Annotated in this window: 102 protein-coding genes and 16 pseudogenes (1 of these 118 only partly in view); 54 read left to right on the forward strand and 64 right to left on the reverse strand. The window is 69.4% G+C overall.

Annotated elements, in window-relative coordinates:
- Positions 1-662 precede the first annotated feature (662 nt).
- Positions 663-1,034, reverse strand: a complete 372-nt coding sequence (locus ACWD35_RS26220; RefSeq protein ID WP_451353750.1) for a hypothetical protein — start codon at positions 1,032-1,034, stop codon at positions 663-665.
- Positions 1,035-2,051: 1,017 nt separating this feature from the next.
- Here ACWD35_RS26220 and ACWD35_RS26225 point away from each other — a divergent pair.
- Complete coding sequence (locus tag ACWD35_RS26225) at positions 2,052-2,294, forward strand: hypothetical protein (RefSeq protein ID WP_451353751.1); 243 nt, start codon at positions 2,052-2,054, stop codon at positions 2,292-2,294.
- Here the strand turns inward: ACWD35_RS26225 and ACWD35_RS26230 are convergent.
- The 8 genes and pseudogenes from ACWD35_RS26230 to ACWD35_RS26265 form a co-directional block, all read right to left on the reverse strand.
- A complete protein-coding gene (locus ACWD35_RS26230; protein ID WP_451353752.1) occupies positions 2,194-2,700 on the reverse strand; it encodes a recombinase family protein in 507 nt (168 codons plus the stop codon). The two genes, ACWD35_RS26225 and ACWD35_RS26230, sit on opposite strands and share 101 nt — an antisense overlap.
- Positions 2,701-2,762: 62 nt before the next feature.
- Positions 2,763-3,239 (reverse strand): annotated as a pseudogene (locus ACWD35_RS26235) (zinc finger domain-containing protein); the annotation flags it as partial.
- Positions 3,240-3,316: 77 nt separating this feature from the next.
- Complete coding sequence (locus tag ACWD35_RS26240) at positions 3,317-3,742, reverse strand: DUF4267 domain-containing protein (RefSeq protein ID WP_451353753.1); 426 nt, start codon at positions 3,740-3,742, stop codon at positions 3,317-3,319.
- Positions 3,743-3,953: 211 nt separating this feature from the next.
- A pseudogene (locus tag ACWD35_RS26245) lies at positions 3,954-4,154 on the reverse strand (DUF1772 domain-containing protein); the annotation flags it as partial.
- Positions 4,154-4,468, reverse strand: a pseudogene (locus ACWD35_RS26250) (transposase); the annotation flags it as partial. The pseudogenes ACWD35_RS26245 and ACWD35_RS26250, both read right to left, overlap by 1 nt.
- 43 nt (positions 4,469-4,511) lie before the next feature.
- The gene (locus tag ACWD35_RS26255) at positions 4,512-4,799 is read right to left on the reverse strand and encodes a VOC family protein (protein WP_451353754.1); all 288 of its coding nucleotides are present in this window, start codon (positions 4,797-4,799) and stop codon (positions 4,512-4,514) included.
- 238 nt (positions 4,800-5,037) lie between these two features.
- The gene (locus ACWD35_RS26260; RefSeq protein WP_451353755.1) at positions 5,038-5,388 is read right to left on the reverse strand and encodes an antibiotic biosynthesis monooxygenase family protein; all 351 of its coding nucleotides are present in this window, start codon (positions 5,386-5,388) and stop codon (positions 5,038-5,040) included.
- A 181-nt stretch (positions 5,389-5,569) separates the two neighbouring features.
- A complete protein-coding gene (locus ACWD35_RS26265) occupies positions 5,570-6,016 on the reverse strand; it encodes an anthrone oxygenase family protein (RefSeq protein WP_451353756.1) in 447 nt (148 codons plus the stop codon).
- Between the two features lie 90 nt (positions 6,017-6,106).
- On the opposite strand from ACWD35_RS26265, the gene ACWD35_RS26270 reads away from it, so the two are divergent.
- On the forward strand, positions 6,107-6,685 hold the full coding sequence (locus ACWD35_RS26270) for a TetR/AcrR family transcriptional regulator (RefSeq protein WP_451353757.1): 579 nt from the start codon (positions 6,107-6,109) through the stop codon (positions 6,683-6,685).
- Positions 6,686-6,909: 224 nt separating this feature from the next.
- Here the strand turns inward: ACWD35_RS26270 and ACWD35_RS26275 are convergent.
- The 3 genes and pseudogenes from ACWD35_RS26275 to ACWD35_RS26285 form a co-directional block, all read right to left on the reverse strand.
- Positions 6,910-8,023, reverse strand: a pseudogene (locus tag ACWD35_RS26275) (Tn3 family transposase); the annotation flags it as partial.
- 19 nt (positions 8,024-8,042) lie between these two features.
- A pseudogene (locus tag ACWD35_RS26280) lies at positions 8,043-8,183 on the reverse strand (IS982 family transposase); the annotation flags it as partial.
- Positions 8,184-8,212: 29 nt separating this feature from the next.
- Positions 8,213-8,737 carry a MepB family protein gene (locus tag ACWD35_RS26285; protein ID WP_451353918.1) on the reverse strand — a complete coding sequence of 175 codons (525 nt, stop codon included), beginning with the start codon at positions 8,735-8,737 and terminating at the stop codon, positions 8,213-8,215.
- Between the two features lie 234 nt (positions 8,738-8,971).
- Between ACWD35_RS26285 and ACWD35_RS26290 the strand changes: the two genes are divergently transcribed.
- Genes ACWD35_RS26290 through ACWD35_RS26305 form a run of 4 tightly spaced genes read left to right on the forward strand, consistent with a single transcriptional unit; the run spans position 8,972 to position 11,374 of the window.
- Positions 8,972-9,712 (forward strand): oxidoreductase, encoded by a 741-nt coding sequence (locus ACWD35_RS26290; protein WP_451353919.1) that lies wholly within the window; start codon positions 8,972-8,974, stop codon positions 9,710-9,712.
- A gap of 18 nt (positions 9,713-9,730) precedes the next feature.
- On the forward strand, positions 9,731-10,486 hold the full coding sequence (locus ACWD35_RS26295; protein WP_451353758.1) for an SDR family oxidoreductase: 756 nt from the start codon (positions 9,731-9,733) through the stop codon (positions 10,484-10,486).
- Entirely contained in the window at positions 10,483-10,959 is a 477-nt protein-coding gene (locus tag ACWD35_RS26300; protein ID WP_451353759.1) for a hypothetical protein, read from the forward strand. Before ACWD35_RS26295 ends, ACWD35_RS26300 begins: the two co-directional genes overlap by 4 nt.
- Positions 10,960-10,966: 7 nt before the next feature.
- Positions 10,967-11,374, forward strand: a complete 408-nt coding sequence (locus tag ACWD35_RS26305) for a nuclear transport factor 2 family protein (protein WP_451353760.1) — start codon at positions 10,967-10,969, stop codon at positions 11,372-11,374.
- 368 nt (positions 11,375-11,742) lie between these two features.
- Here the strand turns inward: ACWD35_RS26305 and ACWD35_RS26310 are convergent, their stop codons facing one another.
- Positions 11,743-12,840, reverse strand: a complete 1,098-nt coding sequence (locus tag ACWD35_RS26310; RefSeq protein WP_451353761.1) for a barstar family protein — start codon at positions 12,838-12,840, stop codon at positions 11,743-11,745.
- A 134-nt stretch (positions 12,841-12,974) separates the two neighbouring features.
- On the opposite strand from ACWD35_RS26310, the gene ACWD35_RS26315 reads away from it, so the two are divergent.
- A complete protein-coding gene (locus ACWD35_RS26315) occupies positions 12,975-13,901 on the forward strand; it encodes a hypothetical protein (protein WP_451353762.1) in 927 nt (308 codons plus the stop codon).
- 88 nt (positions 13,902-13,989) lie between these two features.
- On the opposite strand, the gene pdxR is transcribed toward ACWD35_RS26315, so the two are convergent.
- On the reverse strand, positions 13,990-15,399 hold the full coding sequence (gene pdxR, locus ACWD35_RS26320; protein ID WP_451353763.1) for a MocR-like pyridoxine biosynthesis transcription factor PdxR: 1,410 nt from the start codon (positions 15,397-15,399) through the stop codon (positions 13,990-13,992).
- A gap of 85 nt (positions 15,400-15,484) precedes the next feature.
- Between pdxR and ACWD35_RS26325 the strand changes: the two genes are divergently transcribed.
- The 4 genes and pseudogenes from ACWD35_RS26325 to ACWD35_RS26340 all read left to right on the forward strand — a co-directional run bounded on the left by ACWD35_RS26325 (position 15,485) and on the right by ACWD35_RS26340 (position 18,343).
- Positions 15,485-16,240 carry a metallophosphoesterase gene (locus tag ACWD35_RS26325; protein WP_451353764.1) on the forward strand — a complete coding sequence of 252 codons (756 nt, stop codon included), beginning with the start codon at positions 15,485-15,487 and terminating at the stop codon, positions 16,238-16,240.
- Between the two features lie 456 nt (positions 16,241-16,696).
- A pseudogene (locus ACWD35_RS26330) lies at positions 16,697-16,819 on the forward strand (helix-turn-helix domain-containing protein); the annotation flags it as partial.
- A gap of 338 nt (positions 16,820-17,157) precedes the next feature.
- A complete protein-coding gene (locus ACWD35_RS26335) occupies positions 17,158-17,808 on the forward strand; it encodes an NAD(P)-dependent oxidoreductase (protein WP_451353765.1) in 651 nt (216 codons plus the stop codon).
- Positions 17,809-18,106: 298 nt separating this feature from the next.
- Positions 18,107-18,343: a hypothetical protein gene (locus tag ACWD35_RS26340; protein ID WP_451353766.1), complete on the forward strand. Its 237-nt coding sequence runs from the start codon at positions 18,107-18,109 to the stop codon at positions 18,341-18,343.
- A gap of 179 nt (positions 18,344-18,522) precedes the next feature.
- On the opposite strand, the gene ACWD35_RS26345 is transcribed toward ACWD35_RS26340, so the two are convergent.
- The gene (locus ACWD35_RS26345) at positions 18,523-19,131 is read right to left on the reverse strand and encodes a transglycosylase SLT domain-containing protein (protein ID WP_451353920.1); all 609 of its coding nucleotides are present in this window, start codon (positions 19,129-19,131) and stop codon (positions 18,523-18,525) included.
- A 598-nt stretch (positions 19,132-19,729) separates the two neighbouring features.
- Between ACWD35_RS26345 and ACWD35_RS26350 the strand changes: the two genes are divergently transcribed.
- The 5 genes from ACWD35_RS26350 (at position 19,730) to ACWD35_RS26370 (ending at position 22,412) form a co-directional block, all read left to right on the forward strand.
- Positions 19,730-20,164 (forward strand): SRPBCC domain-containing protein, encoded by a 435-nt coding sequence (locus tag ACWD35_RS26350; protein ID WP_451353767.1) that lies wholly within the window; start codon positions 19,730-19,732, stop codon positions 20,162-20,164.
- The gene (locus ACWD35_RS26355; protein WP_451353768.1) at positions 20,161-20,493 is read left to right on the forward strand and encodes an ArsR/SmtB family transcription factor; all 333 of its coding nucleotides are present in this window, start codon (positions 20,161-20,163) and stop codon (positions 20,491-20,493) included. Before ACWD35_RS26350 ends, ACWD35_RS26355 begins: the two co-directional genes overlap by 4 nt.
- A gap of 365 nt (positions 20,494-20,858) precedes the next feature.
- Positions 20,859-21,032 carry a hypothetical protein gene (locus ACWD35_RS26360; protein ID WP_451353769.1) on the forward strand — a complete coding sequence of 58 codons (174 nt, stop codon included), beginning with the start codon at positions 20,859-20,861 and terminating at the stop codon, positions 21,030-21,032.
- A 53-nt stretch (positions 21,033-21,085) separates the two neighbouring features.
- Positions 21,086-21,898 carry an SDR family NAD(P)-dependent oxidoreductase gene (locus tag ACWD35_RS26365; RefSeq protein WP_451353770.1) on the forward strand — a complete coding sequence of 271 codons (813 nt, stop codon included), beginning with the start codon at positions 21,086-21,088 and terminating at the stop codon, positions 21,896-21,898.
- A gap of 91 nt (positions 21,899-21,989) precedes the next feature.
- The gene (locus ACWD35_RS26370) at positions 21,990-22,412 is read left to right on the forward strand and encodes a VOC family protein (RefSeq protein ID WP_451353771.1); all 423 of its coding nucleotides are present in this window, start codon (positions 21,990-21,992) and stop codon (positions 22,410-22,412) included.
- 125 nt (positions 22,413-22,537) lie between these two features.
- Here the strand turns inward: ACWD35_RS26370 and ACWD35_RS26375 are convergent.
- Positions 22,538-22,695: pseudogene (locus ACWD35_RS26375) on the reverse strand (IS5/IS1182 family transposase); the annotation flags it as partial.
- A 180-nt stretch (positions 22,696-22,875) separates the two neighbouring features.
- Between ACWD35_RS26375 and ACWD35_RS26380 the strand changes: the two are divergent.
- Positions 22,876-23,373, forward strand: coding sequence for a DUF1877 family protein (locus tag ACWD35_RS26380; RefSeq protein WP_451353772.1), 498 nt, complete (start codon positions 22,876-22,878; stop codon positions 23,371-23,373).
- A gap of 469 nt (positions 23,374-23,842) precedes the next feature.
- Here the strand turns inward: ACWD35_RS26380 and ACWD35_RS26385 are convergent, their stop codons facing one another.
- Positions 23,843-24,895 (reverse strand): YncE family protein, encoded by a 1,053-nt coding sequence (locus ACWD35_RS26385; protein WP_451353773.1) that lies wholly within the window; start codon positions 24,893-24,895, stop codon positions 23,843-23,845.
- A 142-nt stretch (positions 24,896-25,037) separates the two neighbouring features.
- On the opposite strand from ACWD35_RS26385, the gene ACWD35_RS26390 reads away from it, so the two are divergent.
- From ACWD35_RS26390 to ACWD35_RS26400, 3 genes are all read left to right on the forward strand, one after another.
- Positions 25,038-25,949, forward strand: coding sequence for a LysR family transcriptional regulator (locus tag ACWD35_RS26390; RefSeq protein WP_451353774.1), 912 nt, complete (start codon positions 25,038-25,040; stop codon positions 25,947-25,949).
- A gap of 303 nt (positions 25,950-26,252) precedes the next feature.
- Positions 26,253-27,080 (forward strand): maleylpyruvate isomerase family mycothiol-dependent enzyme, encoded by an 828-nt coding sequence (locus tag ACWD35_RS26395; RefSeq protein ID WP_451353775.1) that lies wholly within the window; start codon positions 26,253-26,255, stop codon positions 27,078-27,080.
- 1,140 nt (positions 27,081-28,220) lie between these two features.
- On the forward strand, positions 28,221-28,790 hold the full coding sequence (locus ACWD35_RS26400; RefSeq protein ID WP_451353776.1) for a carbonic anhydrase: 570 nt from the start codon (positions 28,221-28,223) through the stop codon (positions 28,788-28,790).
- 516 nt (positions 28,791-29,306) lie between these two features.
- On the opposite strand, the gene ACWD35_RS26405 is transcribed toward ACWD35_RS26400, so the two are convergent.
- On the reverse strand, positions 29,307-30,332 hold the full coding sequence (locus tag ACWD35_RS26405; RefSeq protein WP_451353921.1) for an NAD(P)H-dependent glycerol-3-phosphate dehydrogenase: 1,026 nt from the start codon (positions 30,330-30,332) through the stop codon (positions 29,307-29,309).
- 319 nt (positions 30,333-30,651) lie between these two features.
- Between ACWD35_RS26405 and ACWD35_RS26410 the strand changes: the two genes are divergently transcribed.
- On the forward strand, positions 30,652-31,515 hold the full coding sequence (locus ACWD35_RS26410; RefSeq protein ID WP_451353777.1) for an LLM class flavin-dependent oxidoreductase: 864 nt from the start codon (positions 30,652-30,654) through the stop codon (positions 31,513-31,515).
- Between the two features lie 422 nt (positions 31,516-31,937).
- Here ACWD35_RS26410 and ACWD35_RS26415 read toward each other — a convergent pair whose 3' ends face one another.
- Complete coding sequence (locus ACWD35_RS26415) at positions 31,938-32,609, reverse strand: formylglycine-generating enzyme family protein (protein ID WP_451353778.1); 672 nt, start codon at positions 32,607-32,609, stop codon at positions 31,938-31,940.
- 349 nt (positions 32,610-32,958) lie between these two features.
- Here ACWD35_RS26415 and ACWD35_RS26420 point away from each other — a divergent pair.
- From ACWD35_RS26420 to ACWD35_RS26430, 3 genes and pseudogenes are all read left to right on the forward strand, one after another.
- Positions 32,959-33,201 (forward strand): annotated as a pseudogene (locus ACWD35_RS26420) (hypothetical protein); the annotation flags it as partial.
- Between the two features lie 126 nt (positions 33,202-33,327).
- On the forward strand, positions 33,328-34,611 hold the full coding sequence (locus tag ACWD35_RS26425) for an NAD(P)/FAD-dependent oxidoreductase (protein ID WP_451353922.1): 1,284 nt from the start codon (positions 33,328-33,330) through the stop codon (positions 34,609-34,611).
- A 224-nt stretch (positions 34,612-34,835) separates the two neighbouring features.
- On the forward strand, positions 34,836-36,935 hold the full coding sequence (locus ACWD35_RS26430) for a HelD family protein (protein ID WP_451353923.1): 2,100 nt from the start codon (positions 34,836-34,838) through the stop codon (positions 36,933-36,935).
- 37 nt (positions 36,936-36,972) lie between these two features.
- Here the strand turns inward: ACWD35_RS26430 and ACWD35_RS26435 are convergent, their stop codons facing one another.
- Entirely contained in the window at positions 36,973-37,599 is a 627-nt protein-coding gene (locus ACWD35_RS26435; protein ID WP_451353779.1) for a hypothetical protein, read from the reverse strand.
- Between the two features lie 173 nt (positions 37,600-37,772).
- Between ACWD35_RS26435 and ACWD35_RS26440 the strand changes: the two genes are divergently transcribed.
- The 3 genes and pseudogenes from ACWD35_RS26440 to ACWD35_RS26450 all read left to right on the forward strand — a co-directional run.
- Entirely contained in the window at positions 37,773-38,711 is a 939-nt protein-coding gene (locus ACWD35_RS26440) for a MerR family transcriptional regulator (RefSeq protein WP_451353780.1), read from the forward strand.
- A gap of 51 nt (positions 38,712-38,762) precedes the next feature.
- Positions 38,763-39,044, forward strand: a pseudogene (locus tag ACWD35_RS26445) (GNAT family N-acetyltransferase); the annotation flags it as partial.
- A gap of 490 nt (positions 39,045-39,534) precedes the next feature.
- Positions 39,535-39,987 (forward strand): annotated as a pseudogene (locus tag ACWD35_RS26450) (pentapeptide repeat-containing protein); the annotation flags it as partial.
- A gap of 251 nt (positions 39,988-40,238) precedes the next feature.
- Here the strand turns inward: ACWD35_RS26450 and ACWD35_RS26455 are convergent.
- Positions 40,239-40,597: pseudogene (locus ACWD35_RS26455) on the reverse strand (IS630 family transposase); the annotation flags it as partial.
- 319 nt (positions 40,598-40,916) lie between these two features.
- Here ACWD35_RS26455 and ACWD35_RS26460 point away from each other — a divergent pair.
- Positions 40,917-41,903: a L,D-transpeptidase gene (locus ACWD35_RS26460; RefSeq protein WP_451353781.1), complete on the forward strand. Its 987-nt coding sequence runs from the start codon at positions 40,917-40,919 to the stop codon at positions 41,901-41,903.
- Positions 41,904-42,079: 176 nt separating this feature from the next.
- On the opposite strand, the gene ACWD35_RS26465 is transcribed toward ACWD35_RS26460, so the two are convergent.
- Both ACWD35_RS26465 and ACWD35_RS26470 read right to left on the reverse strand, forming a co-directional pair.
- The gene (locus tag ACWD35_RS26465) at positions 42,080-42,916 is read right to left on the reverse strand and encodes a sterol desaturase family protein (protein WP_451353782.1); all 837 of its coding nucleotides are present in this window, start codon (positions 42,914-42,916) and stop codon (positions 42,080-42,082) included.
- A 1-nt stretch (position 42,917) separates the two neighbouring features.
- A complete protein-coding gene (locus tag ACWD35_RS26470) occupies positions 42,918-43,631 on the reverse strand; it encodes a FadR/GntR family transcriptional regulator (RefSeq protein ID WP_451353783.1) in 714 nt (237 codons plus the stop codon).
- A gap of 238 nt (positions 43,632-43,869) precedes the next feature.
- Here ACWD35_RS26470 and ACWD35_RS26475 point away from each other — a divergent pair, with 238 nt between their 5' ends.
- From ACWD35_RS26475 to ACWD35_RS26490, 4 genes are all read left to right on the forward strand, one after another.
- On the forward strand, positions 43,870-45,102 hold the full coding sequence (locus tag ACWD35_RS26475) for a GNAT family N-acetyltransferase (RefSeq protein ID WP_451353784.1): 1,233 nt from the start codon (positions 43,870-43,872) through the stop codon (positions 45,100-45,102).
- 109 nt (positions 45,103-45,211) lie between these two features.
- Positions 45,212-46,024 (forward strand): SDR family NAD(P)-dependent oxidoreductase, encoded by an 813-nt coding sequence (locus tag ACWD35_RS26480; protein ID WP_451353785.1) that lies wholly within the window; start codon positions 45,212-45,214, stop codon positions 46,022-46,024.
- Positions 46,025-46,142: 118 nt separating this feature from the next.
- On the forward strand, positions 46,143-47,660 hold the full coding sequence (locus tag ACWD35_RS26485; protein WP_451353924.1) for a hypothetical protein: 1,518 nt from the start codon (positions 46,143-46,145) through the stop codon (positions 47,658-47,660).
- Positions 47,661-47,835: 175 nt separating this feature from the next.
- Entirely contained in the window at positions 47,836-48,291 is a 456-nt protein-coding gene (locus tag ACWD35_RS26490; protein ID WP_451353925.1) for a Chromate resistance protein ChrB, read from the forward strand.
- Positions 48,292-48,310: 19 nt separating this feature from the next.
- On the opposite strand, the gene ACWD35_RS26495 is transcribed toward ACWD35_RS26490, so the two are convergent.
- Genes ACWD35_RS26495 through ACWD35_RS26510 form a run of 4 tightly spaced genes read right to left on the reverse strand, consistent with a single transcriptional unit; the run spans position 48,311 to position 54,181 of the window.
- Entirely contained in the window at positions 48,311-49,633 is a 1,323-nt protein-coding gene (locus ACWD35_RS26495; RefSeq protein WP_451353786.1) for an MFS transporter, read from the reverse strand.
- Positions 49,630-50,841 (reverse strand): type III PLP-dependent enzyme, encoded by a 1,212-nt coding sequence (locus ACWD35_RS26500; RefSeq protein ID WP_451353787.1) that lies wholly within the window; start codon positions 50,839-50,841, stop codon positions 49,630-49,632. The genes ACWD35_RS26495 and ACWD35_RS26500 overlap by 4 nt, the downstream gene beginning before the upstream one ends.
- Positions 50,838-52,550 (reverse strand): IucA/IucC family protein, encoded by a 1,713-nt coding sequence (locus tag ACWD35_RS26505; RefSeq protein WP_451353788.1) that lies wholly within the window; start codon positions 52,548-52,550, stop codon positions 50,838-50,840. The genes ACWD35_RS26500 and ACWD35_RS26505 overlap by 4 nt, the downstream gene beginning before the upstream one ends.
- Before the next feature lie 47 nt (positions 52,551-52,597).
- Complete coding sequence (locus ACWD35_RS26510; RefSeq protein ID WP_451353789.1) at positions 52,598-54,181, reverse strand: IucA/IucC family protein; 1,584 nt, start codon at positions 54,179-54,181, stop codon at positions 52,598-52,600.
- 474 nt (positions 54,182-54,655) lie between these two features.
- Between ACWD35_RS26510 and ACWD35_RS26515 the strand changes: the two genes are divergently transcribed.
- Entirely contained in the window at positions 54,656-55,417 is a 762-nt protein-coding gene (locus ACWD35_RS26515) for a response regulator transcription factor (RefSeq protein WP_451353790.1), read from the forward strand.
- A complete protein-coding gene (locus ACWD35_RS26520) occupies positions 55,414-56,904 on the forward strand; it encodes a sensor histidine kinase (protein ID WP_451353791.1) in 1,491 nt (496 codons plus the stop codon). Before ACWD35_RS26515 ends, ACWD35_RS26520 begins: the two co-directional genes overlap by 4 nt.
- Positions 56,905-56,929: 25 nt before the next feature.
- Here ACWD35_RS26520 and ACWD35_RS26525 read toward each other — a convergent pair whose 3' ends face one another.
- Positions 56,930-57,433, reverse strand: a complete 504-nt coding sequence (locus ACWD35_RS26525) for a YkvA family protein (RefSeq protein ID WP_451353792.1) — start codon at positions 57,431-57,433, stop codon at positions 56,930-56,932.
- On the opposite strand from ACWD35_RS26525, the gene ACWD35_RS26530 reads away from it, so the two are divergent.
- On the forward strand, positions 57,332-57,574 hold the full coding sequence (locus tag ACWD35_RS26530) for an ATP-binding protein (protein ID WP_451353926.1): 243 nt from the start codon (positions 57,332-57,334) through the stop codon (positions 57,572-57,574). The two genes, ACWD35_RS26525 and ACWD35_RS26530, sit on opposite strands and share 102 nt — an antisense overlap.
- Here the strand turns inward: ACWD35_RS26530 and ACWD35_RS26535 are convergent.
- From ACWD35_RS26535 to ACWD35_RS26545, 3 genes are read right to left on the reverse strand one after another with little or no spacing between them, the layout of a single operon-like run.
- Positions 57,493-59,067: a multicopper oxidase family protein gene (locus tag ACWD35_RS26535; protein WP_451353793.1), complete on the reverse strand. Its 1,575-nt coding sequence runs from the start codon at positions 59,065-59,067 to the stop codon at positions 57,493-57,495. The two genes, ACWD35_RS26530 and ACWD35_RS26535, sit on opposite strands and share 82 nt — an antisense overlap.
- Positions 59,064-59,531, reverse strand: a complete 468-nt coding sequence (locus ACWD35_RS26540) for a hypothetical protein (protein ID WP_451353794.1) — start codon at positions 59,529-59,531, stop codon at positions 59,064-59,066. Before ACWD35_RS26540 ends, ACWD35_RS26535 begins: the two co-directional genes overlap by 4 nt.
- A complete protein-coding gene (locus tag ACWD35_RS26545; protein ID WP_451353795.1) occupies positions 59,524-59,880 on the reverse strand; it encodes a darcynin family protein in 357 nt (118 codons plus the stop codon). The genes ACWD35_RS26540 and ACWD35_RS26545 overlap by 8 nt, the downstream gene beginning before the upstream one ends.
- Positions 59,881-60,001: 121 nt before the next feature.
- Here ACWD35_RS26545 and ACWD35_RS26550 point away from each other — a divergent pair, with 121 nt between their 5' ends.
- Positions 60,002-60,754 (forward strand): TetR/AcrR family transcriptional regulator, encoded by a 753-nt coding sequence (locus ACWD35_RS26550; protein WP_451353796.1) that lies wholly within the window; start codon positions 60,002-60,004, stop codon positions 60,752-60,754.
- Between the two features lie 134 nt (positions 60,755-60,888).
- On the opposite strand, the gene ACWD35_RS26555 is transcribed toward ACWD35_RS26550, so the two are convergent.
- Positions 60,889-61,350, reverse strand: coding sequence for a MarR family winged helix-turn-helix transcriptional regulator (locus ACWD35_RS26555; protein ID WP_451353797.1), 462 nt, complete (start codon positions 61,348-61,350; stop codon positions 60,889-60,891).
- Positions 61,351-61,480: 130 nt separating this feature from the next.
- On the opposite strand from ACWD35_RS26555, the gene ACWD35_RS26560 reads away from it, so the two are divergent.
- Entirely contained in the window at positions 61,481-62,266 is a 786-nt protein-coding gene (locus ACWD35_RS26560; protein WP_451353798.1) for an alpha/beta fold hydrolase, read from the forward strand.
- A 14-nt stretch (positions 62,267-62,280) separates the two neighbouring features.
- On the opposite strand, the pseudogene ACWD35_RS26565 reads toward ACWD35_RS26560, so the two are convergent.
- From ACWD35_RS26565 to ACWD35_RS26585, 5 genes and pseudogenes are all read right to left on the reverse strand, one after another.
- A pseudogene (locus ACWD35_RS26565) lies at positions 62,281-63,905 on the reverse strand (ISAzo13 family transposase).
- On the reverse strand, positions 63,892-64,197 hold the full coding sequence (locus ACWD35_RS26570; RefSeq protein ID WP_451353927.1) for an aromatic acid exporter family protein: 306 nt from the start codon (positions 64,195-64,197) through the stop codon (positions 63,892-63,894). Before ACWD35_RS26570 ends, ACWD35_RS26565 begins: the two are co-directional and overlap by 14 nt.
- Positions 64,198-64,398: 201 nt before the next feature.
- The gene (locus ACWD35_RS26575) at positions 64,399-65,241 is read right to left on the reverse strand and encodes an alpha/beta fold hydrolase (RefSeq protein WP_451353799.1); all 843 of its coding nucleotides are present in this window, start codon (positions 65,239-65,241) and stop codon (positions 64,399-64,401) included.
- A gap of 660 nt (positions 65,242-65,901) precedes the next feature.
- A complete protein-coding gene (locus tag ACWD35_RS26580; protein WP_451353800.1) occupies positions 65,902-68,058 on the reverse strand; it encodes an FUSC family protein in 2,157 nt (718 codons plus the stop codon).
- Positions 68,059-68,360: 302 nt separating this feature from the next.
- On the reverse strand, positions 68,361-69,053 hold the full coding sequence (locus ACWD35_RS26585; protein WP_451353801.1) for a type 1 glutamine amidotransferase domain-containing protein: 693 nt from the start codon (positions 69,051-69,053) through the stop codon (positions 68,361-68,363).
- A 380-nt stretch (positions 69,054-69,433) separates the two neighbouring features.
- On the opposite strand from ACWD35_RS26585, the pseudogene ACWD35_RS26590 reads away from it, so the two are divergent.
- From ACWD35_RS26590 to ACWD35_RS26615, 6 genes and pseudogenes are all read left to right on the forward strand, one after another.
- A pseudogene (locus tag ACWD35_RS26590) lies at positions 69,434-69,840 on the forward strand (transposase family protein); the annotation flags it as partial.
- A gap of 323 nt (positions 69,841-70,163) precedes the next feature.
- Entirely contained in the window at positions 70,164-71,393 is a 1,230-nt protein-coding gene (locus ACWD35_RS26595) for an acyl-CoA dehydrogenase family protein (protein ID WP_451353802.1), read from the forward strand.
- Positions 71,394-71,480: 87 nt separating this feature from the next.
- On the forward strand, positions 71,481-71,939 hold the full coding sequence (locus tag ACWD35_RS26600) for an RrF2 family transcriptional regulator (RefSeq protein WP_451353803.1): 459 nt from the start codon (positions 71,481-71,483) through the stop codon (positions 71,937-71,939).
- Positions 71,924-72,151 (forward strand): annotated as a pseudogene (locus ACWD35_RS26605) (sulfate ABC transporter substrate-binding protein); the annotation flags it as partial. The gene ACWD35_RS26600 and the pseudogene ACWD35_RS26605, both read left to right, overlap by 16 nt.
- A gap of 280 nt (positions 72,152-72,431) precedes the next feature.
- The gene (locus ACWD35_RS26610) at positions 72,432-72,683 is read left to right on the forward strand and encodes a DUF6400 family protein (protein ID WP_451353804.1); all 252 of its coding nucleotides are present in this window, start codon (positions 72,432-72,434) and stop codon (positions 72,681-72,683) included.
- On the forward strand, positions 72,667-72,897 hold the full coding sequence (locus ACWD35_RS26615; RefSeq protein ID WP_451353805.1) for a hypothetical protein: 231 nt from the start codon (positions 72,667-72,669) through the stop codon (positions 72,895-72,897). The genes ACWD35_RS26610 and ACWD35_RS26615 overlap by 17 nt, the downstream gene beginning before the upstream one ends.
- A 2-nt stretch (positions 72,898-72,899) precedes the next feature.
- On the opposite strand, the gene hypE is transcribed toward ACWD35_RS26615, so the two are convergent.
- The 7 genes from hypE to ACWD35_RS26650 form a co-directional block, all read right to left on the reverse strand.
- A complete protein-coding gene (gene hypE / locus ACWD35_RS26620; protein ID WP_451353928.1) occupies positions 72,900-73,940 on the reverse strand; it encodes a hydrogenase expression/formation protein HypE in 1,041 nt (346 codons plus the stop codon).
- Positions 73,941-73,995: 55 nt separating this feature from the next.
- Positions 73,996-75,180: a hydrogenase formation protein HypD gene (gene hypD, locus ACWD35_RS26625; protein WP_451353806.1), complete on the reverse strand. Its 1,185-nt coding sequence runs from the start codon at positions 75,178-75,180 to the stop codon at positions 73,996-73,998.
- Positions 75,177-75,497, reverse strand: coding sequence for a HypC/HybG/HupF family hydrogenase formation chaperone (locus tag ACWD35_RS26630; protein WP_451353807.1), 321 nt, complete (start codon positions 75,495-75,497; stop codon positions 75,177-75,179). The genes hypD and ACWD35_RS26630 overlap by 4 nt, the downstream gene beginning before the upstream one ends.
- 10 nt (positions 75,498-75,507) lie before the next feature.
- Complete coding sequence (gene hypF / locus ACWD35_RS26635) at positions 75,508-77,979, reverse strand: carbamoyltransferase HypF (protein ID WP_451353808.1); 2,472 nt, start codon at positions 77,977-77,979, stop codon at positions 75,508-75,510.
- The gene (hypB, locus tag ACWD35_RS26640; protein WP_451353809.1) at positions 77,976-78,671 is read right to left on the reverse strand and encodes a hydrogenase nickel incorporation protein HypB; all 696 of its coding nucleotides are present in this window, start codon (positions 78,669-78,671) and stop codon (positions 77,976-77,978) included. Before hypB ends, hypF begins: the two co-directional genes overlap by 4 nt.
- Before the next feature lie 2 nt (positions 78,672-78,673).
- Positions 78,674-79,081, reverse strand: coding sequence for a hydrogenase maturation nickel metallochaperone HypA/HybF (locus ACWD35_RS26645; protein ID WP_451353810.1), 408 nt, complete (start codon positions 79,079-79,081; stop codon positions 78,674-78,676).
- Positions 79,082-79,265: 184 nt separating this feature from the next.
- Positions 79,266-79,646 carry a LysR substrate-binding domain-containing protein gene (locus ACWD35_RS26650; RefSeq protein ID WP_451353929.1) on the reverse strand — a complete coding sequence of 127 codons (381 nt, stop codon included), beginning with the start codon at positions 79,644-79,646 and terminating at the stop codon, positions 79,266-79,268.
- Positions 79,647-79,855: 209 nt separating this feature from the next.
- Between ACWD35_RS26650 and ACWD35_RS26655 the strand changes: the two genes are divergently transcribed.
- From ACWD35_RS26655 to ACWD35_RS26665, 3 genes are all read left to right on the forward strand, one after another.
- Positions 79,856-80,287 (forward strand): GNAT family N-acetyltransferase, encoded by a 432-nt coding sequence (locus tag ACWD35_RS26655; protein ID WP_451353811.1) that lies wholly within the window; start codon positions 79,856-79,858, stop codon positions 80,285-80,287.
- A gap of 43 nt (positions 80,288-80,330) precedes the next feature.
- Positions 80,331-81,038 carry an SDR family oxidoreductase gene (locus ACWD35_RS26660; RefSeq protein ID WP_451353812.1) on the forward strand — a complete coding sequence of 236 codons (708 nt, stop codon included), beginning with the start codon at positions 80,331-80,333 and terminating at the stop codon, positions 81,036-81,038.
- A 188-nt stretch (positions 81,039-81,226) separates the two neighbouring features.
- Positions 81,227-83,125 (forward strand): lamin tail domain-containing protein, encoded by a 1,899-nt coding sequence (locus ACWD35_RS26665; RefSeq protein WP_451353930.1) that lies wholly within the window; start codon positions 81,227-81,229, stop codon positions 83,123-83,125.
- A gap of 280 nt (positions 83,126-83,405) precedes the next feature.
- On the opposite strand, the gene ACWD35_RS26670 is transcribed toward ACWD35_RS26665, so the two are convergent.
- Positions 83,406-83,960, reverse strand: coding sequence for a TetR/AcrR family transcriptional regulator (locus ACWD35_RS26670; protein ID WP_451353813.1), 555 nt, complete (start codon positions 83,958-83,960; stop codon positions 83,406-83,408).
- Between the two features lie 387 nt (positions 83,961-84,347).
- On the opposite strand from ACWD35_RS26670, the gene ACWD35_RS26675 reads away from it, so the two are divergent.
- From ACWD35_RS26675 to ACWD35_RS26700, 6 genes and pseudogenes are all read left to right on the forward strand, one after another.
- On the forward strand, positions 84,348-84,866 hold the full coding sequence (locus ACWD35_RS26675) for a hypothetical protein (protein WP_451353814.1): 519 nt from the start codon (positions 84,348-84,350) through the stop codon (positions 84,864-84,866).
- Between the two features lie 140 nt (positions 84,867-85,006).
- Positions 85,007-86,233, forward strand: a complete 1,227-nt coding sequence (locus tag ACWD35_RS26680) for an FAD-dependent monooxygenase (protein WP_451353815.1) — start codon at positions 85,007-85,009, stop codon at positions 86,231-86,233.
- Positions 86,234-86,474: 241 nt separating this feature from the next.
- A pseudogene (locus ACWD35_RS26685) lies at positions 86,475-86,703 on the forward strand (hypothetical protein); the annotation flags it as partial.
- Positions 86,692-86,799 (forward strand): annotated as a pseudogene (locus tag ACWD35_RS26690) (DUF2637 domain-containing protein); the annotation flags it as partial. The pseudogenes ACWD35_RS26685 and ACWD35_RS26690, both read left to right, overlap by 12 nt.
- 149 nt (positions 86,800-86,948) lie before the next feature.
- Positions 86,949-87,707 (forward strand): sulfite exporter TauE/SafE family protein, encoded by a 759-nt coding sequence (locus ACWD35_RS26695; RefSeq protein WP_451353931.1) that lies wholly within the window; start codon positions 86,949-86,951, stop codon positions 87,705-87,707.
- Positions 87,708-88,122: 415 nt separating this feature from the next.
- On the forward strand, positions 88,123-89,697 hold the full coding sequence (locus ACWD35_RS26700) for a sialidase family protein (protein WP_451353816.1): 1,575 nt from the start codon (positions 88,123-88,125) through the stop codon (positions 89,695-89,697).
- Here the strand turns inward: ACWD35_RS26700 and ACWD35_RS26705 are convergent.
- The 15 genes from ACWD35_RS26705 to ACWD35_RS26775 all read right to left on the reverse strand — a co-directional run bounded on the left by ACWD35_RS26705 (position 89,636) and on the right by ACWD35_RS26775 (position 106,902).
- Positions 89,636-92,212, reverse strand: a complete 2,577-nt coding sequence (locus ACWD35_RS26705; protein ID WP_451353817.1) for a hypothetical protein — start codon at positions 92,210-92,212, stop codon at positions 89,636-89,638. The genes ACWD35_RS26700 and ACWD35_RS26705 overlap by 62 nt on opposite strands.
- A 109-nt stretch (positions 92,213-92,321) precedes the next feature.
- A complete protein-coding gene (locus ACWD35_RS26710; RefSeq protein ID WP_451353818.1) occupies positions 92,322-92,612 on the reverse strand; it encodes a hypothetical protein in 291 nt (96 codons plus the stop codon).
- 198 nt (positions 92,613-92,810) lie between these two features.
- Entirely contained in the window at positions 92,811-92,927 is a 117-nt protein-coding gene (locus ACWD35_RS26715; RefSeq protein ID WP_451353819.1) for a DUF6893 family small protein, read from the reverse strand.
- Positions 92,928-92,946: 19 nt separating this feature from the next.
- On the reverse strand, positions 92,947-93,462 hold the full coding sequence (locus ACWD35_RS26720) for a hydrogenase maturation protease (protein ID WP_451353820.1): 516 nt from the start codon (positions 93,460-93,462) through the stop codon (positions 92,947-92,949).
- Positions 93,459-94,862, reverse strand: coding sequence for a hypothetical protein (locus tag ACWD35_RS26725; protein WP_451353821.1), 1,404 nt, complete (start codon positions 94,860-94,862; stop codon positions 93,459-93,461). The genes ACWD35_RS26720 and ACWD35_RS26725 overlap by 4 nt, the downstream gene beginning before the upstream one ends.
- The gene (locus ACWD35_RS26730) at positions 94,859-95,497 is read right to left on the reverse strand and encodes a DUF6084 family protein (protein ID WP_451353822.1); all 639 of its coding nucleotides are present in this window, start codon (positions 95,495-95,497) and stop codon (positions 94,859-94,861) included. The genes ACWD35_RS26725 and ACWD35_RS26730 overlap by 4 nt, the downstream gene beginning before the upstream one ends.
- The gene (locus ACWD35_RS26735; RefSeq protein WP_451353823.1) at positions 95,494-96,171 is read right to left on the reverse strand and encodes a DUF5947 family protein; all 678 of its coding nucleotides are present in this window, start codon (positions 96,169-96,171) and stop codon (positions 95,494-95,496) included. Before ACWD35_RS26735 ends, ACWD35_RS26730 begins: the two co-directional genes overlap by 4 nt.
- Positions 96,168-96,719, reverse strand: a complete 552-nt coding sequence (locus ACWD35_RS26740) for a hypothetical protein (protein WP_451353824.1) — start codon at positions 96,717-96,719, stop codon at positions 96,168-96,170. Before ACWD35_RS26740 ends, ACWD35_RS26735 begins: the two co-directional genes overlap by 4 nt.
- A complete protein-coding gene (locus tag ACWD35_RS26745) occupies positions 96,716-98,500 on the reverse strand; it encodes a nickel-dependent hydrogenase large subunit (protein WP_451353825.1) in 1,785 nt (594 codons plus the stop codon). Before ACWD35_RS26745 ends, ACWD35_RS26740 begins: the two co-directional genes overlap by 4 nt.
- Positions 98,501-98,592: 92 nt before the next feature.
- Positions 98,593-99,675 (reverse strand): NADH-quinone oxidoreductase subunit B family protein, encoded by a 1,083-nt coding sequence (locus ACWD35_RS26750; protein ID WP_451353826.1) that lies wholly within the window; start codon positions 99,673-99,675, stop codon positions 98,593-98,595.
- Positions 99,676-99,727: 52 nt separating this feature from the next.
- Complete coding sequence (locus tag ACWD35_RS26755; RefSeq protein ID WP_451353827.1) at positions 99,728-101,434, reverse strand: enoyl-CoA hydratase-related protein; 1,707 nt, start codon at positions 101,432-101,434, stop codon at positions 99,728-99,730.
- 165 nt (positions 101,435-101,599) lie between these two features.
- Positions 101,600-103,180 carry a caspase family protein gene (locus ACWD35_RS26760; protein WP_451353828.1) on the reverse strand — a complete coding sequence of 527 codons (1,581 nt, stop codon included), beginning with the start codon at positions 103,178-103,180 and terminating at the stop codon, positions 101,600-101,602.
- Between the two features lie 10 nt (positions 103,181-103,190).
- A complete protein-coding gene (locus ACWD35_RS26765; protein WP_451353829.1) occupies positions 103,191-103,541 on the reverse strand; it encodes a Pepco domain-containing protein in 351 nt (116 codons plus the stop codon).
- A 109-nt stretch (positions 103,542-103,650) separates the two neighbouring features.
- On the reverse strand, positions 103,651-104,430 hold the full coding sequence (locus tag ACWD35_RS26770; protein WP_451353830.1) for a class I SAM-dependent methyltransferase: 780 nt from the start codon (positions 104,428-104,430) through the stop codon (positions 103,651-103,653).
- A 69-nt stretch (positions 104,431-104,499) separates the two neighbouring features.
- Complete coding sequence (locus tag ACWD35_RS26775; RefSeq protein WP_451353831.1) at positions 104,500-106,902, reverse strand: Ig domain-containing protein; 2,403 nt, start codon at positions 106,900-106,902, stop codon at positions 104,500-104,502.
- A 238-nt stretch (positions 106,903-107,140) separates the two neighbouring features.
- Here ACWD35_RS26775 and ACWD35_RS26780 point away from each other — a divergent pair, with 238 nt between their 5' ends.
- On the forward strand, positions 107,141-107,557 hold the full coding sequence (locus ACWD35_RS26780; protein WP_451353832.1) for a DUF4386 family protein: 417 nt from the start codon (positions 107,141-107,143) through the stop codon (positions 107,555-107,557).
- A gap of 158 nt (positions 107,558-107,715) precedes the next feature.
- Here the strand turns inward: ACWD35_RS26780 and ACWD35_RS26785 are convergent, their stop codons facing one another.
- Positions 107,716-108,009 carry a hypothetical protein gene (locus ACWD35_RS26785; RefSeq protein ID WP_451353833.1) on the reverse strand — a complete coding sequence of 98 codons (294 nt, stop codon included), beginning with the start codon at positions 108,007-108,009 and terminating at the stop codon, positions 107,716-107,718.
- Positions 108,010-108,031: 22 nt separating this feature from the next.
- A complete protein-coding gene (locus ACWD35_RS26790) occupies positions 108,032-109,207 on the reverse strand; it encodes a PP2C family protein-serine/threonine phosphatase (protein ID WP_451353834.1) in 1,176 nt (391 codons plus the stop codon).
- A 146-nt stretch (positions 109,208-109,353) separates the two neighbouring features.
- Between ACWD35_RS26790 and ACWD35_RS26795 the strand changes: the two genes are divergently transcribed.
- On the forward strand, positions 109,354-112,152 hold the full coding sequence (locus tag ACWD35_RS26795; RefSeq protein WP_451353932.1) for a SpoIIE family protein phosphatase: 2,799 nt from the start codon (positions 109,354-109,356) through the stop codon (positions 112,150-112,152).
- A gap of 57 nt (positions 112,153-112,209) precedes the next feature.
- Here ACWD35_RS26795 and ACWD35_RS26800 read toward each other — a convergent pair whose 3' ends face one another.
- Both ACWD35_RS26800 and ACWD35_RS26805 read right to left on the reverse strand, forming a co-directional pair.
- Positions 112,210-113,055, reverse strand: coding sequence for a Vgb family protein (locus ACWD35_RS26800; RefSeq protein WP_451353835.1), 846 nt, complete (start codon positions 113,053-113,055; stop codon positions 112,210-112,212).
- Positions 113,056-113,424: 369 nt separating this feature from the next.
- Positions 113,425-113,886, reverse strand: partial view of a WD40 repeat domain-containing protein gene (locus ACWD35_RS26805; protein ID WP_451353836.1) — the 3' portion only. The gene runs 3,021 nt beyond the window's last position; 462 of the gene's 3,483 nt are visible here — the last part of the coding sequence; its start codon lies beyond the right edge, outside the window — the gene reads right to left on this strand; it ends in the stop codon at positions 113,425-113,427.

Genomic DNA, 113,886 nt, shown 5'->3' on the forward strand with positions numbered 1-113,886 from the left:
CCTCACGGAACTCCGGATCGAACTTCCGTCGCTTCTCCGCCATGACTCCCAACTTCCCCTGCAGTCACGGTCTTCACGCTACGAGGGGAGGGACAGACCACCCAGTCGTCAGCCGGCGGTTGATCGTCCACGTGCTCCAGGACCAGTACCCGTTCGATGGGGTCGGTGCCAAGGAGCGCTGGCACGACGGGCGGGTCGACCCGGGACGCGAGCCGCAGCGCAGCCACCTCGCGGGTGTATCTCTCGGCTGCCTCTGGACCCTGGATGAGCTGCTTGACCACCACCGGTGTGCCGGACAGCTCCGTCCGCCATACCCGTGATCGTGGACTGCTGCCCAGCCTGCGAGCCCGGCGAGGCGAACCCAGCTCAGCCCGCAGTCCCTCCCCGAACGGCAGCCGTGACCACATGGCCTCATTCTTCCACGTGCGCGAACACCGTTGACAGCGAGTGGAGTTGGAAGAGGAGCCGACTCGCGCCCCGGTTCGGTGGGGCGTCCGATCGGCCCTGGTTCATGCGGCGGCCACCGCTTCTGGTCGTTCGACGAACCGGCCGCGTTCGAAGCGGGCGCCTGCCGGGACGAGGGCCCGGGCCCGGAGGTGGGGCGCGGTCACGGCGCGCCACCGGGCCTGGCACCTCGGACGATCAGTCGCCGCACATGGGCGTCAGGCCACGGATCTGGCCACGGCGACAGCCCAGGCGATGTACAGGACATTCACCACCAGCCGAGCCACCGCGCCGATCGGCCGCTCCAGCAGCCGGGGCCGGTCCGGCCGCGCACGTCGCAGCGCGTCCATGTGGGACACCTGGTAACAGGTGATCAGGATGGCGGCGGCCCAGCCCCCGACCGGCCTGCTGCACGGAACCAGCACCAGCGCACCCACCATGACCTCCGCCGCCCCGGTGGCGGCCACAAGAAGCCGCTTTCTGCGGAGCCATACGGGTACCAGCGTGCGGAAGTAGCCGGGAGCCAGAAAGTGCATGACCCCCGTGACGGCCAGGAAAACCGCCAAGGCGACGGCAGCGCTAGCGTGCATGGCGTGATGATCCGATCAAATCGCGCCTGGGAGCTTGAACAAATCGATTGCCACCTCGCCCTACATCGCGCTGTTCCCCGAGCTGCGGGCAGTCGCAGGGCGCCCGACACCGCTCGATCCGAGAGTTGTCCACGCCGTCCCCGTGTGTACGCGAGACTAGCCCTCGGAGACGCAGACAGCGGTTGCAGTAGTGCGGGTGTGTCAGCCAGCGCAGGCACGGTCCAGGCGATACCCAGTCCTACCGCGCAACCAGCCGGTGCCACCGCCACCCAGCGCGGGGCCCGACGTATACGCATTGCTCAGCCTCCACGTGTCCGGCCATGTCAGCGAAGCACCGACCAGCTCGCTAACGACACGGAGCAGCTCTCAGGTACGGCTGCATCAGCCTGAAGGCGTGCGGTTCATCCGCCTGCATCACGACACGTCGACGTGGTGGTGTCAGTTCTCGCCGACATTTCTCGACCGCGAGATCAACAACTGGTGTCCGAGCCAGCCGGCAAGTGCTGCCACATCGCGCCTACGCAGCCAGGGCGGGGAGGCGGAATCGACGGTCACAAGGACAACCGGACTGCCCGTTCGAAGGCGGCGGCACCTGAGAATGCGGGCTGCCGAAGTTGCTCTGGACGAGAGCGGGGATCCCGGCAACCGACGGCCGCGGACGGTGCCCCTCCCAGTTGTTCCGCCAGTTCTGGAGCAAGCCGTGCAGCTGGCAGACCTGGGCGGCCTCGCCGTGCAGGAAGTTGTTGTGTACGCCGCCTTCGGTGAACTGGCCCAGCTCATCGGCCGAGGCAAAGGTCGGCGCGCCGCAACCTGCTTCGTCGCGCGCTCACCGCCGCCCTCACCGCACCGGCGCTCGCCGCCCGGACCGACGTCGACCAGCCCCTCTCCCCCGCTACTCCCCAGGACCTGCCCGAGGTATTGGCGCGCCGGTGTTTGGCTCACTGGCGCACCCATGTGGGCCTCCCCGTGGCCGCGTCAGCGCAGCAAGTCGTAGCTCACCGCTTAGGATCCGTGCCCGTGTCAGAGATCCCCGATGAGTTGATCAAGCTGGAACGATCCGCCGAGGTAGAACGCGCGAAACTCGCGGGCCTCACCGGAGACGAGTACGAGGCTCAGTGGCGCCGCTGGCGCCGGGCGTCCGAGGCTGTGCAGGCGGCCATCACCGCGCACGCCGCAGCGACCGAATCCAGCCGGCACGAGGTGGAGCAGGCCGTGAAGAAGGCCCTGAGGAATTCCCAAGAGGACCCGGCCGTCGAGTAGCGCATCGACAGCCGGGGACGACTTCAGGTCTCCCTTGGCCGAGTCGCTCCCAGTGACGGGCCGGCTGCCGCAGGACGGCGTCGGCGCCCTCGAACACGACCGCCAGGCGCGGCAGGGCGTCGGGGCCTGCAGTGCTCGCGGCGCTGGGGGCCTGGCCCTTGCGCTTGCCGGTGGGGATGATCAGGTCGGGCTGGCTCTGCTCGACCGACTCGCCGTTCGTGCGGCGCCGCAGCACGGTGCGCAGCATGTCGTCGGTGATGACGGGTGGCCGACTGCCGTGCTTGCCCTTACGGGCCGCCGCGTCGAGTCCTTCGAGGGTCGACTCCCGGATGTTCTCCCGCTCGGTCTCCGCCATCGCCGCGAAGAACGCGAACAGCAGTCGGCCCGGCCCGCTTGGGTCGTACATCCCAGGTGGTCGGCGAGCGCGGTGAGTTCGGCGGCGTCGCGGCCCAGGCGCTTCATCTCGTACGCGGTGAAGATGACCCGGCAGTGCGGGGCGTGGGCCTTGATCTGGCGAGCGAGTGCGAGCGCGGCCTCGAACTGGGGGCGGACCCGAACGCGGGTACTGATCTTCTCGGAGAACACCTTGTCGCGCGGGATGCCGTGCTTGGCGAGCGCCTCGAGCTGGGACTGGAGTTCCTGAGTGAGCGTCGAGCACCTCGCGTACCCGATGCGGATGTCGGCGGTCGGGGTGTCCGGCGCGAGGGCGAGCGGGACGGAGATGCCAGGCCGCCACGGCTGTCCGGGCCCGCGATTGGCGGGCGTCGGCACGCGCAGGAGCTTGGCGAGCCGGGGCACCTTGGTGAAGCAGCCGGTGTGGTAGGTGCCGGCGACCGCACCGGAGCGCGAGCGGCACGGCGAGCCGGGCTCGGCCCGGCAGCGCGGGCAGAGGTGGCGCTCGACGTCGTCGGCGTCGTTCGGGGACGCTTCTTGAGGGACCGTCATGCCTCCGGATGCTGTCGTGCGCCTCGCCTTTCCCTGCCGGCACTGACAGGCGAATACCGACACGCGCCAAGGTGGCGTTAGGCGGGCTGCGGGGCGGGCGTTGCCGGAGCGGTTGCGACCTTGCGGGTCTCGCGCATGATCAGCAGGCCGTTGACCACCATCAGTGTCGCGGTCAGGCAGTGGACGCCGAGCGCGGTGGCCACGGAGCCGTGGTGGGCCAGCACGGTGGCCATGTCGCCGTACGCGGCGAGGGCCTCCACCAGCAGCACCCAGCCCAGCGCCCGGCGGTGGCCCGTCACCAGCAGGATGCCCAGGACCAGGGCCAGCACGACGTCGCGGATTCCCTTGATGATCAGGAAGCCGTCACCGTCGCCGGACGGCCAGCTCGGCAGGCCGAAGCCCGGCGCCGTCGTCTCCGGGCTCAGGATGAATTCCGTCCCGAACCAGAGGATGAAGAGGATGAAGGCGGCGACCAGGACGGTGTTGATCTTCTTCAGCGACATTGTTCTTCTCCTTGCGAGTCTTCGTCAGCTTGGTGAGCTTCGTGGAGGCTGCATTCCCGGATGTCGGGATTTCGCGCCACCGGCGCGGCGTCGGCCCGCGGGGTCAGTAATCCGAAGCCCTGTCGGGCTCACCCCGACGGGGCGAAAGCCGTCGACATGCAGGGGTGAACCAGCCAGTGCATGTCGGGGCGGCTTTGGTATCAGGCGAGGGGGCGACCGGCTGGGCGGAGGCGGCGATGAGGACGGCGACGCGGACGTAGTGGAGGCCGCCCCAGCGGTTCATCTGCTGCTTCCAGCCGGCGGGCCGTTTGCCAGGGGTCGACGTCTTGCCCCGGTTGTCGATCGGGACCAGCAGCAGGATCGACATGATCACGCTGAGGATCAGCAGCGCGCCGGCGGTCACGATGAGGCCGGGATGAACTGGTCGCTGGAGCGCCCGTTACGCCCGTGGACGTGACAGAAGAGCCGCTCTGCCGAGCACGGCGCGTCCGAGCGCAGCCACGGTGACACGTCGACGGCCAGGACCAGCCGGCCGTCCGGAGAGCGCGGCAGTGGCAGCCCGGCCAGCAGCACACGCAGCCGGTTGACGTCGATGCAGCCCCGGTTGAGATCGCCGTACGGCCCGCCGTGCCCCCGTCGGTGTTCGGGCAGCAGCGTCAGGTCGACCGGTGACGTCACCGGACTGTCCGCGCACATCACCGCGTCGGTCGCGACTACGAACGCGATCCCTCCACCAGCGAAGCCATGATCCGCTGAGCCGCCGTCGGCCTCACGACCCGGCGCCGCCCGGGGTGAGGATTTCCATCAGATGTCCGTCGGGGTCGTGGAAGTAGGTGCCCCTGCGGCCTTTGGTGTGCTTACTGTGATAAATCTGCCCAATTTCTTGGCATGCGGGATCGCCGTAGTGGGTGATTCCGCCGTGCTGGATGCGGGCGAGGGCGGCGCCGAACTCCTGCTCGCTGACCATGAACGCGTAGTGGTGTGGCTCGAAGTCGTCCAGCTGGTCGTAGTCCAGGCTGACCTGGTTGGCCAGCGTGACCGGCGTGAAGTGCGCCACCGGCGGATCGACTCTCAGGCCGAGGATTTCGGCCAGGAACCGCGCCGAGGCTTACGGGTCACGGGCGGGGACGATGGTGTGATTCAGTTCCACGGTCATAGTGACTCCTCTTCAGGGACGGGCTACGCGTGGTGGGGTGCTCGGCGGCCTTGGCGACCCGGCATGGTGCATGGATGCGTGACTGCCCGGGGGAGGGCAGGGCTTCTCCGGCTGCCCTCCCCCGGCTACAGCTGCCGTGTCATACGTCGATCTGCTCGAAGATGTGCGGGTACGACACGATGTCGTCAGGGAACTCGGCCGCCATGCGCTGGAACTCCGGGCTGCCGAACGCCGTGGCGAGAGCCTCGGTCGACTCCCAGACCGCGACGTTCATCAGAAGCTGGCTGTCCGCCGTTCCCTTGTGCATCTGCAGGGAGACGAATCCCGGCTGAGCCTTCATGAACTCCGCCTGCCTCCGAAAGAGGGCCAGGAACACTTCAGCCCTCTCCTTCGGGACGAAGAAGGTGTTGGCCAGGACGATGGGCCCGGTCTTCTCCTTGAACTGCGCAAACATCGGCGTAATCGGGTCCAGGCTCTGCAGCTTGGCCATTCTCGGCACTTCCTCTCGCTATCGGTCAGTGGGTGTCGCTGGCGCCCGCGTCCTGGGGATACCAGCGGAGTTCGAGGGTGTTGGTGTTCGGGTCCCGGATGTGCATGGAGGTGGCGGTGCCGCACTTCGGGCGCAGGGCCGAGCGGTTGCGGCTGACGACCGGGCGGGCGAGCCCGCGGGCTCAGGTGAGAGCGGCGACCAGCAGGGCGAAGGCGGCGATGAGGACGGCGACGCGGACGTAGTGGAGGCGGTCCCAGCGGTTCAGCTGCTGCTTCCAGTCGGCGGGCCGGTTGTCAGGGGTCCACGTCTTGTTCCGGTTGTTGATCGGGACGAGCAGCAGAAGCGACATGATCACGCTGAGCATCAGCAGCGCGCCGGCGGTGACGACGAGGCCGGTGCCGTGGTGGTGCCATCCGGCGATGGCCCAGACGGCGGTAAGGGCGAGCGAAGTGAGGTACCAGACCGGCATCACGGCGCCGAGCATCCGGCCCCCGTGGGCGTGGCCGAGTTGGCCACTGTCCTCCGGGAGGGCGTTGAGGATCGGGTTGATGACGAAGGCGACGGAGAACTCCACCCCCACCATCAGGCCGACCCCCACGGTGGTGACGACCTCGAGTGCGCTGAGCATGATGCCCCCCTGACATCTAGTGTTGCTAGCTGATGAGGCAACGCTAGTACTGCTGCCGCTCACTTGTCTAGCGGTGCTAGAATTCGAGGCATGTCGGTACAGGAACGCAAGCAGCGCGAACGGGCGGTCCGCGAGCGCCTCATCGTGGCGACAGCCCGCGAACTCGCCGAGCAGCAGGGCTGGGACGCAGTCACCACCCGCCGGCTCGCCGAGCGCATCGAGTACAGCCAGCCCGTCCTCTACAGCCACTTCCGCGGCAAGCGCGAGATCATCGGCGCCGTCGCCCTCCAGGGCGCCACGGAGATGGCCGCGGCGGTGCGGGCCGCGACCGCCGCCGCGGACGGCCCGCGCGCCCGGGTCACCGCCCTCGCGCGCGCCTACCTCGACTTCGCCGAACGCAACCCGGCGGTCTACGACGCCATCTTCCAGCTCGACGGCGGTCTGGCGTACGCACAGGAGGACACCCCGGAACCTCTCAAGGACGCCTTCGCCGCGCTGCTGGAGTGCCTCGGCGAGGTCGCCGGGGACGGCGTCGACCCGGGGCTGTTCACCGAGGTGTTCTGGGCGTCCCTGCACGGGGTGGCGACCCTGACCCGGTCGGGACGGCTGCCGCCGGAGTACACCGAGCCGAGGGTGGAGCTGCTGGTGGACCGGCTCGCCATGGTCTGACACACCATCCCGGCGGGCACGCAGCCGGGGCCTTCCGGCCCCGGCTGCGTGCCTGCGGCAACGCTTCCGATCACTCGCGACCACACGGCGCAGCCGCAGATCGCCGGGCCCCGTACCCCAGACGGGCACCCGCCCCGGAAGCTGCGATGCTCATTGATCACGACCCGATACGCGCCCTAACGCCGCGTCATTCGCCGGTGCCCTCGTCGTCCTCGTCGAGGTGACACGACCATCTGCCCAATACCCGCGACCTGGTCATTTACTGCGTTCAGCCAAGTGATGCCGCGCTTGAAGTGGTAGTACTTCGGGGACGGCCCGGCGTGGATGGTCCGCTTCGGGACAACGAACCGCAGCCCGTCGGCCGAGGCCAGCAGGCCCTCGCCCCAGAACTTCACGATCGGCACCTTCGCCTGCGCCTCGATCAGCTTCGCGTTCGCCGCGGCGATGGTGTCCACCCGCAGGTAGTACTGATCGACGTGGACCAGCCGGGCCCGCGTGAGCGCCTCGTCCTCGGCGTCGATGACCGGCGTGTACCCGATGTTGCACGCCTCGCTCACGAGCAGCGCGACCAGCGAGGTCTTGATGTCCTCCATGCGCGTCCGGCCCTCGCCCAGGTGCACGAAGGCGTCCAGGAACCCGGTCCAGGAGTCGACCTCGAACAGCAGGTCTGGCAGGTCGATCTTCGGGAGCATCTTCGCGGTGGGCTGGCGCAGCCACTTCAATGAGGCGCTCTCGCCGAGTGCGCCGAGCCGGTCCACGTTCAGCTTCAACCTGCCGTTGGGCTGGATCTCGAAGCTGAGCTTCGCGTCCTGCCCGGCCTTTGAGATGCTCCTCGACCGGCTCGTTCAAGCTCAGGCCCGCCAGGGTGTCCTCGCGCACCGCTTCCCATGCCTTGCCATCCAGCAGCCGCGCCCGCGGGTCGGACCACCGGTTCGACGGTGACGCGAACACGTCCCGACACTGAAGTGCGCGATAGAGCTGTTCCAGCACGCAGACCACGTACGCGTCGCGGTCCACCGCCCCGGCTGGGAGGTCCGCGTTGTTGAACACCTCCCGCCGCCAGGCCGGCGGGACCAGCTTGCTGTCGATCTCCCTGGGCAGCAGCGGCTTGTCCTTCACCCGGCGCCCGCCCGACGCGGCCCCGAGCGCCGTCGACTCCCCGAGCAGGGTCAGGAACGGACGCACCGTGTTGTACCGGGAGGCCAGCAGCGCGCGGACCGCCGCCTCGGCCGCGTCGTCCTCGGGCGGTACCAGTTCCTCCACCGTCGCCGCGGCGGCGTTGACCTCCTCGCGAGGGGCGACGGACTCCACCGCCCGCCACAGCGCGGCCACGTCTAGACGAGTCATTCCGATGTGATCAGTGGTCGTAGGCGATCAGGGATCGCATGACAGGCTGCCGGGTCTTGTGGTTGTGCCAGACCGCTGCGGCCAGCGCGAGGACGCGCTGGGCGACGCGCACGGCAACGCCCTCGAAGGTCCGACCGCCGTGCTGTTCCAGGTCGCCGGACGCCATCGCGCAGCGGGCACCTATGGGTGGTAGAGGGCGTGGGCGAGAGTCAGGTCGGCAAGCCCGTCCTGACCGAGGTTGAAGAAGTAGTTCACCTGCCATGCCTGCGTGCTACGGGCCTGCCGGTTGGTCGTGGTCACCCACGGCGGGTAGACGCGGAATCCGCGCTTCCCGCCGGAGCCGTTACAGGAGACGATGTTGCGCTCGTACAACACCTCGCACGGGAACACGAACTGTCCGAAGCCGTCGTCGTCGCAGCTGCTGATGACGAAGAGGTCCACTCCGTCGTCGGCGTCGAAGGGCCGGATCGGCCCCTCTTCAGACCGCTGCCACACGGTGACGAACTGGCCCACTTTCGCCGGGGTAGTCTTGGCCACGCGGAACCGAACCGAGCGGTCATCGAGTGTGAACGCGCAAGCCGCGTACTCGGCACTCTCCGGTTCGGTCACCGGCAGCGAGCAGACGAAACCGCTCGGGTCGTACACCAATGCCTTAGCTGCCAGCAGGTCACCGTGAAACCCCGTCCACGGCTGATTCGAAACCATGCCGTCATCCTGCCATCGCACCTGTGCGCACTGCTTTGGCCCCTCATGCCGCCAGCCGCGCACCGCCACCCTCAAACCCGAGGTACATCCTCCGGACAGAGCCCAGGCGAGTCGTTCCGAACGCTGACGGTGTGTCCGGGAACGCGGACGGGGCATCCAAGATCGATCTGTGATGAATGACCTGGACGCCCCGGGGCCATCTCGCACCCCGACCTGTGCAAGGGAGCACTCCCGCTGTCGGCCTCCGCGGTCGACCCGCAGCAGCGCAGCGTCACCCCGACCGGCCGCAAGCCCACGGTCACGCCGCGCGCAATGACCACGGCCGAGATCCGTCAGACGATCGCCGACTACGCCACCGCCGCCCGCAACGCCATCGCTGCCGGGTTCGACGGCGTTCAGATCCTGGCCAACTACCTTTACCTGCCAGCCCAGTTCCTCAATAAGGCCATCAATCAGCGCACCGACGCCTACGGCGGCTCCGTCGAGAACCGGGCCCGGCTGACCCTGGAGATCGCCGAGGCGGTGGCTGCAGCTGTCGGCCCGGAACGGACCGGAGTCAAGCTCGGCCCGATGCACGAGACCGGCCAGTTCGAGGCCAACGACGAGACCCTGCCGACCGCCGAGTACGTCATCTCCCACCTGAACGGCCTGTCACACCTGCTGGTGATGGGCGCCACGCACGACCTGACCGCGACCCCGCTCGACGGACTGGGCGGCGACGGCATGTTCGCCCACTTCCGGCCACTGTTCGACGGCACGCTCATCGCCAACGTCGAGCTGGACGCCGAGCGGGCCGCCCACCTGGTCGAATCAGGGCTTGCCGACGTGGTCGCCTTCGGCCGCCCGTTCATCGCCAACCCCGACCTGCCCGCCCGGCTCGCCACCGGAGCCCCGCTCGCCGACATCGACTGGACCACCGTCTACGCCTCCGGTGCGCGCGGATACACCGACTACCCGGCCCTGGCCGCCGTCTGAGACCCCGAGGAGCACCTCATGAAGCTCACCGGAAACACCATCCTGATCACCGGCGGCGGCAGTGGCATCGGCCGCGGCCTGGCCGAGGCCCTGCACCGCCTCGGCAACACCGTTATCATCGCCGGCCGTCGATGCGACGTCCTGGACCAAGTCGCAGCCGCCAACCCCGGCATGGAGGCGGTCGAGCTCGACATCGCCGACCCGGACAGCATCACCAAGGCCGCCGAACAGGTCCTGGCCGCCCACCCCGGCCTCAACGTCCTGCTCAACAACGCCGGCATCATGCTGCCCGACGACGCCGCCTCCCCCCTGGACGAGGCCACAACGACCGCGCAGGTGACCACCAACCTGCTCGGCACCATGCGCACCACCTCGGCCTTCACCGAGCACCTCAAGAGGCAGCCCGACGCCACGATCGTCTACAACACCTCCGCGCTCGCCTTCACGCCGCTCGCGCCGTTCGCCGTCTACTCCGCCACCAAAGCCGCCCTGCACTCCTATGCCCTGTCCCAGCGGTTCCTGCTGCGTGACGCCGGGGTCAAGGTCCAGGAGATCGTGCCGCCGTGGGTGGCCACCGGCCTGGGCGGCCTCGATGGCGAGGGGCAGGCGATGCCGCTCGAGGACTTCATCGCCCAGGCCATCGAGGAGCTTGCCACCGACAGCGAGGAGATCGTCGTCGAGCAGGCCCGGGCCTACCGAGACAACGCCGGACCGGGCGAGCACGCCTACGTCACCGAGTCGAACACCTACATGGCCACCCTGCTCCAGGGGTGAACGACTCGCGTCCGCACCGGCCCAGCGGCTGCCGCACCGGCCGGCCGACCGTGCACAGCCCGGAGTGGAACACGACCAGCCACGGTCAGGAGAACAAGCCCGGACCGGGCACCGACGGGCGCCTGGCCGTGGGAGAACGCGTGATCGCCTGCGTCATCCCCTTCGGCCCGCACGGCGGCGCCTACGCCGAGCAACTGGTCGTCCACCAGGCATCGGTGGTACCGGCTCCCGCGAAGGCCACCTTTCCCGAGGCTGCCACGCTGCTGCTCAACGCGATCACCGCGCGGCTGTCCCTCGACGCGCAGGCGCTCGGGGCGGTCGCCGACGGCGGAGCACTGTTCAGTCTCAAGAGCTGGACCGGCCCGGCCGCACGGCGCCAGACAACGTCCGCCACGACGGCCCCGCGCCCGCCCCTGCCGCCTGGCGACGCCCCAGCATCCGCACCATCCGTCCCCACATCGAACAGTAGGTGACCAACCCATGAGCACCACCGAAGACAGGAACAAGGCCATCGTCCGCGAGGCTTTCGACACCCTGTTCAACCAGCGGGACTACGCTGCCGCCGAACGCTTCTGGTCCCCCGACCACATCCAGCACAGCGCCCATATCGCTCCCGGCCGGGACGGCCTGTTCAACCTGGTCAAAAGCCTCCCGGCGGAGCTGAAGCACGAGTGGGAGCTGATCATGGCGGAACGGGACATGGTCATGGTGCGCGGGCGTTTCACGGGCCACGGGCAGCCCGCCCCATGGATCGCCGTCGACTTCCTCCGCATCGAAGACGGCGTTCTGATGGAGCACTGGGACGTGATCGAAGAGGAAGTCTCCTGGGAGCAGTCCGTGAGCGGCTTGCCGATGTACGGCGACGCCTTCCCCGAGGAACGCGGGTAGGGCTGCGTCTTCGAGGGTGAGTTGCCGGATGGCTTCCTTCGCCGCCTCTCCCCACACTGTTCACCTGCGCTGCGCGCGATCCTCGCCGACGAGGTCGGGATCCGCCGCGGCGCCAGCGGACCGCCCGAACTCTTCCCGCAGCCGGCATCCCGTCAGAGCCTTCTCGACCTCCGCGGCTTCCCCGCCGTCCTGGCCGAGCACTGGACAGCCCCGTTCAACGAGCTCGACGCCCCGGCCCGCGCGCCGCGCCGGGCAGCAAGGCAGCTCAGCCGTGGTTGGCAAGGCCGGCCGGGACGCGTTCAAGTCCGATGCGGCGGGAAGGGCGGGCACGGGGCGGAGTGACTGCTCCGGCGTGGCGAACGCTGATTTCACGTGAAGGTGACGCGCATCCCGCCCTCGGCCAGGACTTCGAGCACCAGGGCGACCAGGTCGCACGGTTCACCCTCCGGTGTCAGGACGTGGGACAGGTGCTCGCGCGCGGTCGCGGCGTCCCGCCAGAGCAGCGTTGCGGGGGCGGTGTAGCCGAAGTTGCCGCGCAGACAGTCCACGAGGGCGTCCACGCATCCGCCCAAGTAGCCGCCCGGCCCGTTGACGGCCTCACCGAGCGCCAGAAACAGGCCCGGTTCATCGGTGATGTGCCGTCCGTCCAGCCCGTACACGTGTCCGGCCGGTCGGCCCTGGTGCTTGAGCCGGCACCCCCGCTCGCGGACCAGTTCGAGCCACGCCTCGCGCTGCCGGGTATCCAGGCCGGCCCAGACGCCGGGGGCCTCCGGCGGGCCGGCGAGCCAACGGTCCCAGACGGGACGGGCATATCCAGGTACGGGTCTGTGGAGCTCCCCGTCGAGTTCCAGGTCGATCAGATCCGGCCCGTGGGAGGACGGGCGCCACGCACGAACCCAGGGCCGCAGCAGCCGGTCGGTGAGCGGCTCGCCGTTGTCGTCCCGTATCTCCAGCCGGGCCTCGTCCAGGTCCAGCGCGCGCCGGGTGCCCGTCGCCAGCGCCCGTCGCAGCCGATCACCCGGGGCGAGGCCCCGCAGGACGAGCGGGGGCGTGGCCCGCTCTTCGGGCAGCACACGCGCGAACTCCCGGCACGAGCCCAGCCAGCGGTACCCGTCGTGCAGACGGACCGGAGCCCGGTATCCCTCCGGCGGGCCCATGTAGTCGTCCATGCCGGTGAGCACGAGAGCATCCGTTCGAGGGTGCTGCCCGAGGCTTTCCGCGTCCTCCAGCAGCCAGGCGTCGAGCGTGTTGTCTTCCGGTGCCAGCCACACCCGGCTGCCGACCCAGCCGCGCACCTCGGCTCCGTCCGGAACCCAACCGAACAGTTCGTACGTCCCGCGCCTGGGTTCCCTGAAGAGTCCGTCTACCTCGGCACAGACTCCCCAGACGTGGCCGTGCTCCGGCTCCGTCAGCGCGAACCGTCCCTGCCTGCGATGGCCCCTGCCTTCATGCACGGAGGGAATCATGCCTGGACCAGGAGCAGACCGCGAAGCCCGGGCCGCTCGGCAACGGCGGATGCGCACCTTGCGCAGGGTCGGAAAGGGCGTACTGAGTAGGAGAACTCATGTGCGTCAGGACGCGGGCTGGCAGGCTCCGCGGCATGACAAGTGGCAGAGGGGCGCTGACGGCCCTGCATCTCTTCCTGGTCTGGGCGACGATGGCGGCCTCGATGCCGGCGCTCGGCTTCGAGTTGGTGGTGACGGCCTGGGGCGGCAGTGCCGGGGCGGCAGTGCCGGTCCTCGCGTGGGGCGTGCCGCTGATAGTGGGCCTGCTGGCCATAGCGGGCATACCGGCGAGAGGCGTGGTGCCACTGTGCGGCTCGGTGCGCCGGCTGCTCGGTTGGGCGGCCCTGGTCTTCGTCCTCGGCACGCTCGGCGTCCTGGCGGGCCTGGCCGCTTACGGCGGGCACGTCGACCTGGGGAGCTCCAGCACGCGGGTCGCGCTGACGGGGGTGCCGTACGCCGTCGCCGCGGCGTTCTTCGTGCCGAGCCGGTGGGTACGGCTGGGGGCGGTGGCCGCGCTGGCGGCCGGCGTCGTCTACGGGGGCTTCATCGGCCCGGCGCAGGCGCAGCAGCGCCGGCACACGGCGGAGATCGCGCGCTACCGGGAGCATCCGGAACTGCTGTATCTGGGCGCTGCGCCGCCTGGAATGCGGGTATCCCGTGCCGTGGTCGGGCCCGCCTACTTCAGCGTCGAATACCACCCCGTCCGGGAGGGCTACGAGTCGGGGTACGTGGGCCTCGTGGTGCGTTCGCCCCTCACGCAGACCCCACGATGCCCAGAGCCCGTGGAGAAGGGTCTGACCTGCACGGTGGACGTGCACGGCGAGATGCGCATGATCCGCCGCCTCCCCGGCGGCACCCGCGACATCACCCTCACCAGCCACCACCACGACGCGGAGGTTGAAGTCACCAGCCGGTCCCTCGGCGAACCCGGCCTGCGCCACCTCCTGAACACGCTGCACCCGCTGTCGAACACGGAGCTGGAAACGCTGATGCAGGAAAAGATGATCGCCCAGGGCTACTGAGCCGTGCCCGCCGCGGCGCGGGAACCGCGAGGGCGTGGTGGAGAAGGCGAACCAACGCCGTAAGCGGTGAGCGCAGTTGACGTGTTCGTCACTTCGGGCTGGTCACCAGCTTCAGGAGCGTCCCGAACAGTGCGTCAAGAGCGGGCCGGTAGGCGTGTTCGGGCGGGGCTGCGAAGCCGATGAGCAGACCTGCCGGGCGTCCGTGGGGATCGATGTGGAGTTCGGACAGGCCACGCAGGGCAAGTCCCTGCCGGGCGCAGCGCGAGAGGATCTCAACTTCAGGCGGCCAGTCGGCGGGGAGAGTCAAGAGGGTGTGCAGACCGGCGGGGACGCCGTGGGCGGTCAGTCCCGTGACACCGGACACGCGGGCCAGGAGCAGTTCGCGTCGTCGGCGGTAGCGCAGGCGGGTGGCACGGACGTGGCGGTCGTACGCGTGATTGGTAATCAGATCCGCGAGGACGAGCTGGGAGAGGCTCTCGGTGTAGAGATCGGCTTGCTGCTTGGCTTCGACCAGCGGCTTCACCAGCTGGGGCGGTAGAGCCATCCAGGCCAGGCGCAGAGCTGGGCCGAGGGCCTTGGAGACGGTGCCGCAGTAGACGGTCCGGTCGGGAGCGATGCCCTGGAGGGCGCCGACGGGTTGGCGGTCGTAGCGGTACTCGCCGTCGTAGTCGTCCTCGATGACCAGCCCGCCGGTGGTGCGTGCCCAGGCGCCGACGGCCTGACGTCGGCTGGGATGGAGAGGCACACCGGTCGGGTACTGATGCGAGGGCGTGAGGAGCACGGCGTCGACCTCGTGCGTCAGCGCGTCCATGCAGGCGCCGTGGGCGTCGACGGGCATGGGCAAGGTGGCAAGTCCGGCGCGTTGGACAACGGCGCGGAAGATGTTGTGACTCGGATCCTCGACGGCTACCGTCCTGGCGCCGCTCCCGGCCAGAACGCTGCTGAGCAGGCTCAGACCCTGGTAGTAACCGGAGGTGATGACGATGCGGTCGGGGCTCGTGACCACACCGCGGGTGCGGCCCAGGTAGTCGGCGACTGCGGCACGCAGTTCGATCCGGCCTTGCGGGTCTCCGGCGCCGAGCACCACCGAACGCGCGTCCGCAACCACCCGGCGTGTCGCCGTGAGCCAGGCTCGGGCGGGGAAGGCGCTGACATCGGGAAGCCCTGGTCGCAGGTCATGGCGAGGACCCGCCGGTATCGATGTGGCTGGTGGGGAGGTAACGGTCTCCGGCGGTATGTCCGCCACGGTGGTGCCCGACCCGGGCCGGGTGGTCAGGTAGCCCTCTTCGACCAGTTGGTCGTAGGCAGCGGTCACCGTGCCACGGGACAGTCCGAGCTCGGTAGCCAGTCCCCTGGTGGAGGGCAGGCGCGTCCCTGCGGCCAGGCGCCCCTGGCGGATCGCGTCGCGCAGCGCCGACTCCAGAGCCGAACGGCGACCTTTCGAGGCGTCGAGACTGAGGTGCAGGGCGACGCGCGAACCGGACCAGGATTTCTGCACGGAACTGGATCTTACTCCTGGGCCAGTGTCTCCATAGCCTCAAGCCCAAGTGATCAACAGTCCGACAGCGACAGGACGTACCTCGATGATCGTGATAGCCCATCTCAGTGACACCCACATCGACAGTGAGCCGCGCAGCATCGAGCGCACCCGGGCTGTCATGAGCTACCTGGAGGACCTGCCCTACGACCTGGACGCGGTCCTGGTGACGGGAGATATCACCGATCACGGTCTGCCGGCCGAGTACGAGCAGGCCCGTCGGCTCTTCTCCTCGCGGCACCCGGTGATGCTCTGTCCCGGTAACCACGACAGGCGTGATTCCTTCCGCACTCACCTCCTGGCGCAGGCGAGTTCGACAACTCCGGTCAACCAGGTGCATCGGAGCGCTGACGTGGTCATCGCGATGTGCGACTCATCAGTGCCGTGCAAGGACGAGGGTTTCCTCTCGGACGAAACCCTGGCGTGGCTCGAGGACGTTTTGGCGCGGACCTCCGACCGGACGCCCGTGCTGATCGGCTTCCACCACCCGCCGACGCTGTTGCACGTCCCGTTCATCGACGGCATCCGCCAGTTCGGTGCGGAGCGGCTCGCGGCCCTCGCTGACCGTCACCGCAATATCGCAGCGTTCCTCTGCGGCCATGCCCACACAGCCGCGGCGACCGTCTTCGCCGGACGCCCATTGCTGATGGCCCCTGGAGTCGTCTCCACTCTCCGTCTTCCCTGGGAACACCGCGCACACCCACAGGACCATGTCTACCTGGACCATCTACCTGCACTCGCTTTCCACGTCCTCGACGAGACGGGGCGGTTGACCACGCACTTCCGTCACGTCCGTGTGTGAACGCGCGACGCCTGCGAGGGGCTTCGTCGCCCCGCTGCTTGCTCGCCAGAGGGATGGAACTGCCATGACCGGGTTGACTCCCCTGCTCGAACGCAAACAGCAGTTCGTCCGTGACTACACGCCTGTCGCGCTAGGCATGCCCACCGCGCAGATGATCGTCGTCACCTGCATCGCCAACTCCTAGTTCCTGCGCCAGGCCGCGCAGGCAACCAGCGCCGAGGAGGCAGTGCTGAGGGCGTCCGAGGTGGCCGAGCCCGACAGGACGGTCCGGGAGGATGTCGAACGCCTGCTCGCCAGCAGCGTCATCGGCCAACCCGTCAGCCAGAAACGGAAGGCTCGTCAGCGTCCGGGCGGGTGCACCGGCAGGTACTGGTACTCCTACCGAAACCCCGCCGACTGCATCGCCCTACCCGACGATCGCTCGGCCCGTGTGGCCGCCGCACCGCCCGGGCGAGCGGCTCGCAGCGCGGGCTGCCCCTGGAGGACCAGATCCTGTTGGTGGCCGCATACTGGCGGACGAACCTGACGCTGCGGCAGCTCGCCCCACTCTTCGGTGTTTCCAAGTCTGCAGCGACACGCGAAATGCGAGCCGACAGCGGGTCGAGTCGGCCCCGCCCCGGCCACACAGGTTCGCTCGGCAACTGACGCCGCATCCCCTTGCTCGACCAGCGTGCCCCCAGCCGGCCAGCCCCTGCGGCTTTGTGCGGTGCGGCGACCATGTGGGCGGGGGCCGCCGCTCGCCGATGGAACCACGAGGTCGTGGTGCTCAACTGGCCAACCACAGCGGTCTGGGGTTGTTACCAATGCCGCACTTGACTTGCCCCGACATGACCGAAAAAGCCGCTATGCCGAGTTCGCAATGAGGTATCCCGCTAGGCTCCCAATCCTGAGATGATCAATCGGGACTGGAGAATCACTTGTCCAAGATTGCCCTGTTCGGCGCCACCGGCACTATCGGAACCCGCATTCTGAACGAGGCGCTTCGCCGCGGTCACCAGGTCACAGCTGTCGTACGCGACCCTGCGAAGATCACCCTGACTGACCCCAACCTGGACGTGGTCACCGGTGACGTCCTGGACCCTGAATTCGTCGCCTCCGTAGCCAAGGGGCGGGACGTCGTAGTCAGTGCGGTCGGCGGAGGCGGCGGGCCGGGCCACCTCGCCACCATCCGGCCCAGCGCCGAGTCCCTGGTCGCCGGGCTGAGCACACTGGGGAGCGCAGCACCCCGGCTCATCGCGGTCGGCGGCGCCGGTTCCCTGCGCAAGGCGGACGGCAAGCTGGTCTGGGACGCCGAGGGCCTGCCGGAGTTCCTGCTCCAGATCATGCACGCCCACGGGGACGCCCTCGACTTCTACCGCACGGTCAGCGACGTGAGGTGGACGTGTCTCAGCCCCGCCGCAACGATCGAGCCGGGCGAGCGCACAGGCACCTACCGCATCGCCCTGGACGACCTGGTCGTCGACGCCGACGGCGACAGCCGCATCTCCGCCGAGGACTACGCAGTTGCCCTGCTCGATGAGGTCGAATTGCAGCAGCACATCGGCGAGCGCTTCACTGTCGGCTACTGACCTCTCACTCAACGCGGGCAGCCCATGAGCTAGGGCGTAGCAGGCGGCAGCAGCGTCACAGGGTCGCACTCCCTGGCTTCGTCGGTATCGGGCGAGAACGGTTGATGCCGAGTTCAGGCGGTCGGTGCCGACGTGGCCCGGGAAGCCGGCCGAGCAACGACGCAGGTCGATCACCGTACGGAGCTTGCCGCTCGCCACGGTGCACGCGGACTCCCCCGGCGCGCGTCTCGACGGCCAGGGACAGCAGCCCCTCCGCGTTCGCCGCACTATGCAGAACTGCAGAGCACGGCGCAATGTCGTGACGGACCACCGCGTCAGCCCCTGCGAGGTGGTGAATGCCGGCCGCGTCGTACGACGCCGGTTCCAGAAGGGCGGCGGCCAGATCGGCGACGTGCACCGGGCAGCGGATGTCGTCGGTGAACAGGACGCCGTCGAGTTCGTGCAGGGCGGGTTGTCGCCGACGATCAGCGGCGTACGGGCGACAACGGCCTGCGGATGCGGCAGCCGTCAATCCCAGCCGCGCTCCCGTTCTTGACCCGTCGGCCGCTGCGGCTGCGACTGCGGTCCGCCGGCGAAGCCATCCGTGGTGCGGCCGGGCCTGGACCGGCGGCCCGAGATCGCGCACACCGCGCATGACCGGCCGGCCAAGTTCCACCTCGCCGCAGCCGCCTGTGGGCCGACCGCCGTGATTGACCCCTGCCCTGAAGAGTCTGGTCAGTAGGCGGAGTTGACGTTGTCGATGGAGCCGTAGCGGTGGGCGGCGTAGTTGGCGGCAGCAGTGATGTTGGCGACCGGGTCGGTGACGCGGTGCGCGGTGCCGGCGACGTGGTAGGCGTTGAAGGTGGGGTCGATGACCTGGAGCAGGCCCTTGGAGGGGGTGCCCTGCTTGGCGTTGACGTCCCAGTTGTTCTGGGCGCTGGGGTTGCCGCCGGACTCGCGCATGATGTTGCGCTTGAGGCCCTCATAGCTGCCGGGGATGCCCTTGGCCTTCATGATCTGCAGGGACTGCTTGATCCAGCCGTCGAGGTTGTTGCCAGTGCCGCTCTTGGACGCGGCGGTGGTACGGCTGTCGTTGCTGGAGGCCGTGACCGCGGAGGCATGCGCCTGCGTCGCCTCGGCGGCCTGCGCGCTGGTCGGCATCAGGGTGAGGGCGGCGGCTGCGGCGCCCATGGTCGCGATACCGGTCAGACCGAGGCGGGCGATGCGGGTGCGGTTGGTCATGGCCATGCGAAAGCAACTCTCCGTAGGGGACGTCGTCGGTGCCGCCGCTGTCGTTCGCGGCGGCGTCGGCCACCCGCGGACGCGGGCAGAGCCTTGAGGGATTCGCTCGGTCCGGTCTTCCGGCTCGCAGCGACGACAGCCATGATTAGCGGCGGTCGAGACGGGACGCAACGATGTGACCTACTACCCATCTACGGAGAAAAGTCCGAAATGGGTGGATTTGAGGACTTGGGTGCATTTCAGGCGCACCTGGCTCTACGACCCTCGCTAGGATGTGACCTCGCTCGCATGGCCAGCGTCACGCCCCCAGAGGACCGGAGGCCCACTCCGGGCCCAGCCGACGGAGCCAATGGGGCGCCTCCCCCAGCCTCGAGCGCCCCGCACATCGGCATGCCCGCGGCAGCTTTCACGGGGCGCGATCTCTTGGACGAGGCGACCCGAGCCAGTACACGGCGGCCGGAGAACAGCGCCGAATGGTCCCCGAGCAGGGGGCACGGTCGGGACAGGCCAGGTTGGGGCAGCGGCGCTCGCATCGGGTTCCCGCAGCCCCTGCAGCAGCTCGGCCACGGCGTGTGGGTCGCCGAGGAAGGCATGGGACACCCCCGTTACGCAACAAGAGGTTGCACGTCTCTGATGCCCGTGGCACAGTAATGCGCAACGGATGGTTGCTCATTGGAGGTCTGGAGTGGAGTTCGGAAAGTTGGAGCGCGAGATCCGCATCGACGCGGCCCCGGAGATCGTGTTCGATGTGGTGAGTCGTCCCGAGCACATCAAGATGTGGTGGTCCGATGACGCCTCGCTTGAGCCTGCGCCAGGCGAAGTCGGCGAGCTGGTGTGGGGCGACCGCGCTGAAGTTGCCCCGATCAGGGTGGTCGACGTAGACCCGCCCCGCAGGTTCACGTTCCGATGGGTCGCTCCCGATGGTCAGCTGCCCGATGCAGACAATTCTCTCCTGGTCACCTTCGAGCTTGAGCCCTCCGGTGACGGCACGATTCTGCGCCTGACCGAGAGCGGCTGGCGGGAGAAGGGGTGGGAAGCCGCGGTGCTCGAGGAGGCCTTCCACGACCACGAGCGCGGCTGGGACATGTTCCTGCCCAGACTGCAGAGCTACGCCCCTTCCGTGGTGGCACGATGATCGTCGACGACGAGCTGTGGTCGGCGATCGGCGACCCGATCAGGCGCCGCCTGCTCGACCTGCTGCTCGCGGAAGGTGTCGGTACGCCGACCAGCCTGAGCGATCGTCTCCCGATCTCGCGCCAAGCCGTCACCAAGCACCTGGGCGTCCTCGATCGCGCAGGCCTCGTGCACGCGACACCGATAGGTCGCGAGCGGCGCTACGAAGTTGATGAGGCGCAGCTGTCGCGCGCGGTCCGGCAGCTGAATGAAGTCGGCAAGACCTGGGATGCACGCCTGAACCGCATCAAGCGCATCGCAGAACAAATCCAGCGTCAGCACCACGACTGACCGACAGGTTGCCGGAATAGAGCCCTGGCGATCTCCGTGGTCGCCTCCGGTCTCCTCATGTCGACCGCTTCGGGTGAGCCGCTGGGCCCGCTGGTCGGCCAGGTACTGGGCCGGCGCGGCTCGTTCACAGCGGTCGCCGTGCTCAGCGTGGTTGCACTGATTGCCATGCTGATGCTGATCCGTCCGTGCCCAGCACCGGCGGCGGCGCGGGCAGCCAGGCCAAGTATGCGTTCGCGCCGTGGGTGCTCATCGCAATCGTCGATCGTCGGCGCCAGTGGCGTAGCGGCCTCCCTGCTGGTGCTCTTCCTTGTCGGCACGACCGCCGTGCTCGTGGCGCCGGCGCTCCTGGCTTCGACTTGTTCGCCATGGGCATGGCGCCCCCGATGCAGTACCGCGTGGTAAGCCTGGCCGGCCCGGGTGGACAGCCGGCGTCCTCGCTGCCCGCCTCGGTGATCTCCATACCGGTCGCCCGGGCCGCCACCTTCCTGAAGCCTCCGGTAATCGTGGACGCGACAGAGCCCGCAGCGGCGACGGTGTGACCACCGAGCCTGCGTAATCATCCGGAAGAATCAATCACCTTTGGAGGACACGTATGAGTGGATTACTGCTTGGCGACAAGAACGCTGTGATCTATGGAGGCGGGGGCGCTATCGGCGGCGCCATCGCACGGGTATTCGCCCGGGAAGGCGCGAGGGTCTTCATCGCCGGGCGGACGCAGGCGAAGCTCGACATCGTGGCGCGTGATATCGCCGCCATGGGCGGAACAGTCGAGACCGCGCAAGTTGACGTTCTCGATCAACAGGCGGTCGAAAAGCACGCGGATGCGATCGCGGCAACGGCCGGCAGCATCGACATCGCCCTCAACGCCGTGAGTGTCATGCACGACCAGGGGACTTTGCTGGCGGACCTCTCGCTGGAGGAGTTCATGCGGCCGATCGACGGCTTTCTGCGGACGCTGTTCATCACAAGCAAGGCTGTGGCGCGGTACATGGGTCGCGAGCGTCCTGGCGTCATCCTGACTCTGTCCGAGCCGGGTTCCAAACTGGCTGTGGGCGGCATCTTGGGGCACAGCGTGAGCGCAGCCGGCAAGGAGGCCTTCTCGCGGGTTCTGGCCGCGGAGCTGGCACCCAACAACATCCGGGTGATCGGCATCCGTCCACACGCTGTCGTCGATGCGCCGGCAGCGGGTTCCTACACCAAGGACCTCTTCAAGCAAACCGCGGCAGCGGCCGGGCAGTCGGTCCAGGAATTGCTCGAAGGCGGGGCGATGGCGCAGGGGACGCTTCTGAAGAGGCTCCCTACACTCTCTGAAATCGCAGAGACGGCCGCGTTCCTGGCTTCAGATCGAGCCGGAGCCATGACGGGAGCAATCGCCAATCTGTCCGGCGGCGCACTTGTCGACTGAGTTTCGGTTTTGAGGTGTAGACAAGCGCATCACAGAACTGATTTAGCGTCAGCAACAGGACTGACCAACATGTTGCCGGAGGAAATCTCTGGTGACTTCCTCTACCGATGTCGGCACCCTGTCGACGCCGCACTACAAGAAACGGAGTTTGATCGGAATGCCCACGATGCCCGCTGGGAGCATACTGCTCGGGAGTACACGAGCGATGGAGTTGCGTGAGTGGTACCTCAAGGTGCTCGCACCCGACCACACCGGAGATGGCCCGATCGTTCTCGGGGGGTTCATGCTGGTCATCGATCAGCGTGACGACCTCAGCGACGTCAACCCCGAACCTGGCCGATCGATCCTCAACTTCCACGTCGACGACTTCGCCGCGTTCGAAACACAGCTGGACGCTGCGGGCGTGGAATGGGTCGCGCGCGCCACCGACCGACCGGCCGGAAGGTTCGCCACATTCAAAGACCCGGACGGCAACTACCTGCAGATCATTCAGTTTGTGCAGCCCGTCCACTAACCGGTTGTCGCGGAGGGCCGGAGCACGCACCTGCAGTTTCTCGGCCCTCCGCGACCCTGTACATGCACCGATCGTCGCCAGGACACCCCGGTCGCCCCGCACGGCGTAGGAACGGTCTCGGACGCTGGTGCCAGCCGACGCATGGTCAGGTTCGTGCGGCAGTACACCGCGACCATCAGCACCCGCTCGGCCAATGGCGACGGCCACTGCCACCCCCGCGGGGTACCGTCGCCGCCTCGCTCCCTCACGACTTCAACAGGCGCGCGAACTGCGTCACCTGCAGCCCCGTGAACGTCTTTACCTACACCCGGTCTGCCCGTAACACCCCGGCCATGCAACGAAGACGCCGACTGGACGATCTTCATGGCGGGCCGGCGACGGGACGTCTCGCCGTCAGTGCCGTCGAGTAAGTTCTGTCCGTTCGGCTCGACAGGCGGGCCGCCGAACTGGGGGACTCGTCGCGGTGAGCATCCACCTACACCTTCGCGCCGTCACGGAATCCGAGATCCGGGACGACCACACCTGGCTTGCGGCGTTCATGTGGGAGGCTTGGGAGAACCACCCCGACGAGTACGCGGCAGGTATCGCCGACTCGATCGACAAGGTCTGGAGCTCCGTCAATGACCTCTATGCGGGAGCCGATTCCCTCGATGCAGACGCCGACGAGCCCTGGACGCTGCCGATTTACGGCGGCCGCCCCGTGGCACACAGCGCTGACGCCGACCCCTCCAACCCGCCCCTGATGATTCTGGAACCGCCTGGGGTGTCGCAGGCCGCCGACTTCCTCGCGACTGTCTCTTTCGACGAGCTCTGGAACGTTGCCGGTGCCAAGCTCCGCGGCCACGGCTGGGAAGAGGCGCAGGCCAGGCAGGAGTTCCTCGACCATCACAGGGACCTTCAAGGGTTCTACGGGCGGGCGGCTTCAGCAGGCCACGCCGTGGTCAAAGCGGTGTGGGCCTGAGACGCGGTCACGTACCGGTTACAGCCATTCGCTGATGGCGGCGACCAACACGACCGCTTGACGGGCGACCGCCTCGGGAGCGCACTGACGACAGCCCATGACGCCAGCCGCGGCAGCGAGCGTGTTTCGCGCGCAATGGGCTGCGGCAGCAGTCAGGACACCGTCGCACTGTCCACACCGACCGGACCTCTCCATACCGCGCTGCCTACGACAAGCAGCGACGCGAAAGCCATCTGCGCTTCGCCCGCCGGGTCGTCGAACAGCACGCCGCCCGGCGGCCACCGCGACCGGACTGGCTGGTCCAGTACGGCCTGAACAGGGCCAACAGCGACGCCGTCCACACCGGCGACTGCTGCGCGGCGGCCAAGAGCGGGCACTGCCGGCCGGACGCGGCGCTCGGCATGCTCGACCAGCGTCCATCCCGGCTTAGGTGATGCCTCGATTCCTCGGGATGGTGACGGGCGACGGTTCAGGCCGGGCGTGGGATGTACGCCAGGCCGTGCGCGCCGGGTTCGCCGAGCTTGGTGACGTCCAGCCGGGCCAGGCTCTCCAGCGTCTCCAGGTCGACGATGTCGACGGTGGACGAGACGACGCAGGCCACGTAGGCGAGCCGACCGTCGGGGGACGAGGTGATGGTCAGCGGGAAGAGCCCCACCTCGACTTCACCCACGTGCTTGCGGGTGTCGGCGGAGAACACCGTGAGGCGGCCCGGCGCGTGGCGTCCGAGTCTGGACACCGGGTCGGGGGCCATGCGCACTTCGCCCGCGAGCAGCTTCCCCGTCGACGTCAGGTGCACCGGCAGGACGACGTTCGCCGTGGGCAAGATGACGACGACGGACGCCGTCCGGGCGTCGATGACCCGGATTCCGGTGGCCGGCCGCTCCTCGGTGGTGCCGGAGAAGGAGCCGTAGGGCGCGGCGACGAAGGCGTGCGTGCCGTCGGCGGAGACGGCGAGTCCCTCACTGCCCGGCACCTCGACCTTCGCGGTGAGGGTGCCCCGTTCGAGGTCGACGACCGAGACGAACGGCGCCTCCTTGTTGGTGGCGTAACCCGTCCTTCCCGCCGGATCGATGGCGAACCAGTGCGGGCCCGGCGCGTCCGTGTCGATCCTGCCCAGGGGCCGGCGGGTCTCCGTGTCGATCACCACGACACCGCCCGGCCGGTCCTCCGTGCTCTCAACGCTGACGTAGAGACGACGGCGCGCCGGGTCCAGCGCCAGCCCGTGCGGTCCGTGTTCCGGGGCGAGGTCGACGACCTCGACGATACGGCGGGTGTCAGGGTCGATGACGGTCAGTTCGGTGCGCCGGCCGCTGTTCGCGTGGTAGTAGCCGGAGTCGTACGTCGTGGTGCACCACAGCAGTCGCTGCGTCGGATCGAAGCACAACTCGTGTGGCTCGGCCAGGACTTGCGTCGTACCGAGGAGCCGGTCGGAGGCGGCGTCGAAGAAGGAGACCGTCGGTCCGCTCTGGCTGACCACGGCCAGCACATCGCCTTCTCGACCGGTACGGGGGGACTGCTGCACAGCGGCTCCTTGAACGGGGCGAAGGGAATGCCACGCGTCTGCGCGGGCATCTCCACTCTCCGCGTCGGCGGATGCCGCAACAATGCAAAGATTGACACCAAATCATTGATCCAGGCGTAAAAATGCAGTTCAGGAGGCATCAATGGATCTCAACCTGCTGCGAGTCCTGGACGCCCTGCTCCAGGAGAACAGCGTGACCCGCGCCGCGGAACGTCTCGGCACCTCGCCCGCGGCGGTCAGCCGTACCCTGGCCCGACTCCGCCGTGCCGTCGGTGACCCGCTGCTGGTCCGGGCCGGCCAGGGGCTGGTCCCGACCCCACGCGCCGTGGAACTCCGGGAGGAGGTGGGTGCGTTGCTGCGCAGCTGCGACAACGTCCTGCGTCCCGGTCCCGGTTTCGACGCCGCGCACCTCCAGCGCACCTTCACAGTGCAGGCCACCGATCTGCTCCTGGTGGGGCTGGCCGGGACCCTGACCGACCGGATTCACGCGGAGGCCCCGCAGGTGGACGTGGTCTTCCTACCGGAGGCGGTGGAGGGCGGCCCCGGGCTGCGGCAGGGCTGGGTGGATGTCGAACTGGGCGTCCTCGGACACCTGGACCCGGAGATCCGTACCCGGCAGCTCACCCGGATGACGCTGGTCGGCATCGCCCGCAGCGGTCATCCCCTCTTCGACGGGCGGATCGACGCCCGCCGGTTCGCCGCGGCCGACCACATCGGCATCTCCCGACTCGGCAAGCGCCTCGGGCCCATCGACAGCGCGCTCACGCAACTCGGGCTGCGGCGCCGGATCGCGGTCGTGGTACCCAGCCACACGAGCGCGATGATGCTCGCCCGGGACACCGACCTCGTCGCGCTCAGCCTGGCCGACTGGCTCCCCGACACCGTCTCCGCCATGGGACTGCGGACCTTTCCCATCCCCCTCGACCTGGCACCCCTCGACCTCGGGATGGCCTGGCACCCCCGCAACTCGACGGACCCGGGGCACCGCTGGTTCCGTGAGCGGTTGTCGGCCGCCGTCCTGGCCCCGTCGGGGACGGGGGACGACAGCCGCTAGGGTCTGTCCGGCGGATCAGGTCGCAGGAGATCGACGGCACCTCGCCGAGCCCGTACCCGGCATACCGCCGTGACCCAGCCGGTTTCGCCTGTAGCTTCGAGAGCGGAACGCGGATCGGTCTCGGCCTACACGACGGCCTGCCTCCGGTGGTCGGCATGGCCCACAACTGAACGGGCAGCCGCCGAGCACCAGGACCGAAGCGGGGGGCGCGGGGGACTTGCCGCGCGCCCCCGAGTCTGGTTGGGTACCAGCGCCGCAGGCACGTAGGGCGTGCCCTGGCGGGTGGGGAGTGGAGCGAGCAACGTGCACACGACGGTACGGCAGGACGGCTCGTGGCCGTTGCCCGACGGGCTGGGACAGGCGATCCGGGACACCGCCGCGGAGATCGCCACGCTGGTGCGGAGCGCGAGCGACACGGCGCTTGCCGTACCGGGGTCGGAGTGGACCGTCGGCGAGGCCGCCGCCCACCTGGCCATGGCCAACGAACTGATGGCCGACCTGGCAGCCGGGCGGGAGCGCCCCTACGGCGACGGGACGCCCCAGAGCCTCGCCGGGGCCAACGCGGAGTCCCTGACCGTCTTCGGGGAGCGCCGGGCGGAGCCTCTCGCGAAGATGATCGCGGAGCAGGCCGAGGCGTTCCTGGACGCTCTGTCGCGCACCGCGGCCGACGGCCCGGCACCAGCCACTCCCCTGGGCGTGATGAACCGGTCCGTTCTCGCGTCGTACCTGCTCACGCACATGCTCGGCCACGGATACGATCTGGCTCGCGCCCTGAAGCGCCCGCACATGGTCGACCGGGCACGGGCGGGCTTGTGCATGCCGTTCATGCTCTCGGTCATGCCGCGTGTCGCGGACCCCGCAGCCACGGCCGGACTCACGGCCCGTTACCGGATCCGGCTGCGCGGGGGCGAGGCGTTCGGCGTGTCCCTCACCGACGGCGCCGTGCAGGTGACCCCGGGGGCGCCACCGCAGCGCGCGGACTGCACCATCCTGCTCGATCCCATCGCCTTCCTGCTCATCGCGCTGGGCCGGCTCAATCCCTGGCGCGCCATCGCCCAGGGGCAGGTCCTCGCCTGGGGCCCTCGCCCATGGCTGGCCCCCCGCTTCCCGACCCTGTTCACCGCACCCTGAACCATCGCCCGGGCGGCGGCCCCCGACGCGGGCCTGCGGCGCCTCGCAGCCTGCCGCCTGCCGGCCCCGTACGACTCCAACCAGGCCGGCCAGGTCGCCGCGATAGCCGGGGATGACGAAGCCGGGACCGAACGGCGCGAACTGGGCGAACTGGCGCTGACTGAGCCGGGCAGCGACGGCGGTCCCACTGACTCCAGGACGGCCGAGCCTCCATCCGCACCCGCTCCCGACACTCTTGCTCCCGGGCAGTCATCGCGCCCCCCTGCACATACCCGACCCCGCAGATGGCGGGTAGGAAGTTCGAGGCCAGACCGGCGGAACCACCGGGGGCTCCGGCGAGACGACTCCACTGCCGTCCAGCCCTCCTGGGGGAAAAGGCGGCGAGCGAACGGCGGCCGACCAGTGATGCAGTCAGCCGCCGTCGGCGAGGACTACTCGCCGTTCGATTCACCCTCCGTGTCGGGGGTTTCCTGGGCTGCAGCTTCCTCGGACGAAGCTTCCTCGACAACTTCTTCGGCAACGGGCCCCGTCTCGTCAGGGTCTGCGTCCCCGACGAGGTTCTTGGGCGCGGCTCCTCCAGTCATATCTGGCATGGCTGATCCTCTCGGCGTACTCAAATGTGGATCGGCTTGGAAGCGCGGTCGGTGCACCAGCCTGCAGCGAGAGTGGCAACCATCGATAAACGTTTGAATGATGCACAGGCCACCGATGAAGGAGGAATGCGCCACTCTGGATCCGGTAGCCCGCACGGGCCGCCGCAACCGCCCCCTGCTCCCGCTCCGCTCGGGCAGGGCGGGGTCTCGGCTCACACACTCACGCCACCGCCCGAGACGGCCTGTGGGCCGTCTGTGGCAACGTAATGCCCGCCCGCTTGCGCCTGCTCCGTGCCACCCGCACCACGGTGAACAATTTCCCTGGTCAGGACACAGGGAAGTGTCTGAGCGGTATCGAGGGGAACGACCGATGTACAGAGCAGGACGTCTGGATCGTAGAGCGCTGCTCGCAGGCGGACTTGCGAGCGCCACCGCCGCGCTCTCAGGGTGCTCATCGATGAGAGCCTCCCCGGCAGCGGCCAGCGCTTCGCCGAGCCCGAGGCCGAGCCCGCGCCCGACCACACCCTCCGCAGCATTCGCGAGACTGATGGAAGGCAACGAGCGCTGGGTGAGCGGAGACCTTCAACACCCCGACCGGGATCCGAACCGGCGTCAGCTCGTGGCCCAGGAGCAAGAGCCTTTTGGGTCGGTCCTCTCATGCATCGACTCCCGAGTGCCGCCTGAACTCCTCTTCGACACCGGGCTGGGTGATCTTTACGTGATGCGCACGGGCGGGGAGGCGGTCGACCCGGTGGTCACTGGTTCTGTCGAGTACGGGCCCGTGACCAGTGGCACCCCGCTCATCGTGGTCCTTGGGCATCAGCGTTGCGGCGCCATCGAAGCGGCGTACAAATCCCTTCGTGACGGCAAACCCCTGCCCGGCAACCTGCAGGCGATCGTCAAGGCTCTGCAGCCGGCATACGATCAGGCAGTCCGGGAAGGCGGCGCCGACCCGGTCGAGACCATGGCCCGTGCCCAGGTCAGGTTGACCGCCACCGATCTGCGGTCCAACCAGGACCTCGCACCCCTCGCGGGAAAGGGCGCTCTTGCCGTGGTCGGCGCCTACTACTCGCTCGACACCGGCAAGGTGGAAGTCCTTGCCGGCGCGCCTTCCTGAACCGGCCGGACGCCACCTACGGCTCTGTCAGGTCAGTGACGGGCGACCGGACCGCCTCCCCGGGGCGCCCCGATGCGGCTGACAGCCAGCATTACAGGATGGACCGACTACGACGATGCCGCAGTCGCCCCCACCCGGATTCCGATGTGGCCCTGCGGCAAGCCAGCTGCACCTCGGAGGAGTCGATTCCCTCGCGAGCGATACGGACGCCGATGCGCTGGCTGTGCAGCCACTGCCGCAGGTCGGGAAGGTCGTAGGCGTTGTCGGCGTGCAGCCGCTCGGGGAGCGTACCGGCGGGGCAGCTCGGTTATGCGAGGGTGGAGTGCCCGTCCGGCGCCATGGCCGACCGCGGCCAGTTCCTGGCGACCCAACTCGATCACTGACAGGAACGACTGGGCGGCCTGAGGCGCCTGGGCCTGCTCGACAAGCCGCAGGGGCACACAAGCGGCTCCTCAGGTGCGTACTGCAAGCCAGGCGAGGGTCCCGTCGGCAGAGGCCGGTACGTTGGCGAGCGCGTCAGTCTCTTCGCCTCGTACCCCTCGACCTTCGGCCGGTCCACCCGAGCCTACCTACAACGCCAGTGACATCCCGCAGCACATCCTCGCAGAGGTCATCTGCCGCCCCACGGGCTGAGGCCGTTGGAGGCCGCCCCTCGGGTACGACGGCCTTCAAGGGCGGTGGCGATGGGACTGCGTTCACGGGCGGGCGCCCTGACAGTGCGTGACATAAGGGTGCGAAAAGGCCCCGGCCGAGGTGGGCGCCGAAGGTGTGGTTCCGCGACAGCGTGGAGGAGCAGGTGGCCACCAGGTCGCCCATGCCGGCCAGCCCGGCGAGGGTGAGCGGGTCGGCGCCCATGGCGACGCCGAGCCGGGTCACCTCGGCGAGTCCGCGGGTGACCAGCGCTGCCCTGGCATTGTCTCCGAGTCCCATACCATCGGTGACGCCGACGGCCAGGGCGATGACGTTCTTGATGGCGCCGCCGAGCTCACAGCCGATCACGTCCGTGTTCGTGTACGGCCGGAAGTGCGGCGTGTGACAGGCAGCCTGGATGAGAGCTGCCGTACCCTCGTCCGGGCAGCCGACGACGCTCGCGGCCGGCTTTCTGGCGACGATCTCCCCGGCGAGGTTGAGCCCGGACACCACGGCGATCCGGTCGGGTCGCGCGCCGGTCGTCTCGGCGATGACTTCGCTCATCAACTTGCCGGTGCCCAGTTCGATGCCCTTCATCAGCGATACGAACACCGTGTGCGGTTCCCACAGCTGTGACCAGGCCTCCAGCAGTCCGCGGGCGCTCTGGGCCGAGACTGCGAAGACGGCGATGTCGGCGCCGCGCGTGGCCTCGGCCGGGTCGGCCGTCGCCCGTACGGTCGCCGGCAGTGTCGTCTGCGGCAGGTAATCGGGATTGATGCGGGTGGCGTTGATGGCGTCGACCAGCTCCGCCCGACGGCCCCATGGTGTGACCTCGCACCCGGCGTCGGCCAGCACGAGAGAGAAAGCGGTTCCCCAGGACCCGGCTCCGTAGACAGCAACACGACGAGAGATGCTGGATCTCCTTGCAGATCGGCCCGTGCAGCGAGCAGTACACCCTCGTTACGGGGCTGTTCAGTCCTTGGGCGCCTCAATGTACGCGGTTCGTGAGGCCCTTCCTGTTCCGGCGGGGGTATCGACACCGGTGGTAGCTGTAGCAGCTGTCGGGTCCCGCTCGTGATGTGGAGCCCGACGGGTCAGTCCTGCCAGTCCGACTGCAGTTCGGGGATCCCGATGGAGCGTGCGCGGTCCTGCGCCCGTTGACTGCCTGCTGGGAAACCGCCTGGATCTGAATCTGGTTGCCCCTTCACGGCCAGCCCCGCATCCTGCTGGCATGCGCTTCTCCATCAACATCCCCAACTTCGGTGACTTCGCCGACCCCCGTAACGTCGCGACCGTGGCGGCTGCCGCCGAACAGGCCGGCTGGGACGGACTCTTCGTCTGGGACCACGTACTGCACCGCCAGCACCAAGGGCGTCCCTTCGGAGACCCCTGGATGCTGCTGACCGCAGCCGCGCTCGCGACCTCACGGATCCGGCTGGGCACCCTGCTGACGCCGGTCCCCCGTTACCGCCCGCAGCAACTCGCCCGCCAAGTGGCCACCCTGGACCACCTCAGCGGCGGCCGGGTGATCTTCGCCGCCGGCCTGGGCGGTCCGATCGAGGACGAATACCGCAGCTTCGGCGACGTCGCCGAGCCACGTCTCCTCGCCGAGCGGCTCGACGAGGGGCTGGACGTGTTGAGCCGCTTCTGGTCCGGAGAGCCGGTGAACCACCACGGCCGGCACTACGAGGTCCGGGACGTAACACTGCTGCCCGCCACCGTGCAGCGGCCCGGTCCGCCGGTGTGGATCGGCGGGTTCTGGCCGCGTCGCCCGCCCATGCGGCGGGCAGCACGGTGGGACGGCGCGGTGCCACTCTTCGAGACGGCCCGGCATGGACATGTGCCCGATGTGGCGGAGGTACGCGAACTGGTCGGCTACGTACGCAAGCACCGTGCGGCAGAGGCCGAGCGCCCCTTCGAGTTCGTGCTCGGCGGTGCCACGCCCCTGGACGCGGCAAAGGCCAGGGACGTGATCGGTCCGCTGCACGACGCAGGCGCCACCTGGTGGGACGAACGGCAGGTCCAGACCGGCCCCGACCTGGACCGCCTGTCCCCAGTACTGCGCCGCATCGAAGCGGGGCCGCCGGTGGTCTGATGGGCCGATCGAGAGTGCGCCGGACGCGGTCAGCATCCCCCTTGGGCAATGATCGTGACCGCGAGGGGCGGGGAATCACGTGACGTTGATCATGCGGATCGTGGGGCTGGCAGGCCAGTGCATGGTCGCCGACGTTCCCGTCTCCGTTTCGTCGTGACGAGCTGTCCTGGTCGGAGAGCTGGCGTTTTGAACGGCGGCCACGCAGCCCACCGCCGCTGCACCTGAGCGCCCGCTGCCCGCACGGCCGACCACCCCTGGTGGCCGAAACCCCTTCCGGCAACCAGACCTGAGGCAGTGGCAATGTGAGTTGAGACGAGACACTCGCGCGTTTCACAATGGTTCCACCAACGCCTGTCCCGTCGCCGTCGATCTGGTCCGCGTCTCAGCGGCCACTGCATCTGAGGACGGACGCAGACCGGTCGTCACACGAGGGAACGCGCGATGCGGAATCCGACGTCGTCGACCTGGAAGGTCGGGTGGCTGCGGCGCCGCGCGGAGGCCCGGCAACTCCAGTGCTCATCGAACCAACCACCGCCACGGAGCACCCGGTAGGTGCCGTAGACCTCGGCGTCGTAGACGTCCCAGCACCAGTCCCAGACGTTGCCGAGCATGTCGTAAAGCCCCCACGGGTTGGGGCGTTTGCCGCCCACGTCGTGGATGCGCTCGTGCGAGTTACCGCGGTACCAGGCGATCTCGTCGAGTTCCCCGTATCGCGGCCCAGCCGTACCGGCACGGCAGGCGTGCTCCCACTCGGCTTCGGTCGGCAGCCGGTACCCGTCGGCGGACGCATTCCACTCGACACCTTCGCCGTCCGTACGCAAGTGGTACGCGGGCGTGAACCCGTCTCGCTGGGACAGTGCGTTGCAGAACCGCACCGCGTCCCACCAGGAGACGCACTCGACGGGCAACTGGTCGCCATGGGCGGTGCTCGGCCGCTGGCCTGTGATCTGGGCGTACAACGCCTGGGTGACCGGGAATGCCGCGAGTTGGTAGGGCGCAAGCTCGACCGACCATCTGCGCTGCGTTCGCCGGTCCGACAGCGTCACTTGCCCCGGCGGGATGGAGATCATCTCGTTCCCTGCAATCACGTCCATAACCAGAAGATCCTAACGAGACCTGCCAGTGCGAAACGGCAGAGCCGAACCAGATCGACTGAGACGGGACAACGCCCGTGTCCCGTCACGGTCGATCTGGCCCCTGTCTCACATGATCTGGACCGATCTGCTCAATGTCTCAGGCGATCTGGCCTCTCGGGGGTTACTCGTAGATTCGCGTGATCGAGAGTTGCAGGGCGATGGATCTCCAGGTGACGGGGCCGAGTTGCGCGTGGAATGGCGAGTTGGCGCCTACCCATGCGGCCCAGGAGGCGAGCCAGTCATGCAGGGTGCTGTGTGCCCGGGTGCCTCCGTCGCCTGCCCCTTCGCCGCGTTCGGTCTGCGGGCCACGAATGCCTTGCCGAAGTCCTCGCAGCCGGGTGCGACGAAGGCGATGCACGAGATCTGCAACGCCGAGGACCGCGCGCACGCGGAGAAGGCGATCGAAGGCCCGGCTGCCGTCCTGGCGATGGTGTTCAAGCTGGTGGAGTCCGCCCAGGAACGCCGACGGGCGATCACCGGGGCCCACCTGGTCGCGCTGGTCCGCTCCGGCGCGACGATCGAGAACGGCGCCCCGGCCGAAACCGTGGAAAGGCCGCCGCAGCCTGATCACACATCACCCGATCCACAACTCTTGACAACTGGTCATGGTCCTGACAGCAGTGGCACTGCACCACTCCCACGAACGGCACCACACCCCGAAGGGGGCGATCAGCGCATGACCAAGCCTGAGAGCGCGGGATACGACTACGACGTCGTCATCAGCGGAGCCAGCCTCGCCGGCAGCGCCGCGGCGATCTTGCTCGCTCGACGCGGTGTCCGCGTCGCACTGCTGGAACGCCGCTCGGACCCCGAAACGTACAAGGTGCTGTGCACCCACTCCATCCAGGCCAGCGCCTACCCGGTGCTGGACGAACTCGGCCTCATCCCCGCTCTCGAGAAGGCGGGAGCCGTTCGCAACGAGGCCCGCTGGTACACCCGCTGGGGATGGATCGAGCCGAGGGCCGCGTCGGCGGGACCCGAGCTACCGTACGCGTACAACATTCGGCGCAGCACCCTCGACCCGTTGATCAGGTCCCATGCGGCAAAGACCCCTGGCGTCGATCTGCTCCTCGGTCACCATGTGACCGGGCTGGTCCGGGAAGATGGGCGAACCTTGGGGGTGCGCGCGTCGACACCACAGGGCGAGCGTGAGATCCGGGCCCGCCTGGTGGTCGGCGCCGATGGCAAGGACTCGGCCGTAGCGAAGTTCGCCGGGGTGCCTGCTCGGCTGCACGAGAACACGCGGTTCGGCTATCTCGCGCACTTCCGCAATCTTCCGCTGCACGGCGGGATCGGTCACGCCTGGTTCCTCGAGCCCGACATGGCGTACGCGTTTCCGAACGACGACGGGGTGACGGTCATCGCGGTGCTCCCGGACAAGAAGCGGCTGCCTGCCTTCCGGGAAGACCTGGAGGGCAGCTTCTTCGAATTCGTCCGGGCCCTGCCCGAGGCACCGCCCATCGACTCCGCCGAACGCATCACGAAGATCACCGGCACTGTCAACTACCCGCTTCTCAGCCGCGAGCCGACCGCACCGGGCGTCGCGTTGATCGGTGACGCCGCCCTGACCGGCGATCCCCTCTGGGGAGTGGGATGCGGGTGGGCTCTGCAGTCCGCGCAATGGTTGGCAGAGGCGGTCGCCTCGGCCGCAACCGGTCGGGGCGACCTCAACAAGTCGCTCGTGGTGTACGCACGCACACACCGGCGCCGGCTGCGCGGTCACCAGTACCTGGCCGCCGACTTCGCCAAGGCCCGTCCGTTCAATCCCTTGGAACGGCTGATGTTTTCGGCGGCAGCACGCGATGAGTCGATGGCACGGCACATGTATCTGTTTGCATCCCGCCTGATCGGTCCGCTGCGTTTCTTGAACCCCGTGGCAATGGCCAAGGCATCGGCCATCAACATCAAGCATCGCGGGGCGGCTGTGCCAACCGCGCATCCGTCACACACAGAGTCCTGACCGGCTCCCCTCCCACTCCACTCGCTCTCGGGGTTTCCTCCCGCCCCAGGCGGCGGGGCGGCGCGAGCAAGCGGGATTCGATGCCGGAACCGCAGGCGGGCGTGGTGCCGCGTCGGAGGTCACATTCCACCTGGTTTGGTCAAGATTTACTTTTCCGGAATCCGTCTGCATAGTGGCGCCTCGAAATAGTGGCGGGTTGGCGGGTTAAACGGGAGGGCCTTTTCTTGTCGCAGATCAACGATGGCGCCGCGCGCGAGGTGGAGCTTGAGCGAGTTCAGGTGTCCGTCATAGGCGAGCTGTTCGATGAGCGGCTGGCCGGGGTGCGGGCGCAGCTGGCGCGTGTGCTCGCGTCGCCGCCCGATGGTGCGACCGAGGCGTACGAACGGGAGGTGGCGGCCGGGCGGCTGGCGGGGGAGATTCGTCGACTGGAGGGGGCCGAGGACGGGTTGGTCTTCGGCCGGATCGACCTGGCGGACCGGACCGTCTTGCGCATCGGACGGCTGGGGCTGCACAGGGACTCGGACGAGCTGCCGATGCTGGTGGATTGGCGGGCCGAGGCCGCGCGGCCTTTCTATGAGGCGACGCCGGTTCATCCCATGGGGCTGCGGCGGCGCCGCCATCTGCGCCTGGCGGGCCGCACCGTGGTGGGGGTGAGCGATGAGCTGCTTGACGGCTCCGCACCCACCGGACAGGACGTGGTCGGCGACGGCCCGTTGACGGCGGCGCTCCAGGAAAGGCGCACGGGGCGGATGGGTGCGGCGGTTGCCACGCTCCAGGCCGAGCAGGACACGATCGTCCGGTCGCCGCACCGCGGGGTAACGGTGGTGCAGGGTGGTCCGGGCACCGGAAAGACGGTTGTGGCGCTGCACCGCGCCGCGTATGTGCTGTACGCGTTCCCGAAGGCAGCAGAGCGCGGCGTGCTCGTACTGGGGCCGAACGCGCGCTTCCTCGACTACATCTGCCAGGTCCTGCCCTCGCTCGGGGAGAACGACGTCGTCTTGGCGACGTGCGAGGAACTGGCCGGCGTCGTGCCGGGCGCCGCGGACCCCTTCGAGGTGGCGCGCCTGAAGGGCAGTGCCGCACTGGCCGACGGGCTGGCCGCTGTGGTCCGCTCACGGCAGGCCCCGGGCGGCGACTTCGACGTCCGGGTCGGGCAGGAGTGGATTCGTCTGCGGGACAGGGATGTCGCACAAGCGCGGGAGTCGGCGCAGACCAGTGGTCTCGCGCACAACCGGGCGCGTCGGCTGTTCAAGGAGCTGCTGGTCGACGCCATCGTCCGTGAGCTTGCCCGCAGTGGCGCCGAGGCGCTTGAACTTATCGACGCTCAGGTCGCGCAGCTGACCGGCCTCGACCTGGACCGGGCTGTGGCAGCGGACCTGCGCCGCCTCGGTGTTGACGACGCGCCTGCCACAGGTGCCGACGAGTTCGACGCCGACGCCGTGCGCGCCGACCTCCTGGACGATGCCTTGCTCGATCAGGCCGTCGAAGACCTGTGGCCGCGGCTCGCGCCCGGCGACGTGGTCCGCGCCCTGCTGACGGATGCTGACGCGCTGGCCGCGTACCTGCGGCAGTTCACCGACGACCAGCGGACCCTGCTGTGGCGAACGCCCGGTGCGCCCTGGACGGACGCTGATGTGCCGCTTCTCGACGAGGCGGCGAGCCTCGTTGACGGCCCGCCTGAGCACGCCTTCGGGCACGTCGTCGTCGACGAGGCACAAGAGCTCACCGCCATGCAGTGGCGGATGATCGTGCGCCGTTGCCCGGGCAGGTCGATGACACTGGTTGGAGATTTCGCCCAGGCAGGCCCGGCGACAGTGGCCCGGGACTGGAACGAGGCACTCGGCCCGGACCTCGGGCGGCGCTTCGACCTGCGAACCCTGACCGTCAGCTACCGGACCACGCAGGAGATCCTCGCCGCCACAGGGGACTTGCTCGCCCGGATCGCCCCGGGCCGGCCGGCGATCCGATCGATCCGGCACGGCGAGGTGCCTCGAACCCTCGCCGCGGCCCCGGAGTCGCTCGTCACCGCCCTCGTGCGGGAGCTGCGGGAGCAGGGCGCCGCGTACCCGGGCGAGTTGGTCGGGGTGATCTGCGCCGATGACAGGACGGAGCAGCTCACGGCTGCGGGGATCGAGCAGCATGCTTGTCTGGTGCCGGCCTCACAGGCGCGCGGCTTGGAGTTCGACGCCGCCGTCGTGGTCGACCCGGACGGGATCACCGCCGCCCGCCCTGGGGGCGAGCGCGACCTGTACGTCGCCCTGACCCGGGCCACCAAACGACTGTGCACAATCACCGTCCCGCCCACCGTGAAGATCACGAGTTGAGGACTACCCGGGCGGACAGGGGCCGGGTAGCAGGCACTCAGCGTCCACGGACCACAGAATCCTTCTGCCGGACCAGGGTGTTCTGGAACGCTCCCGGTTCGGCCCGGAACAGGTAACGGGGGCGCGGCGCGGGCGGGTCGTCGCGGAGGATGCCGAGGCGGCAGGGCCGACCGGGGTCCAGGGTCTCCCCCGTCTGCGGATGGGTCGGCACGAGGAGTATGTCGGCGTCCGCGTCGGGGGCGGGCAGCCCCGGTCCGGCCAGGACGGCGCGCCGCGCCGGCAGATCCGCGGGCAGCAGGGCGTCGAGGGCGCGTTGGAACACCTCTTCGATCAGGCCGTCCGGGACGGTCACCGGCCGGCCTTCCGAGGCCGCCGGCAGGTGGGCGAGCGCCCGGCCGCCTGCCGTCCCGCACTGCGGGCTCCATGACCACCAGTGGTTCAGCCCCAGCCGCGATCCCCACCTGGTGATCGACTCGAACGGGGGCGTGCCCGTCCCCTCCGTCATCAGCTCCCCGCAGGAGAGCGGTGCGGCGTCGACGTCGTCGACGGGGTGGCGGCGCACGGCGTTCGGGGCGAGCCACACGGCCTGCCAGAGCGAGCAGTCGTCGATCCGGCTCGCCACGGCCAGTCCGCACGCCTCGCAGGCCATGTTGGGGCAGGGCAACCGACAAATGTCCTCCGCTTGGGAAACAGGGGCTTCGACGCAGCCCGGCCGCGGCCGGCCAACGTGTTTTTCTTGCCGCGACCGGCAGGCCGACGAGCAGAACATCGCCGTCATCGTGGAGATGAGGGGTGCAGACTTGAGTCTCCTGCAGGGGGAGACAGGAAGGTGAGCTCATGGACGGCAGCACCCTCTACTCGATCGGTGAACTGGCCCAGCGCACCGGGCTGACAGTCAAGACGATCCGGTTCTACTCCGATCGCGGCATCGTGGCGCCTGCCGACCGCACCCACGCCGGCTACCGGCGCTACTCCCCAGATGCCGTCGCTCGCCTTGCCCTCGTGCGGACGCTGCGAGAACTGGGACTCGGCCTCAGCATGATCCGGCGGGTCGTGGACCAGGAACTCACACTCAGCGAAGTCGCCGCGGAACACGCCGCCGCACTCGACGTGCAGATCAGCGTCCTGCGTCTGCGACGGGCGGTGCTGACGGCCGCCGCCGGACGCGAGCCCACCCCCGAGGAGATGGAACTCATGCACCAGTTGGCCACACTGTCCGCGGCCGAACGCCGACGCCTGATCGACGGCTTCCTCGACACCGTCTTCGAAGGCCTCCATTGCGGCTCCCGCCACGCCGCAGCTCGGCGCTCCATGACGCCCGAGCTCCCCGACAGCCCCACAGACGAGCAGGTCAGGGCATGGGTGGAGCTGGCCGAACTGTCCCTGGACCCGGATTTCCGCGCAAGTGTGCGGCGCCTGGTCGAAGACCATGCGGCCGACCTGCCCGACAGTGCCACCACGCCACCGCGCCCGGACTTGGTCGCCGTCGCCCGTGATCTCGTGGGACCGGCCGTGGCATGTGGCATCAGCCCGGATTCGTCCCAGGCCGATCCTGTCGTCAGGGCGCTCACCGCTCAGTGCGCGCTCGCCCACGGCCGCCCCAATGACGCCGAGCTGCACCGGTGGTTGCTGCACCGTCTGGAGACCGCGAGCGATCCCCGCAGGGACCAGTACTTCCAGCTGCTCGCGATGGTGAATGACTGGCCGGCACCGGAACGCCTCGCCCCGGTGATCGACTGGTCCGTCACAGCTTTGCGGGTACGGACAGCTCGATGACGCAACAGCCTCACGGCCCCGCCGGACAGCCGGACGTAACGTTGAGAGCCGGTGCGGCCACATACTCTCGACCGACGGACAAGATCGTTGTACGGCTGGAGGCAGGCGCAGGGCCAGTTGAGCGGTCACGTGGTCCTCAAGCATGTCACCCCGGATACTTCGTCCGCCGAGGTCGGCTACTGGACCGCGGCGCATGCGCGCGGCCGGGGAGTCGCGCCCCGAGCGCTGCAGGCGCTGACGGACTGGGCCTTCACCGCTTTCCCTGGTGACGAACTGACGCGCCTTGAACTCCTGCACCAAGTGGACAACACGGCATCATGCCGCGTGGCGCAGACGCTGGTGCTGTGACCGCATAGGTTCGCCGGGTTCGGCCTTGTTCTAGGATCCTCTGGCTATGGGGGGATCTGTTCGTGGCCGGTGGCGCCTGACTCGTGCCGTTGCTGTGGCGCTGGCCGCACTGGCCGTGACCGTGTTACTGGGTTTCGTGCTCCTGGCTCTTCCGGGGCTGATAGTCGACCACGACCTCGCAGGTGGCCACCTCGCTGCAGCGGACCGGGTGAGCGCGGTGAACAACGTGCGCACCACGCTTCTGCAGGCGGTCGGAGGTGCGGTCGTCCTGTTCGGCGCCTATGCCACGTGGCGGCAGCTGCGCGTCAGCCAAGACGGGCTGAACGCAACCCGAGAGGGGAACATCACCGATCGCTTCAGCCGGGCCGTAGACCAACTCGGCAGTGACAAGCTGGACGTACGGATCGGGGGCATCTACGCACTGTGGCGGATTGCCGATCACTCCGACCGCGACCGCGAGGCTGTCGTCTCCATCATGGCGGCGTATCTGCGGACACACCTTCCCTGGCCGCCGCAGGAACCCGCCTTTCCGGCGGTGGACGTGCCCATTAACTCGGTGCCCCCGTTGGAGACCCGCGCCGCGGACGCTCAGACGGCGCTGACCTGCCTCGGGGTCCTGTGCCAGGAACGCCGTCCGGAGTGGCTCAACATCAGCTTGACCGACCTGCGCCGAGCCGACTGTGACGGATTGTGGCTGCACGGAGTCAACTTCGACGGCGCATGCCTGGAAGCGGCGAGCGTCTACCAGGTCAACCTGAGCAAGGCGTCACTGATCGCCGCCAACCTGCGGCATGCCGAACTCGGCACTTCCATTCTCCACCAGGTCCGCTGTCTGCAAGCCGATCTGCGCGGCGCACGCCTGGTCAAAGCCGACTTGAGGTCGGCGGACTTCTCCAGTGCGGACCTGCGGGAGGCGAACCTGCGCAAGGCCCGTGCCCAGGGCGCCGTGTTCGTCGGCGCGGACCTGCGGTTGGCCGACCGGCTTCGACGCTCAAACAGCCGGCGTCGCTGTCACGGCGGACCCTGGCATCGAACCGGACAATCTGCTTCCGGCTGCCGCGCTCACGAGGCGAGTCCCGCTGCTGCAATCGGAGCCGATGCATGGTCCGTCAGCGTCGGCGAATTGAGCAATCAGGCAGCGCAGTCGATGGGCCGTCCGCCCCGGCGGATGCCCTTCTCGTCCGCACCGGTGTGGGCGGAGAGGTTGTCCAGGTTGATGTGGATCGGGGTTCCGTCGGGTCGGGCGGCGCGGATCGACTTCAAGGCGGTGAGGCTGTTGACGGTGCCTTTGCGGCGGCGGTTGACGCCCCAGAGGGTGTCGTCGCCGACGGAGTAGCAGCCGTGGAATTAGCTGACGCCGTGGGTTCGGTGACAGGTGGCCGGCAGACGGCGGGCTTGCCCTGCTTCGCCCAGCAGGAACCCGCGATGGGCCGCACCCCGAGCTGCCCGAACTCGTCGAAGGCGAAGACCCGGTCCGGGAAGCGTTCCAGCACCTGCTCGATACGGTCGAGCTTGGCGTCGCGCTCGGGGTCGGGCGCCGCCCACCGGCCGCGGAACGCTGCCCGGGGCAGCTCCCGCCCGTCGCACCCGCCGATTGGGCTGATCAAGAACGGCTGTCCCCAGCTGGAGCACGCACGGGTTCCTGCGCGGACACCACGGCCGTGATCGAGCGAAGTCAGCAGGCAGAAGAGAAGGTGGGAGGCTGCGATGTCGCGCCCCTCATCGCCTTCGACCCGGCGATGCGCATCGAGTCTTGAGACATGTTTTACCCAATGCATGGAACTGCGGCCCGCCCCTGACTGTCTGACTGGAAGTCGGGCCCGGCAGGGCCGAAGAGCGAGAGAGTGGGGGCAGGTCGTGGGACGGCGCAAGGGCAGCATACGGATCGCACTCGTCACGGGTGCGATGCTGGTGGGTGCGAGTGCCTGCGGCGGGGGCGGCAGTGACAAGGCGGGCGGGGACGACGCGAAGGCGCCGGGCAAGTCGAGTGCGAGCGCCTCCCCGTCACCGACGAAGCCCGCGGGTCCGCCGATGCTGCTCGAGACGATCACCCCGCAGACCGGAACCACGGTCGGCGTGGCCATGCCGATCTCGGTGATCTTCACGAACCCGGTGGCGGCAAAGGCTCGGGCCACGGTGGAGAAGCACATGAAGGTGAGCGCCTCGCAGCCGGTGGTCGGCGCCTGGCACTGGATGGGAGACAAGCGCGTCGACTGGCGGCCGAAGACGTACTGGCCGTCCGGCACGAAGGTGAAGATCGACGCTGACATGAACGGCGTCAGCAACGGCAACGGACGCTACGGCGTCCACAGCTACACCCACACCTTCACCATCGGCGACGACGTGCGTGCGGACGTCTCGGTCACCGGCCACACCATGAAGGTGACGCGGAACGGCAAGCTGCTGCGCACCCTGTCGATCAATGCGGGCAGCGCTCAGTATCCATCGTGGAACGGCACGATGGCTGTCATCGACAAGCAGGAGAAGGTTCACATGACCTCCTGCAGCGTCGGCATCAGCTGCGACAAGGGCAGCCCCAACTACTACGACCTGACGCTGCCCTGGGACGTCCACCTGACCCAGTCCGGCACGTACGTGCACTACTCGACCGGCGACCCCAATCCGGGCAGCGGCAGCGCCCGCGGCTCGCACGGCTGCGTCCACCTGTCCATGTCGGACGCCAAGTGGTTCTACGGCCAGGTCAAGCAGGGCGACCCCGTCACCATCACCGGCTCACCCCGTGCCAAGGCCCCGGCCGACAACGGCTACGCGGCCTTCAACCTGGGATGGGACCAGTGGGTCGCGGGCAGCGCGTCCGGGGAGGGGACGACCTCGACGCTGTGATGCGCGGCGGTGGCGGCGCCAGTCAGCACTCGATGATGCCGACCGCGGCGCCACCGTCGTACTCGCCCTTCGGGCCGGTCTGAAACGGCCGGCCCTCCGGCACACCCCACTCGTCCAACCACTGCCTGCGACATCGAGAGCGGCCGACGCGGCGCGGGCGACGACAGCGGCAGCCGTCACCCCTCCTTCGCCCTGGGCTCCCAGCCGGGCGGACCGAACAGATACCCGGCACGGTCGCGCCAGTGCCGCGCAGCGCGGACGTCTCGCCAGGCGGCCACGTACTCGTGGAAGGCCACCCGCAGCGGATTGTGGGTGTCGATGTTCTTCGTCAGGCCGTACACCACGCGCGTGCCCTCCGGTTCGAACGTCCGGAAGAGCCGGTCCCAGACGATGAGGATGCCGCCGTAGTTTCGGTCCAGGTAGACGTTGTTCGAACCGTGGTGGACACGGTGGTGGGATGGCGTGTTGAAGACCCACTCCACCGGCCGCCACAGCTTGTCCACCCGCTCGGTGTGCAAGAAGAACTGGTAGACGAGGCTGACCGCCTGCTGGAGAAGGATCATCCACGGCGGAATGCCCAGCAGCGCCAGAGGCATCCAGAAGGGCAGGCCCGTCATGGGCGTCCAGCTCTGGCGCAGGGCGGTCGAGAGGTTGAAACGCACGCTGGAGTGGTGGACCACATGGCTCGCCCACAGCACCCGCACCCGGTGGTGGGCGCGGTGGAAGACGTAGTACGCCAGGTCGTCGCCGAAGAACAGCAGCACCCACGTCCACACTGACGACGGCGACAGGTGCCAGGGAGCGACGGTGAAGAGCGCTGCATACAGCACGACCGTCACCACCTTCCACGGCACTGCGATGACCTGGCTGCCGGCGCCCATGGACATGCTGGTCACGCTGTCGCGCAACTCGTACCCGCGGTCATCGTCGTCCGGCAGGAAGCGGTAGGAAAGCGCCTCCACGACGACCAGGAGCACGAACGCCGGTATCGCGTAGACCACGGTCGGGATCATCTCAGCGCACCGCCTTCCGAGGTGCCGCGGGCACGCTGCGGGACAGCAGCTCGCGCGCCAGCCGCTCGGCCGCCTCGGCCTCACGTGCCGCGATGTGCGCTGCCAGCCGCAGATGGGCTTCGACGTCGAGGAGTTCCGCGGTCCGCAGGTCGGCCGGCACGTCGACGACCGGGAGTGTGCCGCCCACCACGCTGTTGAAGGCCAGCAGATAGGCGACGTTCCCGGAGCCCTCCACGATCAGCCGCCACCAAGCGACATCCGCATCGCCCAGCTCGGTCAGATCGGGCCCGGTGCGCGCATACCGGCGCGCGGCCCTGACGATCTCCCCAGCGGTGTGAACCGAGCACCGGATCGCGCACAGCCTCGCCGCGTCGGCACCGATGCACGCCCGCATCTCCAGCGCGTCCCGGGCCAGGTCCTCCACCGAGAGCCCGCCGTCAGCCGCCGCAATCCCCACGGCGAGGTCGAGGCCGGCGGTGCGCCGCCAGTCCAGGACGAGCGTACGGCCGCCGTGGCTGACCTCGACCAGCCGTGCCTGTTGCAGCCGTTTGACGGCCTCACGGACGGAATGCCGGTTCACACCGAACTCGGTCGCCAGGTCCCGTTCGGCACTGAGGGCGGAACCTGGCGGCAGTTCCCCGCCGAGGATCCTGTCCCGCAGCAGGGCGAAAAGCTGGTCGGAGACAGCCTCGCGCCGGATGAGTCCCTGAGTCATGGCGCTCAGGGTGGACGAGCCGGGCCCACTGGTCAACTGGTTGGACCAGTAAACCTTTTCGACGGCGGGGATCACCGTCGCCGAGCCCGACCACCGCAGCTCATCCCCGGGGACCGGGCTGTGCTGTGACCGCCGCGGGCCCGGCCGTAATTCGCTTGACCTGGTCACGGGGCAACGCTGCATTGTGGCGGGACACCGCGAGTCGTGGTGCCAGTATCCCGGGGAGGAAGCGGCGGCAATGGAGATCCGTTCTACGACCGACAAGGACCTCGACGTCTTCGTCGACACACTCCATGCCGCGTTCGCGCGCTTCCCGGAAACCCCGACCGAGGGCCGCGGGGTCTGGTGGTCGGCGCTCGAAATGGACCGCAACCTGCTCGCCACGACGGCGGACGGGCGGCCCGTCGGCACCGCCGGTGCGTACTCCTTCGAACTCACCCTGCCCGGTGAGATCCTCGCCCCGGCCGCCGGGGTGACCGGCGTCGGCGTCCTGCCCTCGCACCGACGCCAGGGCGTGCTCAGCGCGATGATGCGGCATCAGCTCACTGAGCTGCGGGCCCGAGGGGAGTTCCTCTCCGTACTGCTGGCCTCCGAGGCCCTGATCTACGGCAGGTTCGGCTACGGACCGGCGACCTACACGCAGCGGCTGACGGTGCCGCGCCACCGAGCCGCCCTCACCCTCCCCCGGGCGCGCGGAACGGCCGACGCCCCGGCGGCCGGCTCGGACACCGGCTCGGTCGAGCTGCTGCGCCGCTCCGACTGCGGCGAGATCCTGGAAGAGGTCTACGACCGGTACCGCCGCGCACAGCCCGGCGCGCTGTCCCGGCCGCACCGCTGGTGGGCCCTGGGTGCGGGGCAGCCCCCGGTCTCTCCGGCGCAGCGCTACGTCGCCGTCCACCGGGACGCCGACGGCGTCCCGGACGGGTACGCCAGCTACTCGCTCAGCGAACCCGACACCCTGACGGTGGACGAGACCATCGCCGCCGACGACGCCGTATACACGGCCCTGGCCCGGTTCGTGCTCGGACACGACCTGGTCACCCAGGTCGTGTTCAAGCACTTCCCGCCCGAGCACTCGCTGCGCTGGCAGCTTGCGGACTTCAACGCCGGCCAGTTGAGCAACCACACCGACTGGCTCTGGGTGCGACTGCTGGACGTCCCGCGTGCGCTGACCACGCGCGGCTGGTTCACGGACGGCGAACTCGTCCTCGACGTCGACGACCCGTTCCTCGGCGAGCACGGCCGCTATCTGCTGACCGTCCGGGACGGCAAGGCCGAGTGCGTCCCTACGGACCGGGAGCCCGACCTGTCCCTGAACGTGAGCGACCTGGGCTCGGTCTATCTCGGCGGCACCGCCCCGAGCACGCTCGTGCGGGCCGGACACATCCGGGCCCACCGCCCGGGCGCGGCCACCCTCGCCGACGCCCTCTTCCGCGCCGAGCGCCCGCCGCACTGCCTGCACTGGTTCTGACCGCGCGCTCACCGGCCACTCAGCCCGCCGCTGATCGAGCCTGGTGGTGACAACACCAGGCCCGGCACACTCTCCCGACCCTGCTCCGGGCACTGCCAGAGTGGCTGCCATGACCCAGCGCACCACTTTGATCACCGGCACCACCCAGGGCATGGGCCGCGCTCTCGCACTCGACCTGGCCTCGCGCGGCGGCACCGTCCTGCTGCACGGCCGGGACCGCGATCGGCTGGAGGCCGTGGCCACCGAAGCACGGGCCGCCGCCCCCGACGCCACCATCCGTACGTACCTCGCCGACCTGTCCGACCTGGACCAGGTGCACGCGATGGCCGACCGGATTCGTACGACGGAGCCGCGCCTCGACGGCCTGATCAACAACGCGGTGGCGGGCGGCGGCGCCGAACCACTCAAACGCGAACTGAGCCACCAGGGCCATGAGCTCCGCTTCGCGGTGAACCACCTCGCCCCCTACGCCCTCACCCGCGATCTGCTGCCCCTGCTCAACTCCTCAGCTCCCGCCCGAGTGATCAACGTCGCCTCGATCGGCCAGGAGGCCATCGACTTCGACAACGTCATGCTGGAGCGGGACTACGAGGGCCTGCGCGCCTACTGCAGAAGCAAGCTGGCCATGATCATGGCAACCTTCGAGCTGGCTGCCGAACTGCAAGGCACCGGGGTCACGGTGAACGCCCTTCACCCGGCCCACCTGATGGACACGAACGGCGTCCGCGCGTACGGCCTCACCCCGGTCACCAGCACGGACGAGGGCGTCCGACCGACGGTACGCCTGCTCCTCGACCCGGAACTCGCCACCACCACGGGGCGCTACTTCGACCAGTTCACGGATACGCGCGCCCATGAGCAGGCGTACGACACCGAGGCGCGTGAACGCCTGATGAAGCTGACGCACAGCCTGATCGGATAGGGCCCGCGGCACCGGGAGCGGGCCGCCGCCAGAGCGGCGCTGTACGGTGTCCCGCCGGCGACAGGTCGGCACCAGGAAAATCCGAACTCATCATTCACGCTCCAGGCAGGATGGCTCTGTGCATCACATCCTGTGCGGGCTTGCCGCCAATCCAGCCCTGCCGTCCGAGCTCGTCGACCGGCTGATATCCATCGCGGACGACGATATCGCCGCGGACCTCGCCTGTCGCGCGGATCTCGGTCGTGCACAGGCGGTCGCACTGGCCGAGCGCGTCGATGAGAGCGCGGTGCGGCTGGCGTACGAGGGTCGGCTGACCGCCGCTGACATCGATCCCTCTGTCTGGCCGGACGCCGCCCTCGCCCTGCTCGACCAAGGTGTCGGCCGCCCGGAGTGGGCGCGTCTCCTCGTGGCGGACCCGGTTCGTGAGCGCCGGGAGAAGCTGGCGGCCTGCCCCAGCCTCCCGTCCGACGTGGTGGACACGCTTGCGGCGGACGCGGACGTACATGTCGTCGCCGAGCTCGCGTCGTGGACCACGCCGGACGTGGCCGCGAGGCTCGCGGGGCATCCGCACGCCGAGGTCCGCCGCGCGGTGGCGGGCAACGAGGCGACACCCCCGGCAGTACTGGCAGCGTTGGTGACCGGGGAAGGGCTGCCTCCGGCGCGACGCTGTCTGGTCTGTGACCGCGAGGAGACCCCCTTCGTTCACGATCGGCAGTGCCCACGGCTCGACTGCGATCTGCCGCCGGGCGCCTGCTGCGACGGCTCCCACGAGTCCACCGTCCAGGACATGCGGAGGGCAGCTCTCCGTAACCCTGCCACCCCCATCGAAGCCGTCGTCGGCTTCGCGGACCATCCGTCGATGCTGTTGCGCTGGGCGCTCGCCGCTCGCCAGGACCTGCCCGCGCAGGCGTGCGCACGGCTCGCCTCGGACCCCACTCCCGGTGTCTGCGCCGACCTCGCCGAAAATCCCGCGATCGACGATGCCCTGATCCGTGCGCTGGCCGGCGACCGTGACCCCGACGTGCGCCGCAGCCTTGCACACCATCCCCGCGTGCCACTCGACGTGCTCACCCACCTGGCCCGAACCACCAGGATCGGCACCACGCTTCTGCCCCGTATCGCCGCCTGCTCTCCCGCCGAGGTCGAAGAGCTGGCCAAGACACCGGACCCGGCTGTCCGAATGCTCGTGGCCCAACGACGCGATCTGCCGCCCGAGATTCGCGACCGGCTGGCCGACGACCCGGACGCGAAAGTGGTCAAGGCTGTCGCTCCACACCCCGACCTCGCCGAAGCGCAGTTGCGCGCCATGGTCGACCGACACGGTGTCCGTGTCCTGGCCAGCGTGGCGGCCAACCCGGACGCGCCCCCGGCGCTGCTGGAGGACCTGGTCCGGCACGAACCAACGGTGCGAAAGGTGTTCCGTGAGGTTGCCCGGCAACATGGGGCGACGGCCTCGGCGCTGCTCGTCTGCCTGGCGGACAAAAAGGCGAGACCCCTAGCCGCCGGCCACCCGGCACTCCCGCCACCGGTGATCGTGGAACTGCTCGCCGACACCGACTGGCAGGTAGTGGAAGCAGCGGCAGCCAACCCGTCCCTGCCGCCTGCCATGATGTCGGATCTGGTGCGCCGGCAGTGAGCGCCCTCGCGCAGTGTCGCTGGCTGCAACCAGGTGACGCCCTGCCCGGGCGGCGTGCAGCGGGAGCCGTTACGGTCGCGCTGTGGTGGTGGACGAAGTGGATACGCGGTGGCTGCTGATGTCGGTGACGACGGCCGGGGCGGCGTCGTCCTTGCGGATGCAGGTGTAGCGGAAGCTGAAAGGGCTCGGGGCGCTGTATCTGCAGCAATCAGTGTGCCTGTTGCCCGACCGGCCTGCCGTTTCCGATGCCCTGACCGAACTGCAGGAACGTGTCCGCAGGGACGGTGGGCGGATGCGCGTCGTGCACGTCGAGGTCGGTGACGAGGACGAGCGCAGAAAACTCGCCGAGGAGATGACCGCCGCCGTCGACGAGGAGTACGCGGAGGTGCTCGAGCGGCTTCCGTCCTTCTTCTCCGAACCGGAGATGGAGTCAGGGCGCGGCCGGGCAGTCTTCGCGGAGGTGGAGGAATCGGAGGCCGACCTGGAGCGGTTCCGGTCCTGGGCGGCGAAGATCGAGACCCGCGACTACTTCGGTGCGCCGCTCGGTGGGCAGGTGCGTGCCGAACTGGAGCGGGCGGCCATGGCGCTGGCCGCGTTCGAGTCGGCAGCGCTGGAGGGCGACGACGCGTAGGGCTCCGGCCCCCCATGTGTCAGAGGTCGGTCGGCCGGTTCCCTGCTGGTTGGGCTGACGTGAGGGGGGATGCGGTCACCGAGGCAGCTCTCGTGATCCGGGAGAGCCGTCGGATTCGCCCTGTGATGAAGGCGGAGACAGCGAGCGCCGAGGACGCCGAGACGATCCCGGCGAGGACCAGGCTGGATCGGGCGCCGAGGGCGTCCGACACCAGGCCGACCAGCGGGGCGCCGATGGGAGTGCCGCCGAGGAGGACGAGGAAGTAGACGGACATGACACGGCCTCGCACATGTGGGCCGGCATGAAGCTGGGTCAGCGCGTTGGCGGTGCTGGTCACGACCGCTGCGGCGAAGCCGGTAGGGATCAGCAGGGCCATGAACGTGCCGTAGCCCGGCATCAGGCCCAGTGCGGCCTCCAGTCCCCCGAAGACCACCGAGGTGGTGACCAGACGTCGCGCGGTGGGGGGTTTCCCACAACTCGCGCTGCGGATCGCGCCGATGAGGCTGCCCGTGGCGTAAGCGGCGGAGAGGTAACCGAAGGCGGCGGCGCCTGTGTGGAAGACCGTGACGGCCACGAGTGAGATGGTGACCTGGAAGTTGAGGCCGAAGGTGCCGACGAAGGCGATGAGGGTGATCGGCAGGAGCAGTTCTGGGGTGGAGGTGATGTCGTGGAACGCGTCGCGCAGTCGGGTACGGTCGGGTCGGGACTGTCCGTGGTTGCCTGACTCATCCGACTTGTCCGACTCATCTGTGCGAAGGGTGATGAGGCCGTAGAGGACGGCCAGGTACGAGGCGGCGTTCACGAGGAATACGGGGCCCAAGCCGAAGGCGGCGACGGTCAGGCCGGCGAGGGCGGGGCCGATGGCACGGGCCACGTTGAACTGGGCGGCGTTCAGGCTGACCGCGGTGGCCACGCGCTCGCGGGCGACCAGTTCGGAGATGTACGCGTTACGGGCGGGACTGTCCACGGCGGTGGCGGTGCCCAGGGCGAAGGCCAGCGCGTAGACCGACAGCAGGTTCACTGCCCCGGTGACGGTCAGCAGTCCGAGCAGGAGTGACTGCAACCCCATGGCTGTCTGAGTCAGGAGCAGAAGCCGCCGCTTGGGGTACCGGTCGGCCAGGACGCCTCCGGTCAGACCGAACAGGGTCTGGGGCAGGAACTGCAGTGCGGTCACCACGCCGACCGCACCGCCACTGTTGCCGGTGATGTGGAGGACGAGCAGGTCCTGGGCGGCACGCTGCATCCACGTGCCGATGTTGGAGGTCAGCTGTCCGAGCAGGTAGCGGCGGAAGTTCCCGACAGTGAGTACGGCCGTCATCGGCATGCGGGAGCCCGCACTCATGACAGCTGATGGGCGTACGTGCCCGGGACGGATGCCTCCGCCTCGTCGAGGTGATGGAAGGCCGGGTGGGGGTGCATGAGGAACGCGTGGTGGGAGATGTTCCAGGCGTAGGCGCCCGCCATGGCGAAGGCGACCCGGTCGCCGACGCGCAGCCGTTCGACCATGACGCGGCGTGCCAGGACGTCCTTGGGCGTGCACAGCTGTCCGACCAGCGTCACCGGCTCGTCACGGGCCGCTGGGCGCTCCCAGGGCCGGAGCCAGATGTCGTGCGGGATCACCTCGAAGGGCTGGTCGTGCTGTTTTGCTGCCGGGGTGCGAAGGTGGTGGGTACCTCCGCGCAGGACGGCGAACGCCTGCCCTCGGCTGAACTTGATGTCCAGGACCTGTGTGACGTACCAGCCGCAGTAGGCGGTGACCGAGCGGCCGGGTTCGATCCGCAGCGTGAGGTGAGGGTGGCGGGCCAGGATCCGGCGCAGACCGGCACCGAAGGCGGGCCAGTCGAACACCCTTTGCGGATGGCCGTAGTCGACGCCCATCCCGCCTCCGACGTTGACCTCGGCCAGGTCGATGCCGTGGTGCTGAGCCCAGCCCTCGGCCCAGGCCAGGATCTTTTCGACAAGGGCCAGTTGGGCTGGGGCCTGCAGTCCGCTGGCCAGGTGGAAGTGGAGGCCGCGCAGTCGGATGCCCGGGGCGGAGGCGATCGTCTCCAGACAGCGGTCCAGCTGCGCGGGATCCATACCGAAGGGGCTGGGGTGCCCGCCCATGGCGAGCGCGACCTGGCCGAGGTCGACCGGCAGGTTGACGCGCAGCAGGGCGTCGACGGCCCGGTCGCCCAGCAGGGCGGTGAGGAGGCGCAGTTCGTGGGCGCTCTCGATGTGCAGGCGCTCCACTCCGGCTTCCAGTGCCTGGTCCAGCTCCGTCTGCGTCTTGCCGGGGCCTCCGAAGGCGATCGGCACATCGGGAGTGAACGCGCGGACGTGGCTCAGTTCGCCGCCGGAGGCCACCTCGAACCCGTCGACGTGCCCGGCCAGGGTCCGCAGAATCCGGGGATCGGCGTTGGCCTTGGCCGCGTACAGCAGCTCGACACCTTCCGGCAGTGCGGACCGGATCGCGTGCACATGCTCGCGGAGGCCCGGCAGGTCGTATACGTAGGCGGGCAGCTCGTCGTCGGTCATCCGGCCGACATGGTCGAGCACTGCGGAACTCACCGGATCACCTCGCGGGGGAAGTCCGCGCCGAGCGGGCTGGGCAGAGGGACGTAAGTGGCGTGCCGGTCGGCCTCGCGGGACCAGCGCAGGAGGAGGTTGGCCTTCGCGGGCAGCGGTACGCCGGACAGCAGGGCGCGCAGGCGTGGCGGTTCGGCGGCGGTGCGGGCGTAGGCGTCGAGGCGGTCCCGGACCAGGCCCCAGAGGGCGGGTTCCAGCGTCGGCTCGATGTCGGCGAGGGCGCCGAGCAGTTCGGCGATGTGATTGACCAGGAGGCAGTACGCGACCCGGTTCCAGCCGCGTTCGGGATCGTAGGTGAGGGGGCCCCGGACGTTCTCGGGCAGCTCTCCGAGGGTGCGCTGGTGATGCCCGGGCAGGAGCTTGGTGCCCTCCAGGTCGCGGAAGAGCATCTGCGCCGGGGTGCCGTCGGCGTTCACACCGACAACGACGTTCTGGAGGTGAGGCTCCAGCACGACGCCGTGCTCGAAGTAGGCGGCCAGCACCGGTGGCAGCAGGAGCCGTAGGTAGGTGTCCCACCAGGCAAGCAGGTCCCCGTCGCCGCAGGCGAGCAGGTGGGAGACGTGGGCTGTACTGGTGGGGTACTCGTCCGCCACCGCGGCGGCGAGCAGGGGGGTCACCCCGGGACGCAGGTGGTGGCGCAGGCCGGAGCGGACGATGACACCGAGGCCCTCCAGGAGGGCGGTGTCGCCGGTGGTGTCGAGTGTGCGGTAGCCGGGCTCGGCCAGGAGCGCGCATCCCGGGAAGCGGCCGGCGAGCTCGGCGAAGACCGGCTGGAGCAGCCGGTTGAGGGCGACGGCGCCGGCGAGTTCGTAACTGGCGTGTCTGCGAACGCAGTTGGTGAGACGAACGTTCAGACTGAACTTCAGGAAGGTGTCACTGTCGGGGTGGTAGAGGGTTCGCACCGATGCGGTCGGTACCAGCTCCGGTCCACTCACTCCGGTGTCGACGACATCGCCGGAAGCCAGTGCCTCGCGGAGCCGGTCGTGGCCCTGCAGCAGCCGGTACTGCCAGGGGTGCACCGGCAGTATCGCGAATCCCGGGTCTGCCGTCGGGTGCAGCGCATCCATCTCGTGCAGCTCGCCCTCCTCGCGCACGAGACGGCGGCGCACGGCGAGGTAGCGCAGGCGGAAGCGTGCGCCGGTCTCCGGGCCGTACGCCAGCCAGTCCACCGGGTCGCCGGTGCGGGCCTTCGGAGTGGGGTGGAAGCGATGGCCGAACACCAGGGACTGCTCAGACGCCACGTACGGGTCCGCGTGCGGCATGGTGCCCGCCCGTTGTTCCAGCGCGGTGCGGATCGCCTCTCGACTGTCTGCCACCTGGCTCAGGAACTCTTCGTTGGCGATACCCGTGCGCAGTTCCAGTTCTTCCTGGATGTGACCGGCCAGCTCCCTCCAACCAACGGTCACCCAGGCGTCGTTGTCGAGCCGCTGCACCGGGCCCTGGAAGCGGTGCGCTCCGACCAGCGAGACGCGGCGTAGCCGGGAACGCAGCAGGATGCCCCGGCGGGGCAGACGTAGCAGGAGGTGGTCGCCGTCGACAGTCACCTGATGCTCGGGCGCGGACACCTCGCGGATCAGGCAGTTGAGCAGTGTGTGGGCGGTGACGGTGTCGGCTGTGTGCACCGGTTCGGCGGCCGATGCGAGGACGGTTGTGGTGGCGGTGCCGGTGTTGGGGGCAGCGTTGGTGGTCATACGGTCTCTCCGGTGGGACGTGACGGACGTGCGCGACGGCACGGCGTTCAACGGGACAGCGCCAGGGGGTTGGGAACGGACGTCCACTGCGCTTTGTCCGGGCTCTCGGAGAGGCGCATGGCGATGGTCGCCTTCAGCGGCATGGTGTCGCCGAAGAACGCTGCCGCGTCCTCCTGGTGCGACAGGCCGGGGCACACCCGGCGGCCGACTTCGGCCACCGCGCCCCACAGCGCTCGGGGATCAGCCGCCTGCGCCCGCGCGAGGACGTCGACCAGCTCGCTGAAGACTCCGCTGATAAGACCGCCGAACAGCTTGGTGTGCAGCGCGTCCACGTCGTCTCCCGCGCGGGCGCCGAGCAGCGGCGGCAGCGTGAAACCGCACCGGCCCAGGCGGCGTGGGCTGACCCGCACCCCGTCCAGATCCCGGTACAGCACCCGCACGGGCCGCCCGTTTCGCAGCACCACCAGGGTGTTCTGGCCGTGCGCCTCCAGGGCGACCCCCATCGACAGCAGCGTCAGTGCGGGCGGCAGGACGAGCCCTGCGAAGTCCGCCAGCCAGCGCACCGGATCTCCCGACGCCACGGCGGCTCCCGTCGCGTGGACGGCAGTGAGCGGAACCGCGATCTCCCCGGCGTCCAGGTAGCACTCGGTCGACTCCCGGATCATGGCCGACAGGCTCGCGGAAGGCTGCCCGTCCACACACACCGCGCCGCCGCCCAGCTCACGCAGGATGCGAAGGCTGCCGCCGAACCCTGCCTTGTCGATGACGGCCGAGACCAGGTCGGACAGAGGAGGTCCGTCGGCGACCTCGGCCGGGGAAATGGTGCGCCGGTAGTTCGTGACCTGGACGTCCAGCGCCGTCTTGATGTGGCAGCCCGGCAGGACACCCAGCGGTGCCAGGGTGCGCAAGGACAGCAACGGCCGGGCCGGGATCGTCTCCTCCACGACGACCAGGTCGGGATGGTGCGCGAGCACGTGGTCCCGCTGCCAGGGGTGCAGCGGGACCAGGATCGTGTCGCCGTCACGCAGCTGCCGCGGCCAGACGCCGGCCCCCTGCCAGCGATCGGCCGGGACGCGGAGCAGCGCCAGCTGGACGACCGGATGGTGCTCCGGAGCGTAGGCGAGGACGTCGGCGATCGACATGCCGGTGCGTGTCCGGCAGCAGGGATGCTGCGGGTGACCGTCGACCACTGCCTGCTCGGCATCCGCCGAGTCGTTCAGGGAGGCGGCCCGGCCTGCGTTCGCGGCCCTGGCCAGGGCCAGGTTGACCACACTGTTGTCCAGCTCGACCGCCAGTCGCTGCGCCGCGGGGGTACGCAGGCCCAGCTGCGCCAGAAGCTCCGCCGGCCCCCTGACCGGCCCCTCGGGCCCGGATACGGCGAAGTCGTCGGGCACCTCGGCGAACGGCCGCGCGCACGGCTCTGCCGCCGAGAGCGAGCCGCCCCGTTGCAGCCGGACCACCAGGATGCCGGACTCCCGGCGGTGCCCGGTGAGGCCGGGCAGAGGTTCTCGTACGAATGCGCCCCACAGCCGGCCCAGCACGGTTGCACGTGCTCCCGGGAGTGCAGCCGTGAAGGACTCCACCAGATCTGGGCGCGTGCGGCGCAGCTCGTCGACGGGCGTCTGGGACATCGTCACCATCCTGACCTGGAGAGGAATGACAGTCGGGCCATGCGCAACAGACGCTACGGAACGGCGATCAAGCGGATTACCAGAGCGAATACAACAGGCATCCCGAAAGTCCTCGTACAAAGCGAATCGCTTTCCTCCCCTTCAGTTGATTCCGTCGCAAGCGCTCCGGTCGATGCGAGATGACCCTGGATCAGTTTTCGACTGCGATTCGGATGGCTGAACGTCGCAGGGAGTCCCAACTCACTGCCCCCGAAAAGAACTTGCGTTCAACTGGGCCGGCCTCGGAGAACCGCTGGAATCACCCGGTGTTCGAGGTCTTGACTCTTTCCTTACTCCACGCTGGCGACATGCTGGATGTTGTCATCACATCGCGTCCAGCGGTTACGTCGTACGAGTGGCGAAAAGATCACCGGCTCGGGGGAGGTTCCGGCGTTTGCCCCACCCGCTCCGGCCGAAGTCTGTGAGCCTTTCGGCATGCGTGTTTTGCTGATCGAGGACGACGACCGGGTTGCCGGGCCGTTGATGGAGGGGCTGCGCCGCTTCGGGTTCACCGTGGAACACGCCAGAAGGGGGGCCGACGGCCTCGCCGCGCCGGAGGCGGCGATGGTGCTGTTGGACCTCGGGCTGCCGGACATGGACGGCATCGACGTCTGCCGTGCACTCCGGTCCCGCTCTTCGGTACCGATCATCATGATTACTGCCAGAGATGACGAGGTGGACCGGGTTCTCGGTCTGGAGCTGGGCGCGGACGACTATGTCTCGAAGCCGTTCGGCGTGCGGGAGCTGGTCGCCCGGATCCGTGCGGTCACCCGCCGCGCCCGGCCCGAGGTGCCGGCCACGCACCGAGAGGAGCCTGGTCCCTCAGACGGCCTGGCACAGCGCGGGACGCCCGACGTCCAGCGGATCGGCCCGCTGACCATCGACCGCCGCACCCGTCAGGTACGGCTGAACCAGTCACCGATCGCCCTCGCGCCCAAAGAGTTCGACCTGCTCGTCTGCCTCGCCGAAGACCCCGGAGCCGTCTGCTCTCGTCGGCAGATTCTCGACACGGCATGGGAACCGAACTACTTCGGCCCCACCAAGACCCTGGACGTCCACATCGCCGCGCTGCGCCGCAAACTCGGTGACTCCTCCTGGATCGAGAACATCCGCGGAATCGGCTTCCGCCTCGTCCCTCCGGCACACGTCGACGCCGCGTCCGCGTCAAGGTCGGCGCGCGACGGAGGGCCCCGATGACGCGTCGGCTTCTGCTCAGCTATCTGAGCCTCATACTGCTCGTCCTGCTCGCGCTCGAAGTGCCGTTCGGTATTTTCTACGCCCGCAGCGAGCTGTCCCGCTTCTCCCACGCCGCTCAGCAAGGGGCGATGACGCTCGCCGAGGTCTGCGAAGACAAGATGGAGCATGGACTGGCATCCGACCTGCCCGAACTGGCTCGCGCGTACGGGCAGCGAACCGGCAGCCGGGTGCTCGTCGCCGGCCGGAAGGGCATGGTCCTCACCGACACCGCTGCCCTTGCTCCGGTCGGCAAGGATCTGTCTGCCGAGCCGGACATCTCCGCTGCACTGCGCGATCACCCGGCCGTCGGTACCCGGAGCGACCTCTTTGCCGGTGGCGAAGTCCTCTTCGTGACCGTTCCGGGTGGCTCCGACGCCACCGTCCCCTGTGTGGTGCGGACGGTGTATCCGCTCACGCCGTTCAAGGAAAAGGTCCACGCCATCTGGCTGGCTCTCGCCGTCGTCGGGCTGGGGGTGCTGGCCGCCGTCACCCTGATCGGCTTCGCGCTCGCCCGCTCGATCACTCGCCCCGTCCGGGCCCTGGAACGCGCCACCGCCCAACTCGCCGAAGGCGGGATCACCGATCCGCCGGCCGCCGATCACGGACCCCCCGAATTGCGTCGGCTGGCTGCGTCGTTCACAAGGACCGCGACCCGGCTGCAGCACTTGCTCCAAGCTCAGCAGGCGTTCGCCTCCGAGGTGTCGCACCAGCTCAAGACTCCGCTGACCTCACTACGCCTTCGCCTGGAGAACTTCGAACCGCACCTTGCCCCCTGCGCCCAGGACAGTCTCGACAAAGCACTCGCCGAACTGGAGCGGCTCAGCCGTATGGTGCAGGGACTGCTCGCGCTCGCCAGGCTGGAGAACTCCGCGATCAGGCCGGAGGCGGTCGATCTCGACGCCGTCGTCGCCGATCGCGCGGCCATCTGGACAGCCTTCGCCGACGAACAACACGTCGGCATCATCGTCTCCGGAGCCGCAGCTGTCCGCGTGTGGGCGGTCCCAGGAGCACTGGAGCAGATCATCGACAATCTGCTCTCCAACGCGCTGCGCGTGTCCCCGCCGGGAACCGGCATCACGCTGGCCGTCATCACATCCCCGGGGGAAGGCGACCACGCAGCGCCCATGGCCGAGCTGCATGTGATCGACCAAGGGCCCGGCATGACCGCGGCAGAACGGCAGAGAGCCTTCGACCGGTTCTGGCGGGCCGCCGATGCCGACCACGACGGCACGGGTCTCGGCCTGCCGATGGTCCAGCGACTCACTCGCGCCAGCGGTGGTGATGTCACCCTGGAGGCAGCCTCCGGCGGTGGGCTCGACGCCGTCGTCCGCCTCCGGTGCGCCCAGGGGCGCAATCTCCGGGAACGCCTGGGTACCGCGGCGGACGCTCACTTCGCAGCTCGGACTGCGGGACCGCGTTCGACGGCTCGTGCGGGCCGCGGCGGCTGAGTCCCGCGCGGTGAGGGCGACACGCCTACGTCTGAGGGGCAGCGGGCGCTCCCGCGAGACGGCATACGGCGTTCAGGCCGTCGGGAGTGCCCGGCCAGTGCCGTGCGAGGGCGTCGGTGCCGGACTGCCGGATGACGGTGCGCAGCACCAGGGCTACGGCGATGGCGTCGTCGGCATAGCCGAGGACCGGGATGAAGTCGGGTACGAGGTCGATGGGCAGGGCCAGATAGCCGGCCAGGATCCACAGCAGCCAGCGGGTGCGGCGGGGCAGCGCCTTGTCGCGAGCAAGGCGGGAGACCAGGCGGAGCAGGTCGGGCTCTCGTTCATCGGATCCACTCCCGCGTGCCGTACTCGCTCCCTTGGGCGCGGCCGGGGCGCCGTACAAGTGGCCCAGCAATACAGCAACACCGAGGACCTGCCGAGTGAGCTGCCCCGCGTCTTCGACCGCTTCTACCGCGCCGACAGAGCCCGCAGCCTGCCCGGCTCCGGGCTGGGCCTGGCGATCGTGCACACCGTCGCCGAAGCCCACGGCTCGGCCTTGTGCGACATGCACTGCTCCGGCTGCGGTGCTGGGGGCGCGATCACACCTCACACCACCTGGAAGTTGGCCATCATCGCCATGTCCTCGTGCTCCAGGTTGTGGCAGTGCAGCATGTACCGGCCGCGGTAGCCACGGAACCGGACCAGTACGTCAACGACCTCGTAAGGGCGGACGTCGACCGTGTCCTTCCAGCCCGCGTCGGTGGGCTCGGGCGCCCGGCCGCCGCGCGACAGGACCTGGAAGTGGGCCAGGTGCAGATGCACGGGATGGTGGAAGTCGCTGGTGAAACGCCAGCGTTCGACGGTGCCCAGGCGCGGCCGGGCCAGCACTTCCGAGGTGCTGAACGGGCGCCCATTGATGGTCCACGCGTCGTCGGAACGGCGGAAATCGAAATGCCGGGTGCCGACGGCCGACGCCGGGTGCAGGGCGGCGTACCGGGAGAGGCGGGCGGGGACGTGGCTGTGATCCTTCTCCTTACGGGCGATGCGGAAGCGCATGACCTGGTGCATGTGGCCGTCCGCCAGGGTGTTGACCAGGGTGACATAACTGCCGACCGGGCATCCGGTGAAGTCCACTACCACGTCGAAGCGTTCCCCCGGCGCCATGGGGATGCCGGCCAGCGGCTGGGGAGCCGCGAGCAGACCGCCGTCGCCCCCGATCTGCACGAAGGGCAGCGTGCCACCGTGCTCCTTTTCCAGCATCAGGCGGTAGCGGCGGGCGTTGGAGGCGTTGAGCAGCCGCAGCCGGTGCCGGGTCGCGGAGACCTCGGCCGCGGGCCACGGGGCGCCGTTCACCAGCTGGACGTCGCCGAGCACGCCGTCCATGTAGGCGTCCTCGACTCCGGGGGTACCGGTGCAGGCCGGCGAGTGGCCGGGGTACCGGAAGGAGCCGTCCTCCTCGAAGGAGCGGTCGCAGATCAGCAGCGGGATGTCCCGCTCTCCCCCGGGCAGCGGCAAGGCGTCCTCCTCCTGGTCGTGGACGAGGAACATCCCGGCCAGGCCGCGCCAGACCTGCGGGGCGCTGAAGTCCATGCGGTGGTCGTGGTACCAGAGCGTCGCGGCCCGCTGGTCCATCGGGTACTCGTAGGTTTTGCAGCCCTCCGAGACGGTCCAGTCGGACGCCGGGGCGCGCATGCCCTCCATGCCGTGCGTCATGCCCCGGGCCTTGAACTCGGCACCGCACTGCGCGGGCACCAGCACATCGGTCGGGTAGCCGTCGGAGTGCGGCGGGGTGACGCCCCCGTGCAGGTGCAAGGAGGTGGGCACGGACAGCTTGTTGAGGACCCGTACCTCCATCCTGCGGCCGGAGCGGGCGGTGAAGGTGGGGCCGGGGAAGATGCCGTCATAGCCCCAGATGCTCGTGTTCAGCCCGGGGATGATCTCTGCGGTCGCCCGGCGCTGGGTGATGTCGTACTGATCGGTTCCGCCCGTGGTGCGGGACGGGCGGGCATGTGGCGGCACGGGCAGCGGCACCGCGAACTGCCGGGGCCGCCGGATCCTGCTGGGGAGGACCGTTCCGGTGCGTTCGCCCGACCACTTGGCGTACGCCGCCGCTCCGGCGGGTATGGCGAGGCCGGCCGTGATGCCCGCTGTGAGCCCCAGAAATCGTCGACGCGACGTCACCTGTGGTCGTTCTCCCCGTACTTGTACGTGCACGCCCAGTAGGACAGCACCGCACCGGCACCGAACACGCCGAGGGCCAGGGGGACATGGCCGCCCAGCATCCGGGCAGCGCCCAGCCCCATCTGTGCGCCGACGAGCACGACCAGTCCGACCGCGAGCGCGAAGGGCCAGGCCGGTCCCGTCATCGAACGCCACACCAGCAGGGCGGCCACGGCTTCGACGAGGACGAGCGTGGCAAGCACCTGCGCGTTGGCCGCGTGCAGGTCGAGGAAGCGCACGTCACCGGTGATGAACAAGCCGGCCAGGGCCGCCTGGAGCAGGGTGTCGAACAGGAACAGCAGCGAGGTGGTACGGAGCAGGGTGAGGGGCCAGGTACGGGGCCGCTCCGCGGGTCTGCCGGACGGCGGCGCCTCTTCCGCAGGGCATGGACGTGTAACTGTGGCCCCTGCGGACGTGTCAGGCATGTGCCACCTCACCGCCGTCTGCGCGGGTCTGCGCCTCGAACGTCTGGAACCCGTCCTCGACGCCCAGGAAGACGTCGTTCATCACCAGGTAGCCCTGCGCGATGAGCGGCGAGTCTCGCAAGTCCTCGATGAGGAAGTAGTACGCCTTGAGGTCTTCGGTCTCCAGCAGGGCGAAGTCGGAGAAGGCGGTGTTGAACGCCTCCGCGTCGAAGAAACGGGCCGAGACGCGGTCGGCGTACCTGGCGAAGACGGGATGGACGTGGGTTGCCACCATCGCGTTCCGCTCCTCACGGGAAAGCGCCAGCCAGGCTGGGGTGAAGGTGTAGGTCAGGATGATCGTGGTCTTCACGGCAGCGACTCCCCGATTCCGTAAACGCCGTTAGCTTACGGCGTTTACTAGAGGTGATCGGCGTTAACATTGTCAAGTGCGGGCCGGTCGGCGGAGCCGCAGTAGGGCAGGAGAGACATCCGTGAGCAGCGACATCGCCCCGGCGTCGGCGCTACGGGCGCGGCAACGCGAAGAGGCGCGGGAGCGCCAGCGCGCCGAAACGAAATCCGAGATCCTTCGGCATGCCCGCCAGTTGCTGGTGACCGAGGGCTCGGCCGCGGTCTCCCTGCGTGCCATCGCGCGCGAGATGGGAATGACCGCGCCGGGGCTGTACCGCTACTACGCCGACCACCGCGAGCTGGTCCAGGCCCTCACGGCCTCCCTCTACGACGAGCTGGCCGCCGCCCTGGAGCACGCCCGCGACCGGGCACCCGAGCAGTCCCCGCGGGGACGCTTCACCGCCACCGCACGAGCACTACGGAACTGGGCGTTGCGCCACAAGCCGGAGTTCGCGCTCATCTTCAGCAAGCCGATGCCCGACGCCGGCTGCGCCCCGGGTGACCCCTGCCATGCGGCCAGTTGGCGCTTCGGCGGCGTCTTCGTCGGCCTCATGATGGAGTTCTGGCGGGCGGGCACCCTCCCGCTGCCAGAGCCCGGCGCCCTCGACCCGGACTGGCTCCCTCAGCTGGAGGAGATGCGGGAACACATCGGCTCCGAACCACCCCTGGAAGCCCTGTACGTCTTCCTTCTCGCCTGGTCCCGCCTGTACGGCATGGTGTCCATGGAGGTGTTCGGGCACCTGGACTTCGCCCTGACCGATCCCGAGCCGCTGTTCGAGCACAGCCTCCGCGACATCGCGGGTCTGCTCCAGACCGACCCGGGAACCGACCGGTAACCCCTCCCCCAACGCTCCAGGGTCAGGGCCTTGGGCGGCACTTCGGCGGGCCAGCTCGAGACCATGGCCGGTGTCGATCTCGCCCTGCCAGCAGTTGACCACCGGCAGCCGCCGCGGACGCCCCTTGCGCCGGCTCAGTGGGCGGCGGCGTCCGGATGGACGGCGTCGCGGACGATGCGCAGAGCGGTGTTCAGCGCGTGGAGTTGCTCTGCGGTCAGCCGGCCGGTGAACCAGTGCTCGATCGCGTCGAGATGGCCGGGAAGGATCCGCTCGAGGAGGTCTGCACCCTCGGCGGTCAGGACCGCGTAGGTGCTGCGGCGGTCGTCGAGACGGGCCTCGCGCCGGACCTCACCGCGGCGCTGCAGGCGGTCGACGACGCGGGTGACGCCGCTGGTCGAGAGGGAGGTCTGGGCGGCCAGGTCGCTGAGCCGCAGCCGCCGGCCGGGCGAACGGCTCAGCCGTACCAGGACGTCGAAGTCCAGCGCCGACAGGCCGCCCAAGGTGGGCGCCAGCCGGGCGAGCAGCCCGTCGTGGGCTTCCAGGAGCAGCCCCATCGCAGTGAAGCGGGCGTCGTCAAAGAGATCCGGTGCGGGCATGGCTGGAGCCTAGCAGCAGTACTTGCGGTGCGGATAGTTGACATGAGGAATATCGAACGCACATAGTTGCACCACGGAAATTCCGCGCCGCAACTAAATGGGCGCGTCGATCCACAGGGGAGAGATGACCATGGCCACAGTCGCCGCAGGAAACGCTCAGGTGCACTACGACGTGACAGGCACCGGACCGGCCCTCGTCCTGGCGCACGGCACCGGCTCCGCGGGCGCCGAGCTGACGTGGGGCCAGATCGCGCCCGTGTTCGCCGATCGACACACCGTCATCACACCCGACCTGTCCGGCACCGAGCAGACCACCGACGACGGCGCGCCGCTGACCATCGACGGCCTGGCCGAACAGGTCATCGCCGTCATCGAGGATGCCGGGACGGGCCCGGTCGACTTGCTGGGGTTCTCCATGGGCGCACCTGTCGTCGCCGCAGTCGCAGCCACCCGGCCCGATCTCGTACGGCGCCTGATCACGGTCGCCGGCTGGGCGCACACCGACGCCGACGAATACATGAGGAACCTCTTCACCCTGTGGCAGCGGCTCGGCCAGGTGGACGCCGAAAGCTTCGGCCGCAGCGTCACCATGACCGGCTTCAGTCGCGGCTTCCTCAACACCATCGGCCGCGACGAGGTCGAGAAGCTCGTGCCCAACATGCCGCCCACACCCGGCACCCTGCGCCATGTCGACCTGGATCTACGCGTGGACATCCGCCACCTGCTGCCGCAAATCCAGGCGCCGACACTGGTGGTGGGATGCTCCCAGGACGCCACCGTGCCCGTGGAGCACAGCCGGGCCCTGCACGCGGCGATACCGGGCAGCACGTACGCCGAAATCGACGCCGGTCACGTCGCGTTCTTCGAAAAGCCGGACGACTTCGTAAAACTGGTCCGGGAGTTCATCGCCCACTAAGGGCCTGCGAATCATTAACACGTCGTCTTGATCTTGCTGTTGGGGTCGTTGGTTTGGGCGATGACTCGGGTCTGGAGAGTTGCGAGAGCGGTGGGTGGGGTGGTGGCTGGTGGGATGACGATGCCGTGTGCCTTGAGCAGTTTCCTGATCTTCAGCAGGGTGCGGTGCATGGCGGTGCGGCTGCTGTTGAACAGCACGGCGAGGGGTTCCGCTGCGAGGGCGACTCGTAGGTGGAGCACGGTGGCCAGGACCTGGTCGGGGAAGGCGAGCCGGGGTGGGCGGCCTCGGCGGGTGTCACCGTCCGGGGGCAGGGTCTGGGTCAGATCGTTCAGCTGGTGTGGGGTCATTCCGGTCAGTGCGGGGTCGGACAGCACGGCCGGGTCCCACTCCGGCGCCTGTGTCTGCGGGGCTCGGGGTGCCGGGATAGGCGGGGCCGGCTGGGGGTGCAGGGCATAGTTCCAGTCGCCGTGGAAAGGGTGGCGGGTCAGCGGCAGGGCTGCCATATCCGCGTCACCGATGGTGACTCCGGTCGGGTAGGCGTTGGTGTCCAGCTCGGCCATGACGCGCAGGCCGGCGCGGGTCGTGGTGGCGGCGATGGACTGGACGATGACTTCGTGGCTGGTCAGCGGGCATCCGCGCCAGTTCATGGTGATGTGCGAGAAGAGCCGGTGCTCGATCTTGTTCCACTTCGATGTGCCCGGAGGCAACAGACCGTGATCGTCAGCCCCGTTTCGGCGGCGAGGCGGGCGAGTTCGAGTTTCCAGGCCCGGGTCCGGTAGCCATTGGAGCCGCCCGCATCGGCGCTGATCAGCAGCCGTGTCGCCTGCGGGTAGGCGGCCTTGCCCTGGCCGTGCCACCAGCGGCGGATCGATTCCACCGCGAACGCGGCCGTGTCGTGATCGGTGCCGACGTTGACCCAGCCGGTGTTCGCTGTGACGTCGTAGATGCCGTAGGGGATGGCCTTGCCCAGCTGGGGGTCGGCGAAGTCGTGGACGTTCACCGGCGCCGGATCACCGGCAGGCCGCCACTGCCGGCCGTTGGACTTGAACTGGCCGACGAGTTCCTTCTTCTTGGTGTCCACGCTGATCACCGGCTGTCCGGCGTCCCGGTGCTTGCGTGCCTGCTCGTTGAGATAGCGGAACTGGGCGTCTCGGTCCGCGTGCTGGCCGCCCTCGAGCGTCTTGGCGTTCGCCTGGAGGCTGAAGCCTTCCTCCCCCAGCAACTCGGCAACGGTGTTGGCGCTGACTTTGTGCCCGGCCCGGGTCAGCTCCCGCGCCAGAACACGGGTCGACTTCACCGTCCACCGCAGCGGCGACATCGGATCACCTCGCTCGTCCGGCTCGACCAGCGCCAGCAGCGCGGGCCGCAGCCCCGGATCGATATCCGCGATCCGCTTGCGACCCCCGCCCGGCCGCCGCACCCGCCCCAGCGGCTCCTCACCGGTCTCCAACTCAAACACACCCTTGCGGACCGTGGTTTCGCTCGCCGCAGCCGCCTGCGCGACGGCCCGGATACCGCCATGTCCAAGTAACCGGGCCTCGGCCCCCATGAGCAGCCGCCGCTGCCGCTCATCCAGGTGCGGGAACAACACCGCGAACTTCACGGTGAGTTGGTCGCGGGTCTCGTCAGGGATGCGCATACCACACCAACGAGTCCCAGATCGCGAAGCAACATCTTGATTCTCCGCAGGCCCTTAGCCCGGGCACCAGGACGCCCAAGCCCACGAGCAGGGCGAGGCCCCACGTTTGAAAGGGCAAGAACGCGACGTAAACCAGGCAGAGTACGAAGCTGATGAGCGTCGCCGACATGCGAGCGATCGCCGCTGTCGCACTCTTCCTTTTGCATTCCCGGACCGCGAAAATCGCCGAAATCTCAGCCCGCGTGCCGCAGAGTTGCCCCTCCTCGTAGGGCTGATGAGTGCTCGACCAAATTCTAGTGGCCGCTCAGTAGTTCAGCAGACTGGCCGGACCGACCTCGATTGAGAACCTCAGCAGCATTTGGTGAACTCGCCGTCGCCGCCGTTCTGTGACCACCGCTTCAGGATTCAGGAACGAGGTTCGTCACGCTTTCTGCCGACAGCAGCCGCGGTGTGGAACCGCAACCCGCGGCTGCGGCGGGTCATGCCTGTTCGTCTACTGGTTGCCGGAGTTGTGGGCGGCGGTGAGGATGAGATCTGTGACGGCTTGGGGGTGGGAGACCAGGGACACGTGTGAGGAGTTGATCTCCACTGTCTTGCGTGCGTGTGCGCGTTTGGCCTCGTATCGTTCGAGGCTCGGGTTGATGCCCCGGTCCTGTTTGCCGACGAGCACGTAGACGGGCTTGTCTCGCCAGGCTGCTTCGGTGAGTTGGTCGGTGAAGGCCGACAGTGCGATCGGGCGCTGTGTCGAGGCGATGATGGAGGCCTGCTGCTGGGAGAGGTCCTGGGCGAAGGTGGCGTGGACTTTGCCGGGTTGGATGTACACGTCGGTGCCGGTGGTGCCGTCGCCGTTGCGGAACGGGACCTGTGTCAGCGCCTTGGCGAGCGGGGCTGCCGGGAACTTGCTGGAGAGGCTGGCGAAGGACTCTCCCTTGTCCGGCATGATCGCGTTGATGTACACGAGTGCCTTGACGTTGTCGAGGCCGGCGGCCGCCTGTGAGATCACTTCGCCGGCGTAGGAGTGTCCGACGAGGACGATCGGTCCCTTGATGGTCTTCAGGAGGCTGTTCAGGTAGGTCGAGTCCTGGGGTATGCCGCGCAGGGTGTTGGGTGGGGCGATGACGTGGTAGCCGTCGTGCTGCAGGCGCTGCACCACTGCGTTCCAGCTGGAGCCGTCGGCGAATGCTCCGTGCAGGAGCACTATGGTCGGCTTCTGGCCCTGCGGGGCTTTGCCGGGATCGTCTGTGGCCTGGGCCGGCACCACGGTGAGGGCGGAGAGGAGCGCCACTCCGAGGGCCAGTCTGCCCTTGCCTGATTTGAGGATTCCCAATGCGGTCATGTGCTTCCACTTCCCCGGCGTAGAACGTGAACTTCGCCTTTTCGGTGGCTTGGAACCGTGAGGATCGTGCGGAAGGCGTCGGCCACAGCCGCCACGATTGACGTGTGCGGTCGGCTCCGTGAACCCGAAAGGGGCCTACGACGTGGAAGTCGTGATGGTCCGCGTTCCGCTGTATACCATCTTCGCGTGTCTGCGCTTGCCGCGCATCCGATGCCGTGCTTGAGTCATACCGTTTGATTTATGGCTATCACAATGACGAGTCCTGTGACAGGTGAGGTCCTCGAGAGGTTCGACGAACTGACTCCCGAGGAACTGGAGGGCAGCTTGCCCGGGCGGCGACCGCAGCCGCCTCGTACCGGTTGACGAGCGTCGAGGAGCGGGCGGCGGGATGGCTGCAGCATGTGGCATGCGCGAGTTCATGAACGCCAAAACCGTCTGGATCGGCCAAGACGCCTAAGGCAGCCGAAATTCTCCGACCGTCGCTTCACCGAAGCCCGTCGCACTGCACCCTCCGGGACCGGAGCGCGAGCAGGCATGCAAGTGCGCCGGCCCAAGTTGCGGCACGTTGGAGCGTCGTCGGCCACGACGAGGGCGTCGGCCCGGAAGCCGATCGCTCACCCCGCAGAACCCCGGGGCAGGCCGATGATGAATGTGACCGCGTCATGGACGCCGGCTCTGACTCGCCCGCGGCCTGCCGACAGCGGCGGCCTCCCGCACAGAACCGATGATCTCCCTCTGCAGGAGTCGCAGCGTGTCGAGGTGGTCTGCTGTCCAAATCACCCTCACCGCCGCGGAAGCCTCATACCCGCCTCCGTCTGCGCTCAGATCACGGTGCAGGGCCTCCTTGAATGCATCGTTCACCGCCGGTGGACTCACTGTGCGAGGAGAGGCCGCACGGCCTGCCAGTGCGCGGCCGGATGTCTCGAACCAGGCCACGATCGGCACGCAGGCGCCCAGGGTCGCGACACAGGCGGCGGCTCGATCCCCTCGGGGCTGATGTCCCGCGCGCGACCACAGGTCGGCTACGGCATCTCCGGTCAGCCGCAGGGCGGAGACCGTGTTGACCAAGCAGCTCACCTCGGGCAGCGCGAGCCGCTTGGTACCGCGCTCTGCCAGGTATCCGCGGAAGGCGTCGTCGAGTCGCCGAGCGGAGGCCGAGGCCAACCACCTGTCCTCACCCGAGGACGCTGAGGGCTCCACCCAGCCGTCGCATTTCATCAGCCCGGAGGTGACGGTGCTACGTAGGTACCGGGCTGCGTCCTGGAATGCTTCGCACAGCGCCTGGCCCAAGGCGGAGCCTGCGCCCCGCGGCCAGAACAGGACCCCCACGACGAGGCTCACCGCGCATCCGAGCGTCATGTCCTCGATCCGGATCAGTCCGACCTCCCACCCAACGGGGTCGATGATGCTGAAGAGGATCAGCAGGACCACGGTGAAGCCGGCCTGCCCGGCCGTGAAGGAGGTGATGGATGGTTCAAGCCCTATCAGCACGATCGCGAACGGGAGTACCACCCACAAGGCGACGGGATGGGCGCCGAGCGCAAGGATGACAGCCACACCGATGGCGAAGCCGATGATGGTTCCCAGCAGTGCGCGACCGACGGTCTGACCTGTGTTCACGGCATTGGAGCGCAGTACGGCCAAGGTGCCGAAGACGACCCAGAATGAATGGCCCAGGCCGCTGAGCTGGGCGAGGACCACAGCGAGGCTGAGAGCGGCAGCGCCTCGCAGGCTGTTGTGCAGCCATACGGAGTTGCGGTTGAGGTGTGCCGCGAGGCGATCACGTGCCGATGACAAGGCGGGGGCCGTGTTCACAGGCTGTTGTCCGAGCAACTGCTGCCACCACATGCGTTGCTGTGCTGCCACGGCGAGCTCGATGTCCCCGGCGATTGCCGCCGTAATGAAGCTGATTCTTTTGACGCGGAAACCGGGCTCCAGCGAAGCGATCAACGCTGTGACCGGCTCAGACGCCGTGTCAGGCACTGTCCCGGTCGAGGCCTGGGCCGACTTCGCCGCCAGGCTTTCGGGGAGAGAGCCGGTCAGCACCTCCTCGAGTCGTGCTCCCGATGCTTCCAGCCGACCGATGTCAGAGGCCAGGCCGCGAGGCGGGCTCGTGCCGGACTGCAGGAGTGACGCTGCGTGCTCAAGGACGGCTGCGGCCGCGAACTCGACGTCGCACACGACTGACCAGCTCATAGGGTCATGTTTCTTCGGCTGGGCCTGTTGCAGGACGTTGCCGAGCCAGAAGACCTGGTCGACCAATCGAACCAGTGCCCGGGCCGTCGTGGACACCCCGGTGGGACGGTACGGGGTCGCGTAGAAGGCCTTCCGAAGGGCGGCGGCGGCGTTACCCGTCTCCTGTGCTGCCGCATCGAGCGCCGCGGTGCTCGGGATGGACGCACGGACGCAGTCGGTTTCGGCACGCAGGTGCTTGGCCATCACGGCGCAGGCACCGGCGAGGGAGGTGCGTAGGGGTTCGCTGACTGGACGCGGCCACATGACGCCGACCGCAGTGATGGTTGCCGCTCCTCCGAGGGACCAACTGGCTATTCGGAAGGGGATCGAACTCACCGGCCCGATGAGTGTGGCGGGAAGCACGAAACTGATCAGCAGTGATGTTCCCGCGCTGGCGAGGGCGGAGCTGATGACACCGGAGAACAGCACGGCGAACGCGACCAGGAACGTGGCTACACCTGCGAGCCAGACCAACTGGCCGGCCAGGCTCCCGAGGCACAGCAACACAGTGGAGACCAGGACCAGACTGAGCTGTTGAGCCACCCGTTCCCGTATCGGGCCACTGAAGTCCACGAACAGCATCCACCATCGGGCTGAAGGCCGCGAAGACCGCCATGACCGGATTCCCGATGACGAGGAATGTCAGTGCAAACAGCGAAGGCGTGATGATCGCGACGCGAAGTGCACGCCGCAATGCCGAGAGACCCGGGTCCTGCTCGCGCACCCACGCCACCACCGGGCTCCCTGCCGGACCGCCACGGTGCACTACGCGTCCGGTACTGCTGGTCTTCGCCGGGTCACCCCGGTTCGTCGTACGGAACATCAGGACGGCCGATGGCCTGTCACCCCCGTGGGGCCCGCGACCGTCGAACAGCATGTGATCACTAAAGCGATTTCAGCATCTCCTGCGCGAGAGGGCCGGATGACGCGGGATTCTGCCCTGTGTACAGGTTGCGGTCCACAATTGTGTACGGCTCCCAGGCGGGCCCACGTGAGTAGTCCGTGGGAAGCTTCTTCAGCTCGTCTTCGAGCAACCACTTCGCCTTATCGGCGAACCCGACTCCCGCTTCCTCCTCGTTGCAGAAGCCGGCCACACGGTACCCCGCGAAAGGTGTGTTGCCGTATTCGTCGCGCGTGGCAAGCAGCGCGGCCGGAGCGTGACAGACGATGCCCAGTGGCTTACCGGAAGCGAGTGCCCTGCGCAGGAAGATCCCGGAATCGGCATCGACCGCGAGATCCTCCATCGGTCCGTGCCCGCCGGGGTAGTAGACGGCGTCGAAATCCTCGAGCTTCACGTCCTTGAGGACGACCGGATGACGCAGTTCCTCGGCTTCTTCGAGGACAGCTGTCAGCGCGAGCATGTTCTCCTCGCCGCCGGTCATGCGGGGCTGGAGGCTCATCGTGTCCACGACAGGGATGACGCCGCCCGGTGTTGCCACGGTGATCTGGTGGCCGGCCTCCTTGAACGCGCTGTAAGGGGCGGCGAACTCCTCGGCCCAGTACCCCGTTGGATGCCGGTGGCCGTCCCGCAGGGTCCAGTAGCTTGCGCCGGTGACCACAAAGAGAACTCTGCCCATGGATTCCTCCTGGTGCTGTCGCGCGCGAGATGATGCGCGTATCGACATCGCGACCAATAGCTCATAGGCGGTCGCCCCCCACGCTACCCCGAGGCGGGATGAGCGGCAACGTAAAGCAGCCCTGTCGTAAGTATCCCGTGTGGCACTTAAATTCAACCACTGGCATTCATATTCAAGCTGACAGGAATTCCAGAAGAGTTGAGAATAGTCCGCGGCGAACAAGTGAGATGCCCGGCAGGCGGCTGTATAGGTTCGTCGTCGTCGGACAGCACGCAGAATGGGGTGGCGAGAGGGGTACGGGAAGTGCGAGCGGTGTCCCCGCAAAGACCTGACCCCCTGCCAGTAAAGTCAGCATTGGGTCAGCATCAGTCCGAAAAATCCAAGCGAAGAACTATCGGTACTCCATCAATCACCAGGTCGTCATCGACGCCGACAGCCAGCTGGTCGTTGTCGTCGGACGTCCTGTCCCCGGCAACCGCAACGACTGCAAGGCGTGGGCGAGTCCGGTGCCAGGGCCGCCGTCGGCAAGACCATCACGATCGCCGACGGCGGCTACCCGGGCACCGGACTGGTCATCCCACACCGCCGCCCGGCGGGAGGCGAGCTGTGCGACTGCAAGCGTGAGCACAACCGTTCCCACAAGCGGGTCCACGCGCGCGTTGAGCACGTCTTCGCGCGCATGAAGACCTGGAAGATCCTGGGAGACTGCCATCTCAAGGGCGACGGCGCCCAGCACGCCATGCTCGGCATCGCCCGCTTCCAGAACCTCCTCCAGGCGGCGGTATAGCGAGCCGCCCTTCATCACCAACTTCCCTACTTTTCCAATCGAATTACTAGGGAAGCCTTGACGATGTTCAGCAAGGGTGCGCAGGATGATGGACATGCTCCGTACGCAGCAGCGACTCGTTCGTCGTCGGCATGTCGACTTTTGTCGCGTCGTCAGCGCCGCCTGCTGTCACGCGTGAGGCACGCGGCTCACACATCCGCCCGTGCCGCGCCGCTCCTGCGGTATCCCCGTCACGTGCATGCGCGCGATCGGTAGGTGGCCGCCCCGGCCAGCCGGAGAGCCCAACACCGCGCCCTGCCGCCGAACTTGAGGAGAGCACTGCCATGGGCGTTGCCACTGCGCCGTCCGACCCCGCCTCCCAGTCCGCCCGGACCGGGCCCGGTCGTGCGCACTGGCTGCGCGTGGCCCGCGAGGCGGCGGACGACCTGGCCGCGGACGCGGTGGCCAGGGAGCAGGCAGGCAAGGTCCCGCTCGACGAAGTGTCCCTGCTGCGCGAGGCAGGACTGCTGACGCTCCTGGCACCGGCCGAGTCCGGGGGAGGCGGCGCGGACTGGCCCACGGCCTACGCCGTGGTCCGGGAGATCGCCGCAGCCGACGGTGCGATCGGTCAGCTGCTCGGCTGTCATTACTTCACGTCGTGGAGCGCCCGGTTCTTCGCCAAGCCGGCCCTCGCCGCGCGGGTCGAACGGCAGTCCACGGAGGAACAGTGGTGCTGGGGCGGTGGTTTCGCCCGTCAGGAACCTCCTCTGACGCTGGCCAGGACAGCTGGTGGCCAGTTCCTCGACGGCCGGCAGAGCTACGCCACCGGGGTCCTGATCGCCGACCGTCTTGCCGTGCGGGCCGTGTGGGCCGACACCGGTGAACCACTCGCCGTCGTGGTGGATCCCGCCCGTCGCGGCGTGCGGATCGACGGCGACGCCGACGCGTTCGGCCAGCGGCTCGCGGCAGGCGGAAGCGTGGATTTCGACGCCGTACCGGTCGCCGCCGACGACGTACTCGGCTCCCTGGCCACGGACGAGGACAGCCTGTCTCCCCTGGCCGCCCTGGCGTCTCCGGTCGGACGCCTCGTCTCCGTCCAGCTGCTGCTCGGCATAGCCGAGGGAGTGCTCGCCGAGGCCCGTGAGTACAGCAGGACAGGTCACGCACCCTGGCGCCCCGCCTGGCCGGTGGGCACTCCCCACGACCCGCAGCTGCTGGCCGCCTACGGAGAAATCACCGTCCTCACCCGCTCGGCGTCCGCACTCGCCGATCAAGCCCTGGAAGCCGTGCGCGGCGGGCTGGTACGCGGCGAAGACCTCACCTACGACGAGTGCGCGGAGATCTCCGCACTCGCAGCCATGGCCGAAGCCGCCGCCTCCAGGGCCGTACAGGAGTCCACCAACCGCGCTCTGGACACCATCGGCGCCCGCTCCACCTCCTCGCGGCTGGGCTTCGACCGCTTCTGGCGCAATGCCCGGACTCACACGTTGTACGAGCCCATCGCCCACCAACTCCGCGATGTCGGGGACTACTTCCTCAACGGCACCCACCCGCCCTTCGCCCTGCCCGCTTGACCCGGCACACCCTCGCAGCCGCATCACACCCCCGCAGCGGCCTGCCCGAAGCGGATGCCTGCAGAAACCGTACGGAATAATGCGCGTATGCGGATCTCAGCCAGGGCGGACTACGCGGTACGTGCCGCACTGCAGCTCGCCGCGTCGCCAGACGACGCTCCCCTGAAGGCCGAGGCCATCGCCGACGCCCAGGACATCCCGCACAAGTATCTCGAAGGCATCCTGAACGACATGCGCCGTGGCGGTCTCGTCCTCAGCCAGCGCGGCGGCAACGGCGGCTACCGGCTGGCCAGGTCCGCAGAGTCGATCAGCATCGCAGATGTCATCCGCATCGTGGACGGACCACTGGTCTCGGTGCGCGGGGTCCGCCCGCCGGACCTGTCCTACACCGGTCCCGCCGAGTCGCTGCTCCCCCTGTGGATCGCGTTGCGGTCCAACGTGCGCGAGGTCCTCGAGCGCGTCTCGCTCGCCAATGTCGCGTCGGCCCAACTACCCGCTGAGGTGTCCGCGCTGACCGATACTCCGGGAGCCTGGACCAACCCCTGACATGCGTGAACACCCTGTTGCCAGATGCTTGCGGCTACGGCTCCAACTCCAAGATCGGCTACTTTCCCAACCTCACACTCGCCACCGCGCTGGTGGGCGTCCAGGAAGGGCTGTTCCAGAAGGAGCTCGGCGGCACCAGGATCAAGGCGTCGACCTTCAACGCCGGTCCCTCCGAGATCGAGGTGCTGAACGCAGGATCCATCGACATTGGCTGAATCGACCCTCCCCCACCATCGTGTGAAACCGGGCCCCTCTGATGTGGCCGGGCATGAGCTTGGCCACACAGGGGCCCGCGTCCGGCCTCGACATCCGAGCAGAGATATGGGTGAAATGCGCCTTATATCAACATAAGCGTGTCGTATTTGTGAGGATTGCGTCCCGTATCGGGTCGACGGGTCAGTGATGTCCGCTCGACTTCCGCACCCTTCCCCCTCCAGCACCCGCTCTGGTACACGTGGCGGAATCAGTTCGATTTCGTCCGAAAGTGCCCCCATGATCCAGGACTCCGATCCCGACCACCTGACCTTCACGATCGACCTCACCGCCGAGGAGGCCCGGCGCCGGGCCGAGGTCGTGGCCGCGCTCGGGTCCGACTGGGACCCCGTGGAGGTCCTGCGGTCCGAGGAGGCCGCGTACGCTCTGCTCTACTCCGGCCTCGACGCCGAGCAGCAGCGGATTCACAGCATGCTGGTCGCGGCGGGCGTACTGCCCGGTCAGGAGCCGGGCCGTGCGTCTTCCCATTGACCCCCACGCCGACCCGGCCCGGCGCGCCTGGGTCGCCTGCCCGGGGTGCGACGACGCCCGCGAGTGTGAGACCTGTCTGGACGGCCGCAACTGCCGTACGCACTGGCGCTATCTGATCGCGAACAAGGGGCCCCGGGTCCACCTGCAGTGCCCGAACTGCACCCACACGTGGACCCTCGACACCGCGCGAGAGCGGCGCGGGCGCCGGGGCTGACCTCAGCAGATCCGCGGCAGCTGCTCACCGAGCGGCATGTCCACGACGCGGGTGCCGCCGAGACCGGTACGGGCGACCACCATGCCCGGGTGCGCCTCGACCGCCTCGCCGATCACCGCCGCGCCGACACCCATGGGGTGGGCGCGCATCGCGGCCAGCACGGCGTCCGCCCGGTCGCGCGGGACGAAGGCCACGAGCTTGCCCTCGTTCGCCACGTACATCGGGTCGAGTCCGAGTACCGTGCACGCGTTGGCCACCGCGTCGGGAACCGGCACCGCCCGTTCGTTGAGGACCACGCCGGTGCCCGATGCCACCGCGATCTCGTTGAGCGAGGCGGCCAGGCCCCCGCGTGTGGGGTCGCGCATCACATGCACGTCCGGTGTCACGGCGAGCATCGCCTCGACGAGGCCGCCGAGCGGCGCGCAGTCGCTCTCGATCTCGACACCGAACTCGAGACCCTCGCGCAGGCTCATGATCGCCACACCGTGCACACCGATGGGACCGCTGACGATCACCACGTCACCGGGCACGACCCGCTGCGGACGCAGATCGACCCCCTCGGGGATCAGTCCGATTCCGGATGTGTTGATGTAGATGCCGTCCCCGTGACCGGCCTCCACGACCTTGGTGTCCCCCGTGACGACCTCTACGCCCGCCGTGCGCGCCGCTGCGCCGAGGGCGTTCGCGACGCGAGCGACGGTTTCGGTCGCCACGCCCTCCTCCAGGATGAAGCCGCAGGAGAGGTGGCTCGCCCTGGCTCCGCTCATGGCGAGGTCGTTCACGGTGCCGTTGACGGCGAGGTCGCCGATGCTGCCGCCCGGGAAGAACAACGGGCGCACCACGAAGGAGTCCGTGGAGAACGCCAGGCGGGCGCCGCCGATCCGGACTTCGGCCGCGTCCGTGGTGTGCGAGAGGGCCGGTCCCCCGAAGGCCGGCGCGAAGAGGTGCTCGATCAGCTCGGCGGACAGGGCTCCGCCGCCGCCGTGGCCCATCACGATCCGGGACTGGTCCCGCAGCGGTGCCGGGCAGGTCCAGGCGAGCATGTCGGGCGCCCGTTCCGAGGCGGAAGAGCTGACGGTGCTGGTGGTGCTTGCGGTGTCAGGCAACGGGGCTGCCCTCCCGGGAAGCGGTGGTCGAGGACGGGGTGCCGAGGGAGGCGCTGTTCACGGCAGGGAGCCGCTGTCCCGGGGCTCCCGGGTCGAGCCGTCGGTAGAGGTAGTAGGCGGCGCAGGCGCCTTCGCTGGACACCATCGTGGCGCCGAGCGGGGACCGGGGCGTGCACGTGGTGCCGAATGCCTCGCACTGGTTCGGTTTCAGCAGGCCCTGGAGGACCTCGCCGCTGCGGCACTCGGCGGGTTCCCGGGTGTCGATGCCCTCGACGGAGAAACGGTGCTCGGCGTCGTGGTCACGGTATCGGTCGGACAGTCGCCAGCCGCTGTCGGGGATCACGCCGATGCCCCGCCACGCCCGGTCGGTGACCTCGAAGACGTCGCTGAGCATCGCCTGCGCGGCCGGATTGCCCTCGGCCGGAACGGCTCGCGGATAGGCGTTTTCGACCGTGTGCTCGCCCCGTTCCAGCTGGAGCACGGTCCGGCGTACGCCCTCGAGGATGTCCAGCGGCTCGAAGCCGGTGACGACGATCGGCACTTGGTGTCGTCGCGCGAGCTCCGGGTACTCCGCCGTGCCCATCACGCTGCAGACATGGCCGGCGGCAAGGAAGCCCTGGACGCGGCAGTCCGGGGACCGCATGATCGCCTCGATCGCCGGGGGGACGCGGACGTGGGAGACGAGCAGGCTGAAGTTCCGGATGCCCCGCCTGCGTGCCTGATGGACCGTCATCGCGTTGGGCGGAGCCGTGGTCTCGAAGCCGATGCCGAAGAACACCACCTCACGGTCCGGGTTCTGCTCGGCGATCCGCAGCGCGTCGAGCGGAGAGTAGACCACCCTGACGTCGCCGCCCTGCCCGCGCACCTGGAAGAGGTCGCGGCCCGTGCCGGGTACGCGGAGCATGTCCCCGAACGAGCAGAAGATCACTCCGGGGCGGGAGGCGATCTCCAGGGCCTTGTCGATGATCTCCAGCGGCGTGACACAGACCGGACAGCCCGGACCGTGGATCAACTCGATCTCCGGAGGGAGGAGTTGGTCGATCCCATGACGGATGATGCTGTGGGTCTGTCCGCCGCAGACCTCCATCAGCGCCCAGGGCCGGGTCACCGTCGCACGGATCTCGTCGAGCAGCCGCCGCGCCAGCCCGGGGTTCTGGAACTCGTCGATGTACTTCACGGCCGCACCTCTCCGGCGACGCTGTCGTGCGCCTGCCCCTCGCTCCCCGCCGCCTCGGCGGCCGTGTCCCACGGGTCGCCGAACTCTTCCTGGAGCAGGCCGAGGGTTTCGAACAGCTCCAGCGTCCTCTTGGCCGACTCCTCGTCGAGCCGCTGAAGGGCGAACCCCACGTGCACGATGGCGTACTCGCCGACCTTCAGGTCCGGCAGGTACTCCAGGCACACCTCCTTGACCACACCGCCGAAGTCGACGGTGGCCATCCGGGTTCCGTCCCGGTCCTCCACGTCCAGCACCCGCCCGGGTACCGCCAGACACATACGGGTCTCCTCACTGTCGCTGTCCTGGCGCCTCGCCGGGCGCTTCCACGGCGGTGGCACGGGCCGCCACGACGAGCTGTCCGAGGGCCAGACCGCCGTCGTTGGGCGGGATCAGGCAATGGCGCAGCACGGTGAACCCGTCCTGGCGCAGCCCCTGGGCGCAGGCTGTCGACAACACGCCGTTGGTGAACACTCCCCCGGTCAACGCCACTGTCTTCACGCCGAGTTCGTCCCGCGCGACGGCGCAGACCTCGCGCACCAGGCGTGCCACGGCTCGGTGGAAGCGCGCCGCGACGACGGCGGCGGGGGTGCCGCCGCGTACGTCGTCGACGACCGCGGCCAGCAGGGGCGCGGGGTCCGCAGTGAGCGGGTCGCCGGGTCGGCGCGCGCCGAGCCGGAAGCCGTAGCGGGGGTCGTGCTCGGTGTCCGGTGAGCGCAGGGCGGCGGCTTCCAGCTCGATCGCGGCCTGCGCCTCGTATCCGGCGTGGTGCCGGATGCCCGCGAGGGAGGAGACCGCGTCGAACAGGCGGCCCATGCTGGAGGTCGGCACGCAGTTCACACCTCGCTCCAGCTGCTGTTGCAGGAGCCGGAGTTCGTCGGGCGGGCAGACGCCGGTGCAGGGCAGTGCGGGGTCGGCCGGCATTCCGGCGGCAGCGAGGTGGGCGAGGGCCATGCGGTACGGGCGTCGTACGGCCGCGTCGCCGCCGGGCAGCGGTACGTAGGCGAGGTGGGCGAACCGGGAGAAGCCGGCGTAGTCGGCGAGAAGGAACTCCCCGCCCCAGACGGCGCCGTCGAGGCCGTAGCCGGTGCCGTCGAAGGCGACGCCGAGCACCGGACGCGTGCCGTCGAGACCGTTCTCGGCCATGGCGGCGGCGATATGCGCGTGGTGGTGCTGGACGGGGACGACGGGCCGCCCGTCCGCGTGGCGCCTGGCCCAGTTCGCGGAGCGGTAGGCGGGGTGGCGGTCGGTGGCGAGCAGGGCGGGCCGCACTCCCGTGACGGATTCCAGCTGCTGCTCGGCACAGGCCAGGGCGAGCTGGGTGGCGAGGTCGTCCATGTCGCCGATGTGGGCGGACAGCCAGGCTTTGCGGCCCTCGCCGAGGCAGAAGGTGTTCTTGAGGTCGCCGCCCACGGCGAGAGCGGGGGCGACGTCGACCGGAAGGGTCACCGGCAGGGGGGCGTATCCGCGAGAGCGGCGCAGGGTCAGCTGCTCCCCGTCGCAGACGCGGACGACGGAGTCGTCGCAGGGGACGTGGATGGGCCGGTCGTGCAGCAGCCATGCGTCGGCCAGGCCGGCGAGCCGGGTCAGTGCCTCCGTGTCGTCGGTGACGATGGGTTCGCCCGAGAGGTTGCCGCTGGTCATGACGAGCAGTCGCGGTCCCTCGCTGTTCGGTGCGCCGAGCCCCAGGAGCAGGTGGTGTACCGGGGTGTAGGGCAGCATGAAGCCGAGGTCGGGGCTGCCCGGGGCGACGGCGGGTGCCGGGGCGGCGCCCGGGTGCGGCACGGCGTCCTCGCGGCGGCGCAGCAGGACCACGGGGCGGACGGGGCCGGTGAGAAGCTCGCGTTCGAGGGGGCCGAGGTGCACCAGCGGTTCGATGTCGGCGAGTTCGGCGGCCATGAGCGCGAAGGGTTTGTCGCCGCGTGCCTTGCGGCGGCGCAGTTCGGCCACGGCCGCGGGGTCGGTCGCATCGCAGGCCAGGTGGTAGCCGCCGAGGCCCTTCACGGCGAGGATCGCGCCGTCCGCGAGCATCCTCCGCGCCTCGGCGAGCGGGTCGGTGTCCGTGCCGGGTGCCGGCGGGCGTGCGGGGCCGTCGAGGGCGGTGATCAGGCGCAGTCGGGGGCCGCAGCGGTGGCAGGCGACCGGCTGGGCGTGGAAGCGCCGGTCCGCCGGGTCCTCGTACTCCCGTGCGCACTCCGGGCAGAGGGGGAAGCCGGCCATGGTCGTGTGGACGCGGTCGTAGGGCAGGCCGGTGACGATGGTGAAGCGGGGGCCGCAGTGGGTGCAGGTGATGAAGGGGTGCAGGTGTCGCCGGTCGGCGGGATCGGCGAGTTCGGCGAGGCAGTCGTCGCAGGTGGCCGTGTCGGGCGGGACGAGCGTGTGCACGGCGCCGCCCTCCTGTGAGGGCACGATGGTGAAGCCGCTGCCTCCGGTGGCGGCGACGTCCAGGGTCTCGACGGACTCCACGCGGGCCAGGGGCGGTGCCTCGGGGGCGATGCGAGCGCAGAAGTCCGCGACGTCCCCGGCGGCACCCTCGACCTCCGCGACGACGCCGTCCGCCGTGTTGGTGACGTGTCCGGACAGGCGCAGCCCGGTTGCCAGGGCGTAGAGGTAGGGCCGGAACCCGACTCCTTGGACGACACCCCGCACGAGGACCCGGCTGCGCCGTGGGGCCGCCCCGGCGGCCGGACGCTGCGATGCCGCGGAGTGCGCCCGCTCCTGTGGCGCCGCCGGTGCGGAGGAGCCTGGTGGGGCTGCGGTCATGCGCCGGCCCGGGCCATCACCGGGGCGTGGACGCGGGAGCCCTGGGCAACGGCCAGGGCCCGCTGGAGGAGCAGTCCGGCGCCCCGGTCGTCGCGCACGGAGCTGAGGGCGACCTCGACGCCGGGGTTGACCTGCTCCACGTTCCGGCGGAAGGCCGTCTCGTCGAACTCGGCGGGTTCGGCCAGGTCGGCCTTGGTGACGATCACCAGATGGGCGAGGCCGAACGCCGTGGGGTACTTCAGCGGCTTGTCCTCCCCTTCGGTGACCGAGGCGAGTACGACGCGCAGGGACTCTCCGAGGTCGTAGCCGGCGGGGCAGACGAGGTTGCCGACGTTCTCGACGAACAGCAGCCGGGTGGGCTCGGGCAGCCAGTCGTGCAGGTGCCGGGCGACCATGTCGGCTTCCAGGTGGCACAGGCCGTCGGTGAGCACCTGCTTGACCGGGACGCCGGCGCGGGCCAGGCGTTCGGCGTCGTTCTCGGTGGCCAGGTCGGCAGTGATCGCTGCCGTGCTGACGCCCTGTTCGCGGGCGAGGCGCAGCTCGCGCTCCAGGAGGGCGGTCTTGCCGCTCCCGGGGCTGGAAAGCAGGTTGACGACCGTGGTGCCGCGGTCGGTGAGTTCGGAGCGCAGGATCCGGGCCGCGGCGTCGTTCTTGGCGAGGACCGCCCGCTGGAGGTCGACTGCTCGGCACATGTTCAGCTCTCCTCGTAGGCAGGCCGGCGGATACGGTCGCCGGTCTCGGCAGGATCGGTGGGTCCGGCCGCCCAACGGACCTCGCGGATGTGCAGTTCACGACCGGAGACGAGCTCGACGGCGGCGGTGCCGCAGCCGGGGCAGAGCAGTCGGGGCGGCATGCCGACCGCCCAGTCCTGGGAGCACGGCTCGCAGCGGGCCGTGCCCGGCACGGTGTGGGTGATCAGCTCGGCGCCCGCGACGGCAGTGCCCGCTGAGGCCAGCTCGAAGCAGAAGGCGAGCGAGTCGGGGACGACGCCGGCCAGTTCCCCGACGTCCAGGCTGATGCTGCTGACGCCGGTGGCCCGGCGGGAACGTGCCGCCGCCTCGACCTGCTCGACCACGGCGAGCGCGACGGACATCTCGTGCATCGGTCTCCGTCCTCGAGCCAGGGGGTCGGCGCCATTACAGGACGGTCCGGGAACGGGCGCCGGACCGGCACGCCGGAGGGGCGCGACGGTGTCGTCCGTTCGGTGCAGCAGCGAGAGCACCAGCACTGGTGCAGGCGCACACTCTCGAACTGTGCTGGTGGGAATTCGGGCTGTCTGCCAGGGGTCAGCCCCAGGGGGTGCCGGCAGCCGCGGCCAGCACCAGCCGTTCATGAGGCGGTTGCGGACCGACAGGGCGCCAGACGAGGTCCGGATCACCGGCCGAGCTGCTCCGGGGCCGCAGCGCGACCAGATCATCCTCGCCGATGAGCCGGTGGCGGAACAGCGTATGGCTGCCCTGATCGTCGGCAACCGTGTCAGGGGTCCAGCCGTGCTCGCGCAGGTGCGTGAGCACAGCATCCGCGTAGCCGGGGGCGCGTTCCGACGGAAACCACAGCAATCGCTGGCCGCGCAGTTCGGGCCAGGTCAGTTCCGGTCGGACGGCGAGGGGGTGACGGCCGGACAGTACGACACCGAGCGGCTCGTCGTTGACCGTGCGCAGCTTCAGGCCCGAGGCGTCCGACGGGCTGCGGTACGCCCCGGCACACCCCGATGGTCACCGTCGGGGCTGTGGCGCGCGCCGCCGCGATCGACGAACTCAGCTCGCGTGGTGTTCGACGAGACGGTCAACAGCCTGGGTCGTGTGCATTGCGGCAGCGGTCGGCCCGACCGCAGTATCGAGATCGAGGTGGCGGAGCTCCTGGCGGAGGAGCCGGCGTGACCCTCCGCGACGCCGCACCCTCGGACGCCTGTGACATCTACCGCCTGCTCAGCGGCTTTGTGACGAGCTACCGGCCCGACCGAGCGGTCTTCGACGACATCACGTTCCCCCGGATCATCGAGGCTGCCGCAGACCGCAGAGCCGAGTTCCTCGTCGCCGAGCAGGACTCGTACGTGACCGGGTACCTGCTCGCGTTGCGCATGCCCACCCTTTTCGCGGGCGGAACGATCCTCGAACTGCTGGAGCTCACCGTGGATACGCCCGTGCGTGGCCGCGGTACGGGTTCCGCGCTGGTCCGGGCCGCGCAGGCGAGGGCCCGGGAGGCAAGGGACGTCGAGGTGACCGTGCCGACCCGCAGGGCGGCCGACTTCTATCGTGGTCTGGGGTTCCACGAGAGCGCCGTCCATCTCAAGTGGTCCACTGCGTGATCGGGAAACCGCCGAATTCGGCCGCGCAGCGAAGGGTGACGGCATGCAGATCCATGGGGCAACGGCACTGGTGACCGGCGCCAACCGTGGGCTCGGGCAGGTGATGACCCGGATGCTTCTGCAACGCGGCGCCCGGCGCGTCTATGGCGCGGCCCGGGACCCGCGGTCGGTCGTGGAGGCCGGCGTGATTCCGGTCCGCCTCGACGTCACCGACCCCACCCAGGTTGCCGCAGCGGCCGAGACGTGCGCGGATGTGACCTTGCTGGTCAACAACGCCGGGGTCCTGACCGACAGCCCCCTGCTGGCCGCACCCGACCTGGATGCCGCCCGCACCGAGATGGAGATCAACTACTTCGGCACGCTCGCCATGTGCCGCGCCTTCGCACCGCTGCTCATCGGCAACGCGCCCGGCGCCATCGTCAACGTGCTGTCCATCGCGAGCTGGTTCACCAACCCGGCGATGGGCTCCTACAGTGCCTCCAAGGCCGCCGCCTGGGCCCTGACCAACGGGGTCCGCGGCGAACTCCACGACACCGGCGTCCTCGTCGTCGGCGTCCACTGCGGCTACATCGGCACGGACATGCCCGCCCATGTCACCGGCCCCAAAAACACCCCGGAAGCCATCGCCCGACAGACTTTCGACGCCGTCGAAGCGGGCCGGACAGAAGTACTCGCCGACGAACGCACCCGACAGGCCAAGTCGTCCCTGGGGCTCCCTCCCAGCACAACAGCATCCGCCCGGCACCCGTAGGGTTGGCGTGGAAAATGGCAATGTGCGCCTGGTGTTCCGGTGGCCAGCAGGTGGCATTCAGCTGGAATGCACACTGTTTCAAGATCGTGTCGCCATAGTTCCGCCTCGTGTCTACCTCACACTCGCGTGCCGGCGTCGCCTCTGTATGCGCCGCGGCTTTGACGCTTTCAGGACTGCTCGTGACAGGGATGGTTGCCGCTCAGCCTGCGGCTGCCGCGGACCCGGCCGGCTACCAGAATGTTCGGATCAACGAGGTCACCTCGTCGAACAGCGACACGGTGGAGCTGTACAACACCGGCTCGATTGCAGTGAGCATCAGTGGCTGGAAGATGTCCGACGACAGCTTCTCGCCGCAGACGTTCAGCCCGTCCTCCAGCACGATCCCGGCAGGCGGCTTCGTCACCTTCAACTCGCCCAAGGGGCTTGGTGATTCGGACAAGCTTGTGATCTACACGGCAGGCGGCGCGGTGGTCGACCGCGTCGAGTGGGCCACCAACGGGGCGAAGCCGGCGATGGCGCGTTGCGGCGGCGACGGCACCGGGGGGTGGGTGACCACGACCGCGGCGTCCACGTTCGGCGCCTCGAACGCCTTGGGCTGCCCGTCGTCGGTACCGGCGGCGAGCCGGGTGCGGATCAACGAGGTGACCTCGGACGGCGCGGACACCGTGGAGCTGTACAACGGCGGAACGAGCGCGGTCAGCATCGGGGCGTGGAAGTACGTCGACAATGACACCACCCACTCCCCGGTCTTGATCTCGTCCTCCTCGCCGAACGCGACCAGCATCCCCGCGGGAGGCTACGTCACGTTCAACTCCACCCTCGGTCTGGGCGACAACGACTCGGTCTTCCTCCTCGACAGCAACGGCAACACCGTCGACTCGGTGACCTGGGCGACCGCTGGCGCGAAGCCGTCGGACGAGCGCTGCGCCAACGGCACCGGCTGGTTCCAGACCTCCACGACCGCGACGCTCGGCAGCGCGAACTCCTGCTCGGGCAGCGGCGGTGGCGGTGGTACCGGCGGTGGTGGCGGTCAGCTGCTGGGTGGCGGCGGCGCGCTCACCAGCGGCTGCACCCCCGAAGCGCCCTCCGGTACGGGTTCCACCCCGGCGGGCACCCTGGCGTGGCCGGGCGGGCTGGACGTCACGATCGCCGACAACGTCTGCGCGTTCACCACGTCCACCGGCCCTGAAGGCCGGGACCTGAGCGGCCTGGCGTTCGACCCGGCGAACCCGTCGGTGCTGTGGGCCGCCAAGAACAAGAACTGGCTGTACAAGCTGGTCAAGAGCAACGGCAAGTGGATCCCGGACGCGTCATGGAGCGCGACCGGCAAGCAGATCCGTTTCGCCGGCGGCACCGGCCAGCCGGACTCCGAGGGCCTGACGGTCGGCGCCAACGGCCACATCTACGTGACCTCCGAGCGTGACAACACCAACAACACGGTCCCCAAGGACACGATCATGGAGTTCGACCCGGCCGCGACCGGATCGACGCTGACGCCGATCCACCAGTGGGACATGACCTCGCAGTTCCCGCAGCTCAACACCGGCAGCAAGGACGACGCCAACCTGGGCTTCGAGGGCGTCGGCTACGTGCCGGACAGCTGGCTGACCGCGAACGGCTGGGTCGACCCGCTCACCGGCGCCGCCTACAACCCTGCGAACTACCCGCTGCACGGGTCGGGCCTGTACTTCGCCGGCCTGGAGTGGGACGGCACGCTGCACGTCTACGGCCTGAACTCCGACGGCACGTTCACCACGTTCGGCACGATCGCGACCGGCAAGGTCTCCGTGATGGACGTGACGTTCGACGCCGGAACCCAGCGCATCATCGCGACCTGCGACAACACCTGCGGCGAGACGCACACCTTCATGAAGGTCAACGCCGGCGGCGCGATCGTTCCGGACCTGACCTACACGAACCCGGCCGTCATGCCGACCGACAACCTGGAGGGCTTCGCGATCGCGCCGACGTCGACCTGCGTCAACGGCTTCCGCGAGGCGGTCTGGAGCGACGACGGCATCTACGGCTTCGGCTCCGGAAGCTCCTCCTACGGACACGCTGTCTACAGCGGCACCTTCCCCTGCTGATCCTGCCGACCATGGGAGACGGCTCGCGCACGGGGCCACCCCCAAGGTGAGGCGCCCAAGCAGTACGCAGCGATGAAGCTCCTGGCAGACGGGGTGACGACCAAGACCACCCGCGTCTGCCAGGAGCTTCGTCGTGCCTGTCCCGGGGCCGCCTTCGGCGTCGGCGCGAGCTTTGTCCGCCGCAGCCGGCGCACCGGCGAACCCGACTTCTACCGCTGCCACTCAGCCGCCCCAGCCTCGCCACCCGTCTGATCACCTACCGGCATGTTCAGCGCCATTGCTAGGACCTCTTGAGCGCGAGCCCCTTCGAGACTGGGAGGTGACCGTGCAGGAGGAGGCTGACGATCTGGTCTACCACCGTCTCGCCCGGCGGTTCGCGGTTCACCGCGGCCAGGTAGACGACGGTTCCGGAGTAGATGTCGACCATCAGTGACGTATCGGTGTCCGGCGGCAATCGACCTTCGAGGCGTGCCCGCTCCAGCAGTTTCACGACCGACGCGCGGCGGGGTTCGATGAGCTCGGCGAAGGCTCCGGTACCGGTGGGATCCTCGATCACATCGGCGAGAAGCGCCGGGAGGATCAGGCACGTGGGCATGGCGGAGACGAGCTCGATGGTGAGCCGGACGGCGGTGCGCAGGTCGGCTTCCAGGTCGCCGGTCTCATGGATCGGAGGTAGGGGGACTTCCCCACTGAGTGCCTCGATCACCAGCGCGGCCTTGTTCGGCCACCACCGATAGATGGTGGCCTTGCTGACTCCGGCCCGCCGTGCGATGCCTTCGAAGGAAAGCCGCTGATATCCGACCTCGCCGAGTAGGTCCTTAGTGGCTCGAAGCACCGCTTCGTGAGATCCCCGGCGGCGCCGCCGGGAGTCAGGCGCGATGGGGTCGGGCTGGGCGCACTCAGGAGCCAGAGGGTTCTGACGGCCGTTCTGCGGCCTGGGAGCAACCACCGCACGCCTCCCTTGTGAGCCACTGGTACACCCGTTGACTTTGCCCGAGAAGTGAGCCTATCTTGACGAAACGGGGCGTTTCGTACCGTATCGTCCATCTGTACTCAATAGTAAGATCTCGCAAGCCCGCCAGGAAACCGCTACGACATTGTTCAGCGCTTCCGGCGGGTGGATCACCGTACGCCAGACCCGCGCGCAGGATCTGGCGCACCCGGGCGTTTTTGTCTGAGCGCCCGAGATCCCTGTTTCGACCCCCGGAAGGGGCACATCGTCATGCGCGCGACTACGACCAGGATGCGGCGCATAGCCGCTGTGGTCTGCACGGCACCCATCCTTGCCATCGCGGCCGGAGCCGGCGCTGCCAGCGCTGCCGCTTTCCCCTCGTCGTCCAACGTTGCCTCTGTTTCCTCTCACGACAGCAGCTGTTGTTGGGAGGACGGCTGGGGATGGGGACACCGCTGCGGTGACGGCTGGGGCTGGGGCTGGGGAGACCACTGCTTCTCGGGTGACGGCTGGGGCTGGGGACACCACGGCCACTCCAATGACGGCTGGGGCTGGGGAGACCGCGGCCACTCCAATGACGGCTGGGGTTGGGGAGACCGCGGCCACTCCAGTGATGGCTGGGGCGGGGGCTCCGACCACGGCTCCCGTGGCGACTACGGCGGTAGCGGCGACCACGGCGGCGGTGGCGGTGGCTACGGCGGCGGCGGCTACGGCGGCGGCGACCACGGCGGCGGTGGCGGCGGCTACGGCGGCGGCGACGGCGGTGGCGGCGGTGGGCATGGATACTGACGCTCCAGCGCAGTGAGTTCTCGATCAACATGCAGCAGTTCTGTGAGTGCTGCACCCGGATGCCCGAACATCTCGGGCATCCGGACCCGTCTGGAGCAGCAGGCCTCCCATCCGACCCGTAGCCGGGGTGGTGTGTAGCGGTGAGGATCGTGTGCGTCGGTGCGGGGCCCGCAGGGTTGTATTTCGCGATCTCGGCCAAGTTGCGCGATGCCGGACACGAGATCACCGTGTTCGACCGTGACCCGCCCGCGGCCACCTACGGCTGGGGTGTCGTGTACTGGGACGACCTGCTGGACGTCCTCTATCGCAACGATCCGGAAAGCGCGCGGGAGGTCACCGCCAGGTCTGTGCTGTGGCAGGACCAGGAGGTGCGTGTGCACGGCTCGTACGGCGAGCAGACGGCGTACTTCGGGGGTTACGGATACAGCATGAGCCGATCGGCACTGCTCGACGTCCTGGCTCGGCGTGCATCGCAGCTCGGCGTCGACATCCAGTACGGCCACCACGTTGCGGCTCCCTCGGCACTTCCCGAGGCGGACCTTCTCGTTGCCGCCGACGGTGCGCACAGCCGGATTCGGGGACAGCACGAAGCATTCGGAACTCGCATTGATGTCGGTCTCAATCCCTACATCTGGCTCGGCACGGACCAGGCGTTCCGCAGTTTCGTGTTCAGCTTCGAGCGGACACCGACCGGATGGATCTGGTTTCACGCCTATCCCTCGGTCGCGGGAATCAGCACCTGCATCGTTGAATGCTCACCGCAAACCTGGCACGGTCTGGGACTCGACGTGCTCGCCCCCGACCAGGGAGTGCGGCTGCTGGAAGACATCTTCAAACGCGCACTCGACGGCCACCGCCTGCTCAGCCGATCACGGGGTGCACCAGCGCATTGGCAGCGCTTCGCGCACGTGACCAACAAGGCCTGGTACCACGGGACGACGGTGCTCGTCGGCGACGCTGCACACACCACCCACTTCACGTTGGGGTCGGGCACCAGACTGGCGATCATCGACGCGATCGTCCTCGCACACAGCCTGAGCGAATACCTTCACGTGGAGGACGCTCTGCGGGAGTACGACCGCCATCGCCGCGAGGAACTCCACACGGTGCAGGCGGCCGCGCGTACGAGCATGGCGTGGTTCGAGCACCTGGACCAGTACGTCGACCGCGATGCTGTCGCGTTCGCGCACGCCATGTCGGTACGCCACGGTGGCCAGAACCCCTGGCACTACCAGCTTCACCTTGCCACCCAAATCGCTGCCGTACGCACGGCACGGCGCGCCTTCGCTACTGGCCGCCGCTGGTACCTCGCCCGCCGACGAGGCGAAGGGCAATACAACCAGTCACGTCAGACCACCGAGCCTTGATGCACAAGAGGTCCTAGCAATGGCGCTCAACATGCGGACAGTGGCACAGTCTGGAGACCGTGCCTTGGGCCCCTCGATATGAACTACGGGCGGGGAGCGCCCAGCACGACGATCCCGCTGGCGAGAATAGTCCCGCTCTGCAGCCGCCCCGCCGGTGTGGCCCGCATTGCGTCCGCGGTCGTAGCGGGGCCCGCCGACAGCCGGGGCCCCAGGACTACGCCTTGTCGAGCTGACCTGCTCTGCGGCCGAGTTGCTGCCCGCGTTGGCCAGGGAAATGGAAGACCGATACGACCTGATCAAGGCCCGGCAGGGCATCGCACCGGACACCCCCAACCACCGTGCTGTTCGTTGACGAGATGATGCTCGGCGACATCGCACCCGAAGTGGTCTACGCCGCCTGCGCCATTGCCCTCGAACGCCCCGGCCTCGCCGTGCCCGGTCACACCGTGACACCTCCGGCGGCGGGGTGGTGCTGGTTCGTCATCGCCCTCACCGCATCTCTCGGCGCCAACGTCGCCACTGCCGGACTCCTCGACATGGCCCGAGTGCCGGCATGGCTGCGCATCGAGCCTGCTGCTGGTGACTGGTCGCCGTCGCCAGCCTGTCGGCGACAGCGGTCTCTCTATGGGCCGAACGTGCTGGTCCGGGACAACGTCCGCGCCACCTGACGGACCATTGATCTTTCGCACGTCCTGCCCAGAGGATGGCGAAGATCATGCCGGATATTCGGGGGGAGTCATCTGTGGCGAGCGCTGTGACGGCCGAGCTGCTGCTGGGCGGAATCGTTGTATTGGGCGCATCCGTGCAGTGGCTTACGGGAATGGGGTTCGCACTCATCGCGGTACCCGCGCTCGTTCTGGTGCTCGGGCCCGCCCAGGGGGTGGTGCTGGCGAATTGCGCGGCCGGCGTCATCAGCGTGGTAGGACTCACCGCGGGCTGGAGACAGGTGCGACTCGGCGCAATGTTTCCCTTGGTCATCGCTTCCGCGTGTACCGTGCCCGCGGGTTCCTGGGTGGCCGCCCGACTACCTGAACCCGTACTGCTGGCAGGCGTGGGCGTCCTCGTGACCGCAGCGGTGGTTTTCGTGATGGGAGGCGTGCGCATACGCGCTCTGAGTGGAACGAGGGGAGCACTGACCGCGGGCGCCGTGGGCGGCTTCATGAATTCCGCGGCCGGCGTGGGCGGGCCACCGTATTCCCTGTACGCGGTGAATGCGGGCTGGCCGGTACTGGAATTTGTGCCGAACGCGCAATTTTACGGAATCGTGGTGAACGTGTTCTCGGTCGCCGCCAACGGGGTGCCGAAGCTGAGCGGGACGGCGTGGACGGTGGCCACGGTCGCCATGGTGGCGGGCGCCCTCATCGGCAGGGCGCTCGCGCCGAGGATGCCGGAGCAGTGGGTTCGGCGGCTCATCCTCGTCCTGGCACTGACCGGCGGCCTTTCCGTGCTGGTCAAGAGCCTGCAGGGATTGTGATGGCCGGCTGCCATGCCTTGTGCCGTGGGCAGGATTCGAACCCGCGACACCCGCTTTGGGAGTTTTCCCTGGGTGGGGCTGAGTTGAGAACGCCGCGGCGCTGGGTGTCCTTCCTCCAGAACGCCTGGTCTTCCTCGTCCTGCCCCTGTACAGCGGATTCGCCGCCTGCACCGACGGTGTCGGCAAAGCCTGGATCTCCACCCTCGTCCCCGACCGCCAACAGGGCACGACCCAAAGCCTCTACGAAGGAGTCACCGGCGCGATTATTGACGTGTCCTTGACCGCTTCCTCCAACTCCGCTCACACCACGCAGGGCTAGGCTCGCCAGGCAATTCATGTCCCGACGGCACCGAAACCGTACCTGCGCCAGCACAGCCCAAGACGAACCGTCGTTCGCGGAGTTGGGGGAATCGCCATGCGCACACATACAAGGGCGTCTTTCGTAGCCACCGCGGCAGCCTTGCTGCTCGTCGCCACCGCGGGCAGTTCCGCAGCCTCGGGCGACAGCCAGCCAGTCCACCTGGTCTCCCCCACTGACCCTTACGCCGACTGCGATATCAGCGGTGACGGGACCGGCACCAACTACCTTTCGGCGGAGGACGAACCGTACGTCACCGTCTCCCCTCGGGATCCGCGCAACGCGGTCGGCATCTTCCAGCAGGACCGCTGGTCCAACGGCGGCGCCCGGGGCCTGACCGCCTCCTACACCCACGACGGGCGGCACTTCACCGAGACCCCGCTGCCGTTCTCACACTGCGCGCCTGGCGGGCTCGACTACCAGCGTGCGTCGGACGGTTGGGTGAGCACCGGTCCGGACGGCACGGTCTACGCCAGCGGGCTGGCGTTCGACGCCACCGGCGCACGCAACGCCGTGGCGGCCTCGACGTCGTACGACGGCGGGCGCACCTGGACGCACACGGTGCCCCTGATCGACGACACGCAGGCCGAGTTCAGCAACGACAAGAACTCCGTCACCGCTGATCCCGTCCACCCCGGCGTCGCCTACCAGGTCTGGGACCGCATCGACGAGGACGACTCCGCCAAGGTCTACGACGGACCCTCCTACATCTCCATCACCCGCGACGGCGGACGGCACTGGTCCAAGGCCCGCCCGTTCGTGGACACCTCCGTCGTCCCGCACTCGCAGACCATCGGCAACGTCATCGTCGCCGACCCGCGCACCGACACCCTCTACGACGTCTTCGACTGGCAGACGTACGACATCGACTACACGACCGGCACCTTCACGCCCACCGACCTGCACTTCGCGATGGTCAAGTCGACCGACCAGGGCCGCACCTGGAGCAAGCCCGTCACCGTCGCGAAGGACACGGCCGTCAACGAGGTCGACCCCAACGCCCCCGACGACCCGGCCAAGGCCCTGCGTGCGGGCGGCGACCTGCCGAACGTCGCCATCGATCCGCACACCGGCGAGCTGTATGTCGCCTACGAGGGCTCGGACTTCAGCCATGGCGCATACAACTCCGTGGAGCTGACGCACTCCACCGACGGTGGCCGTACCTGGTCCGCTCCGACACGGGTCAACTCCGTCGCCTCCGCGCCCGCCTTCACGCCCTCCATCAGCGTGGACGCCCGCGGCACGGTCGCGATCACCTACTACGACCTGCGCTACCTGACCCCCGGGAACACCACCACCCTGCCCACCGCCGCCTGGCTGCTCAGGTTCCCCCGCGGCGCGGAGAACCACGCCACCGAGCGCCGCATCTCCCGCGTCTTCGACTGGCTCCAGGCCCCTTATGCCAGGGGCCACTTCCTCGGCGACTACCAGGGCCTCGTCACCGACGGCCGCCTCGCCGTACGGCCGTTGTTCGTCGAAAGCAATGCCGGCGCGCCGCAGAACTCCACCGATGCCTACAGCGGTCTGCTCTCCACCGGCAGGGACCACGGCCCCTTCACGGCGGCCTCGGTCACGGCCGCACCGCGAGTGACGGCCCTTCAGGCAGCCCGGCCGCACCGGATCCTGAGGTAAACACGCACCCATTTTTCCTGTGAGTCCTTTGTGCGACTGTTGTGGCCACGCCAAGATCCTTTCTGCGCCGGGACACCCCCATACGTCCGGCGCAGGGAGGAGAGGGCATGTTGCCCCCAAGACACCAGCGACGGTTCATAACCTGCACCGTCGTGGCCGCCGCGTTCGGACTGGTGTCCCGGGCGTCCGGGGGCAGTTGGCGGGCCTGGTCGGCGATCCGATTCTTGGCCTCGCCCGGATTCGGATCCACGAGGTTGACGACCGGGCCGGTGACACCGGCCGCGCCGAGCACCCGCAGCCCGCCCTTTTCGTCGCGCAGGCCGTTCAACTCGCCGCCCGGCCCCGGCAGCCTGACCAGCTTGACCTTGCCGAGCAGGGCAGCGGGCCCGCCCGGGTAGCCGGCCTCCTGACCGATGGTGTAGACGAGCCGGTCACAGAGCACCGGCGGCGCGGGAATCGTGGTCCCGGTGAAGGCGATGGTCCAGAAGCGGTGGTCGGTCGTGTACTGGATGGTGGTGGGCAGCGCGGTCGTCCGGATGGCCTTGTCCCACACGTCCAAGGAGAAGGCGCCGATGTGCGGCAGGGTGTTCCGGCGGTTGTAGCCGCCGCCGGTCATGAAGCTCAGGTCGGTCAGCAGCGCCTGCTTCTTCTGCTCGTCCTGCTCGCGGTCGTACCGCTCCTTCAGGTCCTTCGGGTCCACGGCACCGGCCGGCCCGCGGGGGAAGTCGTTGCCGAGCGGCAGTTTCGCCTGCCTGGCGCCCCAGATCACCGTCCGCCGGCGGCCGGTGGCCTGTTCGACCTCGGAGGCGCCGCCGGCGCCGCCACCGACCACGAAGACGGTGTCGGTGGAACCGTAGGCGTCAGCGGTGTTCTGCCCGCCGTACTGCACCCGGTGCGCGCGGACCAGGGCGTCAAGGCGCCGACGGACCGCGGGGGTGACGGGACGGTGCGGCGGCTTGCCGCCGGCGGTCTCGATGACGGTACCGGTGACCGGGTTGACGGACAGGCCCGAGGCCTGGTCTGCGAGGAACCGCGGGTCACGGAAGCCGAACCCGGGGCCCGGCAGAAAGCCCAGGCGACGGCGGAGCCCCGCGTCGAGCTGCCGCGGATCGACCGGCGTCCCGTCCGGATCGAACACCTTGGCGGTGTCCGGATCGACCGAGTACCGGGTCACCGGGTCGACCACGCGGTACTCGGTCGGGCGGCCCTGAGGGTCGAGCAGAAACGGCGGCCGGACGTTCTTCAGCGAGTCGCCCGCACCGCTCATGCCCAGCAGCCAGGCCGTCTGCTCGGGGAGCGGACCGGACCACGGCCGGTCGTCGGGGTCGAACGCCCGGGGCCGGCCGTCCTGTCCGAACTCGACCCGGTAGCCGGTCCTCGGGTCCTTGAAGGCGCGGCCGATGAGCAGGCTCTTGTCGGCGTCCGGGATCCGGGGCGGGCCGAGTCCGGTCACCAGGTCGACCGTCCCCGCGTAGAACCGGCGCTGGTCGACGGTGGTGAGCCGGTACCCGGCGCCGGCCGGCCAGTCGGCCACGTCGGTGGCGTCGGCCCGGGCCTCGACCCGCGCGAAGTCGGCCTGGTAGGTGGGCATGCCGGCGAGCGCCCGGGCCACCCCGGCAGCGCGGCCGAAGGCCTCGGAGGTGACGAAGTCCGTCCGGTCCACTGCGAAGTCGTTGGGCTGGAAGGGTGCTTCGGGCAGCTCCATGTCCATGGCCGGCTGGGTGAGCCGGAAGTCCCCCAGGTTGTTGACCACACCGGGACCGGCAGCCATCGCGAGCACCGGCGGCATGACCCCGTCCGCCAGGACATCGGCGGTGCCCGGGGCGCCGGCGGCGGGCCGGTCGAAGGTGAGGTCGTCGACGACGCCCGCCCAGCCCGCGCCCGCGATCACGTGCGGGACCACCCGGTTCCGCGTGAACTCGGCGTCCAGGACCGGCTTCAGCTTCTGGTCGTCGCGAGTCCGGCGGTCGATCAGCTGATCGCTTCGCGCGCGCAGGTCGGCCCGCTCGCAGTCGCGTTCCCGGCGGATCGCCGCCAGGGCGTCCTGCCCCGGCTGCCGCCCGGCCAGGTCCACCACCCGGTCCACGGCGGCCCTCGCCGCCGGATCGAAGCCCTGGAGTGTGGCGATCCGGGCCGCGGCGGCCCGACGGCCGGCCGGCGGACGGTTGCCCTCCATGGAGTGGGGTTCGGTGCTCCCCTCGTCGAACAGGCCCAACGCGGCGGCGGCGCCCAGGGCCACGGTGTCCTCGGCGCCACCCGCACCCGTGAGCGCCTTCAGCGCTTCGACCCGACCGGTGTCCCGCGGGCTGAGCGGGACCCGCTGGTCGGCGTCCGTGGTGGTGAGCAGACCGTCGATCAGGCCGCTCGTGACGTCCCGTCGTTGGTCGAGCGCCCGGTCGGCCGCGACGACGGCCAGCTCGGTCAGGCGGGCGATCACGGCTGTGCGGATCAGGTCAGGGGCGGCCCGGTCGGAGACCCGTACCACGGCGGTCCACGGGTTCCTGAGGTGCGCCATCGCCACCGGCGCGTACGGCAGGCCGCCGGACGGCCTCGACGCGGACCAGCAGGGGCTGCGGACCGGCGGGCAGCGTGACCGTGCGGTGCTGCGGGTCGGCGGTGGCTCCCTAAGGCAGCGGGCCGTCGGCCAGCAGGGCGGTGATGGCGCGTCGGGTCCCCGCGGGGTCGGGCCGGTCGAGCTCCTTGCCGCCGAAGTCGAGGCCGGCCGCCGCGTGCCGGATCGGGCCGGCGCGCTCGCAGGTCACGCCGGGCGCCAGGGCCGGCGTGACCTGACGGGCCGCCACCATCGAGGTCGCTGCTGCCGGAGGCGCCAGCGCGGGTACCGCGAGGGCCGCGCTCAGCAGGCAGCACAGGGAGGTGGTCCGGACCGCCGGCCGGACCGTACGCCGCATGGACACCGCATCTCCTCGCGCATCCGGGGCGGCCGGCCGGACTCCGAGACGTCACCCAGAGTCATCATTTAGACGCGAAGCGTACGCGGTCAAGCAGGCTGGGGGCGGCACGTCACCCCTGCACGCCAAGTGCCGCCGAACGAGTCGATCGAGACCCTCGACCTACAGGACTGGTGACTCTCCGGGGCTGCCGGTGACGCGGCGTCACATCCGGCTGATGCGCAGGTAGCGGCGGAGGTCGGGCAGGACCCCTACGAGGACGGCCACGGCGGCGAGGGCGGTGGCGAGGACGGCGGTGATGCCGAAGGTGCTCTTGCTCATGATGTCTCCGTCTCGGGCTTCATACGACGGCTTCCTGGCGGACGAGTTCGGTCACCGTGCGGACCGCCTCGGGCACCGCGGCGGCGACCTGCGGGCTGAGTCCCATGCCTTCGTCGAGGTCGGCCGGTTCGCAGCCGACGACGAGGATCCGGCGCGGCGGTGCGGCGCCCGTGCCGGCGCAGAGGGTGTCCAGCAGGGCGAGGACCGCGTCGGGCGTCATCCGGTGGCCGTCGAGCGGCGCGGCCGTGGCGCCGGGGTCCCGCTCGCCGGGCGCGGTGGCGTCGATCACGTACAGCGTGCCGGGTGAGCCGCCGCGGGCGGTGATGTCCACCAGGACGAGGGTGTCCCAGCCGTCGAGGAGTTGGTAGGCGAGATGGACGCCGCGGACTCCGATGTCGGCGACTTCCACGTGGGGCGGCAGGGTCTCCTGGGCGAGGCGCCGGACGGTCTCGACGCCGAATCCGTCGTCGCCGAGGAAGACGTTGCCGACTCCGGCCACGAGGGTGCGGGCCGTGCCGGGCGCGGGGTCGTTCACCGGTCCTCCAGGACTTCCACCTCGTCGGGCTGGAAGTAGAGGAAGCGGCCCTGTTCGCGGCGGATGTCGGCGCCCGGGTCGTCCTCGATGGTGACGGCGATGTGCACGCCGCCGTCGACGTCGTGCAGGACCGCCTCGACGAGGGCGCTGCGGCCGTCGACGAAGAGATCCTGTGCGTCGGTGCGGCGCAGGCGGGGGCGCAGCCGGACACGGCTGCCGGCGCGGACCGGGCGTCCGTCGACGAGGACCTGGTCCCGGGCCGGGTCGACCCCGGTGTCGCCTCCCGGGTCCCACCAGGGGGTGTCCGGCCGCAGGTGACCGCCGTCGGCGTCGGGTTCCTTGGGACCGGTGACCTCCCGGAGGCTGCGTACGGCTCCGTGGAGACGCTCCAGCACCTCGGGGGGCATGGTGTCCGCGAGGTCGATGACGGCAGCGGCACGGGCATCGGTTCCGCGGGCCTCGCGTTTCTCCTCGTCGGTGAGGGCGGCGGTGCGCAGGGCGAGGATCTCGTCGATCTCGGTGGCGTCGTAGAGGGCGCCGGGGCTCTCGGGGGCGATGGCCGGGTGGTCCTCGAGGATGATGGGCGAGGAGAGCATGAGGTCGGCGCGGCCGGGTTCGCCGGCGAGCACGGGCCAGGTGTGCTCGTTGCGGCACATGGCGACGGCTCCCCTGGCCCATTCCGGCGGATCGGTCATCGACAGGAACGACCCGGCGTCGAGGCGCAGCAGTACATGGGTGGCGACCAGGGAGTACGGCAGGGCCGCGTGGCGGTCCGTGCCGGGCTCGGCGGTCCAGGTCCCGGTGTTGGCCACGGTGACCGACAGGCGCCGGACGCGGTACGGGCCGTCGAGTTCGGTCGCCGTGACGCGCAGGGTCCCGCTGATCTCCGCGCGGCGGCGCACGAGCCTGCCGAGCACCCGTCCCTGGCTGTCGGTGACCTGTTCGGTCTCCTCGGCGGCGGGGCGGGTGAAGGGCACGGTGGTGCCGTCGCCGTCCAGGGCGTCGACGGGGACGAGGAGGGTCACGCGTTCCTCGGCGCCTTCGTCCCAGGCGACCAGGACCCGGTCGGGCAGACGCAGTTCGTCCGTCGGGGCGTAGCCGCCGTCCTCGCGGAGTTCCTCGACGGTCCGGCGCTGGGCGCGCAGGAAGCGGACCTCCACCGCGAGTTCGGCACCCTCCTTCGGCTCCATCAGGCATTCGGTGCGCTGGGCGGCGTGTTCCTCGGTGGCAGCGCTCCAGGACGGCGGCACGAGCACCCCGAACTGCCAGCGGAGCCGGTTCTTCGCGGCCGAGGCCCGGTACGGGTAGAGCACGTACCCTTCGAAGAGGACGGCGTCGGCGACGTGCCGGGCGACCCCGAGCCGTTCCTCGGTGTCGGGCGTGAAGGCGACGGTGGTCATCGGGGCCTCTCCCCCGCCGCTTCGAGGAGGGCGTCGACCGTGGCCTGCCAGGACGGCAGCGCATGGCGGGACCGATAGGCGAGCAGGGCGTCCATGGCGTCGTTGGGCAGCCGGATCCATCCGCAGCCGGGGAAGTGCTGGTCGATCATCTCGTGCCAGACCTTCACGGGCATCGGGTGGGCGATCTCCTTGTCCCAGGGGATGGGCTCGACGTGGAAGCCTCCGGGTCCGGTGAACGCGGTGCCGGAGAACAGCAGGAGCAGGGGTGCGTCCCCGCCGCCGAGCGCGCGGAAGTACCGCGAGGCGGCGATGTCGGTGTCGTACGTGCACGGCACGACGATGTCGGTCTCGGTCTCGCCGGTGAAGCCGGGGACGACGGTGGAGACGTGGGCGAACTGCAGCGGCTGGAGGCTGCTTGCCCAGCGGGAGCGCTCGCCGAAGAGGTCGCCCAGTGCCTCGGCCTCGGTGTCGTCGTAGCCGCGCCGGGCGGGTTCGATGCGGATCTGGCAGCGCAGGGCGAGGGCGTGCACGCGGGTGCCGCCGGACGCACCGATGCGCAGCCGGAACACGAGGGTGGGGCCGGCCGCGTAGGCGTCGGCGCGGACGCCGGTGCAGTGGAAGGAGAACTCGGTCACGACCGGCTCCCGTGCGGTGCGCGGGCCTGGTGGCGGACGCGGTCGAAGAGGGCGTCGAGGTCGGCGCGCGCCTCGGCGCCCCCGTCGAAGCCCTGCCACAGCCGGCGCATGCGGCCGACCAGTTCGTAGCAGACGTCGACCGGTACGAGGTGGCACTCGGTGCGGCCCTCGTGGCGGCGCAGCAGCAGGGCTTCGACGTCGGGTTCGAGGCGGCCGGCGAGGGGGGCTGCGGCGAGGAGCGACTGCCAGGCGGTCGCGTCGAGTTCGCTCTCGGTGGCGCCCGCGGGGCTCGGGTAGAGCAGCACCGGCCGGTCGAGGGCGGAGTTGTGGAAGAGGAAGGCGACGGAGACCGGGATCCGCAGGGCGTCCCACGTCCGGTCGTCGATGCGGTGTTCCGGGTCGCTCAGGAAGCGGTCGGGCACCGCGTGGAAGCGGCCGTGGGACGTCGTGAGGCCCGCCATGAGCTGGTGGCATGGTGCGCAGGCGCACACCAGGGCCCTGTTGTCGCTGTCGACGAGGTGGCGATGGTGGACCTTCTCGGGCAGCTGTGCGCCGCACAGTCCGCAGCGTTCGTCCTCGGGCGGTCGGGGCGCGGTGAACCGGTGCAGGCCCGTGCGGCGCAGCGCCTTCGGGGCGTACGGGAGCGGCCCCGTGTCGCTCGGGAGGGCGGTCACGGTGCGCCGCCCTGCGTCCGGCCGTCCGGGGTGGACGGGCGGGCTCCGATCTGGAGGAGGGCCGGCTCGCGCGGGGCGGCCTCGAGTTCGACGTCGGTGACCTCGGGGGCGAAGCAGGCGAGGGCGTCTGCGGCCGCTTCGCGGGTGGCGTCCCGTGTGCTGGGGCAGCCGCAGCCGGCGGAGGCGGCAACCCGGAGGCGCAGGATTCCGGTGGCGGGGTCGAATCCGGCGTTCTCCACGTGCTGCGGCAGGCCGGACAGGGCCCGGTCGATGCGTGCCTCGGTGTTCTCGGGGTGCAGTCCGTGGAGCGTCAGCAGGCTCGCGACGAGCTCGTCTCCGAGCAGGGCGCCGAGCGGTTCAGCGGGCGGCCGGGCGGCCGGACGGCCGAGGAGGTCCACGATGCGGGCCAGCCCGGCGCCGTAGAACTCCATCAGGACGCGCACGAGTTCCTCGGCCGCCGCGCCGGCGTCGGGATCGGCGTGCCGGGCGAGCCGGTCGAGGACCTCCTCGACCCGCCGGCCGGCCTGTTCGGCAGGGGTGACGCTCATCCGGCCAGTCCGCTCAGGCCGGTGGGCACGTGCATCGACTTCACGGTCCGGCCGTTGCCGGTGTACATGTGCACGCCGCAGGGCAGGCAGGGGTCGAAGCTGCGGACGGTCCGCATGATGTCGATGCCCTTGAAGTTCTCGGGCGTGTTCTCCTCGAAGATCGGGGTGTTCTGCACGGCGTCCTCGTAGGGGCCGGGGGTGCCGAAGCTGTCCCGGACGGAGGCGTTCCAGGGGGTGGGCGGGTACGGGTGGTAGTTGGCGATCTTGCCGTCCCGGATCACCATGTGGTGGGACAGCACGCCGCGGACCGCCTCGGTGAAGCCGACGCCGATGGACTCGTCGGGGACCTCGAACTTCTCCCAGGTCTGGGTGCGTCCGGCGCGGACCTCCTCCAGCCCCTTCTCGGCGCAGTGCAGGGCGACGGCCGCCGCGTACGCCTGGAAGTAGGTACGGGCGCGGTTGCGCTCCAGTGCGTTGCTCCACCGCGGGATCTTCCACTCGAAGGTGGTCTCCGGCTTGGTGAGCGTGCGCGGCAGGTTGATGACGACGCTCTGCCCGGTGGCCTTGACGTAGCCGATGTCGACGAGCCCGGACAGGGCGGTGGACCACAGGCGGGCGAGAGGGCCGCCGCCGGTGTCCAGCGCCAGGTGGTCCTTGCCGTCGAACCAGCGCGGGGACATGACCCAGCTGTACTTGTCGTCGAAGTCCCGCTTCTGCGGGGCCGGGATGGTGTGCTGGTTCCAGGGGTGGCGCGGGTCGACCGGGTTGCCCAGCGGGTCGTGGGTGACGAACTGCTGCTGGCCCTCCCAGTCCTCGTAGTAGGAGCTGCCGAGCAGGATGCGGATGCCGAGGTTGATCTCGGTGAGGTCGTTGGTGACGAGCTTGCCGTCGACGATGATGCCGGGGGTGACGAACATCCGCCGGCCCCAGTTGGTCATGTTGGCGTAGGTGAAGTCGCAGTACACGGGGTCGTTGAGCGCGCCCCAGCAGCCGAGCAGGACGCGGCGGCGACCGACCTCCTCGTAGCCCGGCAGCGCCTCGTAGAAGAAGTCGAAGAGGTCGTCGTGGAGCGGGACGACGCGCTTCATGAACTCGACGTAGCGCATGAGCCGGCTGAGGTAGTCGGTGAACAGCTGCACCGACGCGACCGTGCCGACGCCACCGGGGTAGAGCGTGGAGGGGTGGACGTGCCGTCCCTCCATCAGGCAGAACATCTCCCGGGTGTAGCGGCTGACCTGGAGTGCCTCGCGGTAGAACTCGCCCTCGAGGGGGTTGAGGGACCGCATGATGTCGGCGATCGTGCGGTAGCCGTGCTCGGCGGCGTGCGGGGCTTCGGTGCGTTCGGCGAGTTCGAGGACCCCGGGGTTGGTCTCGCGGACCATCTTCTCGCAGTAGTCGACCCCGACCAGGTTCTCCTGGAAGATGTTGTGGTCGAACATGTACTCGGCGGACTCGCCGAGGTTGATGATCCACTCGCCCAGGTGCGGCGGCTTCACTCCGTACGCCATGTTCTGCGTGTACACGGAGCACGTGGCGTGGTTGTCGCCGCAGATGCCACAGATGCGGCTGGTGATGAAGTGGGCGTCGCGGGGGTCCTTGCCGCGCATGAAGACGCTGTAGCCGCGGAACACGGAGGACGTGCTGTAGCACTCCGCGACGCGCTTCTGCTTGAAATCGATCTTGGTGTGGATCCCGAGGCTGCCCACGATGCGTGTGATGGGATCCCACGCCATCTCCACCAGGCCGGAGCCGTCACCCTTCGTCTTTGTCGGACGTGCCATGATCGTTGCGGTGCCCTTCGTCAGCTCTTCGGCGGCTCTTCGGCCGGTGAACAGGGGGAGTTCGGGGGGCGTACGAGGCAGTGGTGAGGCCGTCACCAGGGCGGTCGGTAACCGGTGGTGACCCGGTCGCCGGTGTGCCGCCACTTCGGCTCCTTGTCCACGGTCCGGGCCGTGATGGAGCGGAGGCGGCGGATGACGGAGCCGTACACGCCGCTCGTGGTGCTGGACACCTTGCTGCCGGGCGGCTCGTCCATGAACGGCATGAACTTGTCCGGGAATCCGGGCATGGTGCACGCGATGCAGATGCCACCGACGTTCGGGCAGCCGCCGAGGCCGTTCATCCAGCCGCGCTTGGGGACGTTGCACTTGACGACCGGTCCCCAGCAGCCCAGTTTCACCAGACACTTCGGCGAGTCGTACGTGTCGGCGAACTGGCCCTGCTCGTAGTAGCCGGCCCGGTCACAGCCTTCGTGCACGGTCGCGCCGAACAGCCACGTCGGGCGCAGCTTGTCGTCCAGCGGGATCATCGGCGCGGACCCGACGGCCTGGTAGAGCAGGTACGTCAAGGTCTCCGCGAAGTTGTCGGGCTGGATCGGGCAGCCGGGGACGCACACGATCGGGATGCCCGCGCGGGACTTCCAGTCCCAGCCGAGGTAGTCGGGCACGCCCATCGCGCCGGTGGGGTTGCCCGCCATCGCGTGGATGCCGCCGTACGTGGCGCAGGTGCCGATCGCGACCACCGCGAGCGCCTTGGGGGCCAGGCGATCGATCCACTCGCTGGTGGTGATGGGCTGGCCGGTCTCCGGGTTGTCGCCGAAGCCGCACCAGTAGCCCTCCTGTTTGATGGCCTCGTTCGGGATCGATCCCTCGATCACCAGCACGAACGGGTCGATCTCGCCCCGCTCCCCCTTGAAGAACCACTCGATGAACGTGTCGGCGCCGCCCACCGGACCGCACTCGAAGTCGATCAGTGGCCAGTGCACGGCGATCCTGGGCAGTCCCGGCAGCCCGGCCAGGGCGATCTCCTCGATGCTGGGCTGCATGGCCGCGGTCAGCGCCACCGAGTCGCCGTCGCAGCTCAGTCCGGCGTTGATCCAGAGGATGTGGATCGGCTTTTCCTCGCTGCCGGGGGCAGCACCCTGGTCCTCGACCGGTGCCGGCGATGCAGCGCTCATGGGTCGCCTCCTGGGGAGGGGGTGGGGCGAGGCCCGTCTTCCGGACCCTTGTTCATGACCAACAGTCCGTCCGATCCGTCACTCCCGCACCCGGACCGTCCGGCAACGGGGCGGGCGGAGGCTGCTTGCGGACGAACGCCCGGCGCAGCGCGTGGTACGGCGCCGAGGGGTCGTCGAAGATCGTTCGCATGCGCGAGAGCTCCTGCTCGCGGTGGGCGGCGAGCGGCTTCTCGGCCTCGCGTCTCTCGTGCTCGGCCTTCTTCGCCGCGATCCGCACGGCCATGTTGGGGCCCGATTCCGCGCGGGCGGCCAGTCGGGTGACTTCTTCCGTGAAGTCCCCGGGAGCGCAGTCGACGATCCGGTCGGCCAGGCCCATGTCCAGCGCGCCGGCCGCCGACACGGGCCGGGCCTCCTCGACGAGCCGCGCGGCCGTGGCCTCCCCCACCCGGCGGGGCAGGGTGCGGGTCCAGTACTCCGATCCGTACAGGCCCATGCGCCGGTAGTGGGGGTTGAGGACGGCGCCCGAGCGGCACCAGACCTCGTCGGCGGCGAGGGCCAGCATCACCCCGCCGGCGGCGGCATTGCCGCCGATCGCGCTGACGACGAACCGGTCGGTGGTCGTGAGCACCGCCTCGACCAGGTCGTTCATGGCGTTGATGTTGGCCCAGGACTCGGCGGCCGGATCAGCGGCGGCCTCGATGACGTTCAGATGGATGCCGTTCGAGAAGAAGTCCCGTTGTCCGCCGAGCACGAGCACGGTGGTGGGTCGGGTGCAAGCCGCGCGGTAGGCGTCCAGCAGGCGAACGCACTGGCCGGTGCTCATCGCCCCGCCGGGGAACGAGAAGGACAGCACTCCCACGGGCCCCTGTTCCCGGTACCGGATGTCGGACCAGGTCCGCCGTCCGCCGGATGCCCGGGCGGGTGCGGGCACTTCGGGGAGCGGCGGCAGCCGGTCCGCCAGGGCGAGGGTGGCGGGGAGCTTGCAGGCACGCTCCTGTCCTGCGGCGGTACGGGCGCGTAGTTCCGGGATCCACACCGCGCCGTCCGTCGTGGCCCGGCACACCGCGCCGGCCCGGGTTGCCAGCAGTTCTCCGGGACGGCCTCGCAGGCCGTCCTCCGCGTGGCCGCCGTGCAGGTACCACTCGGCGCCGAGCAGCTCGTCCGGGACGCCGGGCTGCGAGTCGGCGGCCCGCAGGGTACGCAGGACCGATTCGGTGTCGTCCGCGAGCCAGGAGATCCGCCGCTCCTGCTGGCGAAGGGCGGGACGGGCGCGGACCGTACCGGTCTGCGGGCGCGGTACGAACCCGTCGGCGACGCGCCGGACGGCTTCGTGGACCGCGGCCACGGCGGCGTCAGCCATCTCGTTGCGGTACAGGTCGCTCTTGCCTACCGGCGGGACGCGGAAGGAGGCCGTCGCCCAGACGTCCCCGGCGTCCAGTTCCTCGACCGCCTGGAGGACGGTGACGCCCCATTCCCCGACGCCGTCGAGGATCGCCCGGTCCAGGGACGAGGGGCCGCGGTCGCCCACGGGGCCCGGGTGCACGATCAGGCAGCGGTACCGGCTCCACACATCCTTGGGCACGACCGCCTTGAGCATGGGGGCGATGACGAGCTCGGGGCGGTGGCGCTCGACGGCGTCGCGCACGGCGGCGCTGTCGGGCGTGACCTCCACCTGGACGGTGTGGCCGCGGTCCCGCAGCTCGGCTCGGACGCGCTGGGTCAGGCTGTTGTCGCTGCCGGCGATGAGCAGAATGCGCATGACGCCCCTTCCAGGGATGCCGGGAACGCCTGCGCCCTCACGGGTCGGTGTCCTCCGGCCGCCAGCGATCGTCGAACACCCCGGCCACGCGCCGCCGTGACGCGCCCCAGATCCTCACCCGTAAGGGATCCGACGCCCCACCACTTGGCGGGTCCCGCGTCCGGTTCAGTCCGAGCTCAGGACAAATGACGTCTCTGCCTGCCCGAATCCCGATGCCGATGCCGTCAGCTCCACCAGATACGTTCCCGCCTCCGCCGTACCCGCGGCAGGCACCGCGCACTGGGGGGCGCTCGGTCTCCGGTCCCACCGCACGGTGTTCGTGACGGTGCCGTGGGCAGGCGCACGGAACAACTGACTGTCGGCGGTCCTGGGGCAGTCGGCCGAGGACCAGTAGGGGTCCGCGCCGCCGGCCTTCGTGACGGTCAACACCGCCTTCCGCGGCCCAAGGTCGACCTTGCAGTCGCTGTCCGAGGAGTTCTTCGCCGTCACCAGCACGGTCGGTGGCTGAGCGGGTGCGTAGGAGTAGTGGAGGCTGCGTACGGTCAGCTCCACGGCACTCGGGGTGCAGGCGGGGAGGGGGGCGCCGACACCGGACGCGGTGGCTTTCGGCGATCCCGAACCGCCATCGCTCCGCTTGTTGTTGGTGCGTGAAGCCTTCGGGCTGGAGGAGCCGGAAGCGGCTGAGGTCGTCGGTCCCGCCTTGCCCGATGCCTTGCCACGGTCGTCGGTGTTGCCGTTGTTGGTGACGATGGCCCAGGCCGTGACGCCGAGTACGCCGAGGAGGACGAGTGCGGAGAGCGCCCGCCCTGCCGGCCGGAGGCCACGCCCCATGCGCGCCGATCGGGACGTGCCTGCCAGGGCGGCCATCGCCGTGCTCATGTATGCCGTCGTATCGGCGTCCGAACGGCCGACGGACGGTTCCGGGGAACGGCCCGACCGCGTGTTCGGCGTCCTCGGCGGCGGCAGGAAGGAGAAGTCGTCGGCCGGAATGTCGGTGACGATCCGCAGCGTCTGGGGCTGCCCGGCCTTCCGGTACACCCGGTGCAGTTCCGTGATCCGGTCCTGGACGGACCGCTGGAACTCCTGTAGGCCGAGTGCTGCCGCTCCGGGGTGGGCAGCGATGATGTCCGACACCGACCGCGAGAAGATGCTGAACGATTCGCCGGGGCGCACACCGGCCACAGGGTCGACGGCCTTGTCCCGCGAGCGCACGAACAGCGCGAACTGCCCCGCCGAGCAGGCGTACACGTAAGCCACCTTGCGGCGCAGCGCGGCGCTGACCTTCTGCCGGCCCCACTGCGAGACACCCGCGAGGCCCATCGACTCCTGCTCGATCCCCTCCCGGCAGGCGTCGATCAGAAAGACGACGCGACCCGCGGGAGTCTCGTCGAGGTGTGCGCGCCAGTCGATCGCCACGCACCCGGATTCGAAGGGGTGGGTGTCCTCCTGGATGTCCTCCGGGACGAGGAAGTCGCGCCCCCCGGCGTGCACGCCGTGCCCGCTCAGCAGGATGAGGAGGGTGTCGTCCCTGCCGGCCCGTCTGAGGAAGCCGGCTACCTGGCCGTCCACGAAGTTCCGCGACACCTGTTTGCCGTCTTCGCGTCCGGCCACGACCAGAACGTCGAAGCCACGGCCCTCGAGCACCGATCCGAGGCGGGCGAGGTCACCGGGGACGAAGGGAAGCCGGGGGACACCGCGCATCTCATAGTCGCTCGCCCCGATGAGCAGAGCTCTGTGGCGTGCCATCACACACCGGTCACTGCTTGAAGACCAGCGTGATCCCATGGCCGCGCTGGATCTGCGCGCTGCCGATGAACTGCACACCTCCGCTCGCGGTCACCTGGAAGGACAGGTGTGCCTCCCGCAACGGCATTGGCCCACCCCGCGCGGCAGCTTCGGTGAACACCTCCTGCAACGCGTCCACAGCGTCGGCAAGATTCTTGCGCAGGGGCCCCAGAGGTACGTTCCTCAGCCGCACGTCGGCATCCCCGCCACCGAACAGGCCCATGGAGTCGCCCTCGGCCTCGAGCTCACCGTCCTGATCGTCGCGCGACACCCAGAACGGCAGCGCCGGTACGTCGGGCGGTTCTGCGGCTGAAGAACTCACGGCTCCCCCTCGGTCAGCGACAGCACGTCAACTGTACGTATTCAGAGGGTCGTTCGCGCCCGCAGTGACCAAACCGGCGTGCATCAGACTTGGGTGCCGACGTGATGCTTCACAGCCGCCGGACGCGCAGCACGCCGGTCAGCATGGGGAGAGTGAACTCGCCGCGGGCGGTCTCCGGTCTGCTCGCGAGGAATGCACGGATCCGGCCCAGCGTGGTCTCCCGTTCCTCTTCCGGCATGACCAGCACCCCCGCGCGCGTCGCGATGGTCGCGACGAGAGAGTCGGCGGTGCGGCGCTGCCCGTGCGGGAACTCGGCCTGCTCCGGCGAGCCGAACCGGGCGGCCACACCAGTCTTCGGAAGGTGCATGCCGGCCGTCTCGGTACGCCAGCTGGTGGGCGTGTCACGCGGGCCGATGGCCGCGCTCCCGCTGACCCGCGCGAGCCCGGCAACCCACTCGGCCTGGTCGTCCATGACGTTCCACAGCCCGGCCAGAATGCCGCCGGGTGCCAGGACCCTGGCGATCTCGGGTCCCGCGACGGCCATGTCGAACCAATGCATGGCGTTGCCGGCCAGCACGGCATCGACGGAAGCGTCCGGCAGCGGTATCGCCTCGGCACTACCCGACAGGGCACGGACGGCCGGCAGCGAGCGGCGCAGCTCGCTCAGCATCGCCGGGTCGGGCTCGACCGCAATGACTTCGGCACCCAGCGCGACCAGCGCGGCGGTCAGCTTGCCGGTTCCGGCGCCGAGGTCGAGCACGCGCGGGCCGGGTGCGGGTTCGAGCGCCCAGCGCACCGCGGCCTGCGCGTAGTCCGGACGGTGCTCGGCGTATGCGACCGCCGCTGCGCCGAACGACGAGGCATGAAGCAGCCGTTCATCCTGGTCCATGCGGTGACGCTATCGGTGGCGCCTGCGGTCGGCTACCCCGTCCTACCCACACCCCTTTCCCTGCCATGGTCAGGCGACCTTGAGGGAGATCTTCACCGTGAGCGTGGCATGGGTGGGGCTGGTGGAGTCGGCCACGGCGAGCATGAAGGTGTAGCTGCCGGCCTTGGTCGGCTTGCCGGTGATCGCTCCCGTCGTGCGGTTCAGGGTGAGGCCGGGCGGCAGGGCGGTGGCGGCGGTGTACGTGTACGGGGCCTTGCCGCCGGACGCCTTGACCGCGGTGCTGTAACTCTTGTTCAGCGCCGCCGTCTTGAGCGTGGTCGGGGAGAGGGTCAGCACCGGGCCGCGAATGCTGCCGGACAGCTCCAGCAGCGCCCCGATGGCGGGCGAGGCCGTGCAGCCGCCGGTGGTCAGCTCCACGGCGTAGTCGCCCGCGGCGTGGACGGACAGCGCGGCCACCGTCCCGGGCGCCGGGGCGGCGGTCAGTGTGGCGTGGCCGGTCTGGGCCAGCGCCACGTGCAGAGTCCGGCAGCTGCCGGTGCCGGTGGTGGTGTTCTGGACCAGCAGCGAACCCGCGCCGTTGGCGTGGAAGTAGGCCCATTGCTGGGCCGTCGCCGAACTCAGCGTGGCGGTGTAGTTGGTGCCGCCCGCCAGCGGCCCCGCTGCCGCGGCACGGCTCGGGCCGACGGGCAGGGCCCGGGAGGCCGCGTTGAATTCGCCCGCGGTCTCCGGCTCGATGGTGTAGCCCTGGCCGAGGCTGTTGCAGCCCCACGGGGTGATCTCCACGTAGTAGCGGCCGACGCTGCTGCCGACCTCCTGTCCGGGCAGGACGAAGGTGTAGGTGCTGTTGGCGGACAGTGAGGCCGAGCTGAGCTGCTGGGTGCCGGTCGCCCCCCACAGCGTGGCGGTGATGCCGCCGCAGGGCAGGGAGCCGTTCACGGTGGTGTTCTGCACCCGCACCGTCGCGGTGCTGGCGTCGGCCTGCTTGTAGAGGACGTACCAGTCCTGTCCGCTGCCGGAGGCCAGTTGCTGCGCCGAGGCCACACCGCCCGGCAGCGGAGGCCAGGCATCGGAGGCGCTGCCGGCGGCACGGGGCACGGCGTTGGGTGTCCGCGCCGGGACGACCCACTCGGCGGCGGATTCGGCCTCCACCGTGTAGGTCTGGCCGCCGGTGTTGCAGCCCCAGGGAACCAGCTCCACGAAGTACCGCCCCTGCGCGTCACCGGCCTCCTTGCCGGGCACGGTGAACGTGGTGGTGGCGTTGGCGGGCAGCGACACCGACCGGATCTGGTCCCTGGTGCCCGCGGACCCCCACAGCGTGGCGGTGATGCCGCCGCAGGCGGCGGAGCCGTCCACCGTGGTGTTCTGCACCCGCACCGTCGCGGTGGCGGAGTCCTGCTTCTTGTAGAGCACCAGCCAGTCCTCGGAGCCGGCCCCGTCGACCGTGCCGCCGTAGCGCGTGCCGCCGTGCAGCGGAGGCCAGGCGTAGCCGATAGAGGTGCCTGCCACCGGCGTGCCGCCCGGCACCGCGGCCGGGGCAGTCCACTCCGCCGCAGCTTCCGGCTCCACCGTGTAGGTCTGGCCGCCGGAGTTGCAGCCCCAGGGGACCAGCTCCACGAAGTACCGCCCCTGCGCGTCGCCGTCCTCGGTCGCGGGCAGGGTGAAGGTGATCGCGCCGTTGACGGGCAGCGACACCGACTGCACCTGGTTGCCGGTGCCGGTCGATCCCCAGACGGTGGCGGTGATGCCGCCGCAGGCGATGGTGGCGTCGGCGGTGGTGTTCTGCACCCGCAGCGTGGCCAGGCTGGTGTCGGCCTTCTTGTAGAGGACGTACCAGTCCTCACTGCCGTTGCCGCTCAAGGTGCCGCCGTAGGAGTTGCCGCCCAGCAGCGGGGGCCAGGCCGAGCCGATCGAGCTCCCGGCCTGGATGTGCTGGGAGGGCGGGGCGAGTGCCGGGCCTCCCCCACCGGTGAGCTCCAGGCTGTAGGGGGCGACCGAGGTGCAGCCCCACGTGTTCACCGCCACGTAGTAGCGGTCCGCGCCGAGTTGCCGTCCGGCGAGCTGAGCGGCGGAGCCGGCGCTGATCCCGCCCGTGGAGTTGAGCTGGCCCCGGGTGCCGTCCGCGTCGTAGAGCACGGCCTGGATGCCCGCGCAGGGGGCGTTCGCGGCGGCGGTGCTGCGCACCGTGACGGTCACCGCGGCACCCGGCGAGGCGGCGTAGACCACCCACCAGTCGTTCGAGCCGCTCACCAGGGCGCCGGTGACGGTGCCCGTCAGCACCCCGGCGCTGCCGATGCTGTCCCCGGCTCCCGCGGCGGCTGCGCCGGGCCGGACCGGGCCGGCTGCGGCCGGTCCGCACAGCGCGAGCAGGACCGCCAGCACGGCGGCGGCGACCGCCGCCGCCTTGGCAAACGGCCGGGCCTGCCCCCGGCGCGGCGGTACGGATCTTCCCCACGGACGACGTGCACCACTCACGGCTGATCCCCCCACGAGAACAGTTCGAGCCGTACAGGCCGGGCACGGACACGATGCGTCTGCGGCCTGGCACAGCACCCCGAATCGGACAGTACGGCTGCCCGGCCGCCCGCACAAGCTGCCTCCGCCGCGGTCCGTACACGGCCCAAGGCACCGGCATCGTGGCCTGACGCTCCCTCAGTTCTCCTCGCTGAGCTCTGACCTCGGTGGTCCACTCGCTGTCCTTCACGCCACGCGGTTGACCCGACCGGATGCTCTACGTTTCCTATCCGACGGCCGCTACCGTACCGGGACACCTACGCCCCTACGCAGCAGTCGGCACGCCTGTGGCTCTAGTGCGCAGAGGGGGTCCAGCCTCGGTGGTGGAGGCGCTCGATGCCGTCCAGGAGCAGGCCCAGGGCGAACACGAACTCGGCCTCGTCGGTGTGCGGGACCGGGATCGCGCTCAGCCCTCACCGCCGTCGACGACTGGACCTTCCTGCTCGGCCCCAACGTGGTCCTGGGCGCCAACACCCTCGTCCTGGCCTGGACCGTCCACCGGGGCCGCCTGGTGCCCCGGCCGCTGGCCGGCCTGGGCCTGGTGTTCGCCTGGGAGGTCTGCCTGGCCGTCCGCCTGCTCACCCACGGCTTCGAGACGGCTCCGCACAGGACATGAGGAGCTGTCTTCCCAACAGTCCCCCGGCCGGGTCACCGCTTGGCCGCCCACCGACCGTGGGCCACCGAAGGACCGTCTCACTTTCCGTAAACCCGTGTCACAGATAGTAGAAGGCGGTGCCATCCTGAGCGGCATGCCCGGACCTGCGCCGCCAGGCGTCACTCTCCGTCGATGTCCGGCCGGATCTCAACCGTGAAGGCCGCGTCCTCGGGGCCGGCGCCTTCCTCGTCCGCCCAGATGATCACGCGCACGTGCTTCTGGACGGCACCCCGGCGGTCCCACTCCGTCACCAGGTCGGTGACGACGAGGGCTGCGACGTACTGGGCGTCCTCGTTCGGATCGTCGGTGGTGACGGTCCCCCGCCAACGCCCGGGATGGTCGCCGTAGGGACGCCAGCCCTCGGAACCGTGCGGCTCGTCCACCCGGTACACCCAGTCCGTCGCGGTGCTCATGGAGCCGATCCTGTCACTCCGGTCAGGAGGCGTGACCGAATCCGCTTGAGTGGACGACGCGCCCGTGGCGGTGGCGGCGGTGGATGTCGGGCTCGCGATGGACCGCGACGAGCGCGGCGTCGTCGTCGAGGCGTCCGCGGACGTGCGCGAGCAGATCGCGTTGGATGTGGTGGAGCAGTGATTCGGGGCTGCTCTTGTTCCACTGGGCGGCCCGGGCCTCGAAGGGGTAGAAGCGGCCGGCGGCGTCGCGCGCCTCGATGACGCCGTCCGTGTAGAGCAGGAGGGTGTCGCCGGGCTCGAAGGGAGCCATGTCGATGGTGTATCCATCCGGTCCCGTCTCTGTGATCCCCAGTGGCGGCGCGGGGTGCAGGCTGGGGACGGTCAGGTCGCTACCGGGGCTGAGCAACAAGGGAGGGGGGTGTCCGCAGCTGATCATCCGGATGATGTGATCGTCGTCGGGGAGTTCCAGGAGCAAGGTGGTGGCAAAGCGTTCGCCGGCCTCTGTGGGCGGCTCGAAGTCGGCCAGATAGCGGGTCACGCTCTGCTCCAGAGTGGCCGCCAGATCGGGGAGAGTGGCGTGCCGGTGGGCGGCCTCACGGAATGCTCCGAGCAGGAGGGCGGATTCGCCGATGGCGGACAGGCCCTTGCCGCGCACATCTCCGATCATGATGCGTACGCCGCCGGTGATGCGGGTGGCCGCGTACAGGTCACCGCCGATCTGTGCCTCGTCCTCGGCGGCCATGTACAGGCAGGCGATCCGCAGTGAGCCCATACGCTCCGGCAGTGGCCACAGCAGGCCGTGCTGCGCGGCCTCCGCGACCGACCGCAGCTGGGCCAACTGGCGCTGGTGTCGCTCGCGCACCATGCAGAAGAACACGGTCAGGGCTGACAGCACCGCCAGGGCGAGGATCTGGACCAGCACGTTACGCGACAACAGCACGCCGAAGTGCCAGCCGATGTATGCCTGCGCCGCCACAGCCAGGAACCCGATCAGCCCAGTCAGCCTGGGACCGGCGAACGAGGCGGTGATCGCAGGGGCGATGACCAGGAGCGGTCCCAGATGGACGTCCCCCGGGACCAATTGGTCCACCACCGTGATCAACACGATGAGTACGATCGGGACCACCAACAGCGCGTGGCTCGACTGCCGTAGCTGCCGTACATCAGCCAAGCCGTGCCCGGCGTTCACAGCTTCCACATTGCCACCGTCGGGGACGCCTGACGACCAGGGACGGCTGTGACCTCCAGCGACAGGTGGCCAGGCACAGTGCGAAGACCGCTGGTGAGCGGAGTGTGCCCACCCGGCTCGTCTTCAAGGGCCCGATCCGGTGTTATCAAGGGTGTATGGAAGTATTTTCCGGGCGTCCGCGGAGCCCGGAACGTCATCCGCCCGTCGGAGGCCGGCCCGAACGTCGCGCTTCCCTGCTGGACCCGCGCAGTGCGGCCGGTCAGGTGTTCCTTCTCCAGGTCGTGATCGTGGTGCTGCTGGTCGTGGCCGCGGTGGGGGCCACGGTGCTCCAGGCGGCAAATGACGCGGTGCAACAGGGGCGCAGGGAGTCGGTCGTCGCGGCACACTCGTTCGCGAGTGCGCCTGGCGTGGCCGAGGCGCTGCAGAGCCGGGATCCGACAGCGGTGCTCCAGCCTCAGGCCGAGACGGCGCGGAAGCGCGCGGGCGTGGATTTTGTCGTCGCCATGAACACGGAAGGGATTCGTTATACGTATCCCTACCCGCAGGAGATCGGGAAGAAGTTCGTCGGCACCATCGCACCGGCGCTGAAGGGGCATACCGTCGTCGAGCAGGCCGGTGGGCCGCCGCTGCCCGCGGGCAAGGGGACGGACGTGCAGGCGGTGGTCCCGGTGACCGACTCGCACGGCAAGGTGGTCGGCCTGGTCTCCGCCGGAATCACGGTCAGGAACGTGGCGGGACTGTGGATGGCACAGCTACCGATCATCCTGGCCAGCGGCGCTGCCGCGCTGGCGCTCGCCGTGACGGGCACGACGCTGGTGTCCCGGCGGCTACGGCGGCAGACGCACGGCCTGGCACCGGAGGACCTGGCGCAGCAGTACGCGCACCACGACGCGGTCCTGCACGCGGTGCGGGAAGGAGTGCTGATCACCAGCGCCGACGGACGACTGCTGCTGGCCAACGACGAGGCGACACGGCTGCTCGAACTGCCGCCGGACGTGCGGGGGCGCCCGGTGCGGGAGCTGGGACTGCCGGAGCCGGTCATGCGTCTGCTGTCGTCGCCGGAGGCGATCACCGATGAGGTGCATCTCGCAGGAGACCGGCTGCTGGCGATGAACAAGCGGCCGACGCACCCGCAGGCCGACCGGGGAGGCAGCGTGGTGACCCTCCGCGACACCACGGAGCTGGCGGCGGTCTCGGGGCGGGCCGAGGTCGCGCGGGAGCGGCTGAAGCTGCTGTACGAGGCCGGGGTGGAGATCGGGACCACACTGGATGTGGAGCGTACGGCCCAGGAGCTCGCCGACGTGGCGGCGCCGCAGTTCGCCGACCTCGTGACGGTGGATCTGCTCGAAGCGGTGCTGCGCGGGTGGGAGCCCACGGCGGAGGGCTGGCGGCATCTGCGCCGGGCGGCGATCGGCGGCGAACAGCAGATGATGCCGGTGTATCCGATGGGCGAAGTGATCACGTTCTCGCGCGGAACGCCGCAGATGCGGACGCTGCAGGAGCGACGGGTCATGCTCGAGGCGGACCTGCGGCAGGCACATGGCTGGCGGGAACAGGATCCGGAGCGCGCCAGGAAGGCCCTGGAGTGCGGGTTGCGTTCGCTGGTGGCCGTGCCACTGCAGGCGCGGAACGTACCGCTGGGTGTGGCGAACTTCTACCGGACAGTGGATTCCCCGGCGTTCGAGCCGGAGGATCTCACCTTCGCGGAGGAACTGGCCGCGCGGGCGGCGGTGGCCATCGACAATGCCAGGAGGTTCACCCGGGAGCACGCGATGGCGGTGACGCTGCAGCGCAGCCTGCTACCGAGGGGGCAGCCGGAGCAGGACGCACTGGAGGTGGCCTGGCGGTATCTGCCCGCGGAGGCGGGGGTGGGCGGGGACTGGTTCGACGTGATCCCGCTTCCGGGCGCTCGAGTGGCTCTGGTCATGGGTGACGTCGTCGGTCACGGGCTGCACGCGGCGGCGACGATGGGCCGGCTACGCACCGCGGTGCACAACTTCGCCACCCTGGACCTGCCCGTGGACGAGGTGCTCGGGAACCTGGACGACCTGGTCGTCCGCATGGACAACGAGGAGAACACGAGCGACGCCACGGAAGGCCACGAGGGGGAAGGCGTGACCGGGGCGACCTGTCTCTACGCGGTCTACGACCCGGTGGCGCAGACCTGCACGATGGCCCGTGCGGGGCACCCGGAGCCGGTGGTAGTGCGCCCGGACGGGACGGTCACCTGTCCTGGCGTACCGGCCTCGGCGCCGCTCGGCCTGGGCGGCTACCCCTTCGAAACCGTGGAGCTGTCCCTGCCGGAGGGTTCACAACTGGTGCTGTACACCGACGGCCTCGTGACGGACGGCACCCATGACATCGACGTCGGCTTGGAAAGGCTGCGCCGGGCGCTGGACGGGTCCGAGGCCCGCACGCCGGAGAAGACGTGCCAGGCGGTGATCGACGCGCTGAAGCCGTCGCATTCCTCCGACGACATCGCGCTGTTGACGGCACGCACCCGGAAGTTTCCGCCCTCGGGTGTGGCCATGTGGGACGTGCCGCCGGACCCGGCGCTGGTTCCCTCGGTGCGGGCGCGCTGCCGGGAGACGTTGCTGGAGTGGGGGCTGGAGGAGATCGCATTCGCCACGGAGCTGATCGTCAGCGAGTTGGTCACGAACGCGATCCGGTACGGCTCGCCGCCGGTCGACGTACGGCTGCTGCACGGACGCTCTCTGATCTGCGAGGTGTCGGACGGAAGCGGCACCTCGCCGCGTATGCGGCGCGCGGCGACCACCGACGAAGGCGGGCGGGGGCTGTTCCTGGTGGCGCAGTTCGCCCAGCGGTGGGGGACGCGGTACACCACCCGCGGCAAGGTCATCTGGGCGGAGCAGCTTCTTCACGACGCATCCGCTGCCTCGGGCCCGGCACCGGTCGACTTTCTTCTCGACCAGTTCGATGATCCTGGCCTGTGAGCTGGCCCGGCAGGGCCCGAACGCGACCCGGCCGCTACCTGCGGGCCCTGGGTTCCGCTAAGGCTTCGGGAGCCAGCGCAGAACTGCGGCCTCGGGATCGGTGATGAGAAATCCGTGGTGGCGCGAGTCGTAGATGAGGTCTGTGAGTTTCTTGGCTCCGGGAACCGGCCAGAGTGTGATCACACCGGCCGTGGTGATCCGTCCCAGGTCCGTGGGGGTGGTGAACCACAGTGCGTGGTCGGGGCCGGCAATGACGGTCAATACGTTCTTCACTTTCGGCGTTCGGTAGGACGAGATGGCTCCGTTGGGTGTGATCCGCCCGATGCCATTGGTCTCCGCGAACCAGAGCGCGCCATCGGGGCCGGGGACAATTGCGCCGACGGGCGTGACGTCAGTCGGCAAGGGCCAGACCTTGGTGTGCCCGCTCGAGTCCGCGTAGCCAACCTCGTCGGGGTCGTTGCTGTTGGAGGACTCGGTGAACCACAGTCGTCCGCCCGGGCCCTGCGTCAGTCCTGTGATGCCCAGTGGGTTCTGGACCGATGGCACAGAGACGCGGGTGGCCGAGAGCGAGGAGGTGATGTGGATCAGCTGCGAGCCCCTGAAGCTGGTGCTGCCGTACCAGATGGAGCCGTTCGTGCCTGTGATGATGACGTCGGGGATGCCGTACACGACGGGGGGTCGATCAAAGAGGCTGACTCTCCCGTCCGGCGCGACTCGTCCGACATTGAGCGGGCAGGTGAACCAGACGGAGCCGTCGGAGGCGATCGCAAGGTAACTGGGATCGAGACTGGGAGCGTGCAAGGCATCGGCGAGGCGGTGCTGGGTGATGCGCCCGCTCGTGCTGATGGACGCGAGGAAGCCGAGGGAGGTCTCCGCAACCCACACTGTGCCGTCCGGCGCCATGGCGAGTCTGACCGGCCAGGAGTTGCCGGGGAGTTCGACGGCCTGGGACGAGCGTGACACCGCGGTGGCGGTGCCGCTCTTCTTGGGGGCGGCAGGGTGTTGCGAGCCGGTGCAGCCGGTGAGTGCGAGCATGAGGCATACGAGGGCGCATGCCGCGGAGCGCAAGGGCATCCGGCTGTGCCTGTGCCGGCCGGGAAGGCCGGGCCGACGGGAGGCGGACCGCCGCTGTCCTGTGTTCCTTGCGCGGCGGAGAAGTCGAGCGCTGTGTTCCGGCATGGTGTGCGCGTCCAATCCCGGGGGCGAGGTTCCCGTCCACGATCTGGTCGTGGCCGGAGTGGTCTGCGGGGCACGGCGATCAGTGCGCTGCGTTCATGTGGGGCAGCGCAGGTTCGAAGGGGGGCTGGAGCCCATGTACCGGTTCCAGACGGCTGGAGTGAGGTCCCGGCCGGCCGATGTGCAGGCGGCGCGTGTCCAGGCGTTCGGGTCGAGCTTCCAGGCGATCAGGGTGCCTGTGTCACCGGAGACGTCCCCGTAGGACTCCGTCGCCGTGACCAGTTCGGTGCCGTCGGCTGAGACGGCCAGACCGGTCGACCTGGCTTTGCTGCCGGGCGGGAGCTGAAGAGTGCCGAGGGTATGGCCGGACGTGAGGTCGATGAGCCGGACGGTGTCGTCGTCCGGTTTCTCGGCGATGACGCGTCCGCCGACAGCCGGGCCCACGCTCATGTGAGGTGTCCCTTCGAGCGTGCTGAGGCGCCGGTCACCCGAGGCGGTCCACACCTCCAGGGCGCCACTGTCCCGTTGGACGAGCAGGCGGTCCCCTGCGAAGGCGAC

This window comes from Streptomyces sp. NPDC002671 (assembly GCF_053592475.1).

Coding starts and splice junctions, on each gene's coding strand:
- ACWD35_RS26220 (WP_451353750.1), bottom strand. CDS start 1,034: ATGCACGCTAGCGCTGCCGTCGCCTTGGCGGTTTTCCTGGCCGTCACG.
- ACWD35_RS26230 (WP_451353752.1), bottom strand. CDS start 2,700: ATGTACGACCCAAGCGGGCCGGGCCGACTGCTGTTCGCGTTCTTCGCG.
- ACWD35_RS26240 (WP_451353753.1), bottom strand. CDS start 3,742: ATGTCGCTGAAGAAGATCAACACCGTCCTGGTCGCCGCCTTCATCCTC.
- ACWD35_RS26260 (WP_451353755.1), bottom strand. CDS start 5,388: ATGGCCAAGCTGCAGAGCCTGGACCCGATTACGCCGATGTTTGCGCAG.
- ACWD35_RS26265 (WP_451353756.1), bottom strand. CDS start 6,016: ATGCTCAGCGCACTCGAGGTCGTCACCACCGTGGGGGTCGGCCTGATG.
- ACWD35_RS26270 (WP_451353757.1), top strand. CDS start 6,107: ATGTCGGTACAGGAACGCAAGCAGCGCGAACGGGCGGTCCGCGAGCGC.
- ACWD35_RS26285 (WP_451353918.1), bottom strand. CDS start 8,737: ATGGTTTCGAATCAGCCGTGGACGGGGTTTCACGGTGACCTGCTGGCA.
- ACWD35_RS26295 (WP_451353758.1), top strand. CDS start 9,731: ATGAAGCTCACCGGAAACACCATCCTGATCACCGGCGGCGGCAGTGGC.
- ACWD35_RS26305 (WP_451353760.1), top strand. CDS start 10,967: ATGAGCACCACCGAAGACAGGAACAAGGCCATCGTCCGCGAGGCTTTC.
- ACWD35_RS26310 (WP_451353761.1), bottom strand. CDS start 12,840: ATGATTCCCTCCGTGCATGAAGGCAGGGGCCATCGCAGGCAGGGACGG.
- ACWD35_RS26315 (WP_451353762.1), top strand. CDS start 12,975: ATGACAAGTGGCAGAGGGGCGCTGACGGCCCTGCATCTCTTCCTGGTC.
- ACWD35_RS26325 (WP_451353764.1), top strand. CDS start 15,485: ATGATCGTGATAGCCCATCTCAGTGACACCCACATCGACAGTGAGCCG.
- ACWD35_RS26355 (WP_451353768.1), top strand. CDS start 20,161: ATGATCGTCGACGACGAGCTGTGGTCGGCGATCGGCGACCCGATCAGG.
- ACWD35_RS26360 (WP_451353769.1), top strand. CDS start 20,859: ATGGGCATGGCGCCCCCGATGCAGTACCGCGTGGTAAGCCTGGCCGGC.
- ACWD35_RS26365 (WP_451353770.1), top strand. CDS start 21,086: ATGAGTGGATTACTGCTTGGCGACAAGAACGCTGTGATCTATGGAGGC.
- ACWD35_RS26390 (WP_451353774.1), top strand. CDS start 25,038: ATGGATCTCAACCTGCTGCGAGTCCTGGACGCCCTGCTCCAGGAGAAC.
- ACWD35_RS26400 (WP_451353776.1), top strand. CDS start 28,221: ATGGAAGGCAACGAGCGCTGGGTGAGCGGAGACCTTCAACACCCCGAC.
- ACWD35_RS26410 (WP_451353777.1), top strand. CDS start 30,652: ATGCGCTTCTCCATCAACATCCCCAACTTCGGTGACTTCGCCGACCCC.
- ACWD35_RS26415 (WP_451353778.1), bottom strand. CDS start 32,609: ATGGACGTGATTGCAGGGAACGAGATGATCTCCATCCCGCCGGGGCAA.
- ACWD35_RS26425 (WP_451353922.1), top strand. CDS start 33,328: ATGACCAAGCCTGAGAGCGCGGGATACGACTACGACGTCGTCATCAGC.
- ACWD35_RS26440 (WP_451353780.1), top strand. CDS start 37,773: ATGGACGGCAGCACCCTCTACTCGATCGGTGAACTGGCCCAGCGCACC.
- ACWD35_RS26465 (WP_451353782.1), bottom strand. CDS start 42,916: ATGATCCCGACCGTGGTCTACGCGATACCGGCGTTCGTGCTCCTGGTC.
- ACWD35_RS26470 (WP_451353783.1), bottom strand. CDS start 43,631: ATGACTCAGGGACTCATCCGGCGCGAGGCTGTCTCCGACCAGCTTTTC.
- ACWD35_RS26475 (WP_451353784.1), top strand. CDS start 43,870: ATGGAGATCCGTTCTACGACCGACAAGGACCTCGACGTCTTCGTCGAC.
- ACWD35_RS26480 (WP_451353785.1), top strand. CDS start 45,212: ATGACCCAGCGCACCACTTTGATCACCGGCACCACCCAGGGCATGGGC.
- ACWD35_RS26495 (WP_451353786.1), bottom strand. CDS start 49,633: ATGAGTGCGGGCTCCCGCATGCCGATGACGGCCGTACTCACTGTCGGG.
- ACWD35_RS26505 (WP_451353788.1), bottom strand. CDS start 52,550: ATGACCACCAACGCTGCCCCCAACACCGGCACCGCCACCACAACCGTC.
- ACWD35_RS26510 (WP_451353789.1), bottom strand. CDS start 54,181: ATGTCCCAGACGCCCGTCGACGAGCTGCGCCGCACGCGCCCAGATCTG.
- ACWD35_RS26515 (WP_451353790.1), top strand. CDS start 54,656: ATGCGTGTTTTGCTGATCGAGGACGACGACCGGGTTGCCGGGCCGTTG.
- ACWD35_RS26520 (WP_451353791.1), top strand. CDS start 55,414: ATGACGCGTCGGCTTCTGCTCAGCTATCTGAGCCTCATACTGCTCGTC.
- ACWD35_RS26540 (WP_451353794.1), bottom strand. CDS start 59,531: ATGCCTGACACGTCCGCAGGGGCCACAGTTACACGTCCATGCCCTGCG.
- ACWD35_RS26555 (WP_451353797.1), bottom strand. CDS start 61,350: ATGCCCGCACCGGATCTCTTTGACGACGCCCGCTTCACTGCGATGGGG.
- ACWD35_RS26560 (WP_451353798.1), top strand. CDS start 61,481: ATGGCCACAGTCGCCGCAGGAAACGCTCAGGTGCACTACGACGTGACA.
- ACWD35_RS26575 (WP_451353799.1), bottom strand. CDS start 65,241: ATGACCGCATTGGGAATCCTCAAATCAGGCAAGGGCAGACTGGCCCTC.
- ACWD35_RS26580 (WP_451353800.1), bottom strand. CDS start 68,058: ATGCTGTTCGTGGACTTCAGTGGCCCGATACGGGAACGGGTGGCTCAA.
- ACWD35_RS26585 (WP_451353801.1), bottom strand. CDS start 69,053: ATGGGCAGAGTTCTCTTTGTGGTCACCGGCGCAAGCTACTGGACCCTG.
- ACWD35_RS26595 (WP_451353802.1), top strand. CDS start 70,164: ATGGGCGTTGCCACTGCGCCGTCCGACCCCGCCTCCCAGTCCGCCCGG.
- ACWD35_RS26600 (WP_451353803.1), top strand. CDS start 71,481: ATGCGGATCTCAGCCAGGGCGGACTACGCGGTACGTGCCGCACTGCAG.
- ACWD35_RS26610 (WP_451353804.1), top strand. CDS start 72,432: ATGATCCAGGACTCCGATCCCGACCACCTGACCTTCACGATCGACCTC.
- hypE (WP_451353928.1), bottom strand. CDS start 73,940: ATGCTCGCCTGGACCTGCCCGGCACCGCTGCGGGACCAGTCCCGGATC.
- ACWD35_RS26630 (WP_451353807.1), bottom strand. CDS start 75,497: ATGTGTCTGGCGGTACCCGGGCGGGTGCTGGACGTGGAGGACCGGGAC.
- hypF (WP_451353808.1), bottom strand. CDS start 77,979: ATGACCGCAGCCCCACCAGGCTCCTCCGCACCGGCGGCGCCACAGGAG.
- hypB (WP_451353809.1), bottom strand. CDS start 78,671: ATGTGCCGAGCAGTCGACCTCCAGCGGGCGGTCCTCGCCAAGAACGAC.
- ACWD35_RS26645 (WP_451353810.1), bottom strand. CDS start 79,081: ATGCACGAGATGTCCGTCGCGCTCGCCGTGGTCGAGCAGGTCGAGGCG.
- ACWD35_RS26660 (WP_451353812.1), top strand. CDS start 80,331: ATGCAGATCCATGGGGCAACGGCACTGGTGACCGGCGCCAACCGTGGG.
- ACWD35_RS26665 (WP_451353930.1), top strand. CDS start 81,227: ATGGTTGCCGCTCAGCCTGCGGCTGCCGCGGACCCGGCCGGCTACCAG.
- ACWD35_RS26675 (WP_451353814.1), top strand. CDS start 84,348: ATGCGCGCGACTACGACCAGGATGCGGCGCATAGCCGCTGTGGTCTGC.
- ACWD35_RS26695 (WP_451353931.1), top strand. CDS start 86,949: ATGCCGGATATTCGGGGGGAGTCATCTGTGGCGAGCGCTGTGACGGCC.
- ACWD35_RS26700 (WP_451353816.1), top strand. CDS start 88,123: ATGCGCACACATACAAGGGCGTCTTTCGTAGCCACCGCGGCAGCCTTG.
- ACWD35_RS26705 (WP_451353817.1), bottom strand. CDS start 92,212: ATGGCGCACCTCAGGAACCCGTGGACCGCCGTGGTACGGGTCTCCGAC.
- ACWD35_RS26715 (WP_451353819.1), bottom strand. CDS start 92,927: ATGAGCAAGAGCACCTTCGGCATCACCGCCGTCCTCGCCACCGCCCTC.
- ACWD35_RS26725 (WP_451353821.1), bottom strand. CDS start 94,862: ATGACCACCGTCGCCTTCACGCCCGACACCGAGGAACGGCTCGGGGTC.
- ACWD35_RS26740 (WP_451353824.1), bottom strand. CDS start 96,719: ATGAGCGTCACCCCTGCCGAACAGGCCGGCCGGCGGGTCGAGGAGGTC.
- ACWD35_RS26745 (WP_451353825.1), bottom strand. CDS start 98,500: ATGGCACGTCCGACAAAGACGAAGGGTGACGGCTCCGGCCTGGTGGAG.
- ACWD35_RS26750 (WP_451353826.1), bottom strand. CDS start 99,675: ATGAGCGCTGCATCGCCGGCACCGGTCGAGGACCAGGGTGCTGCCCCC.
- ACWD35_RS26755 (WP_451353827.1), bottom strand. CDS start 101,434: ATGCGCATTCTGCTCATCGCCGGCAGCGACAACAGCCTGACCCAGCGC.
- ACWD35_RS26760 (WP_451353828.1), bottom strand. CDS start 103,180: ATGGCACGCCACAGAGCTCTGCTCATCGGGGCGAGCGACTATGAGATG.
- ACWD35_RS26770 (WP_451353830.1), bottom strand. CDS start 104,430: ATGGACCAGGATGAACGGCTGCTTCATGCCTCGTCGTTCGGCGCAGCG.
- ACWD35_RS26785 (WP_451353833.1), bottom strand. CDS start 108,009: ATGAGCACCGCGACGGACTGGGTGTACCGGGTGGACGAGCCGCACGGT.
- ACWD35_RS26795 (WP_451353932.1), top strand. CDS start 109,354: ATGGAAGTATTTTCCGGGCGTCCGCGGAGCCCGGAACGTCATCCGCCC.
- ACWD35_RS26800 (WP_451353835.1), bottom strand. CDS start 113,055: ATGGCGCCGGACGGCACAGTGTGGGTTGCGGAGACCTCCCTCGGCTTC.